The sequence below is a fragment of the Rhodobacter maris genome (genome assembly GCF_900217815.1).
Lineage (GTDB): Bacteria > Pseudomonadota > Alphaproteobacteria > Rhodobacterales > Rhodobacteraceae > Rhodobacter > Rhodobacter maris.
Window position 1 is genome coordinate 1 of sequence record NZ_OBMT01000005.1, and the last position, 114,643, is coordinate 114,643.

Genomic DNA, 114,643 nt, shown 5'->3' on the forward strand with positions numbered 1-114,643 from the left:
TGACGCGGAAGCGTGGCGGCCCGGAGGGACACGCAGCCGCAGAAACTCCCGATCACGGAAGATCCTTCTCGTCGCCTGACTATTTCAGCAACCTGCTAGGCTGGCCCTGTTCACCGTAAAGAAGGTGCCCCCTGTCATCGGATGACGTTCTTCCAGCGACTCAAGCTGGCTGAGACGCAGCCGCCGGGCAACGGTCCTGTCCGACACACCAAGCGTTTTCGCAGCCTCGGACCGAAGGATCCCGCGCCCCCCGTGGGACGGACAGAGATCTGAAACCGTTTTTCGAGTGAGCACAACGCTCGCCAGCAGTGGCTCACCGTTTCCGAGGCGCATCACCGGCACTTCATGGCTCACCAGCATTCGAAGAAGTTCACCTATCGAACGCTTGGAAGCCTGTGCGGCAGTTGTCAGGGAAAAGCTGTCGTCAGAAACATCTCCACGGGCAGTTCCAGAATGCGGTCAATGAGGGCGCGGACATCTTGCCTGAAATACCAACGCAACTGGCAGGCTTCCTGGAAAGGGCGGACCAAACCGGCTTTCAGAATGCTGGCAAATGTCCCCTCGCTACATCCAAGACGTGTTCGTGCTTCTATCGGTTCGATGACCTCAACGCTGAGCTTCCGGACAGCGGCAGCTTGTTCTGCGGTGATGAGGGACAGGCATGACAGATCGCCGAGGCCAGAAGGAGGCTCACCTCGCGCAGGACTTTCCCATCGACTGCCTCGCTCGGTGGGAGGAGGACGGAACGTGGCAAATGGCGAGGTGATCGAGCCTGCGTGGTTAGCTGCATGGAGGCGGGGCACGACCGCGCAGCGGTGCCCGGCACAGCCGCCCGCACAGCCGCGAGTCGCCCCGGTTCAGGGGGTAGGTGGCGGCAAGCACGAGGCCAGCGCTGTAGCGCCAGCACCGCCGCGCCCCAACGAGTACGGGTTCGCTGCTCCTGCCTGGAAGGCAAGGGCGTGGGATGGCGGCAAGCGCCGCGAACCCGTGCTGGACCTTGACTGCAAGCCGCCGCGTGTGGTGCGCCGTGTTGGCTGGCGGGTCTGCATGAGATGCGCCGCACCATTTTGGTCTGACGATGTGGTCAGGGTCAGGATGTGCGACGACTGTAAGCTGCCGCCCCGTGGGCGGCGACGGACACCCTAGCTGCGGCGCCAAAGGACGGCACGCCACAGCACGCGGCCTTGCCACCCGCGCGAGGCACAGCGGTTCGTCCCTCGTTAATCCAACGACCGCAGCCGTCAGCGGACCTCCTTTGCCGCTCGCAACGGCAGGCGCCCTCGCAGCATGGGTTGCGGGGGCGCTTTCGAGAGCGATTCACCGTTCGGACCTGCCTCGGCTGCTTACTAACGGCTTACTGAACAGGTCATATCGCTGACTGCCCCGGAAGGGGATTCCGCTAAGCGATTCTAATTTGGGGGAAAATTGGTCGGAGCGAGAGGATTCGAACCTCCGACCCCCTGCTCCCGAAGCAGGTGCGCTACCAGGCTGCGCTACGCTCCGACCGTGAGGGGCGAGTTACCGAACCGCGCCGACATTTGCAAGGGGGATTCGTGCGCTTTCCTGCCGCGACGTTTCGGCGCCCCGCTCAGCGCCCTCCGCGACCGCCGATATTGAGCGCGCGTTGCAGAATCGAAGGGCGCGGCGTGGTGGCGGTTTCGCTGCGCCCGCGACTTGCCAGAACCGGCTTGAAACGCGACGTCGCCCCGGTGCTTTCGCGCCAGACGATGTAGAGCCCCGAGCCGATCACGACACTGGCCCCCAGCAGCGTCACCGCATCGACCCGCTCATGAAAGAACACCCAGCCATAAAACACCGCCCAGAGGATCTGCGAATATTGCATCGGCGCGACGATCACCGCCTCGCCGGTCCGATAGGCGAGGATCGAAAGAAAGGCGCCGGTCAGCCCGAAGAGCGCCACCACCCCCATCAACCCGAGCGCCGGGAGTTCAAGCGGCACCCAGACGAGCGGCAGCGCCAGCCCCATCGCCACCACATTGCCCAGAAGCGGCGACAGCAAGAGCACCAGCGAGCGTTCCTCCTGACCGATCTTGCGCACGATCACCGAGGCGAGCGCGCCCCCCATCGCCGAAAGGAGCGCTGCAAGATGGCCCAGCTGCAGCTCCGCCTGCCCGGGGCGCACCACGATAAGCACGCCCGCAAGGCCGATGATCACGGCCGCCCAGCGGTGCCAGCCGACCTTCTCGCCCAGAATCGGGATCGACATCACCGTGACCAGAAGCGGCATCGCAAAAAGGAGCGGATAGACCTGCGCCAGCGGCAAATGCCCGAAGGCGTAGAAGGCCGCCACGCCGTTGACGACGGTGGCAACGGCCCGCACGAGCACCCACCCGGGGCGCACCGGGCGCAGGCTGGCCTCACTGCGGTCCCGCAGCAGGATCACGGTCAGCACCGGAAAGCTCAGAAGCGCAGCGAAGAACAGGATCTGCACCGCCGAATAGCCAGCACCGAGCACCTTCACCACCACGTCATGCGCGGCATAGACCGCCATGGCCGCCAGCCCCAAAAGGGCGCCTTTTGCATTCTGCTTACCGACCATCGCAGCCTCCTGCAGGGCCATGCATATGCGGCGCCGGGGCACGGCGGCAAGCGGCAAAGCAAAAGCGCGGGAGGCTTTCGCCTCCCGCGCCCGTCAGAACGCAGTCGGGTCAGAGGCTCGCGTCGAGCGCGGCGCGGATCTTGTCGCCCATCTCGGCGGTCGAGACCGGCGTGCCACCCTCGGGGCCCATCAGGTCGGCCGTGCGCACGCCATCGGCCAGAACCTTCTCGACCGCCTTTTCGAGCCGGGTCGCCTCGTCGCCCAGATCGAAGCTGTAGCGCAGCGCCATGGCGAAGCTCAGGATGCAGGCGATCGGGTTGGCCTTGCCCTGCCCCGCAATGTCAGGGGCCGAGCCGTGCACGGGCTCGTACATCGCCTTCGGGCGACCATTCGCCATCGGCGCGCCGAGCGAGGCCGAGGGCAGCATGCCGAGCGATCCGGTCAGCATCGCGGCGCAGTCGGAAAGGATGTCGCCAAAGAGGTTGTCGGTCAGGATCACATCGAACTGCTTGGGCCAGCGCACGAGCTGCATCGCGCCGTTGTCGGCGAACATGTGGCTCAGTTCGACTTCGGGGTATTCGTTGTCATGCACCCACTGCACTTCCTCGCGCCACAGGATGCCCGATTCCATCACATTGGCCTTCTCCATCGAGCAGACCTTGTTGCCCCGCCGCTTCGCCAGTTCAAAGGCCGAGCGGGCCACGCGGCGGATCTCTTCGGTGGTGTAATGCTGGGTGTTGATGCCCACGCGCGAGCCATCTTCCAGCGTGGTGATGCCGCGCGGCTGGCCGAAATAGACGCCCGAGGTCAGCTCGCGCACGATCATGATGTCGAGCCCGGCCACCACATCCTTTTTCAGCGAGGAGAAATCGGCGAGCGCGTCAAAACATTGCGCGGGGCGGAGGTTGGCGTAAAGGTCCATCTCCTTGCGCAGGCGCAACAGGCCGCGCTCGGGCTTCACCGAAAAGTCGAGCACGTCGTATTTCGGCCCGCCCACGGCGCCGAGCATCACCGCATCGACTTCCTGCGCCTTCGCCATGGTTTCATCCGCCAGCGGCACGCCGTGCACGTCATAGGCGGCACCGCCCACAAGGTCTTCGCTCACGTCAAAGACGAGATCGCGCTTCTCGCCATACCAAGTGATGATCTTCTTCACTTCGGCCATGACTTCGGGGCCGATGCCGTCGCCGGCGAGGATGAGAATGGAAGGATTGGCCATGATCTTCTCCAGAGGAAAAAGGGTTGCAAGCGGCCTAGCCGAGGGGGGAGGCGGGGTCAAGCACGGCCCTCAGGGGAGCGCCAGATCGAGGAAAACAAGCCGGTGATCGGAAGCCCGCGCGGCGGTTTCGGACCAGATCACCCCCGCGCCGGTGACCTTGATCCCCGCCGCGGGAAGGATGTAATCGAGCCGCAAGGGGCCAACAGAGCCGCCGAAATCCGCGGTGGCTAGCGGCGCCGCTTCGGGCGCGCCGGGGCCGGTGGGCGCGGCATCCTGAAACCGGGGATCTTCGAGCAGATCGCGCATCGCCGTGCGCCGCCCCGCGCCGCGATCTGGGTCGAGGTTGGCCTTTCCGATCAGCACGAAGGGGGCGGCGGCGGGCCGCTCGGCCAAGGCGCCGTCGAGATAGTGCCGCCAGAAGCCGATCTCGTCGGCATTGCGCCGTCCGTTGCGGTCTTCCGGCCCGTCGAAAACGGGAGGCGTCGCCGCAAAGGCCCAGAGATGCAGCTGCCCGGCGGCAGTTTTTACCGTCACGTCCCAATGTGCAGTGGACGAGAGGCGCAGCGCCGTTTCTGCCCCTTCGGGCAGGTCCGCGCTCGCGATCCGGCTTTCCGGCAGATCCCCCCAGAGAAAGCCGGAGAAGTCCTGCGTGGCTCCGATCGGCAGTTTCGACACCAGCGCCATGCCGTGCTGGCCGGTGAACCGGCCGTAGCCCTGCGCGTCGCGCGCCTCGCCGACCCGACCGTTGCCATCCAGGTCCAAACCGGAGTCGATGCCGGTATTCGGCTGTGCCGCAAAAAAATGGCTGTAATCCAAGCCCTTTGCGCGCAGCCGTGCGCAGAGGGCCAAAAGCGCCTCCGCCCGGTAATCCCAGTCGAGATCGGTAAGCAGGAGCACATCCGGATCGGCGCGCGCAATGATATCGAGCGCGGCCTCAACCTGCGCATCGGCGCCGCCTGCAATCGCGGCAAGCATCAGCCCGGGGCCGGGGCGAGAGAGCGCGGGGGAATAGGTCGCGAGTCGCAGTTCTTCCGCGCCCGCAGGCAGCGCGAGCGCAACAATCAGACCGGTTGCAGCGCGCCCCCTTCCGCGGCGCGGCGTTTTTGCGCGATCATCTCGGCCACCCGCCCGATGGCGATGCCGCGCATGAAAAGGCTCGTGGGAAGAAAGGCCCATGCCGTTACCGTCCAGATCAGCGTCTGCGGCGCCTCGAGCGAAACCGGCGCGAAACCGGCGGAGCCCAGCTTGATCACCGCCGGAACAAGGAACGGCAAAAGCGTGCCCAGCGCAATGTTGAACCAAGCATCGCGGCGCAGGCGTTCGACCACATCGCCACCCGCAGTCGGGTCAAAAGTGGGCAGGTTGACCCAGACGTTGAAGCTCTGCCCGCCCATTGGCCAGCCGAGCGCACGGATCATTCCAACGAAATAGCCGAGCGTCGCAAGCGCGATCATGAAGGCAACGCCCCCCGTCGTGCGGAGCAGCGTGACCTGTTCGGGCGAAGCGTCGTTGGGCAGCATCAGCACCAGAAGCCGCAACGGGCTGTAGGGAATGTCGATCACCCGCGCCATTGCGGCGCCCAGCGCATCGACGAATTGCGCAAAAGTCGAAAGCTCGAATCGCGCCAGCACCACCACCGAGAGCATCCCCACCATCGCAAGAAGGGCGCCGTAGCGGATCCGGTTGAACGGCGGCGCGTCGCGAAACTCGACAAGGCCGGGATAGACCGAGGCATATTCGAAAAACGTCAGCGCAGCGGCAAAAAGCGCGACCAGTGTCACCACCTGCCCGGTGTCGGCGCTCACGGACGGAAGGATCATCGACGGCAACGCAATGACGATGACGACGAGAATCGCCCTCATCAGCGCACCAAGATAGCGTGCGACCACGGTTCTGCCCCTTGCCTCTGCCGGGGTCGATACACTGCCGCCCCCGTGCCTTGCGTTCCTGCCGACTGCGGCGTTCTGCCTTGTTTGTGCCATTGTTTTGCCCAATTTCGTCTGGTCTGGCAATCATTCGTATAGGGTTCGCTTACCTTTAAGGCCATTTGTGGGTTGATGTGGTGCCTGATTGCATCAAATTTGGAGTAAAAATAAGGCCGCCTTGTGGGCGGCCTCAACATCTTGTGGTCTCGCGGTATCGAACCCCTAGATAGTTCAGACCCAGGGGCGGCTCTGCGCGGATTTTGTTTCGAAATCGTGAATAGCCGAAACCTTTTCCAGCGTCAGGCCGATGTCGTCGAGCCCATTGAGCAGGCAATGTTTCTTGAACTGATCGACCTCGAACTTGATCACATGACCATCCGAGGTAGTGATCTCCTGCGCCTCAAGATCAACTGTCATCCGCGCATTCGCGCCCTTCTCGGCATCGGCCATCAGAAGATCGACCTCGGCCTGCGGCAGCACGATCGGCAGCATCCCGTTCTTGAACGAGTTGTTGAAGAAGATGTCGGCAAAGGAGGTCGAGACAATCACCTTGATGCCGAAATCCGCCAGCGCCCAGGGCGCATGCTCGCGCGAGGAGCCACAGCCGAAGTTGTCGCCCGCGACGAGAATTTCGGCCTTGCGATACTGCGGCTTGTTGAGCACGAAATCGGGGTTCTCGTTGCCCTGCCGGTCATAGCGCATTTCGTCAAACGCATGGACGCCAAGGCCCGTGCGCTTGATCGTTTTCAAAAACCCTTTCGGGATGATCATGTCGGTGTCGATGTTGACGAGCGGCATGGGCGCGGCGATGCCGGTGACCTTGGTGAACTTTTCCATCTGTCTCGCTCCTTACATCATCTCGCGAACATCGGTCAGATGCCCGGTCAGCGCCGCCGCCGCGGCCATTGCCGGGCTCACCAGATGGGTGCGGCCCTTGTAGCCCTGACGGCCCTCGAAATTGCGGTTCGAGGTGGAGGCGCAGCGCTCGTATTCGCCGAGCTGGTCGGGGTTCATGGCGAGGCACATGGAGCACCCGGCCAGACGCCATTCAAAGCCCGCGTCGATGAAGATCTGCGCGATCCCCTCTTCCTCGGCCTGATGGCGCACGAGGCCCGAGCCCGGCACGACCATCGCGCGCATGCCGTCCTTGATCTTCTTGCCTTTCACGATTTCCGCCGCGGCGCGCAGATCTTCGATCCGCCCGTTGGTGCACGAGCCGATGAACACGGTGTCTATGGCGATATCGGTGAGCTTCTGGCCCGGTGTCAGGCCCATGTAGTCGAGCGCGCGCTTCGCCGCTTCCACCTTGCCGCCGGTGAAATCCTCTGGCGCGGGAACCACCGCCGAAATCGGCAGCACATCCTCGGGCGAGGTGCCCCAGGTGACAACCGGCTCAATGTCTTCACCGCGAATCGTCACGACCTTGTCGAAATGCGCGCCGTCATCGGTGAAGAGGGTCTTCCACCAATTGAGCGCCGCTTCCCATTGCGCGCCTTTGGGCGCATGGGCACGGCCACGCACATAGTCAAACGTGGTTTCATCCGGTGCGATCAAGCCCGCGCGCGCGCCGCCCTCGATCGCCATGTTGCAAACCGTCATCCGGCCTTCCATCGAGAGCGCGCGGATCGCCTCGCCGCAATATTCGATCACATGGCCGGTGCCGCCCGCAGTGCCGGTGAGGCCGATCACGGCGAGGGTGATGTCTTTCGCGGTCACACCGGGCTTGAGCTTGCCGGTGATCTCTACCTTCATGTTTTTCGATTTTTTCTGGATCAGCGTCTGGGTGGCGAGCACATGCTCCACCTCCGAGGTGCCGATCCCGTGCGCGAGCGCCCCGAAGGCGCCGTGCGTCGCGGTGTGGCTGTCGCCACACACAACCGTCATCCCCGGCAGCGTCCAGCCTTGTTCCGGGCCGACGATATGCACGATGCCTTGGCGAATATCGGTCACCGGGTAGTAGTTGATGCCGAAATCCTTGGCGTTCTTGTCGAGCGCCTCGACCTGAATCCGGCTTTCCTCGTTGTCGATATGGGTCTCGCGGCCCTCGGTGGTGGGCACGTTATGATCCGGCACGGCGATGGTCTTTTCCGGGCAGCGGACCTTGCGGCCGGTCAGGCGCAGGCCCTCGAAGGCTTGCGGCGAGGTCACCTCATGAACGAGGTGGCGGTCGATGTAGAGCAGGCAGGTGCCATCGGCGTCTTCGGAAACGACATGGGCATCCCAGATCTTGTCATAGAGGGTCTTCGGAGCGGACATGGCTCTCTCACTTGGATAGCTGTGAAGAATAGAGATCGGTCGGCGTGAGCCGGTCAGACAGGGCGTCGACGCCCTTCGCCACGATCAAAGTCGGGCGAGGACGGAACGGCTTTCGCCGTAGAAGCGCTCGCGCAGGCGGGCGCGGTCATCCATGTCGAAAATGCGGATCATGGGCGCGATATAGGGCATCGGCCCTCGTCGCGCAAGGAAATGTCGCCCGCCCAGCCTGCGTCATCAACCATGACATGCCCTGCGGCGCCGAGGGCTGCGTCGATCGGTTGAGATTTGACGCATCGAATGGTAATCTTTCTCCAGCCCGGCGCCGGGGTCTTTGCGGCGCGTGAGCCCTTGGAGGACAATGTCCTGTCTCAACTCTCTGTCGCGCCCCTCTCTTCGGGCGCATCGGTGGCAGTCATGACCGCATCCGCGATGACTGCCGAAACGACGAGCGATCAGGTTCTGGCGCGCGTTCTGGCTTCCCTCGACGATGACAAGGCCGAAGATATCGTCACGATCGACCTGCGCGGCCGGTCTTCGATTGCCGATCACATGGTGATCTGCTCGGGCCGCTCCTCGCGGCAGGTTGGCGCCATCGCCGAGAAGCTGGTGGAACGGCTGAAGGAAGAGTTCGGCCGCACCTGCAAGATCGAGGGCAAGGATCAGGGCGACTGGGTGCTGATCGACGCCTCCGACGTGATCGTGCATGTGTTCCGCCCCGAAGTGCGCGAATTTTACCAGCTCGAGAAGATGTGGATGCCCACGGGCGCCCGCGTCTGAGCCCGCCCCGCCATGAAGGTGACGATCTGCGCAGTGGGCAGGCTGCGCAAGGGGCCGGAGCTTGATCTGATCTCCGACTATCTCGACCGCTTCAGCAAGGCGGGCCGTGCTCAGGGGCTCGGCCCGGCTTCAATCGTCGAGGTGGAAGACAAGCGCAACCTTGGCATTGACGCCGAGGCGGCGCTGCTTGAACGCGCCCTGCCCGGCGGGGCGGTTCTCATCACGCTCGATGAACGTGGCGATCTTGTCTCCTCACCCGAATTCGCCACGAAGCTCGGCCTCTGGCGAGACAGTGCGCGCGATCTTGCCTTCGTGATCGGCGGGGCCGATGGCATTGCGCCCGCCCTGCGTGCCCGGGCCGACTGGTCGCTCAGCTTCGGGCGCATGGTCTGGCCGCATATGCTGGTGCGGGTGATGCTTGCCGAACAGCTTTACCGCGCCGGGCAGATTCTCGCCGGCACGCCCTACCACCGCGCCTGAGGCGCAGCCCGGAGACTGTCATGGCCAGACCACTCGTCACCCTTCTTGCCGGTCTCTCGATCATCGCCACACCGCTCCCCGCCCCGGCCGAGGCGCAAAGGGGCGACACAGCCCCGCTCGCCATTGCCTGTCGGGCCGATCGGCCGAAGGAGCCCGTGACCGCGGAGATCTGCGCGCTTTTTGCCGAACGGGTGGCGGCACGTTATCCCGGCCGCGCGGTGCGATTGCAAACCGCCCATACCGCATTGACGCTCGTGTTGCTCGAGGCCGGGCGCCAACGCTTCGTTGCCCGGATCGACCATGCCGCGGGCGAGGGCTTGGCTCAGGGCACGGCGCGCTTCGATGCGCCCCTCGATGCTGCCGCGCGTGCCGCGCTGATCGACCGTCTGCTCGAGGCCGCGCCGCAGCTCTGATCCCCAGGTGCCAGGCATCTGATTCAATTTGCAGACAAAAGCCCCGGTTTCGCCGTCATTTTGAAACCTGGTCACCATCCTTTACCCCTATTTTGTTCTCATCGCGATGTGGTAACGTGATGTGGTAAAGAGTGAAATCATGGCATCGGGTCTGATCGGCATCGGGACTCTGTGCGGAGGCGGGCTGGACCTGCCGGCCGGACAGGCGGAGATCTGGATCGGCGGTAGCGCTGCCGAACCAAGGATCACGGTTGCCAATTACAGTTTTGGGGCGAGCGAGATTTTCGGCCTCAGCGCAAGTGGTGCGCTGAACGCATCCGATGAGCGGCTGCATCTGACCGAGACCCGGATCCCGGCGGTCATCAACGGCAGCGCTGGCGCGCTCTCGCTGTCCGCAATCCGCGACGGGCTAGAGGCCGCGGCACAGGGCGACACGGGCGCCCGGCTCGGTTTTCTCGATGCCGCCGCCTTTCAGGCGCAGGCGGCCAGCCTTCTGACGACCGAAGGGAGCGGTCAGGCGCTTCTGATCGCCGCGCCGGTCTCCGGTGCGGGGATTACGGTCTATGGCTGGAACGACGCGCAGGCCACGCTCAGCCTTGTGCAGACCGTCGCTGATACCGAGCTGCGCTATCTCGACCGGGTCTCCGATATGGCGCTGGTGCAATCGGGCAATGCGCGGTTTCTGTTCGTCGGCTCGGCCTCCGAGCACGGGGTGACGGGCTTCGCACTCGACGCGAGCGGCACGCTCGGCGCGGAAATCAGCCTCGGGATGACGGAATCGGTGCCGGTCCAGACTGTCACCGCACTTGCGAGCGCAACGATCGGCACGACAGGCTTTCTGATCACCGCCGCCGCGGGCTCTTCGAGCCTCACCGTCATGAAAGTGGGCGCCGATGGCAGCATCGACGTGACCGACCACATGATCGACGATCTCCACACCCGCTTTGCCGGGGCGAGCAAGCTCGAGGTGGTCAGCGTCGGAGATCATGTCTTCGTGCTCGCCGCTGGCAGCGATGACGGGCTCACTCTTTTTGCGCCTCACCCCGGAGGGGCGGCTGGTGCTGATCGAAAGCCTCGCCGATACGGATGATCTGGTGCTCGACGGGGTGACGGCGCTCGCCGCCGCCGCGCTGGGCGATGCAATCCGCATTTTCACCACCTCGGGCAGTGAGGCGGGGCTCGGACAGATCGCGCTCGACATCTCAACTCTCGGTGCCGTCAGTTCGAAAGACATGGGCACGCTCACCGGCACCGCGGGAGATGACATGCTCTCCCTCACCACCGGATCAGGCACGCTCCTGGGCGACGCCGGCAACGATATTCTGAGCGACGGGCCGGGCTGCGACCGGCTGCAGGGGGGCGCCGGGGCCGATATTTTCGTGCTCTGCGCGGATGGCCAGACGGATACGATCCTCGATGTCACCCCGGGCGAGGACCGGATCGATCTTTCGGGTTGGCCGATGTTCTATGCCGCGCGCCAGGCGCTCTACATCGCCACCGCAACCGGCGCCACGCTGCGCTTCGGCGACGAAGTGCTGGTGCTCCGCTCGGCTGCGGGCAAGCCTTTGACACTTCAGGATATTGCCGCGCTGATCCCATTCGTGACAAGCCATTTCGAGGTCACGGTGCAGCCGCTTTTACACAGCGATCCCGACCCCGTTCCGGAATCGCCGGAGACGCCGGGGTTACACCTTACCGGCACTGATGGCGACGACAGCCTGGACGGTGGTGCGGGCAGCGACGTGATCGACGGCGGCAACGGCGATGACCGGCTTTTTGGCGAGGGCGGTGATGACTGGCTGGCGGGGCGCGGCGGAAACGACAGCCTCGATGGCGGCGACGGCAATGATTCCCTGGCCTCTGCCGCGGGCGACGACGTGATTCATGGCGGCGCCGGGAACGACAATATCGGCGCCGGCACAGGCCATGACACGGTTTTCAGCGAGGCTGGCCACGACACGATCGGCGGCGGCGCGGGCAGGGATTCGCTCAGCGGCGGCGCCGATAACGACGCGATCAGCGGCGGGCCGGGCAATGACCGGCTGTTCGGTGACGATGGTGCGGATTCGCTCGCGGGCGGCATCGGCAACGACCGCGTCGATGGCGGCGCCGGAGAGGATGATCTGGGCGGCGGCCCCGGGTGCGACACGCTTTTGGGCGGGTCCGGTGATGACCGGCTGGGCGGCGGCGAGGGGGATGATGCGCTTTTTGGCGAGTCCGGCGACGATTTTCTGGCCGGGGGCGGGCGTAACGACAGGCTCTCTGGCGGAGAGGGCGCCGACACGCTCAATGGTGGAACGGGCGAAGACTGGCTCGCGGGCGGCGCGGGGGCCGATCTCTTCGTGTTCAATCTGCTCACCGCGGGCGAGCATGACGTGATCGCCGATTTCGAGACCGGGCTCGACCGGATCCGGCTTGCAGACATCCCCCCCGCGGCCAGCGGCGGGCGGTTCGGCACGCTCACATTCGAGGCCGCAGCACAGGGCACGCTCCTGATCTGGCACGGGCACGAGATCCTGCTCGAAGGCGTTGTTCAGGCAGATCTGTCCGCAAAAGACTTTCTCTTTGTCTGAACTTTGTCGGCCGCGCGCGCGGTTTGATCTTTGCCCTCTATCTTCCCCGGGTTTAGGCTCACGGGAGTTTTACCCAGGATGTGTGACATGACTCTATTCGAGGCGCTCGATAAACCCCTTGTGGCAGATCCCTTGCTGCGCGCAGCCGAGTTGACGGAAACCACTGACGCCGCCGCCACGCCAATCACCAGCTACACGCTGGCCATTGACGACACGATCGACGGGACGATCTCGAACGCCAGCGACACGGATTGGTTCAAAGTCACCCTTGATGCGGGCGAAAGCTATGTTGCCATGGTCTGGGGCACCGGCGGGGACAGTGTCGCGCTGACCGATACCGTGCTCTCGGTCTACAATGCCAACGGCACGCTGATCGCCAGCAATGACGACGCGAGCGAATATACCCGGTTCTCGCTGATCAATTTCACCGCGGCCACGAGCGGCAGCTATTACGTCGCCGTCAGCGGCTACGGCACCGAGACCGGCACCTATACGATGCAGATCGCCGACGATGTCTTCTCGATCGAGCAGATCGCAAGCTACAGCGCGAATTTCGACTGGGGCATTTCCGCGCCGATCCATTTCGACGTGAGCGCCGGCGACACGCTCAGCGTCAACATCAGCGGGCTGACCGCCGCCGGCAAACAACTTGCACTCTGGGCGCTCGAGGCCTGGTCGGTCGCCACGGGGCTGACCTTCACCACAAGCACGAGCGCCAGCGCCGATATCATCTTCGATGACAACCAGTCCGGCGCCTTCTCCGGGCCCGAATCCTACTATCCGGACACCGGCATCATCACCCAGTCGAGCGTCAATATCGGCAGCAGCTGGATCGATGAATATGGCACCACGATCGACAGCTATTCGTTCCAGACCTATGTGCATGAGATCGGCCATGCGCTCGGCCTCGGCCATACCGGCCCCTATGATGGTTCAGCGACCTATGGCGTGAGCAATGCCTATGCGAATGATTGCACGATCTATTCGATCATGTCCTATTTCAGCACTGCCGAAAACACCACGATCGACGGCGGAGACCCCGGGGTGATCACCCCGATGATGGCCGATTACCTCGCGATCCAAAGCCTTTACGGCGCCTCCACCGCCTACACTGGCAACACTGTCTGGGGCGCCAATTCCACTGTCGGCGGCTATCTGGGAGAGATCTTTTCTTATGTCTTCGACGGCGTCACGGCCGACAGTTCGGTTTATGGCGGATACGAGATTGCCTTTACCGTCTATGACAGCGCGGGCCATGACACGCTCGACATGAGCGGGACCTCTGCAGACCAGAGGCTTGATCTTACCCCCGGAAGTCTTTCGGACGTCTATGGGTATGTCAACAACATGGGCATCGCCACCACGACGATCATCGAAGATGTATTTTCGGGTGCGGGCGATGACGTGATTACCGGCAACAGCGCAGACAATCTGATCGATGCAGGCACAGGCAATGATACGGTTGACGGCGGCGCTGGCTCCGATACTGCGGTGATCACCGGCCTCCGCCTTGCCGCCAGCATCTCTGTACAATCGAACGGGCTCCGGATCGTTTCGGCCGACGGCACCGATCTCTATTCCAACGTCGAATATTTCCAGTTCGAGGATGCCACCTACAGCTATGCCGAACTGACCGCGCCAAATTCGGGCGACTCGGGCCTTGCGCTCGGCGATGCCACCTCGACCAGCGACCAGAACCTGACCGGCGGCGCCGGAAACGACACGTTGCAGGGCGGCTATGGCAACGACCTGCTCAGCGGCGGCGCGGGCGATGACGGGCTGCGCGGCAGCCTCGGCGACGACACGCTTTCGGGTGGCGAGGGCAATGACAACCTGTCCGGCTCCGATGGCAACGACCTTCTCGATGGCGACGATGGCGATGATCTGATCGGCGGCGGCCTCGGCGACGACGAGATCAACGGCGGCGCCGGAAACGACTTCATGGGCGGTGGTCAGGGCAACGACACGGTCAGAGGCGCGGATGGCAACGACACGGTCAACGGCGGCGCGGGCGACGACCTGCTGCTCGGCGACGCAGGCAATGACGTGATCGGCGCAAGCTTCGGCAATGACGTTCTCTCGGGCGGCACCGGCAACGACGCGCTGGGCGGCGGCAGCGGGCGCGACTGGATCCAGGGCGATGCCGGCAACGACACGGTCGGGGGCGGCGAAGGCGACGACACGATCCAGGGCGGAACGGGCGACGACTTCCTCGCCGGGGGCGGGCGCGACGACGACATCGACGGCGGCGACGGCAACGACATCATCAACGGTGGCGAGGGCGACGACACGATGAGCGGCGGAGCGGGGTCCGATATCTTCGTGTTCAACGAGGGCCACGCGGGCGATGTCGACATCCTCACCGATTTTGAGCAGGGCACCGATTTGATCCGCCTCCTCGGCGTCGAGAACGCGCCCGGCAGCGGCTTGCAGGGCTATGTCGATGCGCTCTGGCCCGAGCAGGTGACCTATCAGGGCGAATCCGCTCTCGCGCTCTACTACGACGGCCAGATGATCGTCGTGCTTGGCGTGGACACGATGACGAAGGACGATTTCCTGTTCGTGTGAACCGTGACCAAAAGTCCGGACACAACCCGGGGGCGCCACACTGCGGCGCCCCCGCAACTTTGGGCATCAACCGCGTGCCCTGATAGCGTTATCCACGCGGGTTTATGGCCACCCGATGGCGCCAATTTCTTTACGCAATATAAACTTTATGCTTATGTGGCGCCACGCTAGCCAGTTTTGCAGCTAAAGCGGGGGGAGTTTACCATGGCCATTTCTTACGAGCTGAGCGGTTTCAGCTTTTATCTCGACGGATCGGACAATGTCACGAGCCTGACCCAGGCCTCCGTCATCGTGAACGGAAGCTCCGATCTCGAATTCACCTTCATTCCAGACGGGGAAGACTCGTCGTCGTTCTATGGCGAACTCGACGCGTCGCAGGGCGAAGTCTACAGCACTACCGTCGAGATCGGCGGCAGTTCGGCCGCACTCGATTTCAACTCCTGGGATGTCGAGATGTTCTCGGTGACTTACGACGGCCAGAGCGCGCAAGTCGTGATGTTCGAGAACCCCTATACCAATCAGGCGATCATTCTCCCGGCGGCGGGAACGCTCCTGTCGGGCGGCACGCTGCCGTCGGAAGCGCTGCTTGCCGCGATTGTTGCCGATGGCGTGCCCTCGGCCATTACCACCGGCCCCTTCGCCATGAACGAACCCTTCACGCTCGACGAGATCGCCGGTGTGGTCGCGACCGAATACGATCCCTTCACCGGCACCGCCGATGCCGATGTGCTTTCCGGCATGAATGGCGACGAGACGCTGAGCGGCCTCGCGGGCAATGACACGATCACCGGCGGCGACGGCCATGACACGCTGCTGGGAGGCGCGGGCAGCGACAACCTCGACGGCGGACCCGGCAATGACTCGCTCGTCGGTGGCGATGGCGCCGATACGATCATCGGCGGCAGCGGGCTCGACGTGATCTCGGGGACCGCCGCGGAATTCGATGGCGACTCCATTTCCGGCTTCGACTATGGCGACGAACTGCGGATCACCGGGGTGAGCGATGTCGAAGGCGTGCAGATCGGCAACGGCATCCTCGATATCGACGCCGACGGCGATGGCAGCGTCGACTATTACGGCACGTTCTTCTCCGCGAGCGGCACTTACGAGGTGAACAAGGTGATGGACGGCGATACGCTGGTGATCACCCTCGCGGGCGCGCCGGAAGCCCAAATCGGCACCGCGCTCGGCAGTCAGGACGATTTCGCCAATATCGCCCCGGTGTTGTTCTCGGATCCGAACTTCGTGCCGATGACGATGCTCTATTCCGGCGCGATCGAGGGGATCGAGCTGCTGCCCGAAGGATACACGATCTACCGGATCAACGAGGACTCGTCGCAAACTGCGGTGGTCAGCATCGACCGCGGCATTTTCCTGACCTCGGGGGACGGGCCGGGAACGGCGAACACCGTCCATAACCACACCGTCAACCTGAACGAAAACGGCAATGCCAACCTGACCGAAGCCGCGCATGACGCCTATTCGGGAGCCGGGACGACCTATGACGCCTCCTACATCGAATTCACTTTCGATGCGGCCGATCTGGGTGATGCGCCCTCGATCTCCTTCACGCTGTTCTTCGGTTCGGAAGAATATCCCGAGTATGTCAACAGCTCCTTCGTCGACATCGCCGCGATCTTCGTGAACGGCACCAATTACGCGCTGTTCAACAATGACGCGAACCAGCCGCTGGCGATCACCGGTGAGAGCATCAACACCGAAGGCAACTTCTATAACAACGCGGACGGCATCTACACGACTGAATATGATGGCTTCTCGGTCATGCTGACGGTTGTTGCGCCGATCCAGGAAGGCCTCAACACGGTGATGATCGGCATCGCCGATACGGGCGACCATGCCTATGACTCGGGCCTCTTCATCGGCAATGTGCAAGCCTCTGACTTCGATTTCTCGGGCAGCTACATCACCGTCGACGGCACCGATGGCGACGATACGATCAACTCGAACGCGGCGCCGGAACTTGTGGAGCTTGGCGAAGGCGCCGATACTGTTACCGGCACGCCCGACGAGCTTGATGGCGACGTGATCGACGGCTGGGGTGACGACGACGAACTTCAGTTCGAAGGCGTCGAATTCGGCGAGGATGACGTGCACATCACGCTCGGCTCGGCGATCCTCGATATTGACACCGACGGCGATGGCGTGGCCGACACCACCACCACGCTCGAGGGCAACTTCACCCAGGCGGTCTTCAGCTTCGAAACGATTGATGGCAACACCGTCATCACCACGGAGGGCGCGCTGCCCGATGGAGTCGTGCCGCAAACCCCGACCGAGGGCAACGACACGCTGACCGGCACCGATGGCGATGACACGCTCAGCGGGCTTGGCGGCAACGACCTGCTTCAGGGCGGCGATGGCAACGACCTTCTTGAGGGTGGCGACGGCGATGACGGCCTGCAGGGTCAGGCTGGCGACGACACGCTGATCGGCGGCGCGGGCAATGACAATCTCGCAGCTTCCGAGGGCAATGACTCGGTTCAGGGCGATGACGGCAATGACCGGATGGGCGGCGGCACCGGCGACGACGTCATGGATGGCGGCGACGGCAACGACTTCATGGGCGGCGGCCTGGACAACGACACCATGTTCGGCGGCACCGGCAACGACACTGTGAACGGCGGCGCCGGAAACGACTCGATGGACGGCGGCGACGGCAAGGATGTCATGGGCGCAAGCTTCGGCAATGACACGGTCACCGGTGGCGAAGGCAACGACGACATTGGCGGCGGTGCCGGCCGTGATCTGCTCTCCGGTCAGGCCGGAAATGACACGATCGGTGGTGGCGAAGGCGCCGACACGATCCGTGGCGGTGCGGGGGACGACTTCCTCGCCGGTGGCGGCGGCCACGACGTTATCGAGGGCGGCATCGGCGACGACATGATCAACGGCGGTGCGGGCGATGACACGATGACCGGCGGCGATGGCGCCGATGTCTTCGTGTTCAACGGCATGGTCGATGGCGACGAGGATTTCGTCCTCGATTTCGAAGACGGGATCGACATGTTCCGCATCTCGGGCATCGAGAACGAACCGGGCTCCGGCCTCGACGGTTATCTTGCCGCGCTCAACATTGCCGACACCACCGTCAACGGCGATGCGGCCGTGTCGATGTCCTATGAGGGGCAGATGATCTATGTGATGGGGCTGAGCGCCGCCGACCTGACCAAGGCCGATTTCATCTTCGCCTGATCGCGCCACAGAGCAAAAACCACAGAGCGGGCCCTCGGGCCCGCCTGTTTGTCCCTATGGTCAAGTAGGGTATTTGCGACTTGTAGCCATGTCGCATCTGGCTTTTAGTGACTTCGTCACTCAGACGCGCGCCGCCACCAGCGCAAAATCTTAATGCAAGGACAGCCAGATGGTTCAGAAAATCACCCTCTCGGGATTCTCTTTCACGGAATTGGGCGGCAACGGGGAGGACATCACCACCCCTGTCGCCACGACGCTCGAGATCATTGCCACCGATAATGTCACCTTCACGAGCAGCTACACCTATGTGGGTGAAGACGACATTGTGGGCGATCTGACCAATAGCAGCGGGACTGTCTATGATGTTGTGCTCAATGGCATTTCGATCATGGATAACGACGCTTACGAGGAAGCGACGCTGCTGAGTCTCACCAGCGGCGGCGTTACTTACCAGATTATGGTGATCGGTTACGAGGATCCCGACACGAATGACTGGACCAACTACGTCTTCTATCTGACCGATACGGAGATCGGCGGCACGACCGTGCCGACATCTGCTGAGCTTCTGAACCTTTTGAGCACTATGACGCGCTCGACGATCACCTCCGGCACCTATGCCGAGGGCGCGAGCTGGGATCCGGCCGAGGTCGCCGCGGTCACCTCGATTGACACTGACATCTATGATGCCACCTCGGGCGACGATTCCATCACCGGCTACAGCTTTGACGACACGATCAACGGCCTTGCCGGCGATGACACGATCGACGGCGGCGACGGCGACGATTCGATCGACGGCGCGGGCGGCAATGACATTCTCTATGGCTCGGACGGCAATGATACGCTGATCGGCAATAACGGCTCCGACGAGCTTTATGGTGGTGATGGCGATGACCTGCTGATGCCGGGCGCCAACTCCGATTACGATCTCGTCGTGGCCTCGTCGGGCAATGACACGATCGACTTTGACGGCGCCAGCAGCACCGGCGACTACACGCTTGATTACAGCGACCAGTATGACGGCACGACCGGCATCCAGGTCTCGATCAATGCCAGCGCAAGCGGCGACGGCACAAACGTTGTTTTCAAAGCCGATGGCAGCCAGGACAGCCTCGTCAACCTGATGGAGGCGACCACCAGCGAAGGGCTGACCATCGTCGGCACCTCGCAAGGCGACATCTTCAATGTCACCACCACTTCGGGTGAATGGGTCGGCCTCATCGGCGGCGGCGGCGGCGATTACTACGGGCTCGACATCGGGGCCGACAGCAAGGTGCGGCTCAACTTCGCCAGCACCGCGACTGAAGGCGTGGTCGCCAATATCGCCGATGGCTATATCGCCAATGACGGCACCGGCGGCAGCGCCGATATCGACTTCAGCGGCGAAGGCACGCTTGAGATCCGCACCGGCAATTATGCCGACAGCCTCGTGGGCTCGGATGGCAACGAAAGCTTCATCGTTCAGGGCGGCAACGATACTGTTGACGGCGGCGACGGCTTCGACCTTATCCGCTATGACCGCGACGGCTACAGCTCGGTTTCGGTCGACCTCGCCTCGGGCACCGCGACCACGGTATTTAACGGCACCACCTATACCGACAGCCTGACCAGCATCGAATCCGTGCGGGGCTCAACCGGCGATGACGTGATCTCGGGCAGCAGCGCAAATGAGCAGCTTGACGGCCGGGAGGGCGACGACACGCTCACCGGCGGCGCGGGCAATGACACGATCATCGGCGGCGACGGCACGGATACGGCGGTGCTGAATGTCGCCTCTTCTGCGGTGACGGTCACTGTCAGCAGCGGCGTTGTCACCATCACCGGCGAGGGCACCGACACCTACACCGGGATCGAATATTACCAGTTCACCGATGGCACGCTCACCGCGGCCGAGGTGGCGGCCCTTGTCGGTGAGACCGTTGGCGAAGTGGTGATCGGCACCGGCGATGATGACACGATCGAAGGCGGCAGCGGCGATGACACGATTTCGGGCGGCGCCGGCGATGATTCGCTGCTCGGCGGCGACGGCGACGACGTGATCTCCTCTTCCGATGGCGATGACAGCGCCGATGGCGAGTCCGGCAACGATTCGATCGGCGGCGGCACCGGCAATGACACGCTGATCGGCGGCTCCGGCAACGACACGATCGGCGGCGGACAAGATGACGATTCGATCTCCGGCGCAGGCGGCAATGACGCGGTCTCGGGCGGTCAGGGCAATGACTGGATCGACGGCGGCGACGGCAATGATTCCATCGGCGGCGGCTTTGGCAATGACACGATCTTCGGTGCCGCAGGCGATGACAGCCTCGGCGGCGGCACCGGGCGCGATGTGATCGACGGCGGCACCGGCGCGGATGCGATCGGCGGCGGCGAAGGCGACGACACGATCACCGGCGGCGACGGCGATGATTTCCTTGCCGGCGGCGGGCGTGACGACGTGATCGAGGGGGGCGACGGGGACGACGTGATCAACGGTGGCTCGGGCGATGACACGATGACCGGCGGCGATGGTGCCGATGTCTTCGTGTTCAACGAGATGGTCGACGGCGACTCGGATGTGATTGTCGACTTCGAGGATGGCGTCGACCTGATCCGGATTTCCGGCATCGAGAACGAACCAGGCTCCGGCCTCAACGGTTATGTCGCGGCGCTCAATATCACTGACGTCACCATCGACGGCGAGGCGGGCGTGACGATGAGCTATGGCGGGCAGACGATCACGCTCCTTGGCGTCAGTGCGGACGAGCTTACAAAGGCCGATTTCCTGTTCGCCTGATGCGGCGAGGGATCCCGTTCGGGCGGGCCTCCGGGCCCGCCCTTTGCGATCCTGCCCCGCAACGAATTCTTTTTGGGCTGGCAATTCCGGGCGCCTCGATTAGAACCGTCGTGACTCTGGATCTGGGGGGATCGCGTTGAGCCGATTGATTGTTTCCGTCTGCCTCATTGCGACGATGCTCGCAGGCGCCTCCTGCACTGCGCCGCGCGGCGCGGCCTTGTCGCGCGAGATCATGAAAGACGAAGCCAGTGCGGATCAGAATTTCGCGGTGATGCGCGTGGGGCGGGACAACATCGCCCAGATCCGCAGCTTTCCCACCATTGGCGCGCAGCAGACGCAGCGCTGGCCGCAGGCCCATCGCGGCGCCGATACCGGCGTGATCGACACCGGCGATACTGTCGATCTGATGATCTGGGACAGCCAGGCCAACTCCTTGCTGACCCAGACCTCGACCAACAATTCCAACATGGCGGGCCTGGTCGTCACCGAAACCGGCGAGATCTTCGTGCCCTATGCCGGCAACGTCTCCGTCCGCGGGCTGACCCCCACCCAGGCGCGCGCCAGCATCCAGAAGGCACTGGAGCCGATCTCGCCCACCGCGCAGATCCAGCTCAACGTCAAGCAGGGGCGGCTCAACACCGTCGACGTGGTCTCGGGCGTCGCGCGTCCGGGCAGCTTCGCACTCCTTGACCGCAATACCTCGGTGCTGAGCGTGATCGCCCAGGCGGGCGGCATTCCCTCCGGCCTGCGCAACCCCGATGTGCGGCTGATCCGCGATGGCAAAACCTATCAGATCGCGGCCCGGGATCTGCTCTCCGATGCCAATCGGAACATTCCGGTGCGCGGCAATGACAAGATCGTGGTCCTGCCCGATGAACGTTATTTCACCGCGATCGGGGCAACGGGAACCCAGGAGATCGTCTATTTCTCGAAAGACCGGCTGACCGCGATCGAGGCGCTGGCAGAGATCGGCGGGCTTTCGGCGACCAGAGCCGACCCGAAGGGGCTGATCGTGCTGCGTGAATACCCGGCCTCTGCGGTGAAGCCCGGGGGGCCCGAACGTGCGCAGATGGTCTTTGCTTTCGACATGACCTCGGCCGACGGGCTCTTTGCGGCCCGCAAGTTCCAGATCTATCCGGAGGATACGGTGGTGGCGACCGAGGCCTCGCTGACGGTCACCCGCAACATCCTGTCGACCATCGGCTCGGTGCTCGGGGTGGTGCGCACGACGGAAACCATCGTCGACTGATCCGGGAGGCGGCCCGCCCCCTTGGCGGTCTCAGCGCCGCGGCGCGCCAGGGGGATAGCCCAGCATCTCGAAATCGACGCGGTAATAGGCGTCAAGCCTCGCCAGCGTCTCCTCCGAGATGAAGTTTTCCGGGCCGAACTTCAGGCCTGAGACCTCGCGCGCGGGGCGATCGCCCAGATAGCCCTGAAGACGCTCGGCGGCAAGCGGGGTCCGGTTGAGCTGGCGCGGCCGATAAGTAAGCCCGGTTTCGGCGCAAAACGCCCCCAGTTCCGCATCAAGCGCCTCGGCATGGATGATCCGGTCATAGTGGAAGCCGCGCTCTTGCAGGATCGGTGGCACCTGGGTTTCCCAGTGACCATTGATCGGGATCTGCGGTTTTTCGGCCAGATCGGCGCGCATCTGCGCCACCGTGGCGAGAAACTGCTCGTAGCTGATGATATTGTCGACGCACTCCTCCACCCCGATCATCTGGCAGAACCGGTCATGAAGCGCCTGCGCGAAAGGTTCGAGATCGTCGCGCCGCAACAGCGGGCGCTCGCGATAGACGAGGAACTTGTTGAAATAGGCGCTGATCGAGCGGCTCACCGGATGGCGCGCCACGATCACCGAGCGATAGCCGCGGGTCTCGATTGCCTTGAGGCAATCCATGTAGGGAACGCTCTTGGTGTGAAAATGGCTCTTCGATTTCGGCCGTTCGGGCATGTTGTCGGCGAGCATGTTGAAAAGCGTGGTGCAGGCGGCCTTCTGTGACCAGAAAAACACCGTCTCATGCCTATCGTCGATATATCCGCGCCAGCCCATCCAGCCCTCCTGTTTGGCCCGGGGCTAGCAAAGCTGCCCGCCGCGGGCAATCGGTGACGCTCAGAAATTGACGATGTCGCGGTGATATCGGCGCAGCAGCAACAATCCGAGCGCGAAAGTGACGCCCGAGACGCTGAAGACATAGAGCGGCGAGACGTAGGAATCGTCATAGGTGGCATAAAACCCCTTCCGCGCCGCCCCGATGATATGGACGATCGGGTTCCACCACAGATAGCCGCGATAGGGCTCCGGGATCGAATTGTAGACGAAGAAAATGCAGGAGATAATGAACAGCGGCCGGTTCAGAACCGCCCAGGCGCGTTCCCACAACGGATAAGTGGAAAGCAGATAGCAGTTCAGCGTGCCCACCCCGAGGCCGAAGGCGAAGGCCATGGAAAAAGACAGCATGATCGCGGGCGGATCGAGGATGATGTTGAGATCGAAGATCATCAGGATCATCGAGAACACCACGAAGGCAACCATCACCTGCGTGAGCGCATTGATCAGAAAGCGCGCCGCAATCGCATCGATGAATGTCACCCCGGGATAGAACAGGAGTGATTTCGAAAACCGCACCGCAGTCGCGATCTTCTGGCTGGTATCCATGTAGACCAGGAACGGCAGCATCCCCGAGGCGTAAAACAGCGGAAAGTTGGTGCCGAGCGGCGGCGACCGGAAGGCAAAGGAAAAGATGAATGTAAGCAGCATGATCCCGGCCACCGGCTCGAGCACGGCCCAGAGATACCCGAGCATGGAGCGACCGTAGGTGGTGCTCATCTCGCGCAGCATCAGCGCCGAGATGGTGCGCAAGGTGGCGTAGCGGCGGGCACGCTGCGCCGGAGGCGCGGTCGGGGTCGGGGAAGGAACTGCCGATTGAGTCATGGTGAAAATTGACGTAACACAGTCCGCAAGTTCTGCAAATCGGCAGAGTGAGCAGCTGACCTCAACGACTAGAACAGGCTTCACGTGGACAATCCGGCTCAGGCACCCTCACCGAAACGCAGAGGGCTGGCCCTCAGAGCGCCCCACAAGATCAAGTTTGCGGTGCGCCCTCCGGCCGGACTCGCGCGTCTCAAAAACCGTCACAAGCTTCTTGCCGCGTCGTTTCTGCTCATCGTTGTTCTGCCGGTGCTGGTCTCGGCGTTCTATCTTTTCACGATCGCCAATGACCAGTATGCCAGCCGCGTCGGATTTTCGGTGCGCCGCGAGGAGAGCAGCTCGGCCGTCGAGTTGCTCGGCGGTATCACCCAGCTCACCGGGGATACTTCCTCGGATGCTGATATCCTTTATGAATACATCCAGAGCGAAGAGATGGTGCGCGCGGTCGGTCGGCGTGTCGATCTGATGCAGGCCTTCGCCAATCCGGGCGATCCGGTCTTCTCGATCGGCTCCGACGCGCGGATCGAGAAGATGCTCGCCTTCTGGAACCGCATGGTGGATGTTTTTTACGACAGCGGCACCGGCTTGATCGAGATCCGCGTTCTGGCGTTTCACCCCGAGGATGCTCAGGCGATCACCACCGCGATCGCCGACGAGAGCAGCGACGTGATCAACCGCCTTTCCGCCACCGCCCGCGAGGATGCGACGCGCTACGCGCGCGAAGAGCTCGACAAATCGGTCGCCCGTCTCAAGAAGGCGCGCTCGGCGCTCACCCAGTTCCGCGCCCGCAGCCAGATCGTCGATCCGCAGGCCACGGTGCAGGGCCGGATGGGGATCCTCAACAACCTTCAGTCGCAGCTGGCCACCTCGATGATCTCGCTCGACATGATGGCCAAGGACGACCCGCGCCGCGCCGAATTGCAGCAGCGTCTCGATGTGATCCGCAATCGCATTGCCGACGAACGTAGCGAATTCGGCCGCGCCGAATCCACCAGCCCCGATGATTTCGCCAACCTGATCAACGAGTACGAATCCCTCACGGTCGACCAGAGCTTTGCCGAGAAGGCTTATCTGAGCGCGCTGGCGGCCTATGATGCCGCGCTTGCCGACGCGCAGCGCAAGTCGCGTTATCTTGCCATTCACATTTCGCCCACCCTCGCCGAAACCGCTGAATATCCGCGCCGGATGATGATCCTCATAACCCTGGCGGGGCTTCTGATCGTCTCCTGGTCGATTTTGGCGATGGTCTATTATTCACTGCGCGACCGGCGCTGAGCGGTATTGACCGGGTGACTCGATGATCGAACTGCGCAATGTCTGCAAGACCTATGTCACCAATGGTCGCCACAAGGTGGTCGCCAACCATATCACGGTGGTGTTTCCGCCGCGCCGGGCCGTGGCCGTGCTCGGGCGTAATGGTGCGGGCAAATCCACATTGCTGCGGATGATCTCGGGGGCGATGGATCCGGATTCCGGTCGGGTGATCCGGCATGGCACCGTGTCCTGGCCGGTCGGATTCGCGGGCAGTTTCCACGCCGATCTGACCGGGCTGCAGAATGTGCGGTTCATTGGTCGGGTCTATGGGGTCGATACGGACGAGCTGGCCGATTTCGTCGCCGATTTCGCCGAACTCGGCGATCACTTCAACCTGCCGGTGCGCAGCTATTCCTCTGGGATGAAATCGCGCCTCGCCTTTGGCGTATCGATGGGGATCCATTTCGACACCTATCTTGTGGACGAGGTGACCGCGGTGGGCGATGCCTCGTTCAAGAGCAAGTCGGAACTGCTGTTCAAGCAACGCCTGAGCGAGAGCGCCGCGGTGATGGTGACGCATACGATGGGTCAGGTGCGGCGGATGTGCCACCATGCCGGCGTGCTCGAAAACGGCAACTTCTATTTCTACGAGGATGTCGAGGAGGCCATCGCCCATCACGAACGGGTGATGGGCAGTAATGACAAGGGCGACGAATAGGCCCGCGCCGTTCAGCTTGCCCGGCGGTTATCGAAACCGAACTCGCTCAGCAAAAGCTCGTTTTGCGCCGCGAACTGCGCCTCGGCAAAGGCGACGCGCTCGGCGGTCTTGCCGGCATCGGCATCGGCGGTCTGGCGATAGGCCGCTCGCAGCATGTCGCGGATCGCCTCGTCGGGGATCTCCCGGTCGCGCATGGCTGCGGCGATGCGGTCGCAATCCTCCATCCGGAGCGAAGGATTGGTCAGCGTCGGATGCACCTCCCAGTTGGCCACCGCCTGCGGCCCGATCAAACCTTCGATCACCCGGCGGATCTCGCGGTGCCCGGCAAGAATGATCCGATTTTGATCAAACCGCACGTTCCAGTTGCGGGCATAGGCCGCAGGTTTCATCGTTCTGGCGCGGCGCTCGGTGAAATCGCGAAACGACATGCCGCCATAGGGCTCGCGCTTGCTCAGATAGCTCTCGAAATGCTGTTTCATGAACTGCGAGTAATCGCCAAACATGAACTCACTGAACGGGCGCAGAAACATGATCACCTGCACCGAAATCCGCTCTCTGGCGGTGATCGCATGCAGGGCGTCGCCTTTCTTCGCCATCGAAAACAGATCCTCGTGGCTCAGAACCACGGTGTCGATCCCTGCCGAAAACCAGCTTTCAACCCGCGCCGCATCCACGTCGGCCAGCGCGCCGGCATTGCCCGGATGTCCCCCCTCGGGCTCGGGGTAGCACACGCCCGCAGCGGCCAGGCTCTCGCCGTTTTGCCGCATCACTTGTTGCAGATAGGTGGAGCCGCATTTCGGCGAACCGACATGAAGCAGAATGCGTCTGGTCATCATCTTATCCAATGTGTCCGGGCAGGTCGGTCGCAAGACGCCCCGCCAGAAGATCGAGCATTTCCGCCGGGGGCAGGCCCAGCGCGCGCAGGTCGATCCGGCGCTCTTCCTCCGCCACCGGGCCCATCGCCCAGGCGCGGCGCAGCGCCTCGGTCAGGGCCATGACATCGGGCGCAGCCGAGATGATCGCCGGGCTGAGCCGGGACAGATCCTTCGGCCCGAACCCATTCGTCACCACCCGCACCCCCGAGGCCGCCATCTCGATCGGCGGATGGCTTGGATGCGGCGAATACATCAGCGACAGGCCGAAATCCAGCGTGCGCAAAAAGCCCGGATATTCCTCCCAGGGAAGTTTGCCCAGGCTTTGCAGCGTCAGCCCGTTCGGCAGGCTGACCGGCGCATGGCTCAACCCGACCGAGATCAGCTCGATGTCTTCCGGGCCCAGCCCTTCCGCCTCAATGAAGCGCGCCAGCACCTCGATTGCCATCGCATACATGTTGCGCGGCACTTCGGGACGGCCGTAAAGCGCGAGCCGCCGCGGCCCAATCCGTCGCGGACGCTCGCCAGAGCTGTAGCGCGCGATGTCGATGGCCGGATGGAAGCACAAGGGCGTGCCGGTGCCGAGCGCGTAGCCCTTTTCCCGCATGAAATCGTGCAGCAGACGCGTGTTGAAGATCGGCTCGAAAGGCAGCGCATAGCTCGCCACCGCATCGGCATATTCCGGGCCCCAGGCGTAGAAGTTCGGTTCGTAATCCTGGATCAGGTAGTAGAAGCGACGCTGCTTGTAGCCCTGCGTGGTGATCAGCTCCTGGGCTACATGCGCGGTCCACCAGGCGGTCGCAAGGAAGAGATCATCGCGATGCGCGGGCAGCGTCTCGCTTTGCACACCGCAGTGCAACGTGATCCGCCCGGCCACTTCAGCCGAGGCGCCAACGCTTTGGCGACGCAGCACGAAGGCACGCGATGCGGAGGGAGAAGACATCGGCAGGTCAGTCGCAATGAACCTGACGGGATACCCGCGCTCGGCCAACCCCACGCCGATGTCGATCGCGGTCAGAATTCCTGCGAAAATCTCGGTTGGATTCAATGTCGGCACCAGCACGGTCAATCTTGGCAGGCTCGCGCTGAATTCCGGCCGCCAGCGCGGACGCTTGCGCAGATCGACCAGCCCTTCAAACTTGACGCTGCGGGCAGGCTCGTGCTTTTCCAGAACCGGATGGCGCGGCGGCATGCCCGGCGAGAGCGAATAGAGCCTTACGTCGAAACCGGTCAGCGACTCGACCATGCCCTGTGTCAGGCTTCGGCGCAGCGCCCAGACCAGCCGTCCGGTATGAACGAGGCCGAAACCGCTGGCGATCCGCGCAAGGCCGTATTGTTTTTTCGTGGCAAAGCGCAGTGCATCGAAGAGGAATGTCGTTCCGCCGCGCCGCCGCGCGAGATAGGGGCGCAAGGGCTTGATATGCGCCGCGCCGTGGCTGAGCCCGCCCGCGGCGGAAACCTCGGCCAGCCGCCCCTCGAGGCTTTGCGCCAGATAGCGCGCAAGCGCATAGCTTGCCGCCTCGCGCCTGAGCCACATCGCGTTGAGCCCGCGCAGACGGCGCCAGAGGCCCGGCCGCGCCGCATCCGACCGGTCCACCGCGCCGATGGCATTGGCGCCATGCTGGCGGTAATCGACCAGCACCTCGGGCAGGAGCTTCACTCCGCCGAGCGCCGCGGCAATCAGGCCAAGCCACAGATCATGGTAGAAATGCACCCCGCTCTGCGGCGGAAAGGGCAGCGCAATTTCAACCACGCGGCGCCGCATGATCAGGGTCATGCCCGTGATATTGTTGCGATAAAGAAGACCCCGCAGGCCCGGGTTGCGATCGCGCCGCTCGAAATCGAACATCGACGGCGCAATCTCCTGACCCGCGTCGTTGATCAGCCGCGCATCGGAATGCACCATGTCCGCGCCACTTTCGCGCAGTGCTGTAAGCCCGCGCGAAATGCGGTTCGGGTGCCAGGTGTCGTCTTGATCACAAAGCGCGAAAAAGGCCCGTCCGGCGCTTTCGGGCGGCGCAAGGAGCAGCGCTTCCGAGAGGCCGGCCTCGAAGGCGCGCACCGCATCGAGCGTTTCGTCCGGCACATGGATATGCGGCGCCTCGATCCCGACATCGCCGCACAGCTTTTCGACAAGCGGCGCAGAAGTGAGATCGGCGATCACAGCAACGAGACGGATCGCGCGATGGCTCTGAGCCGCGATCGAAGCGAGCTGAGTGGCAAGAAAATCCGGGTCCGGACGAAAAACTGCAATAACGATGAAAACGGTATCGGTCATTCGATGCGATGGCTCGCGCTGATGCCGATGGCGCAGAAGAGCGCTCTTGCCGGTGCGCGTCCGGGCGTGGCGGGAGGGGCCAGGCCCACCGCCGCATTCTCGCGCAGATGCTGGAGTGTCTGGGCGTTCATCGGGGATCTCTTGTTCGCTTTCTCGGCTCTTGTCGCTCATTAGCAACTCTATGCCGCAAAGAAAAGGCTGGCACGGCCGGCATCGCGCCGCGGTTGCCGATGTCGCAAGGGGCGCGTAAATAGAGGCGGAACTTGCAGGAGACAGCCATGACCCGTCCGAAACCCGTTGTTCTGTGCATTCTCGATGGCTGGGGCGAGCGCGCCGAAACCGAGGGCAATGCGCCCGCGCTGGCGAACACGCCCAATCTCGACCGGGTTTTTGCCACCTGCCCGAAAGCGACGTTGATCACCTTCGGCCCCGATGTCGGCCTGCCGACCGGGCAGATGGGCAATTCGGAAGTGGGCCACACCAATATCGGCGCGGGCCGCGTGGTGGCGATGGATCTCGGCCAGATCGACCTTGCCATCGAGGATGGCTCGTTTTTCAAGAATGAAGCGATCCTCGATTTCATCGCCACGGTGAAGGCTGCAAACGGGCGCGCGCATCTGATGGGCGTTGTGTCCGATGGCGGCGTGCATGGCCATATCGAGCATCTGCTTGCCGCCTGCCGGATGATTGCGGGCGCCGGTGTGCCGGTTGTGGTGCATGCGATCACCGATGGCCGCGACGTGGCGCCCGATTCCGCCGCCCGCTTTGTCGATGACCTCGTGGCGCGGCTCCCCGAAGGCTGCAGCGTCGCCACCGTGATCGGGCGCTATTGGGCGATGGACCGCGACAACCGCTGGGAACGTGTGGGCCTTGCCTATGACGCGATGGTGAAGGGCGAGGGCTTCTCGGCGGCCTCCCCTGCCGAAGCCGTGGCGCAAAGCTATGCCAAATCCGAGATGGACGAATTCATCAAGCCGACCGTGATCAGCGATTATCATGGCACCGCGGATGGCGACGGCTTCTTTTGCCTGAACTTCCGCGCTGACCGGGCGCGCGAGATCCTGCGCGCGCTGGCCGAGCCGGGCTTTGAGGAGCTGGATGTCTCTGCCCGCCCGCAGTGGTCGGCGATGCTCGGCATGGTCGAATATTCGGTCAGCCACAACGCCTACATGACCACCGCCTACCCCAAGCGCGACATCGTCAACACGCTCGGCGAATGGGTCTCCAAACAGGGGCTGACGCAGTTCCACCTCGCGGAGACGGAAAAATATCCGCATGTCACTTTTTTCCTCAATGGCGGGAAAGAAGCGCCCTGGCCCGGCGAAGACCGCTTCATGCCGAAATCGCCGAAAGTGGCGACCTATGACCTGCAGCCCGAGATGAGCGCGCCCGAGGTGACGGCAAAATTCGTCGAAGCGATCGAGAAGGGCTATGACCTGATCATCGTCAATTATGCCAACCCGGACATGGTCGGCCATACCGGCTCGCTGCCCGCCGCGATCGCCGCCTGTGAAGAGATCGACCGGGACATGGGCAAGGTGCTGGCCGCGCTTGAAAAAGCGGGCGGTGCGATGATTGTCACGGCCGATCACGGCAATTGCGAGACGATGATCGACCCTGTCACCGGTGGCCCGCACACGGCGCATACGACCAACCTCGTGCCGGTGGCGCTGGTGGGCGGCCCGGCGGGCGTGCATCTGCGCAAGGGACGGCTTGCCGATCTCGCGCCGACGCTTTTGCAGCTGATGGGGCTGCCGATCCCCGATGAGATGACCGGCAAGAGCCTGATCGAGGCATGATCCGCGCTGCGGTTCTTCTTCTTTGTCTCTCGGCCGGGGCGGGGCTGGCCAGCCCTGCTGCCGATCTGGCGCAGAAGGCCGCCGAGGATCTGCGTGCCTCGGTCACTGCGCTTGATGCGGCGCAATCGCGTGCGGACCGGGTGGCGGCGCTGACGCAGACGATCACGGCCTATGAAAAAGGCCTGAGCGCGCTGCGCGACGGGTTGCGCCGCGCCGCCGTGCGCGAAGATGAGATTCGCGCCGCTTTTGCGGCAAAGCGCGAGGATATCGGCAAGCTTCTCGGTGTGATGAGCACGATGAGCCGCTCGGAAGGGCCGCTGTTGCTGCTTCATCCCTCCGGCCCGCTCGGTGCGGCACGCTCCGGTATGGTGCTCGGCGCCGTCACCCCGGCGCTGCAGGCCGAAGCGGAGGCATTGCGCCGCGACCTTGCGGAAATCGACGCGCTTCGCGCGGTGCAAGGTAATGCCGAAACCGTGCTGGAGGCCGGGCTCGGCTCGGTGCAGGCCGCGCGCACCGCGCTCTCGAAGGCCGTTGCGGAACGCACCAACCTGCCCACCCGTTACCTTGAGGAGCCCGAAGAGCTGCGCCAACTGGTCGAGAGCGTCGATACGCTCGAAGGCTTCGCCTCCGGCATATCCGATCTCGACAGCGACATCGGCCCGCCGATGGAGGATTTCGGCACCGCCGAGGGCACGCTCGCCTTGCCGGTGATGGGCGCGGTGCTGCGCCGGTTTGACGAGGCCGACGCCGCGGGTATCCGCCGCCCCGGCATCGTCATCGCCACGGCCCCCGCGGCGCTCGTCACCACGCCCTGGCCCGCCACGATCCGCTACCGCGGCCCGCTTCTGGACTACGGAAATGTGATGATCCTCGAGCCCGCCGCCGGATATTTGCTGGTGCTGGCAGGGATGGGCGCAGTCTATGGTGAAACCGGCGACGTGCTGGCGGCCGGAGCCCCCGTCGGGCTGATGGGCGGGCGCGAACCCGGTGCGCAGGAATTTGGCGAAGATTTCGTGCGCGATGCACATATGGGGAGTGGCGCAGGCCGCACGGAAACGCTTTATATCGAGTTGAGACAGGGCAAGGAACCGGTCGACCCCGCACCTTGGTTCGCCCAGACGAAAAACCAGAACAAGGGTTGAGTATGAACAAGTTCGTCATGGCCGCGCTGGGCGGCACCGTTGCGGGAACCCTGTTCTCGATGCAGGTCGCGCCGCTTTTGGCGGAAGAGGCCCAAAAACCCGGCTCGGTCTATCAGCAGCTCGATCTTTTCGGAGATGTGTTCGAGCGGATCCGCTCCGATTATGTTGAGAAGGTCGACGAAAAGAAGCTGATCGAGGCCGCCATCAACGGCATGCTCTCCTCGCTCGATCCGCATTCGAGCTATATGCCCGCCGATGAATATGCCGACATGAAGGTACAGACGCGCGGTTCCTTCGGCGGCCTTGGCATCGAGGTGACGCAGGAAAACGGCGCGGTGAAAGTGGTTTCGCCGATGGATGGCACGCCTGCCGCCGCCGCGGGGATCGAGTCCGGCGATTTCATCACCCAGGTCGATGGCGAAAGCCTGATGGGCCTCACCCTCGATCAGGCGGTGGACAAGATGCGCGGCCCGGTTGGCAGCGAGATCACCATCACCGTGGTGCGCGAAAGCAAGCCCGAACCCTTCGACGTGACGCTGACCCGCGACACGATCAAGCTTACCGCCGTCAAGGGTCGGCTCGAAGGCCATACGGCCGTGCTGCGCATCACCACCTTTAACGAACAGACCTATCCGAACCTCGAAGACAGCCTGAAAAAGCTCACCGAGGAAGCCGGCGGGCTCGACAAGATCGACGGCGTGGTGATCGACCTGCGCAACAACCCCGGCGGGTTGCTCACCCAGGCGATCGCGGTTTCCGACGCTTTCCTTGACAAGGGCGAGATCGTTTCCACCCGCGGCCGAAACCCCGAAGACAGCGAGCGGTTCAACGCCACGCCGGGCGATCTTGTCGATGGCAAGCCGATTGTCGTGCTGATCAACGGCGGCTCGGCCTCGGCTTCCGAAATCGTCACCGGCGCGCTGCAGGACCATCACCGCGCCATCGTCGTGGGCACCAAGAGCTTCGGCAAGGGCTCGGTGCAAACGGTGATCCAGGTTGCCAATGACGGGGCGATGCGGCTCACCACCTCGCGCTATTACACGCCCTCGGGCCGTTCGATCCAGTCGCTCGGCATCGCGCCCGATATCGTCGTGCCGCAACCGCCGCCGGTGGCGGAAAACGACGAGGACAAGGAATCCGCAAACCGGATCCGCTCGGAAGCGGATCTGCGCGGTGTGCTCTCGAACGATTCGATGACCGAGGACGAGAAGAAGCAGGCCGAAGAAGAACGCGTGAAAGCGGAAGAGGCGGCGAAGATGCGCCTCGAAGACTTCCAGCTTGCCTATGCGATCGACATCATCAAGGGGCTGGCGATCGCCGGCAAATCGCTCGGCGCCGAGGATGCCGCGCCAGCGCAAGCCGCGCCCGAAGCCAATTGACCGAAGCGGGGGCCTGCGGGCCCCCGTTCTTTTCAGGAGGGTTGCCATGCCGCCGAAAGATCTCACCGCCCTGCCCTATCGCAAGAATGTCGGCATCGTCTTGATGAATGCCGAGCGCCGGATCTTTGCCGGGCAACGGATCGACAGCCCCGGTGCTGCCTGGCAGATGCCGCAAGGTGGTATCGACGCGGGCGAGAAGCCGAAAGAAGCCGCGCTGCGCGAATTGTTCGAGGAAACCGGGGTGCGCGCGGATCTGGTGGAAAAGGTCGCAAAAACCGAAGACTGGATCAGCTATGACCTGCCCGAGGAGCTGATTGGCCAGATCTGGGGCGGCAAATACCGGGGCCAGAAGCAGAAATGGTTCCTGTTCCGCTTTCTCGGCAGCGACAGCGATGTGAACATCGCTACCGAGCATCCGGAATTCTCGGTCTGGCAATGGATGGACCCCGCGGAACTGATCGAAAAGATCGTGCCGTTCAAACGCGAGGTCTATACGCGCGTTTTTACCGATTTCGGGCCTCATCTGGGCGGCTGACGCTGCGCATTTGCCGCAGTTCGCTGTTGCCAGCCGGTGCTGTGCCTGTGATGATTTCGCGCGCACACAACGGTTTGGACATATGAGCAGCGGCGACAACCCCTACAAACATATCGCGCCGCGCGGGTTCTGGCGCAGTGCGGTGGCAGAACCGGGTCTCTTCGGCCTCACCGATCTGTGGCGCTCGTGCTGGGAGCTGCCCGCCGATGCGATTTTTGCAACTTTCGGCTCCTGCTTTGCCCAGCACATCAGCCGCGCGCTTCTTGCCCGCAAGATGAACTGGCTCGATGCCGAACCGGCACCAAGGCGCACACCCGCCGCGCTCGCCCGCGAGTTCAACTACGGCATCTTCTCGGCCCGCACCGGCAATATTTATACTGCGGCGCAACTCCTGCTCTGGGCGCGGCTCGCAAGCGGGGCGCTGGAGCCCGAAGCGATCGAGCTCTGGAGCGATGAAAAAGGCCGCGTGCAGGACTTGCTGCGCCCGAAGATCGAGGCGGAGGGCTTTGCCTCCGAGGCCGAGGCGCGCGCCTCGCTCGCCTCCACCGCCCGCGCCTTCCGGCGCTGCATCACCGAGGCAGATGTCTTCGTGTTCACCCTCGGGCTCACCGAAGGCTGGATCAACACCCGCTCGGGGCAAAGCTATTCGATCTGCCCGGGCACCGGCGTCGGCCGTTTCGAGCCCGATCTGCATGTGTTCAAGAACTACACCTATCCGGAGATCCGGCGCGACCTCGAACTGGCGTTCGAGCTGATCTGGGCGCTGAACCCGGATCTGAAGGTGCTGCTCACCGTCTCTCCCGTGCCGCTTGTCGCCACGGCCTCGGGCGATCACGTGATGGTGGCCACGCAGTATTCGAAATCGGTGTTGCGCGCCGTGGCCGGTGATCTTGCGCACATCGAAACCGCGATCGATTACTTCCCCTCCTACGAAATCATCGCCGCGCCACCCGGCCGCGCCACCTTCTTTGAGCCGAACATGCGCGCGATTGCGCCGCAGGGCGTCGATTTCGTGATGGGGCATTTCTTTGGCGGGCTGAAGCTGACCCTACCGCCGCATGGCCGCGCCGGAACCGATACCGCCGCGCGTGAGGCCGCCGAGCAGCAATCCGTGCAAGAAGAGCTCGTCTGCGAGGAGATGATTCTGGAGCGGTTCAATGACGCCTGAGGTGCTCCTGATTGGCGACAGCCACACGATTGCGCTGGAAGACGGCGCCAAGGCACTCGGCATCGCCACCGAGGCCTTCCGGATCGGCGGTGCAGGCTGGCACGAGGGCAAATTCGCCTGGGGGTCCGATGGCATCGTGCCGCGCGCCTCGCCGATGGGACGCAATGCGATCGAGGCGATCCGCGCGCGCCACGGCGTGACAAATATTCTGCATCTGGGCGTGCCGGTGCTGACCACGGTGGGCTTCCACCTCGGTTCGCTGACGCGCGGGCTGCGCTGGAACAACCATGTTGTGCTTGGTTCCGACGGGGTGGCGCCGGAGCAGGGCATCCTTGTCACGGAAAGCTTCCTCACCCGCTATATCCAGAGCCTGCGCACGCAGCATTTGCGGGTGTTGCGGCGCATGGCACGGGAGGCGCAGGTGATCGTCGTGCCGCCGCCCCCGCTCGGCCTCGATCTGAACGGGCGAAGCGCGCGCGCGATCGTGATCTCCCTGATGCAGAAGGCGGGGCTGACGATCTTCGACCCGATGCAGGAACTTCTGTCCGGCGAGACAGATCTGCCGGACCGGTTTTTTGACGCAGAGGATCCCAATCATGCCAATGCCGCCTTCGGCAAGCTGGTGATGGAGACGCTGCGCGCGCGGGGCCTGATCTAGAAATCGAGCCCGAAGTCGAAATTCGGCGCCGAATGGGTGAGCGCCCCCGAAGAGATATAATCCACCCCGGTTGCGGCCACTTCGGCGATGCGCTCAAGCCGCATATTGCCCGAGGCTTCGAGAACCACGCGCTTGTTTGCAAGCGCAACGGCCGCGCGCAGCGTCGGCGTGTCCATGTTGTCGAGCAAGATCACATCTGCGCCGCCGATGCCCAGCGCTTCCTCAAGCTGATCGAGGCTGTCGACCTCCAGCTCAACGCGCATCATGTGGCTGCGGGCGGCCTTTGCTGCCTCCAGCACGGCGCGGATGCCACCCGCCGCAGCGATGTGATTGTCTTTGATCAGGATCGCATCCGAAAGGCCGAAGCGGTGGTTGTGGCCGCCACCATGAGTGACGGCGAGCTTTTCCACCACACGCAAGCCCGGCGTCGTTTTGCGGGTGCAGGTGATGCGGGTCTGCGTGCCCCGCGTCTCGGCCACGAAACCGGCGGTGAGCGTGGCAATGCCGGTCATGCGGCCGGCAAAATTCAGCGCCACCCGCTCCGCCATCAGGATCGAGGCCGCCGCGCCCGAGATCGTCATCAGGCATTGCCCCGTCGTGCACCGCTCGCCGTCAGTAACATGAGGGTCGATGCGCAGCCCCGGATCGACGAGGCGAAAGGCAAGTGCCGCCACCTGCATCCCCGAAGTCACGCCCGCGCCGCGGGCGTTGAGCTTTGCCGCGTAGGTTTTGCCCGCGGGAATGACGGCGCGGGTCGTCACGTCGCCCATGGGGGCAAGGTCTTCGGCGAGCGCGCTGCGCACAAGCGGTTCGAGCATAAAATCGGGGAGCGGGGTCATGTCTTCTCCAATGCGCGGGTACGGATCTCGCGCGCCTCTTCCAGCGTGAGAAAGCGCCTTTCGGCCTGAACAGGGTCTGGTTTCGGGTAATCGGATCGAAAATGCCCGCCCCGGCTTTCTTGCCGCGCAAGCGCTGCGGCGGCAATCAGCGTGGCGGTGGCTGTCATGTTCAAAAGCGTTTCGGATTGTGCCGCCGCCTCGATCTCGCGAATGATCGCGAGCGTCCGCGCAAGCCCCGCCGCATCGCGTACCACACCGCAGCCATCGGTCATGGCGGCGCGGAGCCGGGTGACCGCGGTTTCATCGACTCCCGCCCCTCCCCCGGGGAACGAAAGCACGAGTTCCGGTGCCGCAGTCTCGGGCAGATGCGCAGCAATCCCCTCGGCGCAGATCCGGGCAAAGACCAGCGCCTCCAGAAGCCCGTTGGAGGCCAATCGGTTTGCGCCATGAAGCCCGGTCGAGGAGGCCTCGCCGCACACCCAGAGCCCCGCAATCGAGGCCCGGCCCCGCGCATCCACGGCGATGCCGCCCATATGGTAATGCGCGGCAGCCGCCACCGGAATGGGTTTCAAAACAGGGTCTATTCCGGCCTGATAGCAGGCTTCTGCCACGGCCGGAAACCGCTCGGGCAAGGCCGCGCCCAAAACCGCGCGCGTGTCGAGCGCGGGCGCCCTGCCCGCCTGGTGCTCCAGATAGACGGCCCGGGCCACGATATCGCGCGGCGCAAGCTCGGCATCGGGGTGAATGGGAACCATAAAACGTTCGTCGCGGCTGTTCAGAAGAACCGCCCCCTCTCCGCGCAGCGCCTCGGTGGCGAGCGGCGCGGGGTCTTCGCCAGTGGCAATCGCGGTCGGGTGGAACTGCACGAATTCGGCATCGGCAATCCGGGCCCCCGCCCGCGCCGCCATGCCAACCACCTGACCGCGGATCCGCGGCGGATTGGTCGTCACGGCAAAAAGTCCGCCCGAGCCGCCACCGGCCAGCAGCACCGCGGGCGTTTCGATCAGCACCCGCCCCGAAGGCGCATCTGCCCGCTCGACCCAAACCCCGGTCACCCTGCCCGCCGCGACGGCAAGGCCCGAGGCGATCACCCCTTCGGCCACCTGCACCGAGGGGCTGCGCCGCACCTCGGCGATCAGCGTTTCCATGATTTCATGGCCGGCCTGATCGCCCTTCACCCGTACCACGCGCGGGCAGGAATGGGCCGCCTCGCGCGACATCACATAGCCTCCCGCAGCGTCGCGATCGAATGGCGTGCCAAGCGTGGTGAGATCAAGGATCCGCGCCTTCGCATCCGATGTGACCAGCCGCGCAATCGCCGCGTCCACCGTGCCTGCGCCAGCGGTTTCGGTATCCTTCGCGTGGGACTCGGGGCTGTCGGACACAGCCATCGCGGCCGCAACGCCCCCCTGCGCCCATGCAGAGGAGGCCCCCTCGCCCAAGCGCTCGGGTGAAATCACAAGAACCGGATGCGGTGCGAGTTTCAGCGCCGCGTAAAGCGCGCCGAGCCCCGCGCCGACGATCACGACGCGGTGCGTTTCAAGTGAATGGCTCGTCACTGCGCCGCCACTTTCGAAAGTGCGATCATCCGTTCCACGGCAATGCGCGCCTTGGCGGCCACATCCGGGTCCACCGTCACCTCTTCCGTGCCGGAATGGAGCGTCCAGAGGATCTTTTCGAGCGAGATCTTCTTCATATAGGGGCACATGTTGCAGGGCCCGACGAACTCCACGCCCGGATAAGCATCGGCGATGTTCGAGGCCATCGAACATTCGGTGACGAGCATCGCCTCACGCGGATGATGGCGCGCCACATACTCAATGATACCCGAGGTCGAGCCGGAATAATCCGCCTCGGCCACCACATCGGGCGGGCATTCAGGATGGGCGATGATATGCGTTTGCGGATGGGCGGCGCGAAAATCGCGCAGGTCTTGCGCGGTATATTGCTCGTGCACGATGCACGACCCCGCCCACCAGACCACGTGTTTCTGCGGCACATCGCGCGCCACATTCTGCGCAAGGTATTGATCGGGCGTCATGATCACCGTGTCTTCGGGCAGTGCCGCCACGATCTGCGCGGCATTGGCCGAAGTGCAGCAAATGTCGGACGCGGCCTTCACCTCGGCAGTGGTGTTGACATAGCTCACCACCGGCGCGCCGGGGTATTTCGCCCGCATCTCGGCAATGCCTTCGGGCGTGATGCTTTCCGCCAAGGAACAGCCCGCCGTCACATCCGGGATCAGAACGCGCTTTTGCGGGTTCAGGATCTTCGAGGTCTCCGCCATGAAATGCACGCCGCATTGCACGATCGTATCCGCCTCGACCTTCGTGGCCTCGATCGCAAGCTGCAGGCTGTCTCCGACAACATCGGCAACACCGTGATAGATCTCCGGCGTCATGTAATTATGCGCGAGGATCACCGCGTTCTTCTCGGCCTTGAGCCGGTTGATCGCGCGGATATAGGGCGCATAGCGCGCAAAATCCGGCAGCGGCACAACGCGATCCATGCGGGCATGGATATCGGCCATCTCCTGCGCCAGCGTGAGCGAGGGCGCAAGGTCATAAGCCTCCGCCAATTGCGCGCGGATTGCCATGAAGTCCAGCATGGGCCCCTCCCCCAAAACCGAGAACGAGGATGCATGTAAGGTGCGGCGGGCGGCGGTTAAATGGGAAAATTGCCGCAAGGCGGAGAAATATGAAATTTATGTGTCGTCTGCGCCGCCTCAGCGGTTCCAGATCGCCGCTTCGCCAAGCTTGGCCACAAAGGCGGCATGGGCCTCTATCTCCGCCTCGGTGAGCCGGGACGGCAGTGGCACGGGGCGCGGGCGGGGCCGCCAATCGCTCGCGGTTTCGGTGTTTTGGGCTGAAACAGGGTCGATATTGAGACCAAAGCCGGGTTGCCGGCCGCCGATCAGCTCCAGATAGACCTCGGCGAGGATCTCGGCATCGAGAAGCGCGCCATGCAGCGTGCGCGCCGAATTGTCGATGCCGAAGCGACGGCACAGCGCATCGAGTGAGGCGGGCGAGCCGGGGAATTTCTTGCGCGCCATCGCCACCGTGTCGAGCGCGCGCTCCATCGCAATCAGCGGCATCTGCGCCCAGCCAAGCTCGGCGTTGAGGAATTTCATGTCAAAGGCGGCATTGTGGATCACAAGGATCGAATCAGTGCCGATGAAATCGAGGAAGGCCCGGCCCACCTCGGCAAAGCGCGGCTTGTCGCGCAGGAAATCGTCGCCCAGCCCGTGCACCGCAAAGGCCTCCTGCGGCATCGCCCGCTCGGGGTTGATGTATTGGTGATAGGTCCGCCCGGTCGGCAGGTGGTTGAACAGTTCCACCGCGCCAATTTCGACAATGCGGTCCCCCGCACCCGGCTCAAAGCCGGTGGTTTCCGTATCGAGAACGATTTCACGCATGGTTTGCCCCGATATTCTGGCCGATCCGCCGGAGGAGGTCTCGCACGGCGGCCCGGGTCTGATCAAGGCTCAGGGTCTCGATCAGGTAATCGGCGCGGGCGCGTTTTTCGGCATCGGGCATCTGCCGCGCGAGGATCAGATCGAACTCCGCCGCGCTCATCTGACCACGTTCCAGAAGCCGCGCGCGCTGCACCTGAGGCGCGGCGGTGACAACGAGGACCGCATCGCAGTCCTTCTCCGCTCCGGTCTCGTAGAGAAGCGGGATATCCAACACCACGATCTTGGCCGTCTCATGCGCCGCAAGAAAAGCGCGACGCGCTTCCTGCACGAGGGGATGAACGATCGATTCCAGCCGGGACAGCGCCTCCTTATTGCCCGCAATCACGGCCTTGAGCAGGGTCCGGTCCACCCTTTCTCCAGCCATTGCATCGGGGAAGGCAGTGGCCACGGGCGCCACCGCCGCCCCACCCTGTTCGTAAAGCGCATGCACCGTGGCATCGGCATCCCAAACCGGTATTCCGGCTTCGGCAAAGAGGCGCGCGGTGGTCGATTTCCCCATGCCGATCGAGCCGGTCAGGCCCAGCCGAAAGGGCCTCTTCATACCGAAAGCACCTTTTCGCGCAGCTCAGCCGTCACTTCCGGGCGTTGACCGAACCAGCGTTCGAATCCTGGCACCGCCTGATGCAGCAGCATCCCGAAGCCATCAACCGTGATGCAGCCGCGCTCGGCCGCTTCGAGGAGCAACCGGGTCTGCAAGGGGGTGTAGACGCAATCGGTCACCACGGCACTGTCGGGCAATACATCAAGCGGGATGCGCAGATCGGGCTTGCCCACCATGCCGAGCGAGGTGGTGTTCACGAGCGTTGCCACCCCCTCCATCATGTTCGCCGCCTGCCCCCAGTCATAAACCACAAGGCGGGCGCCAAATTCGGCGCGCAGCACCTCCGCGCGGGCGCGGGTGCGGTTGGCCACCCGCACTTCGGGGCAGCCGGTCTCGATCAACGCCGCGATGATCGCGCGAGCCGCGCCACCAGCGCCCAGCACGGCAGCCGGGGCGAGCGCGGCATCCCAATGTGGCGCCGTCTCGCGCAGATTGGCGATGAACCCATAGCCATCTGTATTATCCGCATAAATCCGGCCGTCCGGATGAAAGACAAGCGTATTGGTTGCGCCGATCAGCGCCGCGCGATCCGAAATCACATCGGCCAGCGCGAGCGCGCGTTCCTTGTGCGGGATGGTGATGTTGCAGCCAACGAAACCGGCGCGGGGCAGGGCGCGCAGCACCGCTTCCAGATCTTCCTCGGCCACATCCATCGGCACATAATGGCCTTTGATGCCATAGGTCTTGAGCCAATGGCCATGCAGCGCGGGCGAGCGCGAATGCGCGATCGGATGACCGATCACACCGGCAAGAGGAATTTTCGGATGATCGCTCATGTCGTCAGCTCTCCGCGGGCGCGCAACCAGTTGAGGAATTCGAGAAGGGGCAGGCCGAGAACGGCAAAGTAATCCCCTTCGACCGAAGAAAACAGCCGAACGCCCTCTTCTTCAAGCTTGTAGCAACCGACAGCGTGGCGAATGCTCTCCCAGTTGCGCGCGACATAGGCCGCGATGAAGGGGGCGGTGAGCGGGTGCATCGTGAGGCGCACCTCGGCAACATGGCGCCAGAGCGGTTCCTCCCCGCGCATTACCACGAGCGCCGACAAAAGCCGGTGTTCGCGGCCGGAAAGTGCCACAAGATGCGCGGCGGCTTCCTCGGGTGTCTCAGGTTTGGAAAAAACCCTTCCCCCACATTCGAGGATCTGATCGGCCCCGAGCACCAGCGCCTCTGGGTGAGCGCGGGCCACTTTCCGCGCCTTGGCCTCGGCGAGCGCATCGGCAAGGTCGCGCGGGCTCGCCCCCTCGGCACAAAGACCCGCACGGATTGCCGCCTCGTCGACGCGGGCGGGTTGCACTGCAAGCGCGAGCCCGGCCGCACGCAGAAGTCTGGCGCGGACCTCGGAGGCGGAGGCAAGGAGAAGCTCTGGCATGTGGACAACCAACAGGAAAAGCGCAGGGGCGGGTCTGTGGATAGAGGGCCCGCGCGCAATTCCTCCCCGGTCCGGCGGGGGTTTGTCAAGGAACGTAAACGGATTCCTAACAGGTTGAGAATGCGAAGCCCGGGGTGTGGGAAAGCGCCGCAGTCCACATGCCCGCAGCTTGTTGACCCGCAAGTCTACCCACAGGTTCGGGCCGTCCAAAGATATGAAAAACATATCTGATTCAGGTTTTTCAACAGCTCCGGGTGGGTGGTTCTTCCCAGCTTTTCTGCCTGTGGGTGCCAGCGGGAGAACCCGATAATCCACATCATCCACAGCCCAATCAAAATCATCATCTTTTCTTTTCTTTCTTTTATCTTTTAAGAAGAGGCAGACGAATGGAGGCGCTTGTGACTGATCTTCTTGCTACGCTCGGCGACACTCTCTGGGACGGCTACCTCTGGATCAAGGCGCTTCACGTGATGTCGGTTCTCGCCTGGATGGCGGGGCTGTTCTATCTGCCGCGGCTTTACGTTTATCACGTCGAGGGGCTGAAGAAGCAGGGCGTGGTGCGTGGCTCCGAGATGGATCTGTTATTCCAGCATCAGGAACGGCTGCTCCTGAAGGCGATCATGAACCCGGCCGCGGTCTCCACCTGGTTTTTCGGGCTGTGCCTCGTGTTCACGCCCGGGATCGTTGACTGGAGCATGGCCTGGCCATGGGCAAAAGGCTTTTCGGTCATCGCGATGACGGTGTTTCACCTGTTCCTTGGCCGTGCCCGGCTCAAATTCGTTGATGGCACGAACGATCTCGCCGGGCGTCAATGGCGGATGATGAACGAGATCCCGACGCTCCTGATGGTGCTGATCGTGCTTTCGGTGATCCTCAAATTCTGAGGATTCATTGACTCGCGAAGCTTTCAGGCGTATTGGCGCCTCAGCCCCGGCCGTCCGGCCGATCGGTTCTGCCCAGAGTTGACCCTTGCCGCGCCGCCCTTCGGGGGCTGGCGCCTTTCGCGGATGGATGCGAGATGACCGAACGTTTGAACCTTGCCGATCTCAAGGCGAAGAGCCCCAAAGACCTTCTGGCGATGGCCGAGGAATGGGAGATCGAAAACGCCTCGACGATGCGCAAGGGCGAGATGATGTTCTCGATCCTGAAGGAGCATGCCGAGGAAGATATCGAGATCGGCGGCGACGGCGTTCTCGAAGTGCTGCAAGATGGCTTTGGCTTCCTGCGCTCGCCCGAGGCGAACTATCTGCCGGGCCCGGATGACATCTACGTTTCCCCGGACATGATCCGCCAGTACAGCCTCCGCACCGGTGACACGGTCTCGGGCGTCATTCGTGCCCCGGGCGAGAACGAGCGCTATTTCGCCCTGACCGGGGTGGAGAAGATCAACTTTGAGGAGCCGGAGCGGGCGCGCCACAAGGTGAGCTTTGACAACCTCACGCCGCTTTACCCCGATGAACGGCTGAAGATGGAAATCGAGGATCCGACGATCCGGGACCGCTCGGCCCGGATCATCGACCTCGTCGCGCCGATCGGGAAGGGCCAGCGGAGCCTGATCGTGGCGCCGCCGCGCACCGGGAAAACCGTGCTTTTGCAAAACATCGCGCATTCGATCGAGGTGAACCACCCCGAGTGCTATCTGATTGTGCTGCTGATTGACGAACGCCCGGAAGAGGTGACCGACATGCAGCGCTCGGTAAAGGGCGAGGTGATCTCCTCGACCTTCGACGAGCCGGCGACGCGCCACGTGGCCGTGGCCGAGATGGTGATCGAGAAGGCGAAGCGCTTGGTTGAACACAAGCGAGATGTTGTGATTTTGCTCGACTCGATCACAAGACTTGGCCGCGCCTACAACACCGTTGTGCCGAGCTCGGGCAAGGTTCTGACCGGTGGTGTCGATGCGAACGCGCTGCAGCGCCCCAAGCGGTTCTTTGGTGCGGCGCGCAATATCGAAGAGGGCGGCTCGCTCACCATCATCGCCACTGCGCTGATCGACACTGGCTCGCGCATGGACGAGGTGATCTTTGAAGAGTTCAAGGGCACCGGCAACAGCGAGATCGTGCTCGACCGGAAGGTGGCAGACAAGCGCGTGTTCCCGGCGATGGACATCCTCAAATCGGGCACGCGGAAGGAAGATCTGCTCACCGATCAGAAAGATCTGCAGAAAACCTACCTTTTGCGCCGCATCCTGAACCCGATGGGCACCACCGATGCGATCGAATTCCTGATCTCGAAGCTGAAGCAAACCAAAACCAACGGCGAGTTCTTCGATTCGATGAACGGCTGAGGTATGAAGGGCTGAGGCGCCGTTCGCCGAAAGGTTTTCATGGATACGATCTACGCGCAGGCCACCGGCCGCGGCAAGGCCGGGGTTGCGGTCATTCGGCTTTCCGGGCCTCGCGCCTGGGAAGCCGTTTCCGCTTTGGCGGGGCGCTTGCCCGCGCCACGGCAAGCCGGGCTGCGACGGCTGCGTGCGGGAGATGATTTTCTGGATGAGGCGCTGGTGCTTTGCTTCGAGGCGGGGCGGAGTTTTACCGGCGATCAATCGGCCGAGTTGCATTTGCATGGCGCGCTTGCCACGGTGCAGGCGGTGTTGCGCGCGCTGGCAGGGGTGCCCGGATTGCGGCTGGCGGAACCCGGCGAATTCACCCGCCGCGCGATGGAAAATGGCCAGCTTGACCTCGCGCAGGTCGAAGGGCTCGCAGACCTGATCGAGGCGGAGACCGAGGCGCAACGCAAGCAGGCTTTGGCGGTGCTTTCGGGTGCGGTCGGCGCAGTGGTGGAACGCTGGCGGGCAAGCCTTGTGCGCGCTGCGGCGCTCCTTGAAGCGGTGATCGACTTTGCCGATGAAGAGGTGCCGGAGGATGTGACCCCCGAGGTTTCGGGGCTCATTTCTTCTGTATCGCAAGATATTGTGGTGGAACTGAGCCGGATCTCGACCTCCGAGCGTGTGCGCGAGGGGTTTGAGGTGGCGATCGTTGGCCGCCCCAATGCCGGAAAATCCACGCTTCTGAACGCGTTGGCGGGCCGCGAGGCGGCGATCACCTCGGAAGTTGCGGGTACGACGCGCGACGTGATCGAGGTGCGGATGGACCTTGGCGGGCTCGCCGTCACGCTTCTTGATACCGCCGGTCTGCGCGAGACCGAGGACAAGGTCGAAGCGATCGGTGTGGAGCGCGCCTTGCAACGCGCCGCACAGGCGGATTTGCGGATATTTTTGCTCGATGGCGACGATATTCCGCTGCTGCAGCCCGAACCGGAAGATCTGATCGTCCACGGCAAAGCCGATCTTGCGCCGGGGCAGGGGCTCAGCGTTTCCGGCAAAACCGGCGCGGGGCTTGATGCTTTGGTGACGGAGCTGACCAAACGGCTCTCTGTCCGCGCCTCGGGTGCGGGGGTGATGACGCGCGAACGCCATCGCGCCTGTTTGCAGCGTGCGGAAAGCGCGCTAACTGCTGCTCGGTGCGAGTTGGAATTTGGCGCTCGGCTGGAACTGGCTGCGGAGCATCTGCGCAGCGCAGCGCGGGCACTCGAATCGCTGTTGGGGCGCGTGGACGTGGAAATGCTGCTCGACGAGATCTTTTCGAGCTTCTGCATCGGTAAGTAAGGAGTGTTTCACGTGAAACATCTGGACGTGATCGTGGTGGGGGGTGGCCATGCCGGGGCAGAGGCCGCGCATGCGTCGGCGCGGATGGGCGCGCAAACCGGGCTTGTCACGATGCGGCGCGCGGACCTTGGTGTGATGTCTTGCAACCCGGCGATTGGCGGGCTCGGCAAGGGGCATCTGGTGCGCGAGATCGATGCGCTCGACGGGGTGATGAGCCGCGCGGCCGACCGCGCCGGGATTCAGTTTCGTCTTCTCAACCGCCGCAAAGGGCCCGCGGTGCAAGGCCCGCGCGCGCAGGCGGACCGCAAGCTCTACCGTGAGGCGATGACAGAGTTGACGGCGGCGCAGCCAAACCTCGCGGTGATCGAGGCGGAGGTGACCGACCTGCGGCTTGAGGCGGGCCGGGTGGCGGGTGTGATTCTGGCCGATGGTTCAGAGATTACGGCCAAGGCCGTCATCCTGACCGCGGGCACGTTTTTGAACGGGGTCATGCATATTGGCGACCAGCGCGCAGCCGGGGGCAGGGTGGGCGACGCGCCCTCCGTGCGGCTGGCGCAAAGGCTGCGCGATCTTGAGCCGCGAATCGGGCGGTTGAAAACCGGCACGCCGCCGCGGCTCGATGGTCGGACGATTGACTGGAGCATCCTCGAGATGCAGCCGGGCGACGAGGATCCGGTGATGTTCAGCTTCCTGAACCGCAGGCCGTTCGTGCGGCAGATTGCTTGCGGCATCACCCATACCAACGAATCGACCCATGAGGTGATTCGCGCAAATCTGCAGCGGTCGGCGATGTATGGCGGCCATATCGAGGGGGTGGGGCCGCGCTACTGCCCCTCGATCGAGGACAAGGTGGTGCGCTTTGCCGACAAGAGCGCGCATCAGGTGTTTCTCGAACCCGAGGGGCTTGACGATCACACCGTCTACCCGAATGGGATTTCCACATCGCTGCCGTTTGAGGTGCAGGAGGCCTATGTGCGTTCGATCCGCGGCCTCGAGCAGGTGAAGATCCTGCAAGCGGGCTATGCGATCGAATATGATTTTGTGGACCCGCGCGCACTTTCGAATCGTCTTGAGTTGCGCGACCTGCCGGGGCTGTTCCTCGCCGGGCAGATCAACGGGACAACGGGCTATGAAGAGGCGGCGGCCCAAGGCCTTGTGGCGGGCTTCAATGCCGCCAGCAACAGCTTGGGGCGCGCGCCGGTCACCTTCAGCCGGACAGAGAGCTACATCGGCGTGATGATCGACGATCTGGTAACCCGCGGCGTGAGCGAGCCTTACCGTATGTTCACCTCACGCGCCGAGTTCCGGCTCGCCTTGCGGGCAGATAACGCCGATCAACGGCTCACGCCGCTCGGCCTTGCTGCGGGCTGTGTAGGCGAAGAGCGGCGCGGCGCGTTTGAGGAGAAGATGGCGCGGCTTGGGGCAGGACGGGCGCTGCTCGAGTCGCTCGTGCTCACACCGAAACAGGCGAATGAGCGCGGCTTGAGGGTGAACCAGGATGGCACGAAGCGCAGCGCCTTCGAGCTTCTGGCCTTCCCGGAGATCGACTTTGCCGCGGTGAGCGCCGCGTTCCCGGAACTTGCCGAGATGCCGGAGGATGTTTCCGAGCAGCTCTCGCGCGAGGCGCTTTACGCCAATTACATCGAGCGGCAGAAGCTTGATGTTGAGGCGATGCGGCGCGACGAGCATTGGGAAATCCCGGAGGGATTTGATTACGAGGCGCTGCCGGGCCTTTCAAAAGAGCTGCGCGGCAAGTTTGGCCGGGCGCAACCGCGCACGCTCGCGCAAGCGGGCCGGGTGGATGGCGCAACCCCCGCGGCGCTCGCCTTGATCCTCGCGCATTTGCGGCAACGCAAACGGGCAGGGCAAGCATGAGCGCCGAGAGCTTCGCCGCCCGCGTGAATGTTTCACGTGAAACACTGGATCGGCTTTCGGCGCTTGAGGCGCTGCTGCAAAAGTGGAACCCCGCGATCAACCTCGTTTCTGCGGCAACGCTCACCGAGGTCTGGACCCGGCATTTTCTCGATTCGGCGCAGCTTTTCGACTGCATCGCGGGAGAGGTCGCGCATTGGGCGGATCTTGGCAGCGGCGGCGGCTTTCCGGGGCTTGTTGTTGGCGTTCTCGCGCGAGAAAAACGCCCCGAGATGCACCTGACGCTGGTGGAGAGCGACAAGCGCAAATCCGCCTTTCTCCTCAACGCGGCGCGCGAACTCGGGCTCAAGGCCGTGGTGCGGGCGGAGCGGATCGAGAAGGTGCCGCCGCTTGGCGCCGATGTGCTTTCAGCGCGCGCGCTGGCGCCGTTACCCAAGCTTCTTGAATTTGCGGCGCTTCACCTGTCGCCCGGAGGCATCGCCCTCTTCCCGAAAGGGGAGCGCTGGAAAGAGGAGGTTGCGCTGGCCGAGGCTTCATGGTCCTTTACCTGCGAGCCGCGGGAAAGCCTGACGGATCCGCAGGCGGTTGTCTTGAAAATCAGGGGTTTGGAACGTGTCTGATCCGACGCGGCCCGCGGGGCCGAGAATCATCGCGGTGGCGAACCAGAAGGGCGGCGTTGGCAAGACGACGACCTCGATCAACCTCGCAGCGGCGCTGGCCGAGCAGGGGCTCAGGATCCTGTTGGTCGATCTTGATCCGCAGGGCAATGCCTCGACCGGGGTGGGCGTTGAGACCTCTGCGCGCAGCTATAGCACCTATGATCTCCTTCTCGGCGAAGCGCCGTTGACCGAGGTGATCCAGAAAACCGAGATCGACGGGCTCTGGATTTCGCCGGCAACGGTGGATCTTTCCTCCGCCGATATGGAGCTCGTTTCGGCGGAAAAGCGCAGCTATCTCTTGCATGATGCGCTGCGCCAGATCGATATGGACCAGTTTGCCTTCGATTACGTGCTGATCGACTGCCCGCCGTCGCTCAATCTGCTCACCGTCAATGCGATGGTGGCGGCGCAATCGGTGCTGGTGCCGCTGCAGGCGGAGTTTTTTGCGCTTGAGGGGCTGTCGCAGCTGATGCTGACGATCCGCGAGGTGCGGCAGAACGCGAACAAGGATCTGCGCATCGAGGGGATCGTGCTCACCATGTATGATGTGCGCAACAACCTCTCGCAGCAGGTGGAATCAGATGCGCGGGCGACGCTGGGCGAGCTTGTGTTCCGCACCATGATCCCGCGCAACGTGCGCATTTCAGAGGCGCCGTCTTTCGCGCTACCGGTGCTGAGCTACGACAGCTCGTCGAAAGGGGCGGAGGCTTACCGCCATCTTGCGCGCGAGCTTCTGGCGCGCCATACCCCGGTGAAAACGAAGGTGGCAGGATGAGCATCAAAAAACCGGAACGGCGCGGCCTGGGGAGGGGGCTCTCGGCACTGATGGCCGATGTGCAATCGGCGGTGGCCGAGGATGAGGAAACGCCACGGCGGCGCGACCAGATGGTGCCGATCGAGCGGATCGTGCCAAACCCGGATCAGCCGCGGCGCACATTTTCAGAGGCTTCTCTGGAGGAACTGCGCGCCTCTATCGCCGAGAAGGGCGTGATCCAGCCACTCATCGTACGCGCCCATCCGGGCCGCGACGGGCATTACGAGATTGTTGCGGGTGAGCGGCGCTGGCGCGCGGCGCAACTGGCGCAACTGCACGAATTGCCGGTGATCATCCGGGATTTCACCGATACCGAAGTGCTGGAAGTCGCCATCATCGAGAACATTCAGCGGGCCGATCTGAACCCGCTTGAAGAGGCGATGGGCTACCGCCAGTTGATGGAACGGTTCGGTCATACACAAGAGAAAGTGGCAGAAGCGCTTTCCAAGAGCCGTAGCCATATTGCCAACCTGCTCCGCCTGCTGAGCCTGCCCGAAGAGATTCAGGGCTATCTGCGCGAGGGCAAGCTGACGGCGGGCCATGCACGGGCGCTGATCACGGCGGAAGATCCGGTGGGCCTGGCGCGTGAGGTGATCGCGCGGGGGCTTTCCGTGCGCGAAGTCGAACGGCTCGTCAAAGGGGAGGGCGGCCCGACGAAGCCCGCGAGCCGGAAGCCGGGCTTTGCGGCGCCCGAAAAAGATGCCGATACGCGGGTGCTCGAGGGCGATCTTTCCGCCACGATTGGCATGAATGTCAGCATCGAGCACAGCGGCGCGGAGGGCGGGAAGCTGATCATTTCCTATCGCTCGCTCGACGATCTCGATAGGCTTTGCCAAGCGCTGAACCATATGGGCTAACGCCATATATGGTGGTTTTGGCCAACAGACCCGTCAGAGTTTGTTGGCCGCTTTCTTCAGGGCTTCCGTTTTCAGCGTCTCGGCAATCTTGCCGAGGTTCTCGTTCCGACCGACGGCTTTGGCCGTTTTTGCGGTTTGAAAAGCGATCGGCTCCTGCAATGCGGCGATCTGCTGGGTGAGTTGGGCCTGCTTTGCGAGGCTCCAGGCGGTGAAGCGCTCCGCTGCGCCCGAAAGCAGCAGATCGTCCATCCCCGCACGGCGCGCCGTGCCCGCCTGCACCCCAACGGCCGCATGTTGCGCCTCAAGGCGCTGGCGGGCCGCGGTGAGCCGTGCGAGCTTGGTCATCTCGCGGTCGCGCACCATCGCGGCGAGCTCCTGAAGCACTTTCAGATCCTTTTGCCGCATCAGCCCCGTGCTCCGCGTTCGCGCGCGCGTCGGCGCATTTTCTCGGCAAAGCGGATCGCCGCGGCGACAGCGCGGAAATGCTCGGGCCGGATTTCCTCGCCGATATCGACCGTCGCATGGAGTGCGCGTGCGGTAGGCGGATCGGAATGGATCGGCACGGCATTTTCCGACGCCACTTCGCGAATTCGCGCCGCAATCTCGTCGACACCCTTGGCGACGCAGACCGGTGCGCGCTTCGCCCCACGTTCCCATTTCAGCGCCACCGCATAATGGGTCGGGTTGACGATCACCACATCGGCCTTGGCGACATCGGAGATCATCTGCTTCGTCGCGATCTCGACCGCCTTTTGTCGACGTTGCGCCTTGATATGGGGGTCGCCTTCGGATTGTTTCATCTCGTCCATGAGTTCCTTGCGCGTCATCCGGTTGCGGCGCAGGAATTCGGCGCGCTGCCAAAGATAGTCGATCGCGCCGATCACCGTGGCGAGAAGCAGCATCAGGAGCAGGAATTCAACGATCATCTGCAGGAATTGGCCGGTGACCTGTGGCGCCTCAAGCTGTTGCGTCATCAAGATCACGGGCAATTCGCGCAAGATGAAATTGCCAAGGATCACGGAGATCACCAGCAGTTTGACGAAGCTCTTGGCAAATTCGAAGAGGCCGGACCGGCCGAATTTCTGTTTCGCATTCGAAATCGGGTCGATCCGGTTGAGCTTGAACATCAGCTTTTCCGGTGCCACGACGATGGCGCGTTGCGCGAAAAGCGCCAGCAGCACCGCCGCCGCCGGCAGGATCACCCAGGGCGCGAGCGCCATGGCCACCTGTGAAAAGAGCCCGCCCGCCATCGTCACCCCGCCGCCGAGCATCTGCGCGGAGATAGTATCGGCCTGATCGAGCAGAACGCTCGCCCAGGTGCCGAAATGCTGCAGCGAATAGGCGCCAAAGGCGAAGGCGGAAAGCACGATCCCGCCATAGGTCGCCGCAACGGTGAGTTCCGCCGATTTGACCAGATCGCCCTTTCGTCGGGCCTCTTCCAGTTTCTGCGGAGTTGGGTCGAACTCCTTGGAGTCGTCGTCTTCCTCGCTCATGGGCGCAACTCGAACGGGTTGGAGAGGAACGTCACGAACCCGTCATGCCAGATCATGAGGCCGGTCGGCAAGGCGATCGAAAGCAACGCAAGCCCGCCCAAAGTGAGCGCCGGAGCGCCCACAAAGGAGACCATGAGCTGCGGCATGGCGCGGTTGATGGCGCCGAGCGCGACGTTGTAAACGAGACCCGCAATGACGAATGGCGCGGCGATCGAGAAGCCGAGTGCGAAAGCATGGCTGACGCCCGAAAGCTCCCATTGCCGCATCAGATCGGCATCGGGGAAAGCGCCGGGCGGAAACACCTGGTAGGAGCCGAGAAAGATCTCCGTCACCCGCACATGAAGGCCCAGATGCACCGCGATGGCGAGTGCTGCCATCACCATCAGTTGCGAAACGGCCGGTTGCGGTTCGCCCGCCGTGCCGCCGAAAAGCTGGGAAAGCGAGATCGATTGTGCCGCCATCATCCCCGCGATCTGCAGTGCAATGATGAACAAGCGCAGTGCCATGCCGATGCCGAGCCCGATCAGCGTTTCGGCAAAGAGCCAGACCGGGGTCGGAAAGCCCGGCTCGGGGCGGTTCACATAGGGCTCCGCACCGGGCAGAACGATCAGTGTGAACGCAAGCGCAAGCACAAGTTTCACCCGCGCGGGCACCAGCATCTCGCCGAAGGCGGGCATCACCAGCATCGTGCCCCCGACGCGCAGGAAGACGATGAACCCGGTCCAGAGAAAAGCCTGCATCTGCGCGATCACTTCGGCGTAAAGCGGGTTCATGCGGGAACGATCCCCACCATCGAGGGCTTCGCATCGAGGCCGATTTCCTCGAAAGAGAGTACCGGGGCGGCGATTCCCTTGGCGCCAAGCACGGTTTTCAGGAACCGCCGCCGCCGCGTCGAGGTGACAATCGCCGGGAAGATGCCCGATTCGCCCGCCCGTGCCACGCGTTCGGCGACGTTGTTGGCGAGCCGGTTGAACTTGTCGGGGGGCAGGGCCACATCGGTCTGCCCGCGGTCGCCCGAGATCTGGTAGGAAGAGAAAGTATCTTCCCATTCCGGCGCGAGCTGCAAGAGCGGCAGCGTGCCGTCCTCGCGGCGGAATTCGGCGACGAGCTGGAAGCCGAGGCGCTGGCGCACATGTTCGCAAATCGCCTCGGGCGAGTTCATGCCGCGCACTTCGGCGACCGATTCGACGATCACGAGCAGGTTGCGGATCGAGACGCGCTCTTCCAGCAGGAGCCGCAGCACGGCAAGCAGAAGATCCACCGGCACCTTGTCGGGAATGAGCTCGTCCAGAAGCCGCCGGTTGGTATCAGCCCGGGCCGGATCGGAAAGATTGCACACCTCCTCAAGCAGGCGGCGCAGCGCGCGCAGCGTCATCAGACGGCCGAAGTTGCGCTTGATCACCTCAAGCAGATGCGTGGCGAGCACTTCGGTGGGCGAGACCACGGTGGAACCGGCCAGTGCCGCATCTTCCTGTTGCGCAGCAGGCAGCCAGCGCGCGGGCGCGCCGTAAACCGGCTCGCGCACATCTTCGCCCTTGGGCAGGAAATCGCGATTGTCGGTGATCAGCGCGAGAACCTGATCGGGGAAGAGCCGGTCCTTCGCCTGTTCCACACCCTGAATGCGGATCCGGTAGCACCCCGGATCGAGCGTGGCATCGTCGGTGAGCCGGATCTCGGGCAGGATCAACCCGTAGCTGGCGGCCACGTGGTTGCGCATGTTCGAGATGCGTGAATCGAGCCCGGTCGCCGGATCGAGCGCCATTGCCACCAGATCGGGCGAGAATTCGACATGGATATCGTCGATGTCGAGCACGTCGCCGATCGATTTTTTCTTTTTCTTCTCGGCCGGGGCGGGCATCTTCATCGCTTCGCGGGCGGCTTTCTGGGCGGCCTTGCGCTTCACCATCACCGCAGTGCCGATCAGCACCACCGCGCCCATCATGAAGGGCACGAAGGGCAGGCCCGGAACGAGCGCAAAGAGCGCCATCAGCACCCCCACGGTGATCAACGCCGAGGGGTAACGCGAAAGTTGCTCGAAGAGCGCCATGTCGGCCGAGCCCTTGGCGCCGCCGCGCGAGAGCAAAATCGCCGACCCGATCGAGATGATCACGGCCGGGATCTGGCTCGTCAGCCCGTCGCCCACGGTGAGGATCGCATAGGTTTCCAGCGCGCGGTCAAGCGGCATGCCATGCACAACTGTGCCGATGATCAGGCCAACGATCAAGTTGAGCATGGTGATCAGAAGGCCCGCGACCGCATCGCCCTTGACGAATTTCGAAGCGCCGTCGAGCGAGCCGAAGAAAGTCGTTTCCGCCTGTTCGCGTTCGCGCCGCGTGCGCGCCTCGGCATGGTCGATGGCGCCGGCGTTCATGTCGCTGTCGATGGCGAGCTGCTTGCCGGGCATCGCATCGAGCGCGAACCGGGCGCCCACTTCGGCCATCCGGCCCGCGCCCTTGGTGATGACGATGAAGTTGACGATCAGGATCACGCCGAAGACGACGAGCCCGATCATCACCGAGCCGCCCATGACGAAATTGGCGAACCCCTGGATCACCTTGCCCGCGGCGCCGGTGCCGGTATGGCCTTGACCGACGATCAGCTTGGTGGAGCTGACGTTGAGCGAGAGCCGCAGCATCAGCGAGGCCAGAAGCACAGTCGGGAAAGCGGAAAAATCGAGCGGGCGCTCGATGAAGAGGGTGACCGTGAAGATCAGGATCGCCAGAGCGAAAGAGATCGCAAGGCCGACATCCATCACCCAGGACGGCATCGGCAAGATCATCATCACGATCACCGCCATCAGCGCCAGCGCCAGAAGGATCGTGGGCTGGAAGATCGTCTGAAGTGTCAGTTTTGGCATCAGTTGCCCTCACCCTTGTTCAGTGCCACGGCAAAGAGGCTTGCCCCCGGGGCCGCACCGAGGGGTGGCGAGACAGTGCCGCTGCGCTGCAACAGCGGATAGGTGTTGACCCGCGGCGGCCGTTGCGGGGCCGCTTGCGACTCCATCGCCGCGACGATGTCGGGGATTTCGGGGATTTCATTGACGCCGGTCTGCATCGGCGCGCCGGTCATTGCGCTCATCGGGCCCGCATTCATCGCCATCGCATCGTTTGCCCCGTCCGCGCCCATGTAGCGCTGGCGCAACTCGGCAAAGCGGGCCGAATAGCGCTCGGCATATTCCTGGGTGCGCGAATGATATGCCCCGGCAGCGCCGTTCCAGGAGCCTTTCTCGCCATAGAGCTCGGCGAGGAATCGCGCGGCGTAAAGCGCATTCGCCATCGGGTCGAACATCTCGTCGATCGAGGAGAAATGCTGGCTGTGCCATTTGTAATTGATTTGGAAGCAGCCGACATCGAAGCTGCGCGCGCCGCGCTTGAACTCCTGAAACACATAGGCGCGGGCCTCGTCGAGCGTGTCGAACCAATGCCCGGCGCCTTCCATGTTCACCGTCCAGGGCCAGGGCCGAAGCTTGCCGTCGATGCGTTTGCCGGTTTCAGTGAGCGAGATCGCCTTGAGCACCGAGACCGGAACGCCGGTCCGGCGCGCAGCTTCCTCGGCGACACGCTCACAGGTGCTCGAAACCGTCGCCGCCGACTCGGAAGCACCTGCCACTCCGCCATGCCAGATAAGGCAAATCATTGAAAATGTTACTAAAAGCCAAGACTTTGGCATGGGCTTCACCCTCTGGTCAGCAGTTCTTGCTGGGACTGAAGCTAGGCAAATAAGGTTTACAACCGGTAAGCATCGCCCCGTATTCGGGGCTCAGGGATGCAGCGCCGCAAGATATTGCGCATGAAGATCGGGCGGCGCGACGAGGAGGCCGTCGCAGCGCGCGCCGGGTGCGTTGAAGCGGATTTCATGGCCGAGCCGGTCGGTGGCAAGCGCGCCCGCGCGCGCCGCAATAAGGCTTGCCGCCGCCACATCCCATTCCCAGGCCTGACGCAGCGAGAGGCTGGCATCGAACCGCCCCTCGGCGACAAGGCAGAGTCGCCAGGCGAGCGAGGGGCGGAAGCTGCGCAGGTAGGCGGGCCGCGGGCCGCGCCAGTGCACAGCCTCATCGGTGGTGCGCGCGGTGAGCAAGCTCGAACCGGCGATGCAGCGGGTCTTTGCCGCGGCAATCGGCGTGCCGTCGAGCAGGGCGGGGCCGTCGCAGGTGGCGGCATAGGTCTGATTCAACGCGGGCAGATGCACCACGCCCGCCCGCACCCGGCCCGCCTCGACCACGGCGATGGCATGGGCAAAGCCCGGTTCCTCGGCCAGAAAGGCACGGGTGCCGTCGATCGGATCAACGATGAAAATCCGCTCCGCGGCAAGCCGGGCCGGGTCATCCTGACTTTCCTCGGAAAGCCAGCCGTAATCGGGGCGCGCCGCGCGCAGGATCTCGGCCAGAAGCGTATTCACCGCGAGATCGGCTTCCGAAACCGGACCGGCGCCGCCCTCTTTCTCCCAGGCATCGGGGCGCCGCTTCCAGTAGCGCATCGCAAGCTCCCCCGCGGCCTGTGCAGCCTCCGTCAGAAGGGCGAGGTCGCGGGCGGTGTCAGGCTCCTGCAAGGGTCAACCCCTCGATCCGGAGCGAAGGCACGACATGGCTCAGATGTGCGCGCGCGTCATTGGCAGGGGTGATCCGGCGCAGCATCTCGCGCAGGTTGCCGGCGATAGTGCATTCGTTCACCGGCCAGGCAATCTCTCCGTTCTCTACCCAGAAGCCATTGGCCCCGCGCGAATAATCGCCCGTGGTCGGGTTTATCGTGGCGCCGATGAAGGAGGTGACGATAAGCCCGGTGCCCATTTCGGTCAAAAGCGCATCGCGGCTTTGCGTGCCTTGCGTCAGCGTCACATTGCCGGTGGTGGGCGAGGGCGGTGCGGTTGTGCCACGGGAAGCGCTCGCCGTGCTCTCCATGCCGAGCTTGCGCGCGGTGGCGAGATCGAGCGTCCAGCCGGTGAGCACGCCGTTTTCCACGATCGCGCGGCGGCGGGTGGGCAGGCCCTCGGCATCGAAAGGGCGCGAACCGGAGATGCGCGGGCGAAACGGATCCTCGATCAGGTTCATCCCGGCGGGCAGAACCTCCTCGCCCAGAGCATCGCGCAGCCAGGAGGCGCCGCGGGCAATCGAGGTGCCGTTGATGGCGGAAAGGAGATGCCCTATCACGCTTCCCGCCACGCGTTCGTCGAGCAGAACCGGGAAGGCACCGGTTTTCGGCGGGCGGGGGTGGGCGCGCGCCACGGCGCGTTCGCCGGCCCGGGTGCCAACCTCGATGGCGGAGGGCAGGTCGGCCTGAAAGACGCGTGATTCCGCGGCCCAGTCCCGTTCCATTGTCGCGCCTTCGCCGGAAATCGCCACCGCCGAGACCGAGCGGGAGGTGCGCGCATAGCCGCCCGCAAAGCCGTTCGTTGCCGCCATGAAGAGATTGCGACACGACCAGGAGGCGGAGGCCGATTGCACCTGCGCCACGCCGGAAACGGCGAGGGCGGCCGCTTCCGCGGCGCAGGCATCGGCCTGAAGCGCCGCGGCCTCGGGTTCCGGGCTCGGGTCGGCGAGCTCATAGGCGGCAATATCCCAGCCGCTGGCCAATTGCGCGGGATCGGCCAGCCCGGCATGCGGATCCTCGGGCGCTTCGCGCGCCATCGCCACCGCGCGTTCGGCCATATCGGCCATGGTGCGGGCGGAGAGATCCGAGGCCGCCACGCAGGCCTGCCGCCCGCCGATCAGCACGCGCAGCCCGATCTCCACCCCTTCGGAGCGCTCCGCCTGCTCGAGCGCACCACCGCGCACGTCGATGGAAACAGCACGCCCTTCCACGGCAATCGCATCTGCGGCCTCGGCTCCTGCGGCTTTCGCGGCGCTCAGCAGCGCTTCAGTCAGATCGCTCAATTCGGGGGGCATCGGGTCCTCAATCGAAAAGCCGCCCGGCCCGGGGCCGGGCGGCCTGAAAGCTTCAGGGATTACTGGATCGGCTGACCATTGGCGAAGATCTTGCCACCGTCCTTGAACTCGATCTTCGAGGTCAGCAGGTCTTCGCCCTTTGGCACCGCATAAACGCCCATCATCATTTTCGCGAACATCACCTGATCTTGCGGCATCATCCCCATTGCCACGAGGCCGTCCATCAACTTGTTGGCGCCCGAAAGCTGCAGGTCGATCGCGCCGATCGGCTTCGGCGTTCCGGCGCTGTTGTCAAAGCTCAGCGCGCCTTGCCCGCTCAGATCGGCGCCGGCGAGCGTGAGCTGCAGCTTGTTGATATCGACACTGTCGAGCTCGATCGGCGGCACCGGCGATTTTGCCGCTTCCGGCGAGAACAGATCGAGAAGCGTGCGCATCTTGCCCGACAGGTCGATCACCAGCGTCGCCGGGCCATGCGCCAGATGGCCCTTCGGGTCGAACATCGCCCAAATCTGCTCTGAAACGCTCAACCCGTCGAGCACAAGCCGCGCCGTCATCGGCTGGGGCGTGGCAGTGGCCGCAAGCGGCATCGCAAGGTCGATTTCGCTGCGATCGATCTGTGCCGAGACCGGCATCGGCAACTGCGCCGTCTTCACGGAAACCGTGGTGCCGTTGCCGTTGACGGCGTAACGGAAGGCCTCCTGCGCGAGGCTGATCTGCATCTGCCCGGCCTGCGCGGTGCCCGAGATATTCACCGGCCCCTCTTTCGGGGCCGCGTCCATGGTGAAGGTCGCGCCGCCAAAGCCCATCTTCATGTCGCTGCGCAGTCCGCGGGCGAGGGCGCTGCCGAGGTCGGAATTGTCGGCGCCTGCAGGCACCATGTTATCGCCCAGCACCGTCAGATTGCTCAGCACCATATCCGCCTTCACGGGGCCGCCATCCTCGGGATTGGCGCCTTCAAGATGCATCGTCATGCCGCTCGCCTTCAGATCGGTGTGGATCTGCTGACCCGCGGTATCGGCGGTCACCTGTTGCGTGCCGGCAAGGCCCGAGAGCACGATCGTCAGCGCGCTCGGGATTGCATCGCCGCTTCCGCCCGCCTGGGTGGCAGTGACGTTGACCGAAACGGCCGGCGCATCGACGAGATAGGAGAGCGCCTCGGGCGTACCGGAAACCACCGCCGTGGCGGCGCTCTTGTCGATACGGATCTGCGCGGTCTCCGGCGCGCCGGTGGTCGATGTCACCACATTCGTGCCGTCGATCTCGCCGTCAACCGAGGCTTTGACGGTGCCATCACCCTGATCTTTAAGCAAAAGAGCGGGCACGGTGAGCGTGGTCGTGGAGGTCTGCGCCGCCAATCCCTCGCCAACCGGCACTTCCGAGGTGAACACGAGATTGCGGATTGCAAGCGTGTCTCCTTCACGCGCAACGCTGCCGGGAGCCACTTCGAAGCCAAAAGTGGCATATTGCTTTTGCCAGCTTTCCCAGACCTGTTCCGGCGTGACATCAGCGCAGAGCGCCGTTGTGCTCAGAAAAAGGGCGAAAACCGAGGTTGCGCCCGTCGAACGAAGCCGTGTCATCTATGACCTCTCGTAAAGCGGTTTGCCGCATCCTCGGTTGCGCGTAGGCAATGGTCAAGGGGATAAGGGCTTGATAGGACGAAGCGCAAGGCGGCGTGGAGGACAGGATGATCCATGTAAACGAGGCTGAGGGGGTCTGGACGGTCACGATTGACCGGCCGGAAAAAGCCAATTCACTCACCCGCGAAATGCTGATGACCATCCTCGAGGCGGCCGAGGCCGCGGATCGCAGCGCCGCACATGCTTTCGTGTTGCGGGGGACGGGCAAGGTGTTCTCGGCTGGCGCCGATCTTGACGCGGCGCGGGCGGGCCTTGCCACGGACTGGGTCTGGGAGAAGCTTTCCGGGGCGGTGGCCTCGCTGCATTGCCTGACGATCGCTGCGCTCAACGGAACGCTGGCGGGCGGCGCGATGGGCATGGTTCTCGCCTGCGATCTGCGGATTTGCGTGCCGGAAGCAAAGTTCTTCTACCCGGTGATGAAGCTCGGTTTCCTGCCGCAGCCCTCCGACCCGAAACGGCTGGTCAATCTGGTCGGCCCGGCACGAGCGAAGATGATCCTGATGGCCGGACAGAAGATCGGCGCCGAGGAGGCGCTGGGTTGGGGACTCGTTGACCGGATCGTTCCGGCGGAAACGATGGACGCGGCAATCGCCACGCTTCTTGCCGATGTGAAAGTGGCCGATCCGGGCCATATCGGCGCGATCAAGGGGCTGATCTGAGCAGCGCCCGGCCCCCCGGCCTTCAGGCGTAGACCGCATCCTTGCGGAATTGCTTCACCAGCAGATAATAGACCACGGCGCGATATTTGTGGCGCTCGGAGCGGCCGTAGATCTCGATCACCGCGTCGATCGCATCGTCGAGGCCGGGCCCGTCGGGCAGACCGAGCTTCTTGACAAGGAAGTTCTTTCGCACCGTCTCAAGCTCACCCGGCTGCGAGGCGGCGACGGTTTCGGCATCTGCATCATAGATTGCCGGGCCACAACCGATCGTGACTTTGGTCAGCAGATCCATATCCGGCTCGACACCACATTTGCTCCGCAGATCTTCGGCATATTTCGCAATCAGCGCGTCGCGCTTGCCCATGATTTCTCCCTCCCTGGAAATCCGGCGCGCAAAGGCGCCCGGCGCCGAGCCTAAGCCGGGCCGGGGCAGGAACAAAGAAAAACCATACCGGGTCTTGCGCTGCAGAGCCGCGCCAGGTCACGCGCGTGAAAGATGGATCAGATACTGGTTCGCGAGCAGCGTGAGTTTTGCCCTGTCGCCGAGTTTGGACAGAACCACGGTTTCCACGGCTGTTTTCACCGGCGCATTGAGCGCATCCGACATCCAGGCATAATCATCGCCCGAGATGATCCCGTTCGGCTTCACCTTGGCGAGGCTCATCGCAAGGTCGCGGTCGATGAAGGGGGCGTTGTGGTTCCCGTCGAGATAGATCCAGTCGAGGCAGCCATCGGGGAGCGCGGCCAGCATCTCGTCAGATTTCCCGCGATGGATCTTCACCCGGTCGTCGCCTTTGAATTTCTCGACGACCATCTCGTATTTCTCTTCCATCAGGGCTTCGTTTTTCTTCTTGCCGAAGCCGGTGTTACCGAATTCCGGTTGATAGAGCCACGGGTCGATCAGATGCAGCTCCTTGGGCTCGCAGATCTCGAGAATCCGGCTTGAGAAATTGCCTTCCCACACGCCGACCTCGGCACAGACAGCGCCCTTGGGCATCTTGCCCAGAAGCTTTCCCCGAACGCGTTCCCGTTTCGTCGTATCTTCCATGTCATGCCTCTGTCTGTGGGCGTTTTCGGCGGATCTTATGTCACCCCAACAATCTGGCAAATGAAAGGCGAGGCCGCAGAGGGCCCCGCCTGCTGTTGCGTCACTCTGGCGCGGGTGCGTTCAGTAGCGGTAATGATCCGCCTTGTAGGGGCCTTCGACGGTCACACCGATATAATCGGCTTGATCCGGGCGCAGCTCGGTCAGCTTCACGCCGATCTTTTTCAGATGCAACCGGGCGACCTTTTCATCGAGCGCCTTGGGCAGAATGTAAACGCCGGGCTTGTAGTCCTCGCCCTTGGTGAAAAGCTCGATCTGCGCCAGCACCTGGTTGGTGAAGGAGGCCGACATCACAAAGCTCGGGTGACCGGTGGCGTTGCCGAGGTTGAGAAGCCGCCCTTCCGACAAGAGGATGATCCGCGCGCCCGAGGGCATTTCGATCATGTCCACCTGGTCCTTGATATTGGTCCATTTGTGGTTTTTGAGCGCGGCGACCTGAATCTCGTTGTCGAAATGGCCGATGTTGCCGACAATCGCCATGTCCTTCATCGCGCGCATATGCTCGATGCGGATCACGTCCTTGTTGCCGGTGGTGGTGATGAAGATGTCGGCATCCGCCACCACATCTTCCAGCACGACAACCTCGAACCCGTCCATCGCCGCTTGCAGCGCACAGATCGGGTCCACCTCGGTCACCTTCACCCGGGCGCCGGCACCGCGGAGCGATGCGGCCGAACCCTTGCCCACGTCGCCATAGCCGCAGACGACCGCGACCTTGCCGGCCATCATCACATCGGTGGCGCGGCGGATGCCGTCCACGAGCGATTCCTTGCAGCCGTATTTGTTGTCGAATTTCGACTTGGTGACAGAGTCGTTGACGTTGATCGCCGGGAAGGGCAGCAGGCCCTTTTTGTGCAGGTCATAAAGGCGGTGCACGCCGGTCGTGGTTTCTTCCGACACGCCCTTGATCGCCTCGCGCTGACGGGTGAACCAGCCGGGGGTTTCCACCATCCGTTTCTTGATCTGGTTGAAGAGGCAAACCTCTTCTTCCGAGCTCGGCGTGGCAATGAGATCGGTTTCCCCCGCTTCGACACGCGCCCCCAAGAGGATGTAGAGCGTCGCATCGCCCCCATCGTCGAGGATCATGTTGCAGGTGCCTTCCGCGAACTGGAAGATCTTGTCAGTATAGGACCAGTATTCCTCAAGCGTTTCGCCCTTGATCGCAAAGACCGGCGTGCCGCCCGCGGCAATGGCGGCGGCGGCATGGTCTTGCGTCGAGAAGATGTTGCACGAGGCCCAGCGCACATCGGCGCCGAGCGCCTTGAGCGTCTCGATCAGCACCGCGGTCTGGATCGTCATGTGCAGCGAACCGGCGATGCGCGCGCCCTTGAGCGGCTGGGTCGGGCCGAATTCCTCGCGGCAGGCCATCAGGCCCGGCATTTCTGTTTCGGCAATATCGAGTTCCTTGCGGCCGAACTCGGCCAGCTTGATATCCTTGACGATGTAATCGGCCATGACGGATCCTTTCGAATGTCGTTTGGCGCTCTCTATCATCGTCGCGGGATTGCAGCAATGTAACTGTGGTCGCGGGGTTTATCCGGCATTTAGGAGTCCTTCCGATTTCAGAAGGGCGAGCGGATTGGCGCCGCTTTCCCATCCCATTCCGGAGGAGACGACGCAGGACACGCCATCGGCGCGGGTGTAAAGCGCGGTCCAGGTGCCCTGCGCGTCGGAGGCCCAGAGCGCAACCGAGCGGTTGCCCGCAAGCGGGCTTTTCACGCGCGCATGCTCGCCGAAATCTTGCGCAAGCCGGGTAGCGAGGGCGGCGTGATCGTCACAATAGGGCTGGTCATACCCCTGGTCCGGGCCGATCTCGCTGATCGCGTCAAAAACCGAGAGATCACCATAGGAACTATCGGGGCCATGGTCATCCATTGGTCGGCCAAGCGCCTCGGCGCGGGGGGAAAACCCGGGGATGTCCTGAGGCTCGATGCTGGAAAACGCCATACCGACCGTGCCCAGAACAGCCAGTGAAATCGCGGTTGCGCTGAGTGCGATCGTGCGATGGTTCATGGTCATGGCGGCCCTCTTTTCACGGTCTGTCAAAAGCTCAACGCGAGATGTGTCATTCCAGTTCCGCGCGCCGTTTACAGCGGCGGGCAGTTTGGCTAGCAGGGGGCAGATCACGGAGGGCAGGCAATGAAACGGGCGTGGCAGCGGATGCTTTCGGGGCGCAGGCTCGATCTGCTCGATCCGACGCCGGTCGATATCGAGATCGAGGATATCGCGCATGGGCTCGCCTTCGTGGCGCGCTGGAACGGCCAGACCAAGGGCGATTATGCGTATTCGGTGGCGGAACACTCGATCCTGGTGGAGGCGCTGTTTGCCCGCATGAACCCCGGCATCGACCCGCGCTGGCGGCTCGCGGCGCTGTTGCACGACGCGCCCGAATATGTGCTGGGAGACATGATCTCACCGGTGAAGGCGGCGATCGGCGCGGGTTATGGCGAGCTGGATGCGCGGCTCACGTCCGCTGTGCATATCCGCTTTGGCCTGCCCGCCGCACTGCCCGCCCCGATCAAGAAGGCGATCAAGGCGGCAGACACGGTTTCAGCCCGGCTCGAGGCCGAACAGATTGCAGGGTTTTCGGAAGCAGAGGCGAACCGGATCTTTGGCAGGCTTGATCCGGGTCTGGTGCGGGGGCTGGCAATCCGCCTGCGCCCGCCCGCCGAGGTGCGCGCGGAGTTCACCGCGCGTCACCAATCCCTTTTGACCGCGCTCAGCGGTTGAATTTGTATTCGCCAGCGTGACGGGCGCGGGGTGCGTAGCCCCCCATCGCGAGCGACATCACTTCAGCAAGCATCCGGAACATTTCGGATCTCCTTTCACTCATCTGCCCTCGCTTTGCCTTGACCGGCGCGCCAAAGCGAGTCAGGAATTTTTCGTGATCTGACAGTTGAGCTAACATATGAGTGAAATCGACTGGAAACGTATGCCGCCGCTGACGGCCCTGCGCGCCTTTGCCGCAACGGCGCGGGCGGGCGGATTCAGTGCCGCGGCGCGTTTACTGAACGTTACCCATGCTGCCATAGCGCAGCAGGTTCGAGCGTTGGAAGGAGAGCTTGGTGTGCCGCTCGTGTGGCGCGACGGCAAGCATTTGCACCTGACGCCCGAGGGCGAGAGCTTCGCGCAGGCGCTGGGCGAAGGCTTTGCCACGATCCAGGCCGCGGCCGAGGCTCTGCGCACCCACGGGGCGGAAAAGCCGCTTGCCGTCACCGTGCCGCCGGCCTTTGCGTCGGAATGGCTGATGCCGCGGCTGGCGCGGTTCTGGAAAAAGCACCCCGATATTGCGCTGTCGCTGCTGCCTGATCCGCGGCTGGTGGAATTGCGCGAGGTGGGGGCAAATCTCGGCATCCGCTTTGGGGTTGGCAAATGGCGCGGTGTCGTGTCCGAGTTTCTCACCGCCGCGCCGCAGATCGTGGTGGCGGCGCCCGAATTGCTGGGCGGGCGGACAAAACTCTCGCTGCGGGAAATGTCAGTTTTGCCCTGGATCCGCGAGGGCGACTGGCCGGAACAGATGCAACTTCTCGAAAGTATCGGGCTTATTCCCGCGGCGCTGAAATTCGTTGATTTTCCGAACGAGGAACTGGCGCTTGCCGCGGCCCGCGAGGGCATCGGCCTGCATCTGGAAACAGAGGCGCTGATCGTGGAAGACCTGAAACTCGGCTGGCTGGTGAAAATTCACGAATTGGCCGAGGAAAGCCTGGGCTATTATATCGTGCGACCGCCGGGTCCGATAAACCCGACGGCCCGCATATTCATCGACTGGCTGAAAGCCGAAGCCTGAAGCTCAGATCATCAGGTCTTCGAGCGTCTTGCCGGAAGCGAGCGCCATCTCCACCCATTTGGGCTTGCGGCCACGCCCCGTCCAGGTGTCCGCCGCATTGTCCGGGTTGGCATATTTCGGCGCAACGGTCTTGCGCGGCTTCTTCTCGGTAAGCGCGGTCAGTTCGGCGAGCGAATACCCCATTTTTCGGGCGGTTTCCTCGATCTCGGCCAGCGCCTCTTTTTTCTTGCGCTCTTCGAACGTCACGATCGCACGCTCGACTTTCACGCGCAGGGCCTTGAGCTCGATCAGCGAAAGGTCATCAATATCCATTCAAGTCTCCATGAGGGGTTTGAATGGATATTGCTTATTATAACGGAATAATCAAGATGTCCTTGCGTCAGCCCCAAACTCAGCGCGGGCTGCGTTTGGCCAGAATGCGCTGCAACGTACGCCGGTGCATATTCAGCCGCCGCGCGGTTTCGGAAACGTTGCGGTCGCAAAGCTCGTAAACACGCTGGATATGCTCCCAGCGGACCCGGTCCGCGCTCATCGGGTTTTCCGGCGGTGGCGGCAGCATTTCGCCCTTGGCGAGAAGCGCATTCGAAATGTCATTCGCATCCGCCGGTTTCGACAGATAATCCGTGGCACCCATTTTCACCGCAGCGACCGCGGTGGCAATCGCCCCATAGCCGGTGAGCACGACGATCCGCGCTTCGGGACGGCGCTCGCGCAAGGCCTCGACCACTTCGAGCCCGTTGCCGTCCTCGAGCCGCAGGTCGATCACCGCATAGGCCGGTGCGCGGTTCTGCACGATCGCCTTGCCCGCGGCGACGGTCTCGGCGATCTCTGGCTGGAAGCCGCGTTTCTCCATCGCGCGGGCCAGGCGGGTCAGGAAAGCATTGTCGTCATCGACCAGGAGAAGCGTGCGATCGCTGCCCAGTTCGGTGAATTCTTCATCGGCCATTGTGTCTTCCTTCCACCCTTTGTTCACGTTTCTATGATGATCCGCGCCGCGGGTCAATTTGTCATACCGAAATGCGACTTATTTTGTGTTTGTTTTCAGCGCATCGATGAAACAGGCCACGCTCTCTGCCATGGCTTCGGGGGAAACGTCCCGATCATAGAAATCGAGATAGCCCCGCATCGGGTCCATCAGGTAGGTCTGGGTGGAATGGTCGATCAGAGTTTCCGGGTTGCCGGGCTCGGCGACGCGGTAATAGGCGCGATAGGTCCGCACCACCGCGTCAATCTGCGCCTCGCTGCCGGTCAGGCCGATCATCTTCGGGCTCATCAGATCAGTGAATTCCCGCAGGCTTTCGGGCGTGTCGCGCGCATGGTCGACCGAGATGAAGACCGGCGTCACGTCATAGCCGCGGCTGGTCAGCAGATCGGCCGCAGCGGCATTGCGGGTGGAATCGATCGGACAGACATCGGGGCACCAAGTATAGCCGAAATAGACAAGGCTCGGGCCCGTGATCACGTCTTTTTCCGTCACCGTGGCGCCGGTTTCCGAGATCAGCGTGAAGGGACCGCCGATCTTGGCAGCCCCCGCGCGCGCGCCGATGCGGCACTGGGCCAGCGGATCTTCGACGCCGGTGCGGGTCGTGAGATACCAGCTTGCGCCGAGCAAAGCCAGCAGGGCCAGCACGCCGCCAACTGCGGCGGTCTTTGCAGAAACGGACATCGCTTCTCCTTTTCGTGCAACCATTGATTGCCCAGCCCATCGGGAATATCAAGGGCATGGGGATTTCGGGGAACGAGGATTACTGCATGGCCGATCTGTTGCGGGCGCCCGAACGGGTGGAACTCGATCTTTCGGCAACGCAGGCGCATCAGGAATGGGTGCGGGTGCGCACCCTGATCCTGTTGCGCTGGGCGGCGATCGCGGGGCAGATCGCGGCGCTCGCCGTCGCCGATCTCTATTTTCAGATCGCGCTCAATCTGCCGCTCTGCTTTGTCACCGTGGGGGCGGCGGTCGTTGCCAATATTGCCGCGATCAATCTTTATCCGGAATCACGCCGCCTCTCGCAGGCGGAAGTGACGACGACGCTGCTGTTCGACACCGCCCAGCTCGCGCTTCTGCTCACGCTGACGGGCGGGCTCAACAACCCGTTCGCGCTTCTCATTCTGGTGCCGGTGACGATCGCTGCCACCGCGCTCAAGCTGCGACCGACGCTGCTGCTCGGCGGCTCGACGATCTTCATGATCACCCTCGTCGCGCTGGTCGCCGAGCCGCTTGTCACCAAGGCCGGGGCGCATATCGACGTGCCGGCGGAGATCGAATTCGGCACCTGGGTGGCGATCGTGATCGGCGTGGTGTTTCTGGGCGCTTACGCACACCGGATCGCGCAGGAGATCCATTCGATGTCGGATGCGCTCTTTGCGACGCAGATGGCGCTGGCCCGCGAGCAGAAGCTGACCGATCTGGGCGGCGTGGTGGCTGCTGCCGCACATGAGCTCGGCACGCCGCTGGCCACGATCAAGCTTGTGTCGAGTGAGCTTGCCGACGAGCTTTCGGATGACCCGGAGCTTTACGACGACGCGGTGCTGATCCGAGATCAGGCCGACCGCTGCCGCGATATCCTGCGCTCGATGGGCCGCGCCGGGAAGGATGACGTGCATCTGCGGACGGCGCCGCTTCTGGCGGTGCTGCGCGAGGCGGCCGAACCGCATATGGAGCGCGGCAAGCATATCGTCTTCGACTGTCGGCCCGGCGAAGGGGGCTCGGAGCGGCAACCCACGATCTATCGCTACCCCGAACTTGTGCATGCCTTGCGCAACCTGATCCAGAACGCGGTGGATTTCGCCCAGACGACCGTCTGGGTCGATACGGAATGGACCGACCGCAGCATCATTGTGCGCGTTTGCGACGACGGGCGCGGCTATGCTCCCTCGGTGATCAACCGCATCGGCGATCCGTTCATCTCTTCGCGCAGCGGCGGCCGTTCCGAGCGGCCGGAATACGAAGGGATGGGGCTGGGCCTCTTCATCGCCAAGACGCTTCTGGAGCGCACCGGAGCGAAACTGCGATTCGCCAATGGTCGCGAGCCCTATCAGAAAAACGCACCGGTGCCGCGCCGCTCCGGGGCAGTTGTCGAATTGCGTTGGCATATCGGGCGCTTGCTTGCGCCCGAGACCGGTCCTTTGGGCAAGAACGTCCCAATAGAGAGCTGATGCTAGCCAAAAGGCGAGCCTGGCTATCCATGCTTAACGAGGCGTTAACCTTTATTCATCAATCATGACTGCGGGACAGGCAAAAGGGCTGCAGTCATGCAGATGGATGTGTTTCAGGCGATTGTCATCGCCATAACTTCGGTCGGCTCGGCGCTTCTGGCGTTGATGGCGATCACTTTCATGCTGGCGCGGCCGCGGGGCCCGGCGCGCACGCCGACGATCTATCCGGTGCTTGAGCCGACCGTGTTCCTGTTTGACGATCAGGATCTGGTCGATGCGACCGCGCCTGCGCGTACGTTGCTTGAGGCCGCGCCGATGGGGGTGAGCGACTGGGCGCGGTTATGTGCTTTCGTAGCGCCCCGGTTCGAAGGGTTCGCCGCTGCGATGGCGCAGCTTGCCGCGCAGAGCCGGATCGAGCTCTGCGCGCGTCCCGAGCCGGGACGGGTGCAGGGGCTTCGGCTTGTGGCCGAGGATGTGGACGGCCTCGCCCGGATCACGCTCATCGACCCCGACGCGGAGGGCAAGGGGCTTTTGGTCGACGGGCTCTCGCAGCGCGCGTTGGAAGACGAGCTCGAAGAGTTGCGCCAGACGCTCGATCGTGCCCCGGCACTGGTCTGGCGCGAGGATGAAACCGGTGTTCTGACCTGGGCCAATCGAGCCTATGTGCTGCGCGCCGATGTTTTTGCCGCGGGGGAGGATGCGCTTGTCTGGCCGCTGCCGAAGCTTTTCGACATCGAGCGCCCCGGTCGGGTAAGCGGGCCGCGCCGGCTCAGGCTCGAGGATAAGCTGACCGGCGAGATGAGCTGGTTCGACTGCCATTCCTATCCGCTCGAACGCGGCACGTTGCATTTTGCCCTGCCCGCCGATGCCGCGATGCGAGCCGAAAAGGCGCTGCGCGATTTCGTCCAGACCCTGAGCAAAACCTTTGCGGAGCTTCCGATCGGCCTTGCTGTCTTCGACCGACAACGCCAATTGCAGATCTTCAACCCGGCGCTGATCGACCTCACCCAGCTTGGCGCCGAGTTTCTCGCGCGCCGTCCGACGCTTTACGCCTTTCTCGACCGGCTGCGCGAGGCGCGGATGATGCCCGAGCCGAAGGATTACCGCTCCTGGCGGCTGAAAATGACCGAGCTCGAAGAGGCCGCCGCCGCGGGCTTTCATTCGGAAACCTGGATGCTGCCCTCGGGCCAGACCTATCGTGTCACCGGAAGGCCGCATCCCGATGGCGCCGTGGCCTTCCTGTTCGAGGATATTTCCACCGAGATCTCGCTCAGCCGGCAGTTCCGCGCCGAGCTTGAACAGGGGCAGGAAGTGCTCGACATGATGCGCGAGGCGGTGGCGGTGTTCCAACCGTCGGGCGAGATGACCGTTTCGAACGCGGGCTACGAGCGGCTCTGGGCCGTGGCCGCCTCGTCCTCTCTGAGCGGTCAGGGTCTTCAGGACGCGCTCCGGCACTGGCAGGCACAATGCGAGCCGAACGAGATCTGGGCGCGCGCGCGCGGCCTCTTTTCCCGCGAGGCGGCCGGGGGCGTGATCGAGGGCGAGGTGATGCGGCGTATCGACGGCGAAAAGATCGCCTGCCGCTTCATGCCGATGACGGGCGGGGCGATGCTGGCAAGTTTTGCGCCGCGCAACCCTGCCCTGCTCGCCCCCTGTCCGGCGGCGCGTGCCGCGGTAGAGCTCGCCGTGAACTGAGCGACAGAGGGGCTTGCCGGGGCGCGCCGGGCCGCTAGAGTGCGCCCATGGTCACGCCACCCGAAATCCGCACGCTTGCGCTTGCCGATGCCGATGCCACCGCCCGGCTCGGGCGCTGGTTTGCGGCGTGTCTCGGGCCGGGCGATGTGCTCCTCCTCGACGGTCCGATCGGCGCGGGCAAGACCCATTTTGCCCGGGCATTGATCCGTGCCCGGATCGGGGCGGCGGAAGATGTGCCCTCGCCCACCTTCACACTGGTGCAAAGCTATGGCGCCGATCCCGAGATCTGGCATGCCGATCTCTACCGTCTCTCCCATCCCGACGAGGCGATCGAACTTGGCCTTGAGGAGGCATTTGAGACCGCGATCTGCCTGATCGAATGGCCCGAGAGGCTGGGCGCCCTTGCCCCCGAAACGGCTCTGACCCTGCGTTTTTCACTGATCGAAGGCGGTGCCGCGCGCGCCGTTGCGCTTTGCGGTGACACCGCCTGGGCCTTGCGTCTGGCCGCGCTGGAGCGCGTCTAGATGGCGGAAATCACGGCGTTCCTCGCACGTCACGGCTGGGGTACGGCAGAGCGTCGGCCGCTCGCGGGGGATGCCTCGGCGCGCCGTTATGAGCGGATCCGGCACGGCGGGCAGAGCGCAGTACTGATGATCGCCCCGCCCGGCGCGGAATTCGCGCGATTTCTGAGCGTCGATGCCTGGCTTCTTGCGCAGGGCTTTTCCGCGCCGCAGATCCTTGCCGCTGCGCCCGAGACCGGATTGATGCTGCTTGAGGATTTTGGCGATGCGGTGCTCGCCCGGCTCCTGACGCTTCAACCGGAAAACCAACCCGCCTTTTATGCCGCAATCACCGATTTCCTGATCGCGCTCCATGCCTGCCCGGTGCCCGATTTCCTCGCGCCGCTCGACGGCCCGGCGCTGGCCGAGCTGGTTGGCCTTGTGCCGGCCTGGTATCCGCTGGCAGACTTGGCCGCGGGAGCCGAGCTCGTGCCGCTCATCGCGTCACTTTGGGCTGAAACAGAGCCTTTTGCACCGGTCATGTGCCTGCGCGATTTCCACGCCGAGAATGTGATCTGGCTGCCCGGCCGCGCCGGCTCCGCCCGCCTCGGTCTTCTCGATTTTCAGGATGCCGTCGTCGCGGCTCCGGCCTATGACCTCGTTTCGGCGTTGCAGGATGCCCGGCGCGATGTCCCCGCTGCGATCGAGGCGCGCGAGCGGGCGCGCTACGTCGCGCTGCGGGGATTTGATCCGGTGCAGTTCGAGGCGAGCTATGCGCTTCTTGGCGCCCAGCGCGCGCTGCGGATTCTTGCCATTTTTGCGCGGCTCTGCCTTGCGGGGGGCAAGCCGCAGTATCTCGCGCTGATCCCGCGCGTCTGGGGGTATCTGCGCCGCAATCTTGGGGCGCCCGGGCTCGCGCCGCTGCGCCGCGTGGTCGACGCCGCGCTTTTGCCGCCCACCCCCGATCTGCTGGCAAGGATGGAACGCGAATGCGGCCAACACCTGATGCGCTGATGCTTTTTGCCGCCGGGCGCGGCACGCGGATGGGGGCGCTGACGCAAACCCGGCCGAAGCCTTTGATCGAGGTTGCCGGGCGGCCCCTGATCGCATCTGCGCTTGATCTCGTGCGGGATGCCGGGCTGGGCAAGGCCGTCGCCAATGTCCATTATTTCAGCGATCAGCTGCGCGCTTATCTTGCGGGCAGCGAGGTCGAGATCTCCGACGAAAGCGATCTGTTGCTCGAAACCGGTGGCGGCCTGCGCAAGGCATTACCACTGCTGGGGCCGGGGCCGGTTTTCACGCTCAACACCGATGCTGTCTGGACCGGGCCGAATGTGCTTTCGACTCTGCGCGAGGCATGGGACGGAGAACGGATGCGCGCGCTGCTTGCGCTCGTGCCGCGGTCCGCAGCCACCGGGCACACCGGAGCAGGTGACTTCGACCTCGACCCCGATGGCCGGATCCGGCGCGGCACGACCTATGTTTATACCGGGGCGCAAATCCTCGATCCGGCCGGAATAGAGACGGTTTCCGAGCCCGTCTTTTCCCTCAACCTGATCTGGACCCGAGCAATTGCCGAGGGTCGTGCCTATGGCGTGGTGCATCGGGGGGGCTGGTGCGATGTCGGCCGACCGGATTGCATTCCTCTTGCCGAGGAGATGCTTGGCCATGGCGCCTGAGCCGAAGGTCTTCGCTTTGCCACCCGGTGTGGATTTCGCCCGCGCGCTGGTGTGTGGCCTTGTGGCGCGCCTTGGCGACGCTCCGCCCGAGGAGATGGCGCAGACCCGTCTCTACCTCAACTCCGGCCGCATGCAACGCCGTGTGCGCGAGGAATTCGACCGCCTCGGCACCCGGTTTTTGCCGCGGCTCGCTCTCGTGAGCGATCTGGCGCGGGCCCCCGTGCCGGGGCTCGCACCCGCGATGCCGCCGCTTGGTCGCAAGCTCGAACTTGCCCGCCTCGTCGACCGGCTCGCGCGCGGCCTGCCCGCCTTCGAGACCGGGGCGGGGCTTTTCAGCCTCACCGACAGCCTCGCCGGTCTGATGGCGGAAATGCAGGGGGAGGGGGTAACCCCCGAGGTTTTCGAGCGCCTCGACATCCGCGACAGCCATGCCGAGCACTGGCGCCAGAGTCTGCGCTTCATCCAGATTGTCGCGCGCTATTTTACAGCCGAGAACGCATCTGACCCGGAGCGGCGTCAGCGCCTCGTGGTCGAGAGCCTCGCGCGGAGCTGGGCCGAGGCGCCCTCGGACGAACGCATCGTGATCGCCGGGTCCACCGGCTCGCGCGGGGCGACGCGTCTCTTCATGCAGGCGGTGGCCGCACTGCCCAGAGGCGCGCTTGTGCTGCCCGGCTTCGATTTCGACATGCCTGAACCGGCATGGAAAGCGCTCTGTTCCGACGCATTTCCGATCGAGGATCATCCGCAATACCGCTTCCTCGCGTTGCTCGGGGCGCTGGGCATGACGCCTGCGCAGGTCGCACGTTGGAGCACGGCGGCACCGCCCGCGCCAGCGCGCAACGCGCTGGTTTCGCTCGCACTGCGCCCCTCACCCGTCACCGATCAGTGGATGACGGAGGGGCAGGCACTGGAAAACCTGCCCGCCGCCTGCGCGGGCCTGACGCTGATCGAGGCGGCCGACCCGCGGCAGGAGGCGCTGGCGCTTGCCCTCGTGTTGCGCGAGGCGGTCGAACGCGGCGAGAAAGCGGCGCTGATCACCCCCGACCGGATGCTGACCCGGCGCATCGCTGCAGCGCTGGACCGTTGGGGCATCGTTCCCGATGATTCCGCGGGCCTGCCGCTGAGCCAGTCGCCGCCGGGGCGGCTGATCCGCCATCTGGCGCGGATGCTCGGACGTCCGCTCACGCTGGAGGGTCTGCTCGTGATCCTCAAGCACCCGCTAACCGCCACCGGCGCGGCCGCGCGCGGCACTCATTTGCGGTTCACCCGTGAACTGGAGCTGAAGCTGCGCCGGGATGGCCCCGCCTTTCCCGATCCCGAGACGATCCGCGCCTGGGGGTCGGCCAATTCACCTGAAGGCGCTGTCTGGGGAGATTGGCTCGCGGGGGTGATGACGAGGCTTCCGGCGCCCCCGGCGCAACCGGTTGCAGCCTGGCTTGCGCAACATCTCAAAGTGCTCGAAGTCCTCGCCAATGGCCCGGACGGCACAGCGGCGGCGAGCGAGCTCTGGCTTGGTGCGGCGGGCGATATGTGCCGGCGGCTTCTCGCAGAGCTTGGCGCCGAAGCGGAGGAGGCGCTGAGCCTGACCGCTGCCAATTACGCCGACCTGATCGACTCGCTTATGGCGGGCGCGCAAACCCGCAACCCGCGCGCGGCGCATCCGCTGGTGAGCTTTCTGGGCACGCTTGAAGCGCGCGCCCATGGCGCTGATCTGGTGCTTCTGGCGGGTTTGAACGAGAAGAGCTGGCCCGAGGCGCCCGCCCCGGACCCATGGCTCAGCCGCAAGATGCGGCTCGACTCCGGCCTTTTGCTGCCAGAGCGGCAGATCGGACTTGCCGCGCATGACTTTCAGCAGGCGATTGCCGGGCCGCGCGTGGTGCTTTCGCGCGCGCGGCGGGATGCCGAAGCGGAAACCGTCCCGGCACGCTGGCTGAACCGGCTCGTGAACCTTCTGGGCGGACTCAAGGACGCCGGCGGCCCGGATGCGCTGGCGCAGATGCAGGCGCGCGGTGCGCATTGGCGAGCGTTAGCGGGTGCGCTCGAGCGGCCGGATGCGCCGGTGCCCCCCGTGCCCCGCCCCGCCCCGCGCCCGCCGGTTGAGGCCCGGCCACGCCAGCTTTCCGTCACCGCGATCAAGACGCTGATCCGGGACCCCTATGCGATCTATGCCCGCCATGTGCTGCGTCTTGTGCCGCTTGAGGCCCTTACTCCCGAGCCCGATCCGCGGCTGCGCGGCGAGGCGCTGCATCAGATGGTTGAGCGGTTCGTGGCGCGCTTCGACCCGGAGCAGGCGCCGGATGCAGCGATCGCGGATCTGCTTATTCTGGCGGAACAGAGCCTGAAAGCCAGCGTTCCCTGGCCCTCGGCGCAACGGCTCTGGCTGGCGCGGATTGCCCGGATTGCGCCCGAGCTCGTGGCGCAGGAACGCGCGCGCCGGGCCGAAGGCGCCCCCGCGCTGGTAGAGGAAAAGGGAAAGATCACGCTCAAGGCGCCTGCCTTCACGCTGACTGCGCGGCCCGACCGGATCGACCTGCTGCGGGATGGCTCCGCGGTGGTCTATGATTACAAATCCGGTGCCCCGCCGAGCGATGCCGAGGTGAGGCATTTCGACAAGCAGCTTCCGCTTGAGGCTGCGATGATCACGCGCGGAGCTTTTGCCGCGCTTGGTCCGCGCGAGGTTTCGGCGATGCGTTATATCCAGCTGGGAGGCAGCGGGGCTTGCCGGGAGATCGCCCTTGGCCGCGAAGATGTGGCGCAGAGCTGGGAGGGGCTGCATCGGCTGCTTGCGCGTTACCTCTCGCCCGAGCAGGGGTTCGCGGCCCGACGCGCGCTGCAAAAGGCGCGCGGGCCGAGCGACTATGATCACCTCTCGCGCTTCGGGGAATGGGATATGATCGATCTCTCGTGCCCGGAGGATGTGGGATGAACCGCCGCGACGCCGCCACCGAACGTCAGGTTCAGGCTGCCGATCCGGCGGGTTCGACCTGGCTTTCTGCCAATGCCGGATCGGGCAAGACGAAAGTGTTGACCGATCGGGTTGCACGCCTTCTTTTTGCCGGAACAGAGCCGCAGAAAGTGCTCTGCCTGACCTATACCAAGGCCGCCGCCGCCGAGATGCAGAACCGGCTTTTGAAACGGCTGGGCGGTTGGGCGATGCTCGGCGATGCCGCGTTGACCGCCGAGCTGGAGGCGCTCGGCGTCGAGGGGCGGCTTGACGCCGGAGCGCTGGCCCGCGCGCGTCGGCTCTTTGCGCAGGCGATCGAGACCCCGGGCGGCTTGAAGATCCAGACGATCCACGCCTTTTGCGGGGCGCTGCTGCGCCGCTTCCCGCTCGAGGCCGGGGTGACGCATGGATTTTCGGAACTGGATGAGCGCTCGGCACAGCGGCTGCGCGAGGAAGTGCTCGAAGAGATTGCCTCCGGCCCCGACCGACCGGTGTTCGACCGCTTTCTCACCCATTTCTCCGGCGCAAGCCTGCCTGAGATCCTCGCGGAAATCAGCCAGAACAGAGACGCTTTCGAGAAGGCGTCCGACGAGGCCGGGCTGCGTGTTCTGCTCGATCTGCCGCAGGATCTGACGCAGCAGGATCTGCCGGATCGCGTCTTCGCCACGGCGGGTAGAGCATTGATCGCCGATGTAATCGCGGCGGCAAAGCGCGACCCGGGCGTGAAGATGCAGAAACTGGCCGCCGGGCTTGCCGCGCTCGATCTGATCGCCCCGGGGCCTGCGGATCTCGCCGCGCTGGGTGCGCTTCTCATCGTTAAGGAAGGCACGCATGTCCAGAAGAAGCTCCTGGGCAAAGCTGTGGAAGAGGCGCTCGGCCCGGCCGCGACGGAAGCGTTCCAAGATCTCGCAGAACAGGTCTTTGCAGCAAAACGGCATGAACAGGCTCTTCTCACGCTGGAGCGAACGCGGACGCTTCGGGCATTTGCGCGCGTCTTCCTGCCCCGGCTCGCCCGCAAAAAAGCGCAGGGCGGCTGGCTCGATTTTGACGATCTGATCGAGCGGGCGGGGGCGCTGCTCTCGGATCCGGCCACCGCGCAATGGGTTCTGTTCCGGCTTGATGGCGGCATCGACCATATTCTTGTCGACGAGGCGCAGGATACCTCGCCCGGCCAATGGCGCGTGATCGAGCGGCTCGCCGATGAATTCACCGCCGGGGAAGGGGCGCGGCCCGATGCCCGGACAATCTTCGTGGTGGGGGATCGCAAGCAATCGATCTATTCCTTCCAGGGCGCCGATCTGAGCCATTTCGAAGCGGTGAAGAGCCGTTTTGCCGAACGGTTCGCCGCGATTGCCAGACCATTGCAGGACGCTGCGCTGTTGCATTCCTTCCGGTCTTCGCTGGCGATCCTGCGGCTCGTCGATCTGACCTTTCAGGGGGCTGCCGCGGCGGGGCTGGGCGGCGCGCCCGAGCATCTGGCCTTTCATGCCGATCTGCCGGGGCGGGTGGATCTTTGGCCCGCGGTGCCGCCGCCCGAGGCGCCGGCGGATGACGACTGGGAAAACCCCGTCGATCTGCCCGGCGCCGATACAGCGCCGGTGGTGCTGGCCCGCGCCATCGCCGCCGAGATTGCCGCGATGATTTCCGCGGGAGTGCGTATCCCCGAACGCGATGGTGTCCGGCCGGTTCATGCGGGGGATTTTCTGGTGCTGGTGCAGCGCCGCTCCGATCTTTTTCTCGAGATCATCCGCGCCTGCAAGGCACAGGGGCTCGATGTGGCGGGGGCAGACCGGCTGCGCCTTGGGGGCGAGCTTGCGGTGCGGGATATTGTCTCCGTTCTGGCCTTTCTGGCCACGCCGGAAGATGATCTGGCGCTGGCCGAAGCGCTCCGTTCGCCGTTGTTTGGGCTTTCAGAGGACGCGCTGTTCCGGCTCGCGCATGGCCGGCCCGGATTCCTGTGGCAGGCCCTGCGCGAGAGCGATCACGAGGCGGTGCTCGAGGTGCTTGGCGACTTGCGCGACCATGCCGATTTTCTGCGTCCGCATGATGTGATCGAGCGGTTGCTGATCCGCCATGACGGACGACGGCGACTGGTGGCACGGCTCGGACCCGAGGCGGAGGAGGGGATCGATGCGCTGATCGCCCAGGCGCTCGCCTATGAACAAAAGGAAGTGCCGAGCCTCACCGGGTTTCTCGCCTGGCTCGGCGCTGACGAGATCGAGATCAAGCGCCAGCAGGAGGGGGCGGGGCGGGCGCTTCGGGTGATGACGGTGCATGGCTCGAAAGGGCTTGAGGCGCCGATCGTGGTCCTGCCCGACACCGGCCCGCGCCGGAGCTCTCAACGCGGCGAGATCCTGACCGCGGCAGGGGGCGTTGCGCTCTGGAAAGCGCCGGGAAAGTTGCAGCCCGAAGTGATTGCGGAAACGCTGGCGGAACGGGGGGGGCGCGAGGAAGCCGAGCGGCTTCGGCTGCTTTATGTGGCCATGACCCGGGCTGAAAAATGGCTGATCGTGGCGCAGGCGGGGGCCCACGAAAAGGCGCTCGGGAGTTGGTATGCGCTGATTGAGGCCGGTATGACTATGGCTGGAACAGAGACTGTTTCAGCGCTTTCCGATGAGGTGCGCGCATTCGGAGCGATCCGCCGGTTCGCGCATGGCGTTTGGCCCGCGCCCGCCGGTGCGCCAGACGCCGCCGCGTCCCCTCCGCCGCAGCTGCTCCCCGACTGGGCGCAAGCCCGGCCTGCGCCCCGCCCCGCCTCTGTCCCCGCGCTGTCGGCTTCCGACCTTGGCGGTGCAAAGGTCGTTGCGGGCGAGAGGGCGCTGCCCGGGGCCGACGACGGGTTGCGCCATGGTCGGCAATTGCACCTTTTGCTCGAACATCTTCCGCAATGGCCGGAGGAGCGCTGGCCAGAGATCGCCGCGGATCTGCTCGCCTTCGGCGAAGATCGCGCCGATCTGGCTGAAACAGAGACTGTTTTATTCCAGGCGCGCCGGGTCTTGCTCGCCGTCCAGCGAGCGGGATTGCGCGAGGGTCTGGCCTTGGCCGAAGTCGAGCTTGTCGCCGATCTGCCCGAGTTTCCAGGCCGCAAGCTGCATGGGGTGATTGACCTGATGCAGGTGTTGCCGGACCGGATCCGCATTCTCGATTACAAGTCGAATGCCGTGGTGCCCGCAACCGCCGCCGAAGTGCCGCTCGGTCTGGTACGCCAGCTCGCGGCCTATCGCGGGGCAGTACGCCAGCTTTACCCGGGGCGGCAGGTCGACTGTCTGCTTCTGTGGACGGCGACGGGCACCATCATGGCGCTTGACCCCGCACAGATGGATGCCGCGCTGGCTCCCGCCGCTAGTTCTTGACGATGGCAGGAGCGCGCCCTACCTTCCGGCCAACCCACTTGCAGGAGATGCCCATGGCCACCGTCGCCGTTACCGATGCCACTTTCGATGCCGAAGTGCGCCAGTCCGATATTCCGGTCGTCGTCGATTTCTGGGCCGAATGGTGCGGCCCCTGCCGGATGATCGGCCCCGCGCTCGAAGAGATCGCCGCGGAAATGGCGGGCAAGATCAAGATCGTGAAAGTGAACGTCGACGAGAACCCGGACAGCCCGGCGGTTCTGGGCGTGCGCGGCATCCCGGCGCTGTTCCTGTTCAAGGATGGTCAGGTCGTGTCGAACAAGGTTGGCGCCGCGCCGAAAGCGGCGCTGCAATCCTGGATCGAATCGGCGATCTGAGTCTTTGAAAACCGCTCAAAAGGGCGCCTTCGGGCGCCCTTTTGCATGCGCGACGCCAGCCGATGCGACCGCGCCGGGCAATCGGTCACCTTGCAAGGGGCTGACCCGCTCCCAATATTTGCGCAAACGGAGGATCTCATGACCGACGAGAAATTTCCCGGCTGGCACGGCACGACCATCATCGGCGTGCGCAAAGGTGGCCGCGTGGTGGTGGCGGGTGACGGGCAGGTGAGCCTTGGCCAGACCGTGATCAAGGGCACTGCGCGCAAGGTGCGCCGCCTCAACCCCGGAGGCCGCGAGGTGGTGGCGGGGTTCGCGGGCTCGACCGCGGATGCCTTCACGCTGCTCGAACGGTTGGAGAAAAAGCTCGAGGCCGCACCGGGGCAACTGGCCCGCGCCTGTGTCGAGCTCGCCAAGGACTGGCGGATGGACAAATACCTGCGCAATCTCGAGGCTATGCTGATCGTGACCGATGGCGCCGATCTTTATGTGCTCACCGGTGCGGGCGATGTGCTCGAACCCGAGCATGACATTGCGGCAATTGGCTCGGGCGGCAATTACGCGCTCGCCGCCGCCCGCGCGCTCATTGACAGCGATCTTGATGCCGAGGCGATTGCCCGCAAGGCAATGGCGATTGCCGCCGAGATCTGCGTTTACACCAACGGCAACCTGACGGTGGAAAGCCTTTCCAAATGACCAATCTGACCCCCCGCGAAATCGTTTCTGAACTCGACCGTTTCATCATTGGCCAGGCCGATGCCAAGCGCGCCGTGGCCGTGGCGCTGCGCAACCGCTGGCGCCGCCAGCGCCTTTCGCCCGAGATGCGCGAAGAGGTTTACCCCAAGAACATCCTGATGATCGGGCCGACCGGCGTTGGCAAAACCGAGATCTCCCGCCGCCTTGCCAAGCTTGCGAAGGCGCCGTTCCTGAAGGTGGAGGCGACGAAATTCACCGAGGTCGGCTATGTGGGCCGCGATGTCGAGCAGATCATCCGTGATCTCGTTGATGCCGCGATGGTGGAAACGCGCGAGCGGATGCGCGAGGAGGTGAAGACGCGCGCCCACAAGGCGGCGGAGGAGCGGGTGATCGAGGCTCTGGCCGGGGCGGATGCGCGCGAGCAGACGCGCGAGATGTTCCGCCGCAAGCTCCGCGATGGCGAGCTCGATGACAAGCAGATCGAGATCGAAGTCGCCGATACTGCCGGGCCGCAGATGATGCTGGGGGGCAATCCCGGCATGGAAATGCAGATGCAGGGCCTGCAGGATCTCTTCAAGGCGTTTGGCGGCGCAAAGAAGACGCGGCGCAAGATGTCGGTCGCGGAGAGCTACGAGGTGCTGATTTCCGAAGAGGCCGACAAGCTCCTGGATGACGAAATGGTGAAGACCGCGGCGCTTGAGGCTGTGAGCCAGTCCGGCATCGTGTTTCTGGACGAGATCGACAAGGTGGCGGCGCGGGCCGAGACCCGCGGCGCCGATGTCAGCCGCGAGGGCGTGCAGCGCGATTTGCTGCCGCTGATCGAAGGCACCACCGTTTCCACCAAATATGGCCCGGTGAAAACCGATCACATCCTCTTCATCGCTTCCGGCGCCTTCCACATTGCCAAGCCCTCGGACCTGCTGCCCGAGCTTCAGGGCCGCTTGCCGATCCGCGTCGAGCTGCGCCCGCTGACGGAGGAGGACTTCGTCCGCATCCTGACCGAGACGGACAATGCGCTCACCCGGCAATATACCGCGCTCATGGGCACGGAAGAAGTTACGGTCACCTTCACCGAAGACGGGATCGCGGCGCTTGCGCGCATCGCTGCCGAGGTCAACCGCTCGGTCGAGAACATCGGCGCGCGCAGGCTCTACACGGTGATGGAGCGGGTGTTCGAGGAGCTTTCCTTCACCGCGCCGGACCGGGCTGGCGACATTGTGACCGTCGATGCCGCCTTTGTCGAAAAACATCTGGGTGCGCTCGCGCAATCGGCCGATCTGAGCCGCTACGTGCTCTGAAACCGCTGGCCGGGGGCGGATGCTCTGGTATCCTGCCCACGACCGGAGGGGATCTCGGAGGAAGTCATGCGGAGGCTGGCGCTTTGCGTGGTGATCGTGCTGACGGGCTGTGCGCCGCGCGGCGCGCTGGGTCCGATCACCGAAAACCCGCCGGGCAGGACGCTGGCGATCTTCGTCGGCTCCACCCGCGGCACCGATCCGCAAACGGGTGCAGATTTCAGCTATACCCGCAGCGAAACGCTGGAGCTCGCGCGGTTCGATGTCTCGGTTCCGCCGGTGCGGGAAACCGGTGCGCTCTCTCATCCGCGGATCGGTCGGCGCGTGGATCCGGCGCATGATTTCATGCTGGCGGGGGACACGGTCTTCGACACGCCCGCCGCCTTCCGCGCCGATCTGCAATCCCATCTGGTGCGGCATGGCGGCGATGCGATCGTGTTCGTGCACGGGTTCAACACCAATTTTGCCGAAGGGCTCTACCGGCTGGCGCAGATGGGCGAGGATTTCGCGTTGCCGGGCACGCTCGTGACCTATGCCTGGCCCTCGCGCGGGCATGTGATGGGCTATGCCTATGACCGCGACTCGGCGCTGTTCGCCCGCGACGGGTTGCAAAATCTGCTCCGCGAATTGCGCCGGGCGGGGGCACGGCACATTTTGCTCGTGGCGCATTCGATGGGCTCCGCGCTGACGATGGAAACCCTGCGCCAGATCGCGCTTTCGGGTGACCGAGCCACGCTTGAGATGCTCAACGGCGTGGTGCTGATTTCGCCCGACATCGACGTGGATCTCTTTCGCGAACAGGCGCGCAGTGTGGGCAGGCTGCCGCAGCCCTTCCTGATCTTCACTTCCGAAAAGGACAGGGCGCTGAAGCTCTCGTCGCGGCTGTCGGGGGAGGCGGCGCGGCTTGGCAACCTGCAAGATGTTGCGCGGGTCGCCGATCTGAAGGTGAAGCTGGTGGATACCGCCGCCTATGACACGCGCGACGGCCATTTCAACGTGGCCAACAACCCGGCGCTGATCAAGCTTCTGCGCGACTCAAGCGCGATGGCGCAGATCCTCGAGGGAGATCAGGCGGGGCGGACGAGCCTTGCTTCGGGGGTGATGATGACGGTGGAAAATGCGACGGAGGTAATCCTTTCGCCGCTTGCCGCCCTTGGCGGTGGTTAACGCGCGCGCCGCAGATAGACGTAATAGGCGCCGCCGCCGCCGTGCCGCAGATGCGCCTCGTTCACCTGCAGCACCACCGGGCCCAGGGGCGGCAGCCGCAGCCAGTGCGGCACCTGATGGCGCAAAACGCCCGGACGCTGCGGAATGGGCCCCTCGTCGCGGCCGCGCTTGCCCTTGCCGGTGATCACCAGCACAAGCCGCGCGCCGCGCGCCTGGGCGCGCAGGATGAAATGGATCAGCTCCGGATGTGCCTCGGCGAGGGTCATGCCGTGCAGATCGATCTTCGCTTCGGGCTCAAGCTTGCCGCGCGTCATCTCGCGATGCGTCTTGCGGTCCATCTGCACCGCCTGGCGCTGCAAGGCCTCGGAGAGAGACGGGGCAATGTCGTGCCGGCGCACCGGGCCACGCGCGGCCTCGCCAATGCGAAATTCCGGGACTTCGGGTCGCGGCGGGGGCGACGCGATGATGTGACGCTCGCCGCGATCCGGGGCCGTTTCGGCCGAAATCGGTGCATGCGGGTGGAGCGCATGGGTTGAGGCGGCGACCTTTTCCCACAGTTCCCGTTCTTCCGGGGTCAACAGGCGGCGCCGTTTCATCGCCGCAAGCTCCGCCGCGCGCGGTGCACCGCTCAACCGCCCGTGGCGACAAGTTGCCAGTTCGGATCATTGCTGCCCATCTCGCGCGCAAAGGTCCAGCTGTCGCGTTGTTTGCGCGGGGTCTTCGGGTCGCCCTCGACCACTGCGCCCGCAGAATCGCGCGCCGCCGAGATCAGTTCGGCGCCGAAGCGCACGGTGATCTCCGCCTCGCGGCTGGCGGTGTCGAAGCTCGCGCCGGTCAGCACAAGCTCTCGCAGGCCCAGGAATTCTGCTGTCACAGTCAGCCCGCGTGCCCTGCGCTCTGCCACCGCGGCGGTGAAGGCTTCATAGACTTCCGGTGCGAGAAATGGCCGCACGGGCTCCAGTTCGCCCTTCTCGAAGGCCATCAAAATCATTTCATAGGCGGCACGCGAACCTTGCAGAAAGGCCGCGACATTGAAGCCCGGCTCCACGCGCTTCATCTGCGCAAGCGTCGCCGCGGCATCCGAGCCCTCTGGCACATGGTCCAAGATGTCGCGGTCCAGACCGCCCTCGATCACCTCAAACGCATCGGCGTCGATTCGGTCGACCCGCTCCACAGGATTGATTTCGCTTTCAAATCCGTCACGCGTGCCCAGCACGTTGCGCAGCCGGAAGATCAGGAACAGCGCAATGGCCGCGAGCACGATCAGTTGGAACAGGGCAGAGCTCATGGGTTTTCCGTCTAATTGGTGGTATGGCGGCCTTCAGCACTTATGTAAGGGACCGGGACATTCAAGTCCACCAATGGGCTGCGCGTGATCGGAGGGAATATGTGGGTGATGCTGGCATTGATGGCCTGGCCGCTGATCGAGATCGGGCTCTTTGTCGAGATCGGCTCGGTCCTCGGGCTCTGGGGCACGCTGGGCGAAGTGGTGCTGACCATGGTGCTGGGCCTTGCGGTGCTGCGCTCTCAGGGCGAGCGGGCCCAGGCCAACCTGCGCGCGACGATGCAAGGGATCGGAACCCCCGGAGTGCCGCTTGCGCATGAGGCGTTGATCCTCTTTGCCGGAGTGTTGCTGATGCTGCCCGGATTCCTCACCGATGCGCTCGGGCTTTTGCTCCTGTTGCCGCCGGTGCGCAGCCTCGCGATTGCGCGGCTCAAGACCCGGGTGGTGGTGCAGGGCTACAACATGCACCAGCCGCGCCGGGCCGATGAAGACGGGCCGGGCACGGTGATCGAGGGGGATTTTCTGGAAGTCGACCCGAAGAGCCCGCCCCCGCGCGGGAACTCCGGCTGGACGAAACCGTAAGCAAGCCTCTGCGTCGCTCGCGCCTTGAGGCACTGGGGGCAGAATGCTAAAGAGGCGCAAACCATAGGGAGAGACCCATGACCGATGCCCCCAACGGCGCCCCGCAGCCGCAACAGCAGCTCAAGATGAGCATTCTGGCGCAATTCGTGCGCGACATGTCCTTTGAGAATGCGGTGGCGCTCAAAGGCCTGCAAAGCGCCGAAGTGCAGCCCGAGATGCAGGTGCAGGTGAGCCTCGATGCGCGCAAACGCCCCGCGGAGAACCAGTTCGAAGTGATCACCAAGTTCAAGATCACCGCGACCAACAAGGCCACGAATACCGCGCTTTACCTGCTTGAGGTGGATTACGGCGGGATCTTCCACATCGAGGGCGTGCCGGACGACCAGATGCATCCGTTCCTCTTGATCGAATGCCCGCGCCAGCTCTTCCCCTTCGTGCGCCGGATTGTTTCCGATGTGACGCGCGACGGCGGCTTCCCGCCCTTCAACCTTGACCCGGTCGATTTCGTCGGGCTCTATCGTGCCGAGCTCGCCCGCCGCGCCGAGGCCGAGAAACCGGCGGATGTGCCGCTTTCGTAAGCGGCGAACTGTTCATAATTGGTTAACAAAACCGACCGCTTACCGCGTCAACCTGCCTCAGGGACAAGGTGACATGCTGACAAGGGCCGCTCCCGGGCGCATGCTTCGGGGGCGTTTCCATTGGGTCGGAACCGAAAAAATGAGCGAGCATATTCCCGCCTGGGTCGGCGATACGCTGACTCCGGTGGAAAAAACGGAAGTGCATCGCAAGGGGCTTCGCCACAAGGCGGTGTCGATCTTCGTCATGGACGGGGAGCAGGTGCTTATTCAGCGTCGGGCTGAAATGAAGTACCACTCTCCCGGTCTGTGGGCGAACACTTGCTGCACGCATCCCGCCTGGGACGAACGTCCCGAGGTCTGCGCCGTCAGACGGCTGCGGGAAGAACTTGGCATTACGGGCCTTTATCCGGCCCATGCCGACAAGCTTGAGTATCGCGCCGATGTCGGCGGCGGGATGATCGAGCATGAGGTGGTGGATATCTACCTTGCCTATGCGAAGCCGCAGATGCGGATCATGCCGGATCCTCAGGAGGTGTCGGACCTCCGTTGGGTCGGGCTTTACGATCTTGCAGCCGAGGTGAACCGCCACCCCGAGCGATTCTCGAAATGGCTCATTCTTTATATGGCGGGCCATCTCGACCGGATCTTCGGATCGATCCTGCGCGCCTGAACGCAGGCTGAAGAAGCGACACCGAGTCGCTGCATCGCGGCGTTTTTTGGCGCTGCGGGCTGGCCTTTTGGCGCCAAAACTGCATCTAATCGGACGAGCGGATCGAGGGGTGCAGGAGATGAGAGGCTGTCGTTTGGCCGTTGCTGTGCTGGCGGGCGCTGCGTTTTGCGGGCCTGTCTTGGCCGGAACCGGGTTCACCCTTGACGTGCCGGGAGCGGGAAAGGATTTGCGCAAGGCGATCGAAGCCGCCTCGCTCACCCGCAGCGCCAGTGCCGCGGAAGACAGTACCGCGCAGGATGTCTTTGCGGCCGCCCGCGCCGATTATGCCCGGCTCGTGGGCGCGCTCTATGATGCGGGCTATTACGGGGGCACGATCTCGATCCGGATCGACGGGCGCGAGGCGGCGGGGATCGCCCCGATGGACGCGCCCGCGCAGATCGCGCAGGTGGAGATCCGCGTCACCCCCGGCCCGGTCTTCACCTTCTCCAAGGCGGTGGTCGCGCCGCTGGCGAAAGACACCGAGCTTCCCGCGGATTTCGCCGCGGGCAAGACAGCGCGTTCGGGGGTGATTGCCGATGCCGCGCAGACGGGGATTTCGGGCTGGCGCGAGATCGGTCATGCGAAAGCGGAAATCGGCCGCCAGCAGATCACCGCCGATCATCGCGCCGAGACGCTCGCGGCCGATATCGCGCTCTTCACCGGCCCGCTCACCAGTTTCGGCACGCTCCATGCGCAGGGCAACGCGCGACTGCGCACGAAGCGGCTTTACGAGATCGCGGGTTTTCCTTCCGGCAAGCGTTTCTCGCCCGAGGCGCTGGAGGAAGTGCGCGACCGGCTGCGCCGCACCGGGATCTTTTCTTCCGTGACGCTGAGCGAAGCGGAGCATCTGCGCGCCGGCAACCTGCTTGACGGCGAACTCACGGTGATCGAGGCGAAGACACGCCGGATCGGCGCCGGGGCCGAGATCGCGAGCAATGACGGTGTGACGCTCAGCGGCTACTGGCTGCACCGCAATCTTTTTGGCGGCGGCGAGCGGCTGCGCTTCGATGCCGAGGTGGCGGGGATCGGCGGCGCCACCGGCGGCACGGATTACAGCCTCGCCGGTCGGCTCGACCGGCCCGCGACCTTCAGCCCGGATACCTCGGCCTTCCTCGCCACTGAACTGAGCCGGAGCGACGAGGAAGACTACACCGAACAAGCCTTCGACATCAGCTTCGGGCTGAGCCATATCTTCAACCCGCGGCTGACCGGCGAGGCGGGGATCGGCTATGGCTGGTCGCGCATCACCGATGCGACGGGCAACAGCCTCTATCGCACCATCGACCTGCCCCTGAGCCTGACCTGGGACAACCGCGATGATCCCGCCGATGCCACGCGCGGTTATTACGGCAAGGCCGAACTCACCCCCTTCCTCGGCCTCTCGGGCACCGGCTCCGGGGCGCGGCTCACCGGTGATTTCCGCGCATATCATGCGCTCGATGCGGGCGGGCGCTTCGTGCTGGCGGGGCGCGCGCAATTCGGGGGCCTCTTCGGCCCGGATCTGGACGAGGCCCCGCGTGATGATCTGTTCTATTCCGGCGGTGGCGGCACAGTGCGGGGGCAACCCTACCAGTCGCTCGGTGTCGCCGTGCTTCAAGGCGGCACGCTGAAAACCGGCGGGAACCGCTTTCTCGGCGTTTCCGGCGAGATCCGCGCCGCGATCACCGCCTCGATCGGCGTTGTCGCCTTTTACGATGCCGGCTTCGTCGGGCTCGACGGGTTCTCGGACACCGATGGCGACTGGCAGTCGGGCGCGGGCCTCGGCCTGCGCTACAAAACGCCCATCGGCCCGATCCGGCTCGATATTGCGGGCCCTGTCAGCGGTTCTACCGGCAGCGGGGCGCAAATCTATCTTGGCATAGGGCAGGCTTTCTGATGCGCGCGATGACCCGAGGACTGATCGCCTTTCTGATGTTCCTGCTGCCGCTGCAGGCGTTTGCGCAAGACCTGAGCGACGCGAGCACGCGCGACCGTTCCTATCTGACCGGCTTGATTGAGGACAATCTCTCGGGGGCGGGGCGCGCGGTTCGGCTTGACGGGTTTCAGGGCGCGCTCTCCTCGCGCGCGACCTTCGAGACGCTCTCGATTGCGGATGACAACGGTGTCTGGATCACCGTGAAGAACGGCGCGATGCAATGGAACCGCGCCGCCCTTCTGCGCGGCGAGATCAAGATAGACGAGCTTTCCGCCGAAGAGATCGACCTGCCGCGGTTGCCGGTAAGCGACGCCGGGCCCACCGCGCCGGAGGCGACGCCCTTCGCGCTGCCTGATCTGCCGGTGGCCGTCGACATCGGCACGGTGAAAGCGCAAAAGGTGGTTCTGGGCGAAACGGTGCTGGGCCAGGCGGTCACGCTGAAGCTCGAAGGGGCTTTGACGCTCGCGGGGGGCGCGGGCGAAACGAAGCTTGCCATCTCCCGCCTCGACGGGCCGAAGGGCGAGGTCTCGCTCAATGCAAGCTACGCCAATGATACCCACCAGGCGCTGATCGACCTTTTGCTGCGCGAGGGCGAAGGCGGGATTGCTGCAAGCCTCTTGCAGCTTCCCGGCACCCCCGCTTTGTCGCTCTCGCTCAGCGGCCTCGGTCCGCTGGAGGATTTCAAGGCGGATGTCGCGCTGAGCACCATGGGGCAGACCCGGCTCACCGGCCAGATCGCGCTGAAAAAGACGACGGGCGAGCCGGCGGGAAGCGGCTTTGACCTGCATCTGTCGGGCGATGTCTCGCCGCTGCTTCCCGCCGAATATCAGGCGTTTTTCGGCACCGATGCCGTTTTGGCCGCGCGTGGCCAGCGCAGCGGCACCGGCATGGTGCAACTTGAAAGCCTCACGCTGTCCGGCGCGGCGGTGCAGGTCTCGGGCGCGCTCGATCTGCTGCCCGGCGGCCTGCCGGAGCGCTTCGATCTGCAGGCAAGGATCGGGCTCGAGAACGCGGAGCCGGTGCTTTTGCCGATTTCGGGACCGCAGACCCGGCTGCGCAAGGGCACCCTGAGCCTTGCCTATGACCGCAGCCGGGGCGAGGGCTGGCGGCTTGAAGGCGCGCTTGAAGGCTTGACTCGGGGCGGTGATGCGCTTGATCGCCTGAGTCTCACCGGCTCGGGCCGGATCGGCCAGCCGGTCGCGGGGAGCGCCAGCGCGGGCGGCATCCTGCGCTTTGCCGCCGCGGGCCTCGCGCTTGCCGATCCCGGCATGACCGAAGCGCTGGGCGAGACGGCCTCGGGGGCGGTGCGGTTTTTCTGGCAAGCGGGCAAACCGCTCTCGGTGCCGCAACTGAACCTGATCGCAGGCGATTTCGGCGCCACGGGGCGGTTCAGAATAGACGGGGGGACAGTCTCGGGGCAGATCCGCGCCGATCATCACGCGCTTGCCAGCCTCTCGACACTCGCGGGCCGCAAGCTCTCGGGGTCGGTTGCGGCCGAGCTGAGCGGCGCCTACACGTTCCTTTCGGGCGCTTTCGATGCGGAGGCGGCGGTAACCGGACAGGATCTGCGGGTCGATCAGCCGCAGGCCGATGCGCTCCTCTCCGGTGTCTCGCGGATCACTGTTTCTGCCAAGCGCGACGCAACGGGGCTGACGCTGCGCAGCCTCGAGGCCAAGGCGGATACGCTGACACTGGCCGCCTCGGGCACGCTCGCCAGCGCCGCGAATGACCTGACGGCAACGCTCGATCTGGCCGATCTCGCCCGGCTCGGCGGTGGCTACGACGGATCGGCCCATGCGCAGGCGCATCTTTCCGGCGCGCTCGGCGCGCGGCAAGTGGTGCTTTCGGGCAATGCCCGTGATCTGGCGCTCGCCCAGGCGGCGCTGAACCGGATTCTGGCGGGCGAAAGCCGTTTCAACGTGGCGCTGAGCGAAACCAAAGCAGGCTTCGGCCTCGCCGATCTGACGCTTGCCACCCCGCAGCTTTCTGCGAGTGCCAAGGCGCGCGCGGGGGCGGCGACGACGCTCGATCTGGGCCTGAAACTCGCCAATGCGGCGCTGCTCGCGCCGGGCTTTCCGGGGCCGGTCACGCTTTCGGGAAGTCTCGGGCAGGGGGACACAAACTATGCGCTCGACCTTGCGGGCACCGGACCCGGCGGCACCAAAGCGGCAGTGAAGGGGAGCCTCGCGCGCGATTTCTCCACGGCGGATCTGACCATCAAAGGGCAAAGCGAATCGGCGTTGATCAACGGGTTGATCGAACCGCGCTCGGTCAGCGGGCCGCTTGCCTTCGATCTGAGCCTGCGCGGTGCGCCGGGGCTCCCGGCGCTTTCGGGCACGGTGAAGGGCAACGGCCTGCGCGTCTCGCTGCCGACGCTCGGGCAGGCGCTTCAGGATATCGCGATCACCGCCCAGCTTGGCAGCGGGACGGCGCAGGTTTCCGCGCAGGGCGCCTTTGCGGGTGGCGGCACGATTGCGCTCAAGGGCCCGATCGGGCTCGGTTCGCCTTTTCCTTCCGATCTGGCGCTCGTGCTTCAGAGTGCGCATCTGCGCGACCCCGAGCTTTACGACACGCGGCTTTCGGGCAAGCTTGGCATCAAGGGCGGGCTCACCGGCAATCTGCGCATCGCGGGCGCGCTCAGCCTTGCGGAAACCGAGCTGCGCATCCCCTCCTCGGGGCTTGGCGGGGCGGCGGCGATCCCCGACATCACGCATCTGCATGAACCGGCGGCGGTCCGCACCACCCGCGCCCGTGCCGGGCTGATCGAGACGAAGAGCACAGGCGGATCTGGCTCATCGCGCACGGTTTCCCTCGATATCGCGCTTTCCGCCCCGAACCAGATCTTCGTGCGTGGCCGCGGGCTCGATGCGGAACTCGGCGGGCAGCTGCGCGTCACCGGTACCACCGATGCTATCGTGCCGATCGGCCAGTTCAACCTGATCCGCGGCAGGCTCGACGTGCTGGGCAAGCGCTTCACCCTCTCCGAGGGGCAAGTGGCGCTGCAAGGTGCGCTGATGCCCTGGGTGCTCTTCGAGGCGACGACAAGCCAGGAAGACACCGCGATCACGCTCACCCTTCAGGGTGCGGCGGCAGAACCGAGCCTCACGATCGCTTCCTCACCCGAACTGCCGGAGGAAGAGGTTCTGGCAAGGCTTTTGTTCGACAAGGGGCTGACCAATCTTTCGCCCTTGCAGGCCGCACAGCTTGCCTCGGCAGTGGCAACGCTTGCGGGCAAGGGCGGCGAGGGGATCGTGTCGAAACTGCGCAAGGGGTTCGGCCTCGACGATCTGGATGTGGGCACCGATGACAGCGGCAATGCCTCGGTGCGGGCGGGCAAATACCTCTCCGAAAACCTCTATTCCGATGTCTCGGTCGATGCCTCCGGTCAGGCCGAAGTGACGCTAAACCTCGATATCACCAAGCAGCTTACCGCGCGCGGCACGGTCGGTTCGGATGGTGGCAGTGCGCTTGGCCTTTTCTTCGAGAAGGATTACTGAGCCGCCTCGGCAACCGTGCGGCCGATCCAGTCGCGAAAGGCGGCAAGCGCGGGGGAGGGCGTGACACCCGCGGGCCAAACGAGATGATAGGCGCCCACGCCGGAAACCACTTCGCCCGGCGCGGCAACCAGCCGCCCCTCGGCGATCTCGGGGCGGGCGAGGAATTCGGGCAGGAGCGCGATGCCGAGCCCATGAACGGCGGCCTGCAGCATCGGCGCGAACTGATCGAACATCAGCCCGCCGCGGGAGGGGGCCGGGAGCCCGTGATGCGCGCACCAGCTCATCCAGGCATTCGGGCGCGATTCAAGCTGGAACAGAGATTGTTTGAGCAGGTCTTCAGGCCCCCGGAGCCGCTGCGCCGCCGCAAGGTCCGGGGAACAGGTGGCGAGGATGCGTTCTTCGAACAGCATCAGATGCTCGGCTTCGGGCCAGGGTCGGATGCCGAAATGGATCGCCGCGTCGAAGGTTTCGGTGGCGAAATCGAAAGGCCGCATCCGCGTGCCGAGGTTGAGCGTCACCCCCGGGTTTTCGGCCAGAAAGGCGGCGAGCCGCGGCGCGAGCCAGCGCGTGCCGAAAGTGGGCAGGATCGCGAGATTGAGCACCCCGCCGCCGGGGTTGGCGCGCAACCCCAGCGAGGCGCGACCGATGAGATCCAGCGCCTTGCGCACATCGCGCGCATAGGCAAGCGCGGCCTCGGTGGGCGTGAGCCGTCGTCCCTCGCGGCGGAAGAGTTGCACGCCAAGCTGCCCCTCAAGCGTTTGCACCAAACGGCTCACCGCGCCTTGGGTGAGGCTGAGCTCGCGCGCCGCAGCAGCGGTGGAGCCGGTGCGGCAGACCGCCTCGAAGGCGGAGAGGAGCGAGATCGAGGGCAGGTAGCGCCGCGGCAGGCTCATCTATGTGTTCCATACATAGGTTGGGGCGGGATTATCGCTGGATAGCGGCTTTCAACGCGCGCATAAAGCATGGAATGCATGGAGGACCGCATGGCGCTGAAACCCAAGGACGCCCCCGATCTGGCCCGGTTCGACTGGGAAGACCCGTTCCGGCTGGAAAGCCAGTTGAGCGAAGAGGAACACATGTTGCGCGATGCCGCCCGCGCCTATGCGCAGGAGAAATTGCAGCCCCGCGTGATCCGCGCCTTTGCGGAGGAAGAGACCGATCCGGCGATCTTCCGCGAAATGGGCGAAATGGGTCTTTTGGGCGTGACGATCCCCGAGGAATATGGCGGGCTTGGGGCCTCTTACGTGGCTTACGGGCTTGTCGCGCGCGAGATCGAGCGGGTCGACAGCGGCTATCGCTCGATGATGTCGGTGCAGTCGAGCCTCGTGATGTATCCGATTTATGCTTACGGCTCGGAAGAACAGCGGCGGAAGTATCTGCCCAAGCTCGCAAGCGGGGAGTGGATCGGCTGCTTTGGCCTCACGGAGCCCGATGCGGGCTCGGACCCGGCAAGCCTCAAGACCGTCGCGAAGAAAACCGCCAATGGTTATGTGCTCTCCGGCACGAAAATGTGGATCTCGAACGCGCCGATTGCCGATGTGTTCGTCGTCTGGGCGAAGTCGGAAGCGCATGGCGGCAAGATCCGCGGTTTTGTGCTGGAAAAGGGTCTTAAAGGCCTCTCCGCGCCAAAGATCGCGGGCAAGCTGAGCTTGCGCGCCTCGATCACGGGCGAGATTGTCATGGAGGGCGTTGAGGTGGGCGAAGACGCGCTTTTGCCCGGCGTCGAGGGGTTGAAGGGGCCGTTCGGGTGCCTCAACCGGGCGCGCTACGGCATCGCCTGGGGCGTGCTGGGGGCGGCGGAGTTTTGCTTCCATGCGGCGCGGAGCTATGGGCTCGAACGCAAGCAGTTCAACAAACCGCTGGCGCAGACGCAGCTTTTCCAACTCAAGCTTGCCAATATGCTCACCGAGATCAGCCTTGGCCTGCAGGCCTCATTGCAAGTGGGGCGGTTGATGGATGAGGCCAATGCCGCACCAGAGATGATTTCGGTGATCAAGCGCAACAATTGCGGCAAGGCGCTCGAAATCGCGCGGCACGCCCGCGACATGCATGGCGGCAACGGCATCAGCGGCGATTTTCAGGTGATCCGCCACATGGTCAACCTTGAGACGGTGAACACCTATGAGGGCACGCATGATGTTCATGCGCTGATCCTTGGCCGGGCGATCACCGGCTTGCAGGCGTTTTTCTGAGCCTGCCGCTCAGGTCTCGGAGGGCTCTTCGGCCCGCACCGCATTGAGCGCGGCGCCGAAGAGCACCGAGAATGCGCCAAGATAGAGCCACATCAAAAGCGCGATCACCGCACCAAGCGAGCCATAGACCTTGTTGTAACTGCCAAAGTTCGCAAGGTAATAGGTGAGCCCGAGCGAGGCCGCGCCCCACAGAAACGTGGCCACCACGGCGCCGAGCGAAAAGAACGGGTCGCGCTGCGCGGGCTCATAGGGCGCGAAGCGATACATCACGCCGAGCACCGAGAGCATCAGCCCCACCATCGCCAGCCAGGGAAACCAGGTCAGCAGCCAGTTCAGAAGCGCATGGAACGGCAGGTAGTTCACGATCACCGGCACCGCGACGATGGTGGCCATGGCCAGAAGCATCACTCCTACAAGCGCCGCCGTCATCGCATAACCAAAGACGAAGCTGAGGAAAGTGGCGCGCGCCCGGCTGCCGTGGATCAGGTTGAGCCCTTTGATCAGCGCATCTACCCCCGCGCGGGCCGACCAGAGCGCAAACAGGATCGAGACCAGCGTGCCCCAGCCGAGCGTATCGCGCGGCCCGTTGACAAGCCCGCTCACCTGCCCGTCCAGAATGGCATAGGCTTCGGGCGGGATGAAGTTCTCGGCCACCTCGAGATAATCACGGATGACGATCGGATCGGCCACTGTGCTCCAGATCGAGATTGTCGCCGTCAGCCCCGGAAACACGGCCAGCATCGCGTAAAAGGCCACGCCCGCAGAGATCAGGAAGATGTTGGTCCGGCTCAGCCGGTCGTTCAGTCTGACCAGAAAGCGCATGAAATCTCCTTCCGTTGAACCTCTCCAAGGTAGCGCCTTGGGCCGCTTGCGCAACCGTGAGGGCCGTGCTCTCTTTGGGATCAGCGCCTTCGGGAGGGAGCGTCAGGGATGGGCACAGCGGTTTCATCGGCAGCTAGACAGGCACTGCTGCTGCTATTTATGGCCAGCGGGGCGCAGGCGCAGGCTCTGCCGCCGCCCTTGACGGAGGCGGATTTCTTCCCAGTGAACATGGAAGAGGCGCGGCTGGGCCAGCTTCTCTTTTACGACCCGATCCTCTCGGGCAACCGCAACATTTCCTGCGCGGGCTGCCACCATCCGCGCTTTGGCACCTCTGACGGGCTCAGCCTCGGGCTTGGCGAGGGGGCGGTGGACCTTGGGGCGGCCCGCCATGTCACGGCGGAAAACACGCCCGAGCAACGCATTCCGCGCAACTCGCCCGCGCTGTTCAACCTTGGTGCGCGGGAGGTGACCCATCTCTTTCACGATGGCCGGATCGGGGTCGATCCGAGCCGCCCCTCGGGGATGCGCACACCGATGGATGAGGAGATGGTGACGGGCTTCGCCTCGGTGCTTTCGGCGCAGACGATGTTTCCGGTGCTTTCTCCCGATGAGATGGCGGGGCATTACAACGAAAACGAGGTGGCGAAGGCGGTGCGCTCGGGCTTCATCACCGGCGAGAATGGCGCCTGGAGCCGGATTTCGGCGCGAGTTGCGGCGGTCCCGGCTTATCAGGCGGCCTTCGAGAACGCCTATCCTGAGATCGCCGCAGGAAGGCCGCTTGCCTTCACCGATATCTCAAACGCCATCGCTCAGTTCGTCGCCTTCGAGTGGCGTTCGGATACGAGCCCTTTTGATGCGGTTCTGCGCGGCGAGGCGGCTTTTGCACCGGAGGCGGCGGCGGGTGCGGATCTCTTCTACGGCGCCGCGGGGTGCTCAATGTGCCATTCCGGCCCGCTCTTGAGCGATCAGGGCTTTCATGCGATGGGAGCGCCGCAGCTTGGCCCCGGCAAAGCGGAGCGGTTCGAGCGCCATTCGCGCGACGAGGGGCGGTTTCGCGTGACGGGGCATGCGGAAGACATGTTTGCCTTCCGCACCCCCAGCCTGCGCAATGTGATGGAAACCGGCCCATGGGGGCATGCGGGAAGCCACCGCGATCTGGCGACCTTCCTCGCCGATCATGCGCGGCGCGGGGACGCCTTGGCGGGCTATGACCGGGCGCAAGCTGTGCTGCCCGATCTGCCAAAGACAAAGCCCGATTGGGCCGAGATGGAGACACCCGATGATCTGGCGGCGATCCGCGCTGCAGCAGGGCCGGGCCAAGCGCTGCGCCCCGCAGATGTGGCGGCGCTGATGGCGTTTCTGGCAACGCTCTCGGACCCGGTCGCGCTCAAGGGGCGCCTTGGTATTCCCGAAACCGTGCCGAGCGGGTTGCCGGTGGAGCGTTAGCGCGCGATCCGGGTCACCGCGTCGAGCGGCACGGTCTGCCACGGTCCGGCAATGCCATCGGGCCAGATCACCCGCACCTCCGCTTCTGTTGCGGTGCCGAGCCCGAAATGCACAGGCCCTGCCGTGCCGCCTGCATGCCCGCCGCCCACCGTGACCTCCTGTGCCTCGGAATGCGCGCCCGCGCGCAGCTCCACCCAGGCGCCGATGGCGCGGGTGTTCGGCGCCTTCTGAAAAGGCTCTATTTCGGCCCAATGGCCGGTTTTTTCGGTTGCATTGCGCCAGATTTCCATCGCTACGCGCCGGTTCATCACCACGAGATCGAGCCGCCCGTCTGCGTTGAGGTCAACAAGTGCCGCGCCGCGCGCGCGTGCGGTGCTGGCGACCCCGGCCTGCGCGGCCGCTTCATGGAAGGTGCCGTCCTCCCCCTGCATCAACAGGTTGTTCGGGTCATGCGAGGCATTTGAGGGCATCTGGTCGACATTGCCCTTGGCAATGAAAAGATCGACGCGCCCGTCGTTGTCCACATCGCCAAAGACCGGAGCCCAGCCGGTTGAGGGCCGCCCGTCGTCGCCGGAAAACGGTCGCTGCGCATAGGTGCCGAGACTATAGGGCGCATTCTCGTAGTGATCGCCGCGATTGATCTGCAAAAGCTGGTCGCCCATTGAGGTCATCATCACTTCGGGAAGCCCGTCGCCGGTGAGGTCGCGGCTCGCGATCCCCATGCCCCAGAGCGAGACATGCGGCCAGTCTTCCCGCTCGGCAAGCGGGTTCAGGCGGAACATCTGTTCATAGCCGCCGCGCACGTAATAATGCCGGTCGTTGGAGATCCGCAGCTCCGGCGTGCCGCTGCGCTGCCAATCGCTGATCAGCGCCGAGAGCGCGCAATAGCCCGGAGAAATAGGCTCTATTGCGCCGTATTTTTTGCCGTCCGGGCGGAAGAGCGCGCTTTTATCGCAGGCTTCGAAAGGCCCGTCGGCATTGGCGCGGTCCACGTAATTTCCAAAGAAAAGCGTGGGGAAATCATGCCCCTTCTCCCATGTTACGGTGAAGGAGGTGGTCCAGTCGTAACGGGTGGGCAGGCCCCAATCCTCGGTGGCCTCTTCGAACCGGCAATTGCCCAGGCCCCGCCAGAGCTGGTTGGGCCCGGCGCGCAGCACGGCAAGATCGAGGGTTCCGTCACCGTCGATATCGAGCGGATAGGCGCCGGTCACGGCCAAAACAGGCTCTATATCGCCTTGATCAAAGCGCAAGGCGCCCCCCCGTTCAGACCGGTTGATGAAGAGCGCTGCCGGGTTGGCGCCCCCCGCGGCAAAAAGATCTGGCCGCCCGTCTGCGTTACAATCGAGCACGGCGACGCCGCCGCCCACAAAATGCTCCCACCCGCCAGCATAGATTTGCGGATGCGGCAGGCCCGCTGCGTCATCGACAAAAAGCGGCTCTGCACAAGCCGGAAACGCGATAAGGCAGAGCGCGAGCCGTTTCATTCTGCCGCCAACTCCCGGCTCGGGCCAAGCAATTGCTCGGTCAACTCATGCAGTGCCAGCGCAGCCGCACCATGCGCCCAAAGGAGATCGCCCCAAGCATGGGTTTCGATCTGCGGCGCGTCGCGGCCGGTGTCGAGCATCATCGCATGCATCTCGGCGAGGGTTTCGGAGGCATAGAGGTAATCGTAACGCATCCGCTCGCCCGAGAGGATGATCAGCTCCGGGTCGAACAGGTTGACGATATTCGAGAGCCCGACCGCCAGATACCGCCCGGCGCGCCGGAAGATCGAGCGCGCCGCGGCATTGCCGGCCTTGGCGTGATCGAACAGGCTCTCGAGCATCACGCCCACCGATTGCATCTCGCCCAGGGGCAGGTTCAGCGCCGTTTGCGCCTCGCGCACCAGCGCATAATCGGCCACGTAAGCCTCAAGGCAGCCGCGCTGGCCACAGCGGCAAAGCGCGCCGTCGAGCTGCACCTTGGTGTGACCAAGCTCCATGCCCATGCCACGCGAGCCACGATAGATGCGGTGGTTGATGACAAAGCCCATGCCCACGCCATGCTCGATGGTGACGACCGCGAAGTCGGAGAGCCTGCGCCCGGCGCCAAACCAGAGCTCGGCCAAGGTCACGAGGTTGGCGTCGTTATCCACAAAGACGGTCCGGCCAAGGCGGGCGCGCAATGCGGCCTGCAAGGCCACGTGACGGTGCAAAAGCACCGGGGACCAATGCACCACGCCCGAGTCGCAGTCGACAAACCCCGGCACGCCGAGCCCGACCGCCTCCACCGCCTCACGCGCGACGCCCGCGCGAGTGCAAACGCGGTCCAGAAGCCGTTCGGCGGCATCCAGAATGGCATCAAGCGCCATCGGCCCCGGGTCGCGCGGGATCGCCTCGCCCGCGAGCATGGTGCCCGCAAAATCGACCAGCACAGCGGTATGTTCGCGGTCTGAAAGCTTGATGCCGACGACAAGGCGGGTGTTGGGCCGCACGCGCAGCGCCACAGCGGGGCGGCCGCGCCCGCCCTCGCCCTCGCGCAGGGTCTCCACCGCTTCCAGCAGGCCAGCGTCGATCAGTTCGGAGGTGATCGTGGTAACGGAGGCGGGCGAAATGCAAAGCTCCTTGGCCAATTGCACCCGCGCCATCTGCCCCGCCGCGCGCACGCGCTCAAAGATTTGCTGGCGCAGGGGGCGGGCCGTGTCGGTGAGCGGCTGGATCAGCGGCCCGCAGCCGACGGAGGCCCGTCCGATAGGTGCGATCTGTCTCATCCCGTCTCTTTCGTTCGTCGACTTAACAAAAAAACGCATCACCATCGCAGCGGAGCGGCAAATTTCGCCGCGTTGCGGCAAATGTGGCCGGTTCCTCGCTTGTTTTCCATTGTTGCTGGCCAATTTTATTTTGACAACTAAAATTAACAGGCTCATCCTGCGCTCATTCCGACGAATCCGTCGGGGGCCCTCGGGCCAAACTCTGGGAGGAGCACATGTATAAAATTCTTCTGGCCGCCGTCGCGCTGACGGCAGGCCTGACCACCACGGCTTTTGCAGATATGACGGTCGGCGTGTCCTGGTCGAACTTCCAGGAAGAGCGCTGGAAAACCGATGAGGCGGCGATCAAGTCGGCGCTCGAAGCGGCGGGCGCCACCTATGTTTCGGCGGATGCGCAATCGTCTTCGGCCAAGCAACTCTCCGATATCGAATCGCTGATGGCGCAGGGCGTCGATGCGCTGATCGTGCTGGCGCAGGACACTGCGGCGATTGGCCCGGCGGTGCAGGCGGCGGCGGATGAAGGCATTCCGGTCATCGCCTATGACCGTCTGATCGAAGACCCCCGCGCCTTTTATCTGACGTTTGACAACGTCGAGGTGGGGCGGATGCAGGCGCGCGCCGTTTATGCGCTGGCGCCGAAGGGCAATTACGTGATGATCAAGGGCTCGCCCACCGATCCGAACGCCGATTTCCTGCGCGGCGGGCAACAGGAGGTGCTGCAGGCAGCGATTGACGCGGGCGATATCAAGATCGTTGGCGAGGCCTATACCGATGGCTGGCTGCCGGCGAATGCGCAGCGCAACATGGAACAGATCCTGACCGCGAACGACAACCATGTCGACGCGGTGGTGGCTTCGAACGATGGCACCGCGGGCGGCGCCGTGGCGGCGCTTTCGGCACAGGGCATGGTGGTTCCGGTTTCGGGACAAGATGCTGATTTCGCAGCGCTGAACCGGGTGGCGCTTGGCACGCAGACGGTTTCGGTCTGGAAGGACTCGCGCGAGCTGGGCAAGGCCGCCGCGGAAATCGCGCTCGCGCTCGCCGGGGGTACCGATATGAAGTCGATCGAAGGCGCGACGGAATGGACCTCGCCTGCGGGCACCAAGATGACGGCGAAGTTCCTCGCCCCGGTGCCGATCACCAAAGACAATCTCGACGTGGTCGTCGATGCGGGCTGGATCCCGAAAGACACGCTTTGCCAGGGCGTGACGAACGGCCCGGCGCCCTGCAACTGATGTGACGAACGGGCGGCTCTGCGGGGCCGCCCTCCCGGCGGTGCCTGCGGGCGCCGCCGCTTGACCCGTTAAAGGATGCTCCCATGCATACCCCCGCTCCGCAGGAGGCGGCCCCGAAGCGCTCGCTCATGCAATCGCTTGAGCTCGACACGCGTCTTCTGGGCATGATCGGCGCCTTCGTCGTGATCTGCCTCGTTTTCAACCTGATCACCGACGGGCGGTTTCTGACCGCGCGCAACATCTTCAATCTCGCGATCCAGACTGTTTCGGTGGCGATCATGGCGACGGGGATGGTCTTCGTGATCGTCACCCGCCATATCGACCTGTCGGTGGGCGCGGTGCTGGCGATCTGCTCGGCGGTGATGGGCGTGCTGCAGGTGCAGCTTCTGCCAGCCTATTTCGGGCTCGGCCATCCGGCGATCATGCCGCTCACGGTGCTGGGCGGGCTTGTCACCGGCGCAGTGATCGGCGCCTTCAACGGCTGGCTTGTCGGTTATCAGCGCATTCCGGCCTTCATCGTCACGCTGGGGGGGTTGCTGATCTGGCGCAACGTCGGCTGGTATCTGACCGATGGCCAGACGCTCGGCCCGCTTGACCAGACCTTCCGGCTTTTTGGCGGTGTCGAGGGCACGATGGGTTCGGCCATTTCCTGGGGGCTTGGCGCGCTCTTCTCCGTTCTTGCGGTTTTCGCGCTCTGGCGCGGGCGGCAGGCCAAGATCCGGCATGAATTCCCGGTCAAACCGCTCTGGGCCGAAGGGGCGATGATGGTGATTGCGGTGGGCGCGATCATGGGCCTTGTCGCGATCCTGAACAGCTACGAGATCCCGATCGGGCGGCTCAAACGCCAGTTCGAGGCGGCGGGCGAGACCATGCCCGTGGGCTATGTCGATTATTATGGTCTGCCGATCTCGGTCTTGTTGCTGATCCTCATTGCCGTGGCGATGACGCTGATTGCACGCCGCACCCGCTTTGGGCGCTATGTCTTTGCGGCCGGCGGCAATCCCGATGCGGCCGAGCTTTCGGGCATCAACACCCGCATGCTGACGGTGAAGATCTTCATGCTGATGGGTGTGCTCTGCGCGATTTCGGCGATGGTGGCGCAGGCGCGGCTTGCCAACCACACCAATGACATCGGCACGCTGGATGAGCTGCGCGTGATTGCGGCCGCCGTGATTGGCGGCACCGCGCTCGCTGGCGGCGTCGGCACGATCTATGGCGCGGTGCTCGGCGCGATCATCATGCAATCGCTGCAATCGGGCATGGCCATGGTGGGCGTGGATGCGCCGTTCCAGAACATCGTTGTGGGCGGCGTGCTCGTCCTCGCGGTCTGGATCGACATTCAGTACCGCAAGCGGACGGGAGAAAAGGTATGACGCGACAAGGCAAACCGCTCGTCGAGCTGCGCGACATCTCGATCGCCTTCGGCGGGATCAAGGCGGTCGATCACGTCACGATCGACCTTCATCCGGGCGAGGTGGTCGGGCTTCTGGGCCACAATGGTGCGGGCAAATCCACGCTGATCAAATGCCTCTCGGGCGCCTATCAGATGGACAGCGGCGCGATCTACATCAACGGCGAAAAGGCCGAGATCCGCAATCCGCGCGATGCGCGCCGTTACAATATCGAGACGATCTACCAGACCCTTGCGCTCGCCGATAACCTCGACGCCGCCTCGAACCTGTTTTTGGGCCGCGAACTGGTGACGCCCCTGGGCTTTGTGGACGATGCGCAGATGGAGGCCGAGACGCGCAAGATCATGGGCCGTCTCAACCCCAATTTCCGCAAATTCAAGGAGCCGGTGAAGGCGCTCTCGGGCGGGCAGCGGCAATCGGTGGCGATTGCGCGCGCGGTCTATTTCAATGCCAAGATCCTGATCATGGATGAGCCGACTGCGGCTCTGGGTCCGCATGAAACGCAGATGGTCGCGGAGCTGATCGAGGAGCTGAAAGCGCAGGGCCTCGGCATCTTCCTGATCGAGCATGACATCCACAACGTCATGAAGCTGTGCGACCGCGCCTCGGTGATGAAGAACGGCCAGCTTGTCGGCACGGTCGATGTGAAACAGGTCACGGATGAAGACATCCTCGGCATGATCATCCTTGGCAAGACGCCGGATCGGGGGATGGTTTGATGTATCTCGGCCTCGATCTGGGCACCTCCGGCCTCAAGGGGATTTTGATCAATGAGGATCAGGAGGTGTTGGCCGAGGCCACCGCGCCCCTTTCGGTTGCCCGCCCGCAGCAGGGGTGGTCGGAACAGGCCCCGGCTGACTGGATCGGCGCCGCCGAGAAGGTGCTGAGCCAGCTTGCGGGGGCTGGGCTTGGCGGGCTCAGGGGCATCGGGCTCTCGGGGCAGATGCACGGGGCGGTGTTGCTCGATGGCGCCGATGACGTGCTGCGCCCCTGTATCTTGTGGAACGACACGCGCGCGCATGCCGAGGCGGCAGAGCTGGATGCGATGCCCGGTGTGCGTGCGCTTTCGGGCAATATCGTGTTTCCGGGCTTTACTGCGCCCAAGCTCGTCTGGCTTGCGCGCCATGAGCCCGGCGTGTTTGCGCGCGTGGCGAAGGTGCTTTTGCCCAAGGATTATCTGCGGCTCTGGCTTACCGGCGAACATGTGGCGGAGATGTCTGATGCCGCCGGAACAAGCTGGCTCGACACCGGCAAGCGCGACTGGTCAGAGGCGCTGCTCACCGCCTCCGGCATGCAGCGCGCGCAGATGCCGCGGCTGGTGGAGGGCTCCGAGGTTTCGGGGCAGATCCGGCCCGAGCTTGCGCAGCGCTTTGGCATGCCGGCGGGGGTGGTGGTCGCGGGCGGCGGCGGTGACAATGCCGCCTCGGGCATCGGGGTTGGCGTGGTGAAAGCAGGGCAGGCTTTTGTCAGCCTTGGCACCTCGGGCGTGCTCTTTGCCGCCAACGATGGTTATCAGCCGGACCCTGAAACCGCCGTGCACACCTTTTGCCATGCGCTCCCCGGACGCTGGCATCAGATGGGCGTGATCCTCGCCGCCACCGATGCGCTGAACTGGTTTGCCCGCCTGACGGGCACCAGCGCGCAGGATCTGACGGCGGATCTGGGCCCGCTCAAAGGGCCAGAAAAGACCCTGTTTCTGCCCTATCTGGGGGGCGAGCGCACGCCGCTCAACGATGCCGCGATCCGCGGCGCCTTCATCGGGCTTGCGCATGCAACCGACCGCGCGGCGGCCACGCGCGCCGTGCTTGAGGGCGTTAGCTTTGCCATTCGCGATTGCCGCGATGCGCTGGCCGCCACCGGCACCAGGATCGAGAGCCTGTTGGCCGTGGGCGGTGGGTCGAACTCGCGCCTTTGGTGCGCGATGATCGCCACCGCGCTCGGCACGCCCGTTTCCCTGCCCGTGGCGGGGGATTTTGGCGGCGCCTTCGGCGCGGCCCGGCTTGGCCTGATGGCCGCCACCGGGGCGGGGGAAGAGATCGCCCATCCGCCCGCAATTTCTGCCGTGATAGAGCCTGATCGGGCACTTGAGGCGGCATTTGACGAAGGCCATGCCCGCTACCGTGCGGCGCAGGCCGCAATCCGAGGACTGACATGACCGATTTCTTCAAGGGTATCCCCCAGATCCGCTACGAGGGGCCGCAGACGACGAACGAGTTCGCCTTCCGCCACTACAACCCCGAAGAGGTCGTGGCGGGCAAGACGCTGGCAGAACATCTGCGCTTTGCGATTGCATGGTGGCACAGCTTTGCCTGGCCGGGGGGCGACCCGTTTGGCGGGCAGACCTTGCAGCGCCCGTGGTTTGGCGACACGCTCGATCTGGCGAAGCTCAAGGCCGATGTCGCGTTCGAGATGTTCGACATTCTGCAGGCGCCGTTCTTCTGCTTTCATGATGCCGACATCCGCCCCGAGGGGAAGGATTTTGCCGAAAACACCCGCAACTTGAAAACCATCGTCGATTACATCGGCGAGAAGATGACGGGCTCGAACACGAAGCTCCTTTGGGGCACGGCGAACCTGTTCAGCCATCGCCGCTTCATGTCTGGCGCGGCGACCAACCCGGACCCGGAGGTGTTTGCCTGGTCGGCGGCAACGGTGAAAACCTGCATGGATGCGACGCTGCAGCTTGGCGGGCAGAACTATGTGCTCTGGGGCGGGCGCGAGGGCTATGAGACACTGCTCAACACCGACCTGACGCAAGAGGCTGAACATGCCGGGCGGTTTTTGCAGATGGTGGTCGAGTACAAGCACAAGATCGGTTTCAAGGGCGCGATCCTGATCGAGCCGAAGCCGCAGGAGCCCTCCAAGCATCAATATGATTACGATGTGGCGACCGTCTACGGCTTCCTCAAGCGGTTCGGGCTTGAGGGCGAGGTGAAGGTGAATATCGAACAGGGCCATGCGATTTTGGCCGGTCACAGCTTCGAACATGAGCTGGCGCTGGCGGCCTCGCTTGGTATCTTCGGCTCGATCGACATGAACCGCAACGATTACCAATCCGGCTGGGATACCGACCAGTTCCCCGATTCCGTGCCGGAGATGGCGCGTGCCTATTACGAGGTGCTGCGTGCGGGGGGCTTCACCACCGGCGGCACGAACTTCGACGCGAAAATCCGCCGCCAGTCGCTCGACCCGGAAGACCTGATCCTCGCCCATGTGGGGGCGATGGATGTCTGCGCCCGCGCGCTCAAGGCCGCGGCGGCGGCCCTGGAAGATGGCGGGCTCGAGGCGCAGCGGCGCGCGCGTTATGCCGGCTGGGAGACGGCCGAGGCAAAAGCGATGCTCGGCTCCGATCTCGCCAGCATCGAGGCGATGGTGCGCGAGAAAGGGATCAACCCCGAGCCGCGCTCTGGCCGGCAGGAACGGCTCGAAAACCTCTGGAACCGCTTCGTCTGAAGCAGGATCGGGCCGCCGCGAGGCGGCCCTTTCAATCCAGCGTCTGGCGGAACCGGCTCAGCGCCAGCGCCGAGAAGGCAAGCGCAAAGCCGGTGAGGATGATGAGCGGTTGCGCCACGTCCGTAACCCCCGCGCCTTTCAGCATCACCGCCCGCACGAGGCGCAAAAAATGCGTGAGCGGCAGCGCCTCGCCGATCCATTGCGCCCAGGTGGGCATGCCCCGAAACGGGAACATGAAGCCCGAGAGCATGATCGAGGGCAGGAAGAAAAAGAAGGTGAGCTGCATCGCCTGCATCTGCGTGCGCGCGAGCGTCGAGAACACATAGCCCAAAACCACAAGCGCCATCACGAAGATCAGCACGCCCAGAAGCAACAGCCCGAGGCTGCCGACGAAGGGCACGCCGAAAAGCAGCTTGGCCGCAGTGAGCACAACGAGCACCTGTACCGCGCCAACGACGAAATAGGGCAGCACCTTGCCCAGCATCACTTCGATCGGCGTCACCGGCATGGAGAGCAGGTTTTCCATCGTGCCGCGCTCGGTCTCGCGGGTGAGCGCCATCGCCGTCATCATCACCATCGTCATTTGCAAGATCACGCCCAGAAGGCCGGGGACGATGTTGTATTGCGTGATGCCCTCCGGGTTGTAGCGGCGATGCACGACCACATCGACCTGGCGGGCTTGTTGTGCTTGCGTTTCCGCCTCTGTGCCCGCCTCGCGGGTGAGCGCCTGCCGGGCGAGCGTGCCGAGGGTGGAAATCGCGCCCGAAGCAACGGCGGGGTCACTCGCATCCGCCTCGATCAGGATCTGCGGGCTGTCGCCGCGCAACACCTTGGCGCCGAAATCGGTGGGTAGGGTGACGACGAAGCTCACCTCGCCCCGCGTGATCAGCGCCTCTCCCTCGGCGGCGGAAACGTAGGGGTGGGTGAAGCGGTAGTAACCCGTCACCTCCAGCGCGCTCACCATGGCGCGGGCGAAACGGTCTTCGGGCGTGGCGACAAGCGCGGCGGGCAGGCCCTTGGGGTCGCTGTTGATGGCAAAGCCGAACAGGAAAAGCTGCATCAGCGGCACGCCCAGCATCATCGCAAAGGTGATCCGGTCGCGGCGCATCTGCACCGCCTCCTTGGCGATGATGGAGAAAAGGCGGCGGAATGACAAAAACCGGCTCATGACATGTTGTCCTGCGCAGCGCCCATGAGCTGGATGAACACATCCTCAAGCCCGGTCTCGGCGGGAATGAGCCGGGCGCCGGTCTCCGCCGCCACGGCTTCGGCCGCGCGCCTTAGTGCCGCGCCATTGGCGCCGATCACATGCAGATCGGTGCCATAGGGGGCGACCTGATCCACGCCGGGCTGGCCTCTGAGCCGCTTTTGCGCCGCCACGATGTCTCCGCCGCGCAAGATCACCGTGGTCAGCCCGGCATGCGCCACCACTTCCGCCACCGTGCCATGGCTGATCAGCCGCCCGTAGGAGATGTAATTGATGCGGTGGCAGCGCTCGGCCTCATCCATGTAATGGGTGGAGACAAGCACGGTCAGCCCCTCCGCCGCGCGCTCGTGAATTTCGTCCCAGAAGTCACGCCGCGCCTTCGGGTCGACGCCGGCGGTGGGTTCGTCGAGCATCAAGAGCTTCGGGCGGTGCATGATGCAGGCGGCAAGCGCGAGGCGTTGCTTCCAGCCGCCCGAAAGCGCGCCCGCAAGCTGGTGTTTGCGCGACGTTAGGCCAAGGTCCGCGAGCGCCTGCGCCACCGCGCCCTTTTCCAGCCCGTAAACCCCCGCGACAAAGCGCAGGTTCTCCTCGATTGTCAGGTCTTCGTAAAAGCTGAAGCGCTGGGTCATGTAACCCACCTCGCGCTTGATCGCGCGCTGGGCGCGCAAAATGTCATGGCCGAGCACTTTGCCGCTGCCGCCATCGGGGGTGAGCAACCCGCACATCATGCGGATTGTCGTTGTTTTCCCCGAGCCGTTCGGGCCGAGGAAGCCGACGATCTCGCCCGGCGCGACCTCCATCGAGACGTGATCGACCACGGTGCGGCTGCCATAGACCTTCACCAGATCGGTGACGGTGATAGCGGGCGGGGCACTCACGGCGCCGCCTCGGCGCGGGTGACATCGACGATCTGGCCGGGCTTGAGCGCGGCCGCGCCTATCGGGCGTGCCTCGACCAGATAGACGAGCTTTTGCCGGTTCTGCAGCGAATAGATCACCGGCGGCGTGAATTCCGGCCCCTCGGCAATATAGCTCACCTCGGCGCGCAGCCCCGGGGCGCAGCCGTCGCATTGGACGGCGAGCTTCGTGCCGGGCCGGATTGAGGCGATGTCTGCCTCATCGACATAAAGGCGCAGCGTCACGGCCGCATCCGGGAGCAATGTGAGCACCGGCGCGCTGGGTCCGGCCATTTCGCCGGGGTAAAGGAGCAGGTCTGAAATCACCCCGTCAGTCGGGGCGGTCAGGGTGCGCTTGCCAAGCGCCCATTCGGCCCGGGCCAGATCGGCACGCGCCCCGCGCACCGAAGCCTCGGCCGCGGCGATTTCGGCCGGGCGGGCGGGCAGGGCCGCAACGGCAAGGTTCGCCTCCGCCTCTGCAAGACTTGCACGGGCAACATTGAGCGCGGTTTCGGCATCATCGCTGTCGGCTTTGGTGGCCGTGCCGCGAGCGGCCAGCGCCGAGGTGCGCGCAGCCGTGCGCTCGGCCTCGGCGAGCTTCGCTTGCGCTGAGGAGCGCGCGGCCTCCATCACCCGGATCTCTTCCGGCCGCTTGCCTTCCTTGAGATCGGCAAGCTGGCTTTCGGCCTGCGCCAGCGCCGCGCTGGCCTGGTCGAGCGCAATCTGCGCGTCGCGGTCTTCCTGCCGCGCGAGCACGGCACCCGCCGCAACCCGCTCGCCCCGCGTTACCGCAAGGCTTTTCACCTCGGCCACCGCGACCGGAGCCAGCGCACGGTGTTCCCCCTCGACATAACCGGTGCCAAGCGTGGCCGGGGTGGCGCAAGCGGTGAACAGCGACGCGATCAACGGCAGCGAACAAAGGCTCATGCCGGGGTCCTCCGGTCCAGCGCGATCAGCGCGGAGATATTTGACTTCAGGATCTTCACGATGGCTTCGGCTTCTGCAGGGCCGATTTCGGCCCAGCCCATGCGGCGCTTCACCACCGGCGCGCCGATGCGGAAATAAAGGATCTGGCCAAGCGCGCTGAAGATCATCAGCCGGGTTTCGGGCGCTTCGGCGGGGGCGCCGGTGGCCGCCTGCCAGATCCGGCAGAGCCGCCCATGCGCGGGGCCCACGAGCCGCTCATAGAAGATGTCGAGCCCGGCGCCGCCCTCGGCCACTTCGCGCAGGATGAAGGCGACGAGCGGCTGCATCGCGTGATCGGCCACCATATGCGCGGCGAAGCGCTCGACGATGGCAAGGATCAGCGCTTCGGCGGCCGCGGGGGTTTCAGGTTCGGGCAGGGCATCAAGCGCGAGCAAGGCGCTCATATGCGCGGCAAAGGCCTGCGCGCAGGCCTGCCGCAAGCCTTCCTTGGAGCCGAAATGATAGGCGATGGAGGCGACATTGGTCTGCGCCGCGGCGGCAATCTCGCGCGTCGAAGTGGCGCCAAAGCCTTTCTGGCCGAAGCAGGCGATGGCGGCGCGCAACAGCGCCCCGGCGGTGCCGGGATCGTCGAGGGGGATGGAGTGGGTTTGCTCGATCATGCCGCAAATTCAATCAAACGTTTGATCAAGTCAAGCGTGATGGCGCTTTGCGGCAAACGAAACCGATCCGGCCGGAGCCGGATCGGCGCAAAAGCTCCTGCGGGTGGGCTCAGTTCACCACGAATTCGGCGTGCAGCGCGCCCGCGGCATTGATGCTTTTCAGAATGTCGATCATGTCGCGCGGGCTGACGCCAAGCGCATTCAACCCGGCGACCACATCGGAAAGCGAGCTGGTTTCGGGCACTTCGGCCATTTTGATGCCGGGGCCCTGCTGGATCGAGGCCTGGGTCCGGGGCACCACCACGGTCTCGCCGCGCGCAAACGGGTTGGGTTGCACAACGAGCGGCGCTTCCTGCACGCGCAGCGTCAGGTTGCCCTGGCTCACGGCGACGCGCGAAATCCGCACGTCCTCGCCCATGACAATCGTGCCGGAACGCTGGTCCACCACCACGCGGGCGCGCTGTTCGGGCTCGACATCAAGGTTTTCGAGCCGACCGAGCACATGGGCGGCCGAGCGCATCCCCGCCGCGCCGATATTCACCGTCACCGTGCCCGAATCTTCCATCGAGGCGATTCGCTTGCCGAATTCGGAGTTGATCGCCTTTTCGATCCGTCCTGCGGTGGTGAAATCGGGCTCGCGCAGCGCCAGCCGGATCGAGGAGAGGCTGTTGAGCTCGAAACCGATCTCGCGTTCGATATGCGCGCCCGAAGGGATCATCCCCGAGGTCGGCACGCCCTGCACCACCGAAGCGGCCTGACCCTGGGCGGAGACACCGCCCGCGATCACCGCCCCCTGCGCAACCGCATAGATCTCACCGTCGGCGGCGTTCATCGGCGTCATGATCAGCGTGCCGCCGAGCAGGCTCTTGGCATCGCCGATGGCCGAAACGGTGACGTCGATCTTGCCCCCCGCGCGGGCAAAGGCAGGCAGCGTGGCCGTGACCATGACCGCGGCGACGTTTTTCGGCCGGAATTGCTCTCCGTTAACGTTAACGCCGAGCCTTTCGAGGATGTTGGCCATGATCTCTTCGGTAAAGGGCGCGTTGCGGATGCCGTCGCCCGTGCCGTTGAGGCCGACCACGAGCCCGTAACCCACGAGGTCGTTGCCGCGCACGCCGTCGAACTCCACCAGATCCTTGATCCGGATCGGTGCGGCGAGGCTGAGCGTCGGCACCATCAGCGCGAGGAGAAGAAGCAGTAGTCTGGTCAGCGATTTCATCTGATGTAATCCGTCAGCGACAGTTGCGACAGGCGCGAAGTCAGGGTGTAGAGCGTTTCGAGTTGTGTCTCGACGGCTTCGAGGGCGGTGGCCGTGTCGTATTCATCGACGCCGATCAGATCGAGCTGCGCCAAGCTGAGCGCGGTTTTCTGGTTGGCGTTGCGCGTCTGCGCGTCGCTGATCAACTCTTCGACCGAGCCCAGATTGGCGCGAGTCGTCGTCAGCGCGTTCTCGGCATTGATGATCTGGCCGCCGGCGGAAGAGGCCAGCGCGGCGCGGGCGGTTTCCGAGAGCGTGTCGTCGGTTGCCAGCGCCGCAAGGGCAAAGCCTTTGAGCATGTTGCGAATCGCCGGATCTGCGGCCGTCACGGTCAGCTGTGCGGATTCAGTTTCCGAGACCGCAACCGCCGAGGTCGCCGTGGTCGAACCGAAATAGGCTTCGTCGAGGAAGCCGCTCCCGCTGCCTTCGGGCTGATCGAACCAGTCGTTAACCGCCTCAATGATTTCGGTCGCGGTGGTCATGCCGGAAGTTTCGGCCTTCAACGCCGCGAGAATATCGTCGGCCGAGGCGACGGGGCGGGTATCGGTGGCCACCCCCGACATCAGATATCGCCCCGAAACCGAAACGTTGAGCGATTGGACGATGGAGGAGAACCGATACGCGGCGTCTTGCAGCGTGGCGTCGACCGATGTCGAGACGCCGGTCGTGCCCGCGGCCACAAGCTCCGAGCCAACCGATTGCGCATGCGTCTGGATCGTCTCGAGCGCGGTCTGCTGGGTGCTGGTGCTCAACGCCATCTCTTTCGCTGCCTGATCGTAAGATTCGATGCGCTGCAGCGAATGCGTGATCGAGGCGAGCGCAGTGAAATCGCCGCCGACGGCCGCGCCGACATCCTGGGCTACGCCGGTCACCAGCTCCTCGGAGAGCCGGGTCATCGTGGTTTTGAGCTGGGCGTTGTGGTTGCGCATCGTGTAGGTCTGCGCCATGTCGCCGACGGAAACATACTTCATCTCAGAGATCCAGAATTTCTTGCAACAGGGAGTCGATGGCGGAGATCACCTTGGCATTTGCGGCATAGGCCTGTTCGATCACGAGCAGGTTTTGCAGCTCGTAATCGGTGTCGACCCCCTGGCCCAGGACCATCTCGTTGAGCGATTCCTGGCGCGCGCTGGTGTAGCTTTGCGTCAGTTCCGCCGATTGCCGATCCGAGGCGACGATCGACAGAAAACCCGCGGCGAGCCCCGAGAATGACCGTCGGGTGCTGCCCATGTTGCCCGAGGCCGGTGCGCTCTCGTCGCTCAGCGCGGCAGAGATCGCATTGAGGAGCGTGGCATTGCCCACGGCGCCCTCGGAAGTGGCATCTAGGCCGTCGCGAATGCGCCATACCGCGCCGTCTTCCTGACTCGGATCGACCGACGCGTTCAGGCGCAGCCGCCCCGCCAGACCGGTTTCGTTGGCCGCATCGAAGGCTTCGCCGGCATCGGTGAAGAGCCCGGCACCGTTATCGTCGACACTCACGCTTTCGAGCCGTGTCATCAGATCGCGCGCCACCGCATCGAGATTGGCCTGCGCTTCGGGGGCGAGTTCGTCGCGGATCGCGAAATTGGCCGCCAGCGAGCCGCCGCCGAACATGCCGCTTTCCGCGGTGGAGACCGGCTGGCCGTTCAGCGTCAGCCCGGAGAGCGTGCCGGATTCGAGGGTCCAGCCCGGATCCATGGCACTTGACGAGCTGAAACCGATCTCGCTCGGAGAGCCGTCGAGCAGGATCGCCCCGCTCTTGGTGAAAATCGAGATCTGGTTGTTGTCGCGGTCGACAACCTTGATCGGAACGATCTCGGCGATCTGGTCGAGCACCATCTGCCGTTCGTCCATCAGCGCGCTCGCATCGCGGCCGGTGGAAAGCTGAGACGTGATCGCGTGGTTCAACTCGTCGATCCGCACAAGCGATTCGTTGAGCAGGTCAACCTGCTCGCCGATCGCATGGTCCGCCTCGAGCCGGGACGCCTGAATTTCGTCGGAAATTGCGTTGATCTTGCTGACGACCGATTGCGCGGTGGTCACTGTCGCGGTCAGCCGCGCAACGCTGTCGGGCATGCTCGAGGCTTCGAGCAGCGCGTTTTCGAAATCCGAAATCGTCTGGCCGAGCGAACCAGCCTCGGTCGGATCGCCGATCTCCGCCTCGATATTGGCGAAGAAATCCACTTTCACATCGATATTGGCCGCGGCGGCATCGGCAAGCTGCTTGTCTTGCAGAAGCGTTGCATCGACGATGCGGTTGACGCCGAGGATACGCACGCCGCCACCATCGCCGCCGAGTGTTTCGGCGCTGATCGACAGTTCGCGGCGGGCGTAGCCCTCGGTCATCGCATTGGCCACGTTGGCCGAGACGATCTCGGCTTTGCGTGAGGAAGCGGTCAGCCCGGAGACTGCGTTGTTGAAGGCGTTGTTGATGCCCATCGTTCAGCTCCTGTCACTGGCCGCTCCGGCCTCAGCGTTTGATGTTGGTGGTCTCTTGCAGCATTTCGTCGACGGTCTGGATAACCTTGGCGTTCGACGAATAGGCACGCTGCGTCTGGATCAAGTTGGTCAGTTCTTCGGCCACGTCGACCGCGGAACCCTCGCGGGCGTAGCCTTCGATCGAGCCGGTCGGGCCGTCGCCTGCATCCCAGAGGTAGAACGAGCCCGAAGTCGAGGAGACCTGGAAGGTCTGGTTGTCGAGCGCGCTGAGGCCGTTGGCATTCGCCACATCGACGAGCGGGATCTGGTAGACGGTGCGGATGAAGCCGGTGTCATAAGTGGCGAGGATGAAACCGTTCTCGTCGATTTCCACGCCGGTGAGGCTGCCCACCGGAGAGCCATCCTTGCTGATCGAGGTCGGCGCGAAATCGGTGGCGAGCTGGGTCAGGCCATTGGTGTCGCCAATCTTGCCGATCGTCACCTCGATGTCCTGCAGGCCTTCGGCGACCGAGAGCGAGATCTTTCCGGTTGCCGCGTCATAGGTCGGGCTCGGCAGCGAGCCCGTGTCGTCGCCCACCACGGTCAGAAGTGTGCCGCCGCTGGTCGAGGTATTGTCGAACGTCAATTCGTAGGTGCCCAGAACACCCGTGCCAAGGCCGAGCGGGTCGGTCGTGGTGGCGTTATCGACGATCGTCATCGTCCAGGTGTTGGTTGCCGGGTTGTCGGGGTCCGCAACGGTCGGCGTGAAAGTGATCTCAAGCGTGTTCGAGGTGCCGAGGTTGCCGAAATATTCAACCGACGAGGTGAGGCTTTCGCCGCTGCCGGTCGATTCGGTTTCCGTCGCGGGCAGGTTGATGCCGAGGTTCATCACCGTCGTCGGGTCGCCCGCCGTCTGGTTGGCGTTGATCACCACCGGCTCGAGCCCGGCGGTCGTATCGCGCGGCTGGGTCGGGATCGTGCCATCGGCATTGGCCGCCCAGCCGAGCAGGACGAGACCCGAATCGGTGCGCAGCACGCCATCCGCGTCGGTGCTGAAGGAGCCCGTGGTGGTCATCAGCAGCGGTTGCGCGTCCAGCCCGTTGATGAGGCCCGCCGTGGTCGCCACCGGCAGGAAGCCGCGTCCCGAGATCGCGAGGTCCATGGCGTTCGACGTGGAGACGAGCGAGCCGCGCTCGTCGATCAGTCGGCCGGTGGAGGCGCGCACGCCGCCCGCCGAATAGGTGCCGGAGCCGCTCGACTGGGCAAGCACCATGCTCTCGAAATCGGTCGTGGCTCGCTTGTAGCCATAAGTGCCGGAGTTGGCGATGTTGTCAGAAATCGTCGCAAGGCGGGTGGCATTGGCCGCGAGACCAGCCACACCGGCGTTGAGCGAAGAAGAGATGGACATGGGGGGGCGCCTTTCTGCTGCTTGTCCCTCGATCGAAGGCCAGAGTGCAGCAGCGCCGTTAACATCGACCTAACACCTAAAATGCCAGGGATTTCTTTGCCGTTATCCCGGCCGCCGATCCTGATCGGGGCCGGGGTGCGGCAGCCTTACCTTCCGTCGCGCAAAAGGATCAGCTCAAGCCGGTTGTTGCGGATCGAGAGCGTCGCCTCGACCGCGGGCTTGCGATCGGCGAAACCGGAGACGCGCTGTACCCTTGCGGGGTCGAAACCGTCGTCTTCCATCAGTTGCCGCATCGCCTGCGCCCGTGCGCTCGAGAGATCCCAGACCGGGTTCTCACGCAGCATCGACGGGTAGGAACGCGTGAAGCCGTTGATTGCCACGCTGTTGGTGGCGAGCCCGAACACGCGTGACAGCATCTTTGCGATCTCGCGCAGGAGCGGCTCTGGCGTGACAGTCTCGGGCGTGAAAAGCGGCTCGTTCTCCAGATCGAAGAACTCCACGATCAGCCCCTCGTCGGTGATCTTGGTCACGATGTGGCGCGCCATCTGCTCGCTTACCATCGATTCGCCGCCCATCCCCTGCAGCGCCTTCTCGATTTCCTTCGCGATGCGCTCGAATTCGGCCTTGTCCTTTGCCGTGTCCGCGCTGTCCATGCCGCTGTCGCCGCGGGCCTGACGCTCTGCCGTCGGGCTCTGCCCCGAGGCACCGGTACCGGTCTGCGCGATCTGGTCCTCCGAGAACACCGAATCTCCGCCGAAGGCGCCCTCGCCCCCTCCCGAGACCCGGTTGATCGGGATCGTCGGATTGAAATAATCCGCAATCCCCTTGCGTTGCTTTTCCGTTGTCGCGTTCAGCAGCCACATCAGCAGAAAGAAGGCCATCATGGCGGTCACGAAATCGGCATAGGCAACCTTCCACGCCCCACCGTGGTGCCCGCCGCCCGCGACGACTTTCTTTCGCTTGATGATGACTGGCGCCGCGTTGTCACGCGAGCCCATTCCACCACCTCATATTCACCCGAAACAATGCGTATCATCCGGGGCTTAAGGGGCACTTAACGGATAAAATCCGCAGGAGTTCTCTGGCTCAGGCGGAGGGGGTGAAACCGCCGAAACGGCCTGCGAAGAAGCAGAGCGGCGCACCTTGATGCGCAAGCGTGAACCGTGCGACCCGGCCGATGATGATGGTATGGTCGCCGCCTTCATGGGTCGCCTCGGTTTCGCATTCGAACCGGGCGAGGCAGCCCTCAAGCAACGGCACCGCCTGGGCGTTGAGGCGGGCTTCCAGCCCCTCGAAACCGGGCCCGGAAGAGGTGGAAAATCGTTTCGCAAGATCCGTCTGCCCGGCGCCGAGCACATGGATCGCAAAAGCGGGGGCGGCAGCAAAATGGCGATGCCGCATCGAGGAGCGCGCCGCCGACCACAGCACCAGCGCCGGATCGAGCGAGACCGAGGCGAAAGAATTCACCGTGATGCCGATCGGATCGCCGCTGCCTTGCTCGCGCGCGGTGATCACCGTGACACCGGTGGCAAAGCGCCCCAAAGCATCGCGCAGAAGCCGCGGCGCGGCCGGGTCGGGCTGGTGCCCCTCCGCCGCGGCTTCGGCCTGCTCCACCGCGGCTTCGATCTTGTCACTCTCGCTCATCCTGCCTCCCGGGGTCTGCCCGTGTCAGAAATCGAGGTTTTCCACGCTCAGCGCGTTTTGCTGGATGAAGTCGCGCCGCGGTTCCACCACATCGCCCATCAGCTTCGAGAAGATATCTTCGGCCTCGGCCACGTCATCGACGCGCACTTGCAACAGCGTGCGTGCCACCGGGTCGAGCGTGGTTTCCCAAAGCTGCTCCGGGTTCATCTCGCCCAGCCCCTTGTAGCGCTGCAGCGTCAGCCCCTTCTCGCCCTCCTGCAGGATCGCCGCCAGAAGGTCGAGCGGGCCGAAGATCAGTTGCTCGCGGTCCTTGCGCACAAGCCGCGCGGGGGTGGCATAGGTTTCGCGCAGGCTCGCGGTGAACTGGCCGAGCCGGCGCGCCTCGCCCGAGCGCAGCACCGGGCCGTCGAGCGTGCGCACCTCCTCGACCCCGCGCAGGATCCGCGCGAGCCGCAGCCCCTTGTCCTGCGTCGGCCGGCCGGACCAGCCGCGCTCATATTCGAGCGCGACAAGGTCGAGCCGGTTGGCCACGGCATCGGCCACACCCTGGGCATCGGCATCGACCCGGCCGGCGATCAGCGCGCCGGCGATCGCCACCTGCTCAAGGATACGGTGGGGGTAATGGGTCGGGAAGGCATGGAGGATACGGCGGATCTGCCGCGCCTCTTCCACCAGCCGCGCGAGATCGGCGCCGATGATGTCGCTGCCGTCTCCAAGACGCAAAATCGCACCCTCAACCCCTTGCGTGATCAGATATTCCTCAAGCGCGGCTTGATCCTTCAGATAGACCTCGGACTTGCCGCGGCTGACCTTGTAAAGCGGCGGCTGGGCAATGAAGAGGTGGCCCGCGTCGATCAACTCGGGCATCTGCCGGAAGAAGAAGGTGAGCAAAAGCGTGCGGATGTGGGCGCCATCGACATCCGCATCGGTCATGATGACGATCTTGTGGTAGCGCAGCTTGGCAAGGTTGAACTCGTCGCGCCCAATGCCGGTGCCGAGTGCGGTGATCAGCGTGCCGATCATCTCGGAACTGAGCATCCGGTCAAAGCGCGCGCGCTCGACGTTGAGGATCTTGCCGCGCAAGGGCAGCACGGCCTGGTTTTTGCGCTCGCGCCCCTGCTTGGCGGAGCCACCTGCCGAATCCCCTTCGACGATGAAAATTTCCGAAAGCGCGGGGTCTTTCTCCTGACAATCCGCGAGCTTGCCGGGCAGGGAGGCGACGTCCATCGCGGTCTTGCGCCGGGTGAGCTCGCGCGCCTTGCGCGCCGCCTCGCGCGCGAGCGCCGCCTCGATGATCTTGCCAACGATGCCCTTGGCCTCGGCGGGATGCTCCTCGAACCATTCCGAGAGCTTCTCGTTCACGAGGT

The 114,643-nt window shown here is 64.3% G+C and carries 100 protein-coding genes and 1 tRNA gene (1 of these 101 cut by a window edge); 50 read left to right on the plus strand and 51 right to left on the minus strand.

The annotated features are described in order from the left end of the window. Window positions 1-1,426: 1,426 nt before the first annotated feature. From CRO22_RS08815 to leuC, 7 genes are all read right to left on the minus strand, one after another. Window positions 1,427-1,503: transfer RNA gene (locus tag CRO22_RS08815), tRNA-Pro, on the minus strand. An 85-nt stretch (window positions 1,504-1,588) separates the two neighbouring features. Continuing rightward, complete coding sequence (locus CRO22_RS08820; protein ID WP_097069782.1) at window positions 1,589-2,560, minus strand: DMT family transporter; 972 nt, start codon at window positions 2,558-2,560, stop codon at window positions 1,589-1,591. Between the two features lie 109 nt (window positions 2,561-2,669). Beyond that, window positions 2,670-3,779, minus strand: a complete 1,110-nt coding sequence (gene leuB, locus CRO22_RS08825; RefSeq protein ID WP_097069783.1) for a 3-isopropylmalate dehydrogenase — start codon at window positions 3,777-3,779, stop codon at window positions 2,670-2,672. A gap of 69 nt (window positions 3,780-3,848) precedes the next feature. Then, window positions 3,849-4,754: an endonuclease/exonuclease/phosphatase family protein gene (locus CRO22_RS08830; RefSeq protein WP_245860924.1), complete on the minus strand. Its 906-nt coding sequence runs from the start codon at window positions 4,752-4,754 to the stop codon at window positions 3,849-3,851. A gap of 86 nt (window positions 4,755-4,840) precedes the next feature. Beyond that, complete coding sequence (locus CRO22_RS08835) at window positions 4,841-5,668, minus strand: hypothetical protein (protein ID WP_176518598.1); 828 nt, start codon at window positions 5,666-5,668, stop codon at window positions 4,841-4,843. 267 nt (window positions 5,669-5,935) lie between these two features. Further along, window positions 5,936-6,541, minus strand: a complete 606-nt coding sequence (gene leuD, locus CRO22_RS08840) for a 3-isopropylmalate dehydratase small subunit (protein ID WP_097069785.1) — start codon at window positions 6,539-6,541, stop codon at window positions 5,936-5,938. A gap of 12 nt (window positions 6,542-6,553) precedes the next feature. Further along, the gene (gene leuC, locus CRO22_RS08845; RefSeq protein ID WP_097069786.1) at window positions 6,554-7,960 is read right to left on the minus strand and encodes a 3-isopropylmalate dehydratase large subunit; all 1,407 of its coding nucleotides are present in this window, start codon (window positions 7,958-7,960) and stop codon (window positions 6,554-6,556) included. A 414-nt stretch (window positions 7,961-8,374) separates the two neighbouring features. On the opposite strand from leuC, the gene rsfS reads away from it, so the two are divergent. The 9 genes from rsfS (at window position 8,375) to CRO22_RS08890 (ending at window position 22,009) form a co-directional block, all read left to right on the plus strand. Continuing rightward, window positions 8,375-8,737, plus strand: a complete 363-nt coding sequence (gene rsfS / locus CRO22_RS08850; protein WP_245860925.1) for a ribosome silencing factor — start codon at window positions 8,375-8,377, stop codon at window positions 8,735-8,737. 12 nt (window positions 8,738-8,749) lie between these two features. After that, entirely contained in the window at window positions 8,750-9,217 is a 468-nt protein-coding gene (gene rlmH / locus CRO22_RS08855; protein WP_097069787.1) for a 23S rRNA (pseudouridine(1915)-N(3))-methyltransferase RlmH, read from the plus strand. 20 nt (window positions 9,218-9,237) lie between these two features. After that, on the plus strand, window positions 9,238-9,630 hold the full coding sequence (locus CRO22_RS08860; RefSeq protein ID WP_097069788.1) for a hypothetical protein: 393 nt from the start codon (window positions 9,238-9,240) through the stop codon (window positions 9,628-9,630). 139 nt (window positions 9,631-9,769) lie between these two features. After that, a complete protein-coding gene (locus tag CRO22_RS08865) occupies window positions 9,770-10,720 on the plus strand; it encodes a lactonase family protein (protein WP_097069789.1) in 951 nt (316 codons plus the stop codon). Next, on the plus strand, window positions 10,617-12,203 hold the full coding sequence (locus CRO22_RS08870; RefSeq protein ID WP_141399433.1) for a calcium-binding protein: 1,587 nt from the start codon (window positions 10,617-10,619) through the stop codon (window positions 12,201-12,203). Before CRO22_RS08865 ends, CRO22_RS08870 begins: the two co-directional genes overlap by 104 nt. An 87-nt stretch (window positions 12,204-12,290) precedes the next feature. Further along, window positions 12,291-14,771 (plus strand): M10 family metallopeptidase C-terminal domain-containing protein, encoded by a 2,481-nt coding sequence (locus tag CRO22_RS19325; protein WP_176518600.1) that lies wholly within the window; start codon window positions 12,291-12,293, stop codon window positions 14,769-14,771. A 204-nt stretch (window positions 14,772-14,975) separates the two neighbouring features. Then, the gene (locus CRO22_RS08880; protein WP_097069791.1) at window positions 14,976-17,984 is read left to right on the plus strand and encodes a choice-of-anchor L domain-containing protein; all 3,009 of its coding nucleotides are present in this window, start codon (window positions 14,976-14,978) and stop codon (window positions 17,982-17,984) included. 169 nt (window positions 17,985-18,153) lie between these two features. After that, on the plus strand, window positions 18,154-20,760 hold the full coding sequence (locus tag CRO22_RS19330; RefSeq protein ID WP_097069792.1) for a calcium-binding protein: 2,607 nt from the start codon (window positions 18,154-18,156) through the stop codon (window positions 20,758-20,760). 136 nt (window positions 20,761-20,896) lie between these two features. Continuing rightward, window positions 20,897-22,009, plus strand: a complete 1,113-nt coding sequence (locus CRO22_RS08890) for a polysaccharide biosynthesis/export family protein (RefSeq protein WP_141399434.1) — start codon at window positions 20,897-20,899, stop codon at window positions 22,007-22,009. 30 nt (window positions 22,010-22,039) lie between these two features. Here CRO22_RS08890 and CRO22_RS08895 read toward each other — a convergent pair whose 3' ends face one another. Beyond that, window positions 22,040-22,810, minus strand: a complete 771-nt coding sequence (locus CRO22_RS08895; protein ID WP_097069794.1) for a sulfotransferase family 2 domain-containing protein — start codon at window positions 22,808-22,810, stop codon at window positions 22,040-22,042. Window positions 22,811-22,870: 60 nt separating this feature from the next. After that, window positions 22,871-23,692 carry an ABC transporter permease gene (locus CRO22_RS08900; protein ID WP_097069795.1) on the minus strand — a complete coding sequence of 274 codons (822 nt, stop codon included), beginning with the start codon at window positions 23,690-23,692 and terminating at the stop codon, window positions 22,871-22,873. Window positions 23,693-23,854: 162 nt separating this feature from the next. On the opposite strand from CRO22_RS08900, the gene CRO22_RS08905 reads away from it, so the two are divergent. Next, the gene (locus CRO22_RS08905; protein WP_097069796.1) at window positions 23,855-24,964 is read left to right on the plus strand and encodes a sugar transporter; all 1,110 of its coding nucleotides are present in this window, start codon (window positions 23,855-23,857) and stop codon (window positions 24,962-24,964) included. Between the two features lie 22 nt (window positions 24,965-24,986). After that, complete coding sequence (locus tag CRO22_RS08910) at window positions 24,987-25,661, plus strand: ABC transporter ATP-binding protein (RefSeq protein ID WP_097069797.1); 675 nt, start codon at window positions 24,987-24,989, stop codon at window positions 25,659-25,661. Between the two features lie 11 nt (window positions 25,662-25,672). Here CRO22_RS08910 and CRO22_RS08915 read toward each other — a convergent pair whose 3' ends face one another. Genes CRO22_RS08915 through CRO22_RS19335 form a run of 3 tightly spaced genes read right to left on the minus strand, consistent with a single transcriptional unit; the run spans window position 25,673 to window position 28,942 of the window. After that, window positions 25,673-26,494 carry a hypothetical protein gene (locus CRO22_RS08915; protein WP_097069961.1) on the minus strand — a complete coding sequence of 274 codons (822 nt, stop codon included), beginning with the start codon at window positions 26,492-26,494 and terminating at the stop codon, window positions 25,673-25,675. A gap of 4 nt (window positions 26,495-26,498) precedes the next feature. Beyond that, on the minus strand, window positions 26,499-28,811 hold the full coding sequence (locus CRO22_RS08920; protein WP_097069798.1) for a rhamnosyltransferase WsaF family glycosyltransferase: 2,313 nt from the start codon (window positions 28,809-28,811) through the stop codon (window positions 26,499-26,501). Then, window positions 28,808-28,942, minus strand: coding sequence for a hypothetical protein (locus tag CRO22_RS19335; RefSeq protein WP_281254749.1), 135 nt, complete (start codon window positions 28,940-28,942; stop codon window positions 28,808-28,810). The genes CRO22_RS08920 and CRO22_RS19335 overlap by 4 nt, the downstream gene beginning before the upstream one ends. Before the next feature lie 147 nt (window positions 28,943-29,089). Between CRO22_RS19335 and gpmI the strand changes: the two genes are divergently transcribed. The 6 genes from gpmI (at window position 29,090) to CRO22_RS08950 (ending at window position 35,492) form a co-directional block, all read left to right on the plus strand. Further along, the gene (gene gpmI, locus CRO22_RS08925; protein WP_097069799.1) at window positions 29,090-30,610 is read left to right on the plus strand and encodes a 2,3-bisphosphoglycerate-independent phosphoglycerate mutase; all 1,521 of its coding nucleotides are present in this window, start codon (window positions 29,090-29,092) and stop codon (window positions 30,608-30,610) included. After that, window positions 30,607-31,752 carry a murein hydrolase activator EnvC family protein gene (locus CRO22_RS08930; protein ID WP_097069800.1) on the plus strand — a complete coding sequence of 382 codons (1,146 nt, stop codon included), beginning with the start codon at window positions 30,607-30,609 and terminating at the stop codon, window positions 31,750-31,752. The genes gpmI and CRO22_RS08930 overlap by 4 nt, the downstream gene beginning before the upstream one ends. Before the next feature lie 2 nt (window positions 31,753-31,754). Further along, window positions 31,755-33,131, plus strand: a complete 1,377-nt coding sequence (locus CRO22_RS08935; protein ID WP_097069801.1) for a S41 family peptidase — start codon at window positions 31,755-31,757, stop codon at window positions 33,129-33,131. A gap of 46 nt (window positions 33,132-33,177) precedes the next feature. Further along, window positions 33,178-33,666, plus strand: coding sequence for an RNA pyrophosphohydrolase (locus CRO22_RS08940; protein ID WP_097069802.1), 489 nt, complete (start codon window positions 33,178-33,180; stop codon window positions 33,664-33,666). 82 nt (window positions 33,667-33,748) lie between these two features. Beyond that, window positions 33,749-34,834, plus strand: coding sequence for a GSCFA domain-containing protein (locus CRO22_RS08945; RefSeq protein WP_097069803.1), 1,086 nt, complete (start codon window positions 33,749-33,751; stop codon window positions 34,832-34,834). Further along, entirely contained in the window at window positions 34,824-35,492 is a 669-nt protein-coding gene (locus CRO22_RS08950; protein WP_097069804.1) for a hypothetical protein, read from the plus strand. Before CRO22_RS08945 ends, CRO22_RS08950 begins: the two co-directional genes overlap by 11 nt. Here CRO22_RS08950 and nadC read toward each other — a convergent pair. The 7 genes from nadC to CRO22_RS08985 form a co-directional block, all read right to left on the minus strand. After that, window positions 35,489-36,331, minus strand: a complete 843-nt coding sequence (nadC, locus tag CRO22_RS08955) for a carboxylating nicotinate-nucleotide diphosphorylase (protein WP_097069805.1) — start codon at window positions 36,329-36,331, stop codon at window positions 35,489-35,491. The two genes, CRO22_RS08950 and nadC, sit on opposite strands and share 4 nt — an antisense overlap. Further along, window positions 36,328-37,890, minus strand: coding sequence for an L-aspartate oxidase (locus CRO22_RS08960; protein WP_097069806.1), 1,563 nt, complete (start codon window positions 37,888-37,890; stop codon window positions 36,328-36,330). Before CRO22_RS08960 ends, nadC begins: the two co-directional genes overlap by 4 nt. Then, window positions 37,887-38,939, minus strand: coding sequence for a quinolinate synthase NadA (gene nadA / locus CRO22_RS08965; protein ID WP_097069807.1), 1,053 nt, complete (start codon window positions 38,937-38,939; stop codon window positions 37,887-37,889). Before nadA ends, CRO22_RS08960 begins: the two co-directional genes overlap by 4 nt. Window positions 38,940-39,056: 117 nt before the next feature. Then, a complete protein-coding gene (gene dnaQ, locus CRO22_RS08970) occupies window positions 39,057-39,746 on the minus strand; it encodes a DNA polymerase III subunit epsilon (protein WP_097069808.1) in 690 nt (229 codons plus the stop codon). Further along, window positions 39,739-40,347, minus strand: a complete 609-nt coding sequence (coaE, locus tag CRO22_RS08975) for a dephospho-CoA kinase (protein WP_097069809.1) — start codon at window positions 40,345-40,347, stop codon at window positions 39,739-39,741. The genes dnaQ and coaE overlap by 8 nt, the downstream gene beginning before the upstream one ends. Continuing rightward, the gene (locus tag CRO22_RS08980; protein WP_097069810.1) at window positions 40,344-41,183 is read right to left on the minus strand and encodes a shikimate dehydrogenase; all 840 of its coding nucleotides are present in this window, start codon (window positions 41,181-41,183) and stop codon (window positions 40,344-40,346) included. The genes coaE and CRO22_RS08980 overlap by 4 nt, the downstream gene beginning before the upstream one ends. Next, window positions 41,180-41,776, minus strand: a complete 597-nt coding sequence (locus CRO22_RS08985; protein WP_097069811.1) for a Maf family protein — start codon at window positions 41,774-41,776, stop codon at window positions 41,180-41,182. Before CRO22_RS08985 ends, CRO22_RS08980 begins: the two co-directional genes overlap by 4 nt. 386 nt (window positions 41,777-42,162) lie before the next feature. On the opposite strand from CRO22_RS08985, the gene CRO22_RS08990 reads away from it, so the two are divergent. The 7 genes from CRO22_RS08990 to CRO22_RS09020 all read left to right on the plus strand — a co-directional run bounded on the left by CRO22_RS08990 (window position 42,163) and on the right by CRO22_RS09020 (window position 49,585). Next, complete coding sequence (locus tag CRO22_RS08990) at window positions 42,163-42,660, plus strand: CopD family protein (protein ID WP_097069812.1); 498 nt, start codon at window positions 42,163-42,165, stop codon at window positions 42,658-42,660. Between the two features lie 134 nt (window positions 42,661-42,794). Then, the gene (gene rho / locus CRO22_RS08995; RefSeq protein WP_097069813.1) at window positions 42,795-44,063 is read left to right on the plus strand and encodes a transcription termination factor Rho; all 1,269 of its coding nucleotides are present in this window, start codon (window positions 42,795-42,797) and stop codon (window positions 44,061-44,063) included. Between the two features lie 39 nt (window positions 44,064-44,102). Beyond that, a complete protein-coding gene (gene mnmE, locus CRO22_RS09000) occupies window positions 44,103-45,383 on the plus strand; it encodes a tRNA uridine-5-carboxymethylaminomethyl(34) synthesis GTPase MnmE (RefSeq protein ID WP_097069814.1) in 1,281 nt (426 codons plus the stop codon). A gap of 12 nt (window positions 45,384-45,395) precedes the next feature. Next, window positions 45,396-47,258, plus strand: coding sequence for a tRNA uridine-5-carboxymethylaminomethyl(34) synthesis enzyme MnmG (mnmG, locus tag CRO22_RS09005; RefSeq protein WP_097069815.1), 1,863 nt, complete (start codon window positions 45,396-45,398; stop codon window positions 47,256-47,258). Beyond that, window positions 47,255-47,875 carry a 16S rRNA (guanine(527)-N(7))-methyltransferase RsmG gene (gene rsmG / locus CRO22_RS09010; protein ID WP_097069816.1) on the plus strand — a complete coding sequence of 207 codons (621 nt, stop codon included), beginning with the start codon at window positions 47,255-47,257 and terminating at the stop codon, window positions 47,873-47,875. Before mnmG ends, rsmG begins: the two co-directional genes overlap by 4 nt. Continuing rightward, complete coding sequence (locus tag CRO22_RS09015; RefSeq protein ID WP_097069817.1) at window positions 47,868-48,689, plus strand: ParA family protein; 822 nt, start codon at window positions 47,868-47,870, stop codon at window positions 48,687-48,689. Before rsmG ends, CRO22_RS09015 begins: the two co-directional genes overlap by 8 nt. Further along, window positions 48,686-49,585, plus strand: a complete 900-nt coding sequence (locus CRO22_RS09020) for a ParB/RepB/Spo0J family partition protein (RefSeq protein ID WP_097069818.1) — start codon at window positions 48,686-48,688, stop codon at window positions 49,583-49,585. Before CRO22_RS09015 ends, CRO22_RS09020 begins: the two co-directional genes overlap by 4 nt. A gap of 33 nt (window positions 49,586-49,618) precedes the next feature. On the opposite strand, the gene CRO22_RS09025 is transcribed toward CRO22_RS09020, so the two are convergent. From CRO22_RS09025 to CRO22_RS09060, 8 genes are all read right to left on the minus strand, one after another. Beyond that, entirely contained in the window at window positions 49,619-49,990 is a 372-nt protein-coding gene (locus tag CRO22_RS09025) for a hypothetical protein (protein ID WP_097069819.1), read from the minus strand. After that, entirely contained in the window at window positions 49,990-51,078 is a 1,089-nt protein-coding gene (gene flhB / locus CRO22_RS09030) for a flagellar type III secretion system protein FlhB (protein ID WP_097069820.1), read from the minus strand. The genes CRO22_RS09025 and flhB overlap by 1 nt, the downstream gene beginning before the upstream one ends. After that, on the minus strand, window positions 51,075-51,851 hold the full coding sequence (locus tag CRO22_RS09035; protein ID WP_097069821.1) for a flagellar biosynthetic protein FliR: 777 nt from the start codon (window positions 51,849-51,851) through the stop codon (window positions 51,075-51,077). The genes flhB and CRO22_RS09035 overlap by 4 nt, the downstream gene beginning before the upstream one ends. Next, window positions 51,848-53,935: a flagellar biosynthesis protein FlhA gene (flhA, locus tag CRO22_RS09040; protein WP_097069822.1), complete on the minus strand. Its 2,088-nt coding sequence runs from the start codon at window positions 53,933-53,935 to the stop codon at window positions 51,848-51,850. Before flhA ends, CRO22_RS09035 begins: the two co-directional genes overlap by 4 nt. After that, complete coding sequence (locus tag CRO22_RS09045) at window positions 53,935-54,687, minus strand: transglycosylase SLT domain-containing protein (protein WP_394341487.1); 753 nt, start codon at window positions 54,685-54,687, stop codon at window positions 53,935-53,937. The genes flhA and CRO22_RS09045 overlap by 1 nt, the downstream gene beginning before the upstream one ends. Before the next feature lie 150 nt (window positions 54,688-54,837). Continuing rightward, window positions 54,838-55,626, minus strand: coding sequence for a 3'(2'),5'-bisphosphate nucleotidase CysQ (locus CRO22_RS09050; RefSeq protein ID WP_097069824.1), 789 nt, complete (start codon window positions 55,624-55,626; stop codon window positions 54,838-54,840). Continuing rightward, window positions 55,613-56,959, minus strand: a complete 1,347-nt coding sequence (locus CRO22_RS09055; protein WP_097069825.1) for a TldD/PmbA family protein — start codon at window positions 56,957-56,959, stop codon at window positions 55,613-55,615. Before CRO22_RS09055 ends, CRO22_RS09050 begins: the two co-directional genes overlap by 14 nt. Window positions 56,960-57,018: 59 nt before the next feature. After that, the gene (locus tag CRO22_RS09060; RefSeq protein ID WP_097069826.1) at window positions 57,019-58,536 is read right to left on the minus strand and encodes a DUF2125 domain-containing protein; all 1,518 of its coding nucleotides are present in this window, start codon (window positions 58,534-58,536) and stop codon (window positions 57,019-57,021) included. 107 nt (window positions 58,537-58,643) lie between these two features. Between CRO22_RS09060 and CRO22_RS09065 the strand changes: the two genes are divergently transcribed. Next, window positions 58,644-59,255 carry an enoyl-CoA hydratase/isomerase family protein gene (locus CRO22_RS09065; protein ID WP_097069827.1) on the plus strand — a complete coding sequence of 204 codons (612 nt, stop codon included), beginning with the start codon at window positions 58,644-58,646 and terminating at the stop codon, window positions 59,253-59,255. A gap of 22 nt (window positions 59,256-59,277) precedes the next feature. On the opposite strand, the gene CRO22_RS09070 is transcribed toward CRO22_RS09065, so the two are convergent. The 4 genes from CRO22_RS09070 to CRO22_RS09085 form a co-directional block, all read right to left on the minus strand. Beyond that, window positions 59,278-59,619 carry a DUF2853 family protein gene (locus CRO22_RS09070; RefSeq protein ID WP_097069828.1) on the minus strand — a complete coding sequence of 114 codons (342 nt, stop codon included), beginning with the start codon at window positions 59,617-59,619 and terminating at the stop codon, window positions 59,278-59,280. A 117-nt stretch (window positions 59,620-59,736) separates the two neighbouring features. Next, the gene (locus CRO22_RS09075; RefSeq protein WP_097069829.1) at window positions 59,737-60,303 is read right to left on the minus strand and encodes a class I SAM-dependent methyltransferase; all 567 of its coding nucleotides are present in this window, start codon (window positions 60,301-60,303) and stop codon (window positions 59,737-59,739) included. A 120-nt stretch (window positions 60,304-60,423) separates the two neighbouring features. Continuing rightward, entirely contained in the window at window positions 60,424-61,815 is a 1,392-nt protein-coding gene (gene ahcY, locus CRO22_RS09080) for an adenosylhomocysteinase (RefSeq protein WP_097069830.1), read from the minus strand. Between the two features lie 78 nt (window positions 61,816-61,893). Continuing rightward, a complete protein-coding gene (locus tag CRO22_RS09085) occupies window positions 61,894-62,379 on the minus strand; it encodes a hypothetical protein (RefSeq protein WP_097069831.1) in 486 nt (161 codons plus the stop codon). Between the two features lie 120 nt (window positions 62,380-62,499). Between CRO22_RS09085 and CRO22_RS09090 the strand changes: the two genes are divergently transcribed. Together CRO22_RS09090 and CRO22_RS09095 are read left to right on the plus strand one after the other, a co-directional pair. Next, the gene (locus CRO22_RS09090) at window positions 62,500-63,090 is read left to right on the plus strand and encodes an HD domain-containing protein (protein WP_097069832.1); all 591 of its coding nucleotides are present in this window, start codon (window positions 62,500-62,502) and stop codon (window positions 63,088-63,090) included. A gap of 178 nt (window positions 63,091-63,268) precedes the next feature. Further along, window positions 63,269-64,147 (plus strand): LysR family transcriptional regulator, encoded by an 879-nt coding sequence (locus tag CRO22_RS09095; RefSeq protein WP_097069833.1) that lies wholly within the window; start codon window positions 63,269-63,271, stop codon window positions 64,145-64,147. A 3-nt stretch (window positions 64,148-64,150) separates the two neighbouring features. Here CRO22_RS09095 and hvrA read toward each other — a convergent pair whose 3' ends face one another. The 3 genes from hvrA to CRO22_RS09110 form a co-directional block, all read right to left on the minus strand. Further along, the gene (gene hvrA / locus CRO22_RS09100) at window positions 64,151-64,459 is read right to left on the minus strand and encodes a trans-acting regulatory protein HvrA (protein ID WP_097069834.1); all 309 of its coding nucleotides are present in this window, start codon (window positions 64,457-64,459) and stop codon (window positions 64,151-64,153) included. A 79-nt stretch (window positions 64,460-64,538) separates the two neighbouring features. Next, window positions 64,539-65,093 carry an ActR/PrrA/RegA family redox response regulator transcription factor gene (locus CRO22_RS09105; RefSeq protein WP_097069835.1) on the minus strand — a complete coding sequence of 185 codons (555 nt, stop codon included), beginning with the start codon at window positions 65,091-65,093 and terminating at the stop codon, window positions 64,539-64,541. A gap of 78 nt (window positions 65,094-65,171) precedes the next feature. Then, window positions 65,172-65,813, minus strand: a complete 642-nt coding sequence (locus tag CRO22_RS09110; RefSeq protein ID WP_097069836.1) for an SCO family protein — start codon at window positions 65,811-65,813, stop codon at window positions 65,172-65,174. 86 nt (window positions 65,814-65,899) lie between these two features. On the opposite strand from CRO22_RS09110, the gene regB reads away from it, so the two are divergent. The 11 genes from regB (at window position 65,900) to CRO22_RS09165 (ending at window position 81,006) form a co-directional block, all read left to right on the plus strand. Next, on the plus strand, window positions 65,900-67,303 hold the full coding sequence (gene regB / locus CRO22_RS09115) for a sensor histidine kinase RegB (RefSeq protein ID WP_097069962.1): 1,404 nt from the start codon (window positions 65,900-65,902) through the stop codon (window positions 67,301-67,303). A gap of 96 nt (window positions 67,304-67,399) precedes the next feature. After that, window positions 67,400-68,998, plus strand: coding sequence for a PAS-domain containing protein (locus tag CRO22_RS09120; protein ID WP_097069837.1), 1,599 nt, complete (start codon window positions 67,400-67,402; stop codon window positions 68,996-68,998). A gap of 47 nt (window positions 68,999-69,045) precedes the next feature. Continuing rightward, on the plus strand, window positions 69,046-69,522 hold the full coding sequence (gene tsaE / locus CRO22_RS09125; RefSeq protein ID WP_097069838.1) for a tRNA (adenosine(37)-N6)-threonylcarbamoyltransferase complex ATPase subunit type 1 TsaE: 477 nt from the start codon (window positions 69,046-69,048) through the stop codon (window positions 69,520-69,522). Next, entirely contained in the window at window positions 69,523-70,512 is a 990-nt protein-coding gene (locus tag CRO22_RS09130; RefSeq protein ID WP_097069839.1) for an aminoglycoside phosphotransferase family protein, read from the plus strand. Next, window positions 70,488-71,177 (plus strand): nucleotidyltransferase family protein, encoded by a 690-nt coding sequence (locus tag CRO22_RS09135; RefSeq protein WP_097069963.1) that lies wholly within the window; start codon window positions 70,488-70,490, stop codon window positions 71,175-71,177. Before CRO22_RS09130 ends, CRO22_RS09135 begins: the two co-directional genes overlap by 25 nt. Further along, entirely contained in the window at window positions 71,167-74,103 is a 2,937-nt protein-coding gene (gene addB / locus CRO22_RS09140) for a double-strand break repair protein AddB (RefSeq protein WP_097069840.1), read from the plus strand. The genes CRO22_RS09135 and addB overlap by 11 nt, the downstream gene beginning before the upstream one ends. After that, window positions 74,100-77,474: a double-strand break repair helicase AddA gene (gene addA / locus CRO22_RS09145; RefSeq protein ID WP_097069841.1), complete on the plus strand. Its 3,375-nt coding sequence runs from the start codon at window positions 74,100-74,102 to the stop codon at window positions 77,472-77,474. Before addB ends, addA begins: the two co-directional genes overlap by 4 nt. A 53-nt stretch (window positions 77,475-77,527) precedes the next feature. Then, window positions 77,528-77,848, plus strand: a complete 321-nt coding sequence (gene trxA / locus CRO22_RS09150; protein WP_097069842.1) for a thioredoxin — start codon at window positions 77,528-77,530, stop codon at window positions 77,846-77,848. 138 nt (window positions 77,849-77,986) lie between these two features. Beyond that, window positions 77,987-78,544, plus strand: a complete 558-nt coding sequence (hslV, locus tag CRO22_RS09155; RefSeq protein ID WP_097069843.1) for an ATP-dependent protease subunit HslV — start codon at window positions 77,987-77,989, stop codon at window positions 78,542-78,544. Next, entirely contained in the window at window positions 78,541-79,842 is a 1,302-nt protein-coding gene (hslU, locus tag CRO22_RS09160) for an ATP-dependent protease ATPase subunit HslU (protein WP_097069844.1), read from the plus strand. Before hslV ends, hslU begins: the two co-directional genes overlap by 4 nt. Window positions 79,843-79,908: 66 nt before the next feature. Then, window positions 79,909-81,006 (plus strand): alpha/beta hydrolase, encoded by a 1,098-nt coding sequence (locus CRO22_RS09165; protein WP_097069845.1) that lies wholly within the window; start codon window positions 79,909-79,911, stop codon window positions 81,004-81,006. Here the strand turns inward: CRO22_RS09165 and CRO22_RS09170 are convergent. Further along, the gene (locus tag CRO22_RS09170) at window positions 81,003-81,602 is read right to left on the minus strand and encodes a Smr/MutS family protein (RefSeq protein ID WP_097069846.1); all 600 of its coding nucleotides are present in this window, start codon (window positions 81,600-81,602) and stop codon (window positions 81,003-81,005) included. The genes CRO22_RS09165 and CRO22_RS09170 overlap by 4 nt on opposite strands. A gap of 32 nt (window positions 81,603-81,634) precedes the next feature. Continuing rightward, window positions 81,635-82,294, minus strand: a complete 660-nt coding sequence (locus CRO22_RS09175; protein ID WP_097069847.1) for a Tim44/TimA family putative adaptor protein — start codon at window positions 82,292-82,294, stop codon at window positions 81,635-81,637. Between the two features lie 99 nt (window positions 82,295-82,393). Here CRO22_RS09175 and CRO22_RS09180 point away from each other — a divergent pair, with 99 nt between their 5' ends. The 5 genes from CRO22_RS09180 to CRO22_RS09200 all read left to right on the plus strand — a co-directional run bounded on the left by CRO22_RS09180 (window position 82,394) and on the right by CRO22_RS09200 (window position 89,572). Further along, window positions 82,394-82,873, plus strand: coding sequence for an FxsA family protein (locus tag CRO22_RS09180; protein ID WP_097069848.1), 480 nt, complete (start codon window positions 82,394-82,396; stop codon window positions 82,871-82,873). 77 nt (window positions 82,874-82,950) lie between these two features. Further along, window positions 82,951-83,451: a protein-export chaperone SecB gene (gene secB / locus CRO22_RS09185; RefSeq protein ID WP_097069849.1), complete on the plus strand. Its 501-nt coding sequence runs from the start codon at window positions 82,951-82,953 to the stop codon at window positions 83,449-83,451. Between the two features lie 139 nt (window positions 83,452-83,590). Continuing rightward, entirely contained in the window at window positions 83,591-84,121 is a 531-nt protein-coding gene (gene idi / locus CRO22_RS09190; RefSeq protein WP_097069964.1) for an isopentenyl-diphosphate Delta-isomerase, read from the plus strand. 226 nt (window positions 84,122-84,347) lie between these two features. Further along, complete coding sequence (locus CRO22_RS09195; RefSeq protein ID WP_245860927.1) at window positions 84,348-86,036, plus strand: autotransporter assembly complex protein TamA; 1,689 nt, start codon at window positions 84,348-84,350, stop codon at window positions 86,034-86,036. 8 nt (window positions 86,037-86,044) lie between these two features. Continuing rightward, window positions 86,045-89,572: a translocation/assembly module TamB domain-containing protein gene (locus CRO22_RS09200; RefSeq protein ID WP_176518601.1), complete on the plus strand. Its 3,528-nt coding sequence runs from the start codon at window positions 86,045-86,047 to the stop codon at window positions 89,570-89,572. On the opposite strand, the gene CRO22_RS09205 is transcribed toward CRO22_RS09200, so the two are convergent. Next, window positions 89,566-90,465 carry a LysR family transcriptional regulator gene (locus CRO22_RS09205; RefSeq protein WP_097069852.1) on the minus strand — a complete coding sequence of 300 codons (900 nt, stop codon included), beginning with the start codon at window positions 90,463-90,465 and terminating at the stop codon, window positions 89,566-89,568. The genes CRO22_RS09200 and CRO22_RS09205 overlap by 7 nt on opposite strands. Before the next feature lie 78 nt (window positions 90,466-90,543). Between CRO22_RS09205 and CRO22_RS09210 the strand changes: the two genes are divergently transcribed. Continuing rightward, the gene (locus tag CRO22_RS09210; RefSeq protein WP_097069853.1) at window positions 90,544-91,764 is read left to right on the plus strand and encodes an acyl-CoA dehydrogenase; all 1,221 of its coding nucleotides are present in this window, start codon (window positions 90,544-90,546) and stop codon (window positions 91,762-91,764) included. 9 nt (window positions 91,765-91,773) lie between these two features. Here the strand turns inward: CRO22_RS09210 and CRO22_RS09215 are convergent, their stop codons facing one another. Then, window positions 91,774-92,586 (minus strand): YihY/virulence factor BrkB family protein, encoded by an 813-nt coding sequence (locus CRO22_RS09215; protein ID WP_097069854.1) that lies wholly within the window; start codon window positions 92,584-92,586, stop codon window positions 91,774-91,776. A gap of 108 nt (window positions 92,587-92,694) precedes the next feature. Between CRO22_RS09215 and CRO22_RS09220 the strand changes: the two genes are divergently transcribed. Continuing rightward, complete coding sequence (locus CRO22_RS09220) at window positions 92,695-94,032, plus strand: cytochrome-c peroxidase (protein ID WP_097069855.1); 1,338 nt, start codon at window positions 92,695-92,697, stop codon at window positions 94,030-94,032. Here CRO22_RS09220 and CRO22_RS09225 read toward each other — a convergent pair. Both CRO22_RS09225 and CRO22_RS09230 read right to left on the minus strand, forming a co-directional pair. After that, on the minus strand, window positions 94,029-95,516 hold the full coding sequence (locus tag CRO22_RS09225) for a CRTAC1 family protein (RefSeq protein WP_097069856.1): 1,488 nt from the start codon (window positions 95,514-95,516) through the stop codon (window positions 94,029-94,031). The two genes, CRO22_RS09220 and CRO22_RS09225, sit on opposite strands and share 4 nt — an antisense overlap. Beyond that, on the minus strand, window positions 95,513-96,781 hold the full coding sequence (locus CRO22_RS09230; RefSeq protein ID WP_097069857.1) for an ROK family transcriptional regulator: 1,269 nt from the start codon (window positions 96,779-96,781) through the stop codon (window positions 95,513-95,515). Before CRO22_RS09230 ends, CRO22_RS09225 begins: the two co-directional genes overlap by 4 nt. A 215-nt stretch (window positions 96,782-96,996) precedes the next feature. On the opposite strand from CRO22_RS09230, the gene xylF reads away from it, so the two are divergent. The 5 genes from xylF (at window position 96,997) to xylA (ending at window position 102,881) form a co-directional block, all read left to right on the plus strand. Further along, window positions 96,997-98,016 (plus strand): D-xylose ABC transporter substrate-binding protein, encoded by a 1,020-nt coding sequence (xylF, locus tag CRO22_RS09235; RefSeq protein ID WP_097069858.1) that lies wholly within the window; start codon window positions 96,997-96,999, stop codon window positions 98,014-98,016. Window positions 98,017-98,099: 83 nt separating this feature from the next. Beyond that, a complete protein-coding gene (locus CRO22_RS09240) occupies window positions 98,100-99,389 on the plus strand; it encodes a sugar ABC transporter permease (RefSeq protein ID WP_097069859.1) in 1,290 nt (429 codons plus the stop codon). Then, the gene (locus CRO22_RS09245) at window positions 99,386-100,147 is read left to right on the plus strand and encodes an ATP-binding cassette domain-containing protein (RefSeq protein ID WP_097069860.1); all 762 of its coding nucleotides are present in this window, start codon (window positions 99,386-99,388) and stop codon (window positions 100,145-100,147) included. Before CRO22_RS09240 ends, CRO22_RS09245 begins: the two co-directional genes overlap by 4 nt. Continuing rightward, window positions 100,147-101,583 (plus strand): xylulokinase, encoded by a 1,437-nt coding sequence (gene xylB, locus CRO22_RS09250; RefSeq protein ID WP_097069861.1) that lies wholly within the window; start codon window positions 100,147-100,149, stop codon window positions 101,581-101,583. The genes CRO22_RS09245 and xylB overlap by 1 nt, the downstream gene beginning before the upstream one ends. Continuing rightward, window positions 101,580-102,881, plus strand: coding sequence for a xylose isomerase (gene xylA / locus CRO22_RS09255; RefSeq protein WP_097069862.1), 1,302 nt, complete (start codon window positions 101,580-101,582; stop codon window positions 102,879-102,881). Before xylB ends, xylA begins: the two co-directional genes overlap by 4 nt. Window positions 102,882-102,912: 31 nt before the next feature. Here xylA and CRO22_RS09260 read toward each other — a convergent pair whose 3' ends face one another. The 11 genes from CRO22_RS09260 to gyrB all read right to left on the minus strand — a co-directional run. Further along, on the minus strand, window positions 102,913-104,049 hold the full coding sequence (locus CRO22_RS09260) for an ABC transporter permease (protein ID WP_097069863.1): 1,137 nt from the start codon (window positions 104,047-104,049) through the stop codon (window positions 102,913-102,915). Continuing rightward, window positions 104,046-104,966, minus strand: coding sequence for an ABC transporter ATP-binding protein (locus tag CRO22_RS09265; protein WP_245860928.1), 921 nt, complete (start codon window positions 104,964-104,966; stop codon window positions 104,046-104,048). Before CRO22_RS09265 ends, CRO22_RS09260 begins: the two co-directional genes overlap by 4 nt. Continuing rightward, the gene (locus tag CRO22_RS09270; RefSeq protein WP_097069864.1) at window positions 104,963-105,910 is read right to left on the minus strand and encodes an HlyD family secretion protein; all 948 of its coding nucleotides are present in this window, start codon (window positions 105,908-105,910) and stop codon (window positions 104,963-104,965) included. The genes CRO22_RS09265 and CRO22_RS09270 overlap by 4 nt, the downstream gene beginning before the upstream one ends. Next, complete coding sequence (locus tag CRO22_RS09275) at window positions 105,907-106,569, minus strand: CerR family C-terminal domain-containing protein (RefSeq protein ID WP_097069865.1); 663 nt, start codon at window positions 106,567-106,569, stop codon at window positions 105,907-105,909. The genes CRO22_RS09270 and CRO22_RS09275 overlap by 4 nt, the downstream gene beginning before the upstream one ends. A gap of 109 nt (window positions 106,570-106,678) precedes the next feature. Next, entirely contained in the window at window positions 106,679-107,788 is a 1,110-nt protein-coding gene (locus CRO22_RS09280; RefSeq protein ID WP_176518602.1) for a flagellar basal body P-ring protein FlgI, read from the minus strand. Beyond that, window positions 107,785-108,798 (minus strand): flagellin, encoded by a 1,014-nt coding sequence (locus CRO22_RS09285; RefSeq protein WP_097069866.1) that lies wholly within the window; start codon window positions 108,796-108,798, stop codon window positions 107,785-107,787. Before CRO22_RS09285 ends, CRO22_RS09280 begins: the two co-directional genes overlap by 4 nt. A gap of 1 nt (window position 108,799) precedes the next feature. Next, window positions 108,800-110,245 (minus strand): flagellar hook-associated protein FlgK, encoded by a 1,446-nt coding sequence (gene flgK / locus CRO22_RS09290; RefSeq protein ID WP_097069867.1) that lies wholly within the window; start codon window positions 110,243-110,245, stop codon window positions 108,800-108,802. Window positions 110,246-110,276: 31 nt separating this feature from the next. Further along, window positions 110,277-111,632: a flagellar hook protein FlgE gene (locus tag CRO22_RS09295; RefSeq protein WP_097069868.1), complete on the minus strand. Its 1,356-nt coding sequence runs from the start codon at window positions 111,630-111,632 to the stop codon at window positions 110,277-110,279. A 146-nt stretch (window positions 111,633-111,778) separates the two neighbouring features. Then, complete coding sequence (locus CRO22_RS09300; protein WP_097069869.1) at window positions 111,779-112,630, minus strand: flagellar motor protein MotB; 852 nt, start codon at window positions 112,628-112,630, stop codon at window positions 111,779-111,781. Between the two features lie 88 nt (window positions 112,631-112,718). Further along, window positions 112,719-113,276: a flavin reductase family protein gene (locus CRO22_RS09305; protein ID WP_097069870.1), complete on the minus strand. Its 558-nt coding sequence runs from the start codon at window positions 113,274-113,276 to the stop codon at window positions 112,719-112,721. Between the two features lie 24 nt (window positions 113,277-113,300). Beyond that, a protein-coding gene (gene gyrB / locus CRO22_RS09310) for a DNA topoisomerase (ATP-hydrolyzing) subunit B (protein WP_097069871.1) crosses the window boundary here: on the minus strand, window positions 113,301-114,643 show its 3' portion. 1,108 nt of this gene lie beyond the right edge of the window; only the last 1,343 of its 2,451 coding nucleotides appear in the window; its start codon lies off the right edge, out of view; its stop codon occupies window positions 113,301-113,303.

What these genes read in the sequence shown, in the direction of transcription:
- CRO22_RS08820 (WP_097069782.1), bottom strand. Translation starts at nt 2,560, where the DNA reads ATGGTCGGTAAGCAGAATGCAAAAGGCGCCCTTTTGGGGCTGGCGGCC.
- leuB (WP_097069783.1), bottom strand. Translation starts at nt 3,779, where the DNA reads ATGGCCAATCCTTCCATTCTCATCCTCGCCGGCGACGGCATCGGCCCC.
- CRO22_RS08830 (WP_245860924.1), bottom strand. Translation starts at nt 4,754, where the DNA reads ATGCTTGCCGCGATTGCAGGCGGCGCCGATGCGCAGGTTGAGGCCGCG.
- leuD (WP_097069785.1), bottom strand. Translation starts at nt 6,541, where the DNA reads ATGGAAAAGTTCACCAAGGTCACCGGCATCGCCGCGCCCATGCCGCTC.
- leuC (WP_097069786.1), bottom strand. Translation starts at nt 7,960, where the DNA reads ATGTCCGCTCCGAAGACCCTCTATGACAAGATCTGGGATGCCCATGTC.
- rsfS (WP_245860925.1), top strand. Translation starts at nt 8,375, where the DNA reads ATGACCGCATCCGCGATGACTGCCGAAACGACGAGCGATCAGGTTCTG.
- rlmH (WP_097069787.1), top strand. Translation starts at nt 8,750, where the DNA reads ATGAAGGTGACGATCTGCGCAGTGGGCAGGCTGCGCAAGGGGCCGGAG.
- CRO22_RS08860 (WP_097069788.1), top strand. Translation starts at nt 9,238, where the DNA reads ATGGCCAGACCACTCGTCACCCTTCTTGCCGGTCTCTCGATCATCGCC.
- CRO22_RS08865 (WP_097069789.1), top strand. Translation starts at nt 9,770, where the DNA reads ATGGCATCGGGTCTGATCGGCATCGGGACTCTGTGCGGAGGCGGGCTG.
- CRO22_RS08870 (WP_141399433.1), top strand. Translation starts at nt 10,617, where the DNA reads ATGTCTTCGTGCTCGCCGCTGGCAGCGATGACGGGCTCACTCTTTTTG.
- CRO22_RS19325 (WP_176518600.1), top strand. Translation starts at nt 12,291, where the DNA reads ATGACTCTATTCGAGGCGCTCGATAAACCCCTTGTGGCAGATCCCTTG.
- CRO22_RS08880 (WP_097069791.1), top strand. Translation starts at nt 14,976, where the DNA reads ATGGCCATTTCTTACGAGCTGAGCGGTTTCAGCTTTTATCTCGACGGA.
- CRO22_RS19330 (WP_097069792.1), top strand. Translation starts at nt 18,154, where the DNA reads ATGGTTCAGAAAATCACCCTCTCGGGATTCTCTTTCACGGAATTGGGC.
- CRO22_RS08895 (WP_097069794.1), bottom strand. Translation starts at nt 22,810, where the DNA reads ATGGGCTGGCGCGGATATATCGACGATAGGCATGAGACGGTGTTTTTC.
- CRO22_RS08900 (WP_097069795.1), bottom strand. Translation starts at nt 23,692, where the DNA reads ATGACTCAATCGGCAGTTCCTTCCCCGACCCCGACCGCGCCTCCGGCG.
- CRO22_RS08910 (WP_097069797.1), top strand. Translation starts at nt 24,987, where the DNA reads ATGATCGAACTGCGCAATGTCTGCAAGACCTATGTCACCAATGGTCGC.
- CRO22_RS08915 (WP_097069961.1), bottom strand. Translation starts at nt 26,494, where the DNA reads ATGACCAGACGCATTCTGCTTCATGTCGGTTCGCCGAAATGCGGCTCC.
- CRO22_RS08920 (WP_097069798.1), bottom strand. Translation starts at nt 28,811, where the DNA reads ATGACCGATACCGTTTTCATCGTTATTGCAGTTTTTCGTCCGGACCCG.
- CRO22_RS19335 (WP_281254749.1), bottom strand. Translation starts at nt 28,942, where the DNA reads ATGAACGCCCAGACACTCCAGCATCTGCGCGAGAATGCGGCGGTGGGC.
- gpmI (WP_097069799.1), top strand. Translation starts at nt 29,090, where the DNA reads ATGACCCGTCCGAAACCCGTTGTTCTGTGCATTCTCGATGGCTGGGGC.
- CRO22_RS08930 (WP_097069800.1), top strand. Translation starts at nt 30,607, where the DNA reads ATGATCCGCGCTGCGGTTCTTCTTCTTTGTCTCTCGGCCGGGGCGGGG.
- CRO22_RS08935 (WP_097069801.1), top strand. Translation starts at nt 31,755, where the DNA reads ATGAACAAGTTCGTCATGGCCGCGCTGGGCGGCACCGTTGCGGGAACC.
- CRO22_RS08940 (WP_097069802.1), top strand. Translation starts at nt 33,178, where the DNA reads ATGCCGCCGAAAGATCTCACCGCCCTGCCCTATCGCAAGAATGTCGGC.
- CRO22_RS08945 (WP_097069803.1), top strand. Translation starts at nt 33,749, where the DNA reads ATGAGCAGCGGCGACAACCCCTACAAACATATCGCGCCGCGCGGGTTC.
- CRO22_RS08950 (WP_097069804.1), top strand. Translation starts at nt 34,824, where the DNA reads ATGACGCCTGAGGTGCTCCTGATTGGCGACAGCCACACGATTGCGCTG.
- nadC (WP_097069805.1), bottom strand. Translation starts at nt 36,331, where the DNA reads ATGACCCCGCTCCCCGATTTTATGCTCGAACCGCTTGTGCGCAGCGCG.
- nadA (WP_097069807.1), bottom strand. Translation starts at nt 38,939, where the DNA reads ATGCTGGACTTCATGGCAATCCGCGCGCAATTGGCGGAGGCTTATGAC.
- dnaQ (WP_097069808.1), bottom strand. Translation starts at nt 39,746, where the DNA reads ATGCGTGAAATCGTTCTCGATACGGAAACCACCGGCTTTGAGCCGGGT.
- coaE (WP_097069809.1), bottom strand. Translation starts at nt 40,347, where the DNA reads ATGAAGAGGCCCTTTCGGCTGGGCCTGACCGGCTCGATCGGCATGGGG.
- CRO22_RS08980 (WP_097069810.1), bottom strand. Translation starts at nt 41,183, where the DNA reads ATGAGCGATCATCCGAAAATTCCTCTTGCCGGTGTGATCGGTCATCCG.
- CRO22_RS08985 (WP_097069811.1), bottom strand. Translation starts at nt 41,776, where the DNA reads ATGCCAGAGCTTCTCCTTGCCTCCGCCTCCGAGGTCCGCGCCAGACTT.
- CRO22_RS08990 (WP_097069812.1), top strand. Translation starts at nt 42,163, where the DNA reads ATGGAGGCGCTTGTGACTGATCTTCTTGCTACGCTCGGCGACACTCTC.
- rho (WP_097069813.1), top strand. Translation starts at nt 42,795, where the DNA reads ATGACCGAACGTTTGAACCTTGCCGATCTCAAGGCGAAGAGCCCCAAA.
- mnmE (WP_097069814.1), top strand. Translation starts at nt 44,103, where the DNA reads ATGGATACGATCTACGCGCAGGCCACCGGCCGCGGCAAGGCCGGGGTT.
- rsmG (WP_097069816.1), top strand. Translation starts at nt 47,255, where the DNA reads ATGAGCGCCGAGAGCTTCGCCGCCCGCGTGAATGTTTCACGTGAAACA.
- CRO22_RS09020 (WP_097069818.1), top strand. Translation starts at nt 48,686, where the DNA reads ATGAGCATCAAAAAACCGGAACGGCGCGGCCTGGGGAGGGGGCTCTCG.
- CRO22_RS09025 (WP_097069819.1), bottom strand. Translation starts at nt 49,990, where the DNA reads ATGCGGCAAAAGGATCTGAAAGTGCTTCAGGAGCTCGCCGCGATGGTG.
- flhB (WP_097069820.1), bottom strand. Translation starts at nt 51,078, where the DNA reads ATGAGCGAGGAAGACGACGACTCCAAGGAGTTCGACCCAACTCCGCAG.
- CRO22_RS09035 (WP_097069821.1), bottom strand. Translation starts at nt 51,851, where the DNA reads ATGAACCCGCTTTACGCCGAAGTGATCGCGCAGATGCAGGCTTTTCTC.
- flhA (WP_097069822.1), bottom strand. Translation starts at nt 53,935, where the DNA reads ATGCCAAAACTGACACTTCAGACGATCTTCCAGCCCACGATCCTTCTG.
- CRO22_RS09055 (WP_097069825.1), bottom strand. Translation starts at nt 56,959, where the DNA reads ATGCCCCCCGAATTGAGCGATCTGACTGAAGCGCTGCTGAGCGCCGCG.
- CRO22_RS09060 (WP_097069826.1), bottom strand. Translation starts at nt 58,536, where the DNA reads ATGACACGGCTTCGTTCGACGGGCGCAACCTCGGTTTTCGCCCTTTTT.
- CRO22_RS09065 (WP_097069827.1), top strand. Translation starts at nt 58,644, where the DNA reads ATGATCCATGTAAACGAGGCTGAGGGGGTCTGGACGGTCACGATTGAC.
- CRO22_RS09070 (WP_097069828.1), bottom strand. Translation starts at nt 59,619, where the DNA reads ATGGGCAAGCGCGACGCGCTGATTGCGAAATATGCCGAAGATCTGCGG.
- CRO22_RS09075 (WP_097069829.1), bottom strand. Translation starts at nt 60,303, where the DNA reads ATGGAAGATACGACGAAACGGGAACGCGTTCGGGGAAAGCTTCTGGGC.
- ahcY (WP_097069830.1), bottom strand. Translation starts at nt 61,815, where the DNA reads ATGGCCGATTACATCGTCAAGGATATCAAGCTGGCCGAGTTCGGCCGC.
- CRO22_RS09085 (WP_097069831.1), bottom strand. Translation starts at nt 62,379, where the DNA reads ATGACCATGAACCATCGCACGATCGCACTCAGCGCAACCGCGATTTCA.
- CRO22_RS09090 (WP_097069832.1), top strand. Translation starts at nt 62,500, where the DNA reads ATGAAACGGGCGTGGCAGCGGATGCTTTCGGGGCGCAGGCTCGATCTG.
- CRO22_RS09095 (WP_097069833.1), top strand. Translation starts at nt 63,269, where the DNA reads ATGAGTGAAATCGACTGGAAACGTATGCCGCCGCTGACGGCCCTGCGC.
- hvrA (WP_097069834.1), bottom strand. Translation starts at nt 64,459, where the DNA reads ATGGATATTGATGACCTTTCGCTGATCGAGCTCAAGGCCCTGCGCGTG.
- CRO22_RS09105 (WP_097069835.1), bottom strand. Translation starts at nt 65,093, where the DNA reads ATGGCCGATGAAGAATTCACCGAACTGGGCAGCGATCGCACGCTTCTC.
- CRO22_RS09110 (WP_097069836.1), bottom strand. Translation starts at nt 65,813, where the DNA reads ATGTCCGTTTCTGCAAAGACCGCCGCAGTTGGCGGCGTGCTGGCCCTG.
- regB (WP_097069962.1), top strand. Translation starts at nt 65,900, where the DNA reads ATGGCCGATCTGTTGCGGGCGCCCGAACGGGTGGAACTCGATCTTTCG.
- CRO22_RS09120 (WP_097069837.1), top strand. Translation starts at nt 67,400, where the DNA reads ATGCAGATGGATGTGTTTCAGGCGATTGTCATCGCCATAACTTCGGTC.
- tsaE (WP_097069838.1), top strand. Translation starts at nt 69,046, where the DNA reads ATGGTCACGCCACCCGAAATCCGCACGCTTGCGCTTGCCGATGCCGAT.
- CRO22_RS09130 (WP_097069839.1), top strand. Translation starts at nt 69,523, where the DNA reads ATGGCGGAAATCACGGCGTTCCTCGCACGTCACGGCTGGGGTACGGCA.
- CRO22_RS09135 (WP_097069963.1), top strand. Translation starts at nt 70,488, where the DNA reads ATGCGGCCAACACCTGATGCGCTGATGCTTTTTGCCGCCGGGCGCGGC.
- addB (WP_097069840.1), top strand. Translation starts at nt 71,167, where the DNA reads ATGGCGCCTGAGCCGAAGGTCTTCGCTTTGCCACCCGGTGTGGATTTC.
- addA (WP_097069841.1), top strand. Translation starts at nt 74,100, where the DNA reads ATGAACCGCCGCGACGCCGCCACCGAACGTCAGGTTCAGGCTGCCGAT.
- trxA (WP_097069842.1), top strand. Translation starts at nt 77,528, where the DNA reads ATGGCCACCGTCGCCGTTACCGATGCCACTTTCGATGCCGAAGTGCGC.
- hslV (WP_097069843.1), top strand. Translation starts at nt 77,987, where the DNA reads ATGACCGACGAGAAATTTCCCGGCTGGCACGGCACGACCATCATCGGC.
- hslU (WP_097069844.1), top strand. Translation starts at nt 78,541, where the DNA reads ATGACCAATCTGACCCCCCGCGAAATCGTTTCTGAACTCGACCGTTTC.
- CRO22_RS09165 (WP_097069845.1), top strand. Translation starts at nt 79,909, where the DNA reads ATGCGGAGGCTGGCGCTTTGCGTGGTGATCGTGCTGACGGGCTGTGCG.
- CRO22_RS09170 (WP_097069846.1), bottom strand. Translation starts at nt 81,602, where the DNA reads ATGAAACGGCGCCGCCTGTTGACCCCGGAAGAACGGGAACTGTGGGAA.
- CRO22_RS09175 (WP_097069847.1), bottom strand. Translation starts at nt 82,294, where the DNA reads ATGAGCTCTGCCCTGTTCCAACTGATCGTGCTCGCGGCCATTGCGCTG.
- CRO22_RS09180 (WP_097069848.1), top strand. Translation starts at nt 82,394, where the DNA reads ATGTGGGTGATGCTGGCATTGATGGCCTGGCCGCTGATCGAGATCGGG.
- secB (WP_097069849.1), top strand. Translation starts at nt 82,951, where the DNA reads ATGACCGATGCCCCCAACGGCGCCCCGCAGCCGCAACAGCAGCTCAAG.
- idi (WP_097069964.1), top strand. Translation starts at nt 83,591, where the DNA reads ATGAGCGAGCATATTCCCGCCTGGGTCGGCGATACGCTGACTCCGGTG.
- CRO22_RS09200 (WP_176518601.1), top strand. Translation starts at nt 86,045, where the DNA reads ATGACCCGAGGACTGATCGCCTTTCTGATGTTCCTGCTGCCGCTGCAG.
- CRO22_RS09205 (WP_097069852.1), bottom strand. Translation starts at nt 90,465, where the DNA reads ATGAGCCTGCCGCGGCGCTACCTGCCCTCGATCTCGCTCCTCTCCGCC.
- CRO22_RS09210 (WP_097069853.1), top strand. Translation starts at nt 90,544, where the DNA reads ATGGAGGACCGCATGGCGCTGAAACCCAAGGACGCCCCCGATCTGGCC.
- CRO22_RS09215 (WP_097069854.1), bottom strand. Translation starts at nt 92,586, where the DNA reads ATGCGCTTTCTGGTCAGACTGAACGACCGGCTGAGCCGGACCAACATC.
- CRO22_RS09220 (WP_097069855.1), top strand. Translation starts at nt 92,695, where the DNA reads ATGGGCACAGCGGTTTCATCGGCAGCTAGACAGGCACTGCTGCTGCTA.
- CRO22_RS09225 (WP_097069856.1), bottom strand. Translation starts at nt 95,516, where the DNA reads ATGAAACGGCTCGCGCTCTGCCTTATCGCGTTTCCGGCTTGTGCAGAG.
- CRO22_RS09230 (WP_097069857.1), bottom strand. Translation starts at nt 96,781, where the DNA reads ATGAGACAGATCGCACCTATCGGACGGGCCTCCGTCGGCTGCGGGCCG.
- xylF (WP_097069858.1), top strand. Translation starts at nt 96,997, where the DNA reads ATGTATAAAATTCTTCTGGCCGCCGTCGCGCTGACGGCAGGCCTGACC.
- CRO22_RS09240 (WP_097069859.1), top strand. Translation starts at nt 98,100, where the DNA reads ATGCATACCCCCGCTCCGCAGGAGGCGGCCCCGAAGCGCTCGCTCATG.
- CRO22_RS09245 (WP_097069860.1), top strand. Translation starts at nt 99,386, where the DNA reads ATGACGCGACAAGGCAAACCGCTCGTCGAGCTGCGCGACATCTCGATC.
- xylB (WP_097069861.1), top strand. Translation starts at nt 100,147, where the DNA reads ATGTATCTCGGCCTCGATCTGGGCACCTCCGGCCTCAAGGGGATTTTG.
- xylA (WP_097069862.1), top strand. Translation starts at nt 101,580, where the DNA reads ATGACCGATTTCTTCAAGGGTATCCCCCAGATCCGCTACGAGGGGCCG.
- CRO22_RS09260 (WP_097069863.1), bottom strand. Translation starts at nt 104,049, where the DNA reads ATGAGCCGGTTTTTGTCATTCCGCCGCCTTTTCTCCATCATCGCCAAG.
- CRO22_RS09270 (WP_097069864.1), bottom strand. Translation starts at nt 105,910, where the DNA reads ATGAGCCTTTGTTCGCTGCCGTTGATCGCGTCGCTGTTCACCGCTTGC.
- CRO22_RS09275 (WP_097069865.1), bottom strand. Translation starts at nt 106,569, where the DNA reads ATGATCGAGCAAACCCACTCCATCCCCCTCGACGATCCCGGCACCGCC.
- CRO22_RS09280 (WP_176518602.1), bottom strand. Translation starts at nt 107,788, where the DNA reads ATGAAATCGCTGACCAGACTACTGCTTCTTCTCCTCGCGCTGATGGTG.
- CRO22_RS09285 (WP_097069866.1), bottom strand. Translation starts at nt 108,798, where the DNA reads ATGAAGTATGTTTCCGTCGGCGACATGGCGCAGACCTACACGATGCGC.
- flgK (WP_097069867.1), bottom strand. Translation starts at nt 110,245, where the DNA reads ATGGGCATCAACAACGCCTTCAACAACGCAGTCTCCGGGCTGACCGCT.
- CRO22_RS09295 (WP_097069868.1), bottom strand. Translation starts at nt 111,632, where the DNA reads ATGTCCATCTCTTCTTCGCTCAACGCCGGTGTGGCTGGTCTCGCGGCC.
- CRO22_RS09300 (WP_097069869.1), bottom strand. Translation starts at nt 112,630, where the DNA reads ATGGGCTCGCGTGACAACGCGGCGCCAGTCATCATCAAGCGAAAGAAA.
- CRO22_RS09305 (WP_097069870.1), bottom strand. Translation starts at nt 113,276, where the DNA reads ATGAGCGAGAGTGACAAGATCGAAGCCGCGGTGGAGCAGGCCGAAGCC.